Annotated in this window: 101 protein-coding genes and 4 pseudogenes; 51 read left to right on the plus strand and 54 right to left on the minus strand. The window is 66.3% G+C overall.

The genetic code is table 11. The annotated features are described in order from the left end of the window. Positions 1 to 270 precede the first annotated feature (270 nt). Positions 271 to 876, plus strand: a complete 606-nt coding sequence (locus KO481_RS37605; RefSeq protein ID WP_215923318.1) for a dihydrofolate reductase family protein — start codon at positions 271 to 273, stop codon at positions 874 to 876. Positions 877 to 955: 79 nt separating this feature from the next. On the opposite strand, the gene KO481_RS37610 is transcribed toward KO481_RS37605, so the two are convergent. From KO481_RS37610 to KO481_RS37625, 4 genes are all read right to left on the minus strand, one after another. Next, positions 956 to 2587, minus strand: a complete 1632-nt coding sequence (locus tag KO481_RS37610) for an ABC-F family ATP-binding cassette domain-containing protein (RefSeq protein WP_215923319.1) — start codon at positions 2585 to 2587, stop codon at positions 956 to 958. Between the two features lie 292 nt (positions 2588 to 2879). After that, positions 2880 to 3293, minus strand: a complete 414-nt coding sequence (locus tag KO481_RS37615; RefSeq protein WP_215923320.1) for a DoxX family membrane protein — start codon at positions 3291 to 3293, stop codon at positions 2880 to 2882. A gap of 203 nt (positions 3294 to 3496) precedes the next feature. Next, positions 3497 to 4393 (minus strand): SCO6745 family protein, encoded by an 897-nt coding sequence (locus KO481_RS37620; protein WP_215923321.1) that lies wholly within the window; start codon positions 4391 to 4393, stop codon positions 3497 to 3499. Positions 4394 to 4474: 81 nt separating this feature from the next. Beyond that, complete coding sequence (locus KO481_RS37625; RefSeq protein ID WP_215923322.1) at positions 4475 to 5074, minus strand: TetR/AcrR family transcriptional regulator; 600 nt, start codon at positions 5072 to 5074, stop codon at positions 4475 to 4477. Positions 5075 to 5233: 159 nt separating this feature from the next. Here KO481_RS37625 and KO481_RS37630 point away from each other — a divergent pair, with 159 nt between their 5' ends. Then, positions 5234 to 5896, plus strand: a complete 663-nt coding sequence (locus KO481_RS37630) for an HAD family hydrolase (RefSeq protein WP_215923323.1) — start codon at positions 5234 to 5236, stop codon at positions 5894 to 5896. Positions 5897 to 6026: 130 nt separating this feature from the next. Here KO481_RS37630 and KO481_RS37635 read toward each other — a convergent pair whose 3' ends face one another. The 13 genes from KO481_RS37635 to KO481_RS37695 all read right to left on the minus strand — a co-directional run bounded on the left by KO481_RS37635 (position 6027) and on the right by KO481_RS37695 (position 17613). Further along, positions 6027 to 7028, minus strand: coding sequence for an NADP-dependent oxidoreductase (locus KO481_RS37635; protein ID WP_215923324.1), 1002 nt, complete (start codon positions 7026 to 7028; stop codon positions 6027 to 6029). 22 nt (positions 7029 to 7050) lie between these two features. Beyond that, the gene (locus KO481_RS37640; RefSeq protein ID WP_215923325.1) at positions 7051 to 7374 is read right to left on the minus strand and encodes a putative quinol monooxygenase; all 324 of its coding nucleotides are present in this window, start codon (positions 7372 to 7374) and stop codon (positions 7051 to 7053) included. 57 nt (positions 7375 to 7431) lie between these two features. Beyond that, positions 7432 to 8655, minus strand: a complete 1224-nt coding sequence (locus KO481_RS37645) for an acyl-CoA dehydrogenase family protein (protein ID WP_245402101.1) — start codon at positions 8653 to 8655, stop codon at positions 7432 to 7434. Between the two features lie 109 nt (positions 8656 to 8764). After that, a complete protein-coding gene (locus KO481_RS37650) occupies positions 8765 to 9874 on the minus strand; it encodes an acyl-CoA dehydrogenase family protein (RefSeq protein WP_215923327.1) in 1110 nt (369 codons plus the stop codon). Further along, on the minus strand, positions 9871 to 11058 hold the full coding sequence (locus KO481_RS37655) for an acyl-CoA dehydrogenase family protein (protein ID WP_215923328.1): 1188 nt from the start codon (positions 11056 to 11058) through the stop codon (positions 9871 to 9873). Before KO481_RS37655 ends, KO481_RS37650 begins: the two co-directional genes overlap by 4 nt. Then, positions 11055 to 12110 carry a phosphotransferase family protein gene (locus KO481_RS37660; RefSeq protein WP_215923329.1) on the minus strand — a complete coding sequence of 352 codons (1056 nt, stop codon included), beginning with the start codon at positions 12108 to 12110 and terminating at the stop codon, positions 11055 to 11057. The genes KO481_RS37655 and KO481_RS37660 overlap by 4 nt, the downstream gene beginning before the upstream one ends. Further along, on the minus strand, positions 12110 to 12562 hold the full coding sequence (locus KO481_RS37665; RefSeq protein ID WP_215923330.1) for a MaoC family dehydratase: 453 nt from the start codon (positions 12560 to 12562) through the stop codon (positions 12110 to 12112). Before KO481_RS37665 ends, KO481_RS37660 begins: the two co-directional genes overlap by 1 nt. A 31-nt stretch (positions 12563 to 12593) precedes the next feature. Then, positions 12594 to 13355, minus strand: a complete 762-nt coding sequence (fabG, locus tag KO481_RS37670; protein WP_215923331.1) for a 3-oxoacyl-ACP reductase FabG — start codon at positions 13353 to 13355, stop codon at positions 12594 to 12596. Between the two features lie 24 nt (positions 13356 to 13379). Then, a complete protein-coding gene (locus tag KO481_RS37675) occupies positions 13380 to 14369 on the minus strand; it encodes an NADPH:quinone oxidoreductase family protein (RefSeq protein ID WP_215923430.1) in 990 nt (329 codons plus the stop codon). A 10-nt stretch (positions 14370 to 14379) separates the two neighbouring features. Beyond that, positions 14380 to 15132 carry an SDR family oxidoreductase gene (locus KO481_RS37680; RefSeq protein ID WP_215923332.1) on the minus strand — a complete coding sequence of 251 codons (753 nt, stop codon included), beginning with the start codon at positions 15130 to 15132 and terminating at the stop codon, positions 14380 to 14382. A 281-nt stretch (positions 15133 to 15413) separates the two neighbouring features. Beyond that, entirely contained in the window at positions 15414 to 16094 is a 681-nt protein-coding gene (locus KO481_RS37685) for a TetR/AcrR family transcriptional regulator (protein ID WP_215923333.1), read from the minus strand. 46 nt (positions 16095 to 16140) lie between these two features. After that, the gene (locus KO481_RS37690) at positions 16141 to 16956 is read right to left on the minus strand and encodes an SDR family oxidoreductase (RefSeq protein WP_215923334.1); all 816 of its coding nucleotides are present in this window, start codon (positions 16954 to 16956) and stop codon (positions 16141 to 16143) included. A gap of 99 nt (positions 16957 to 17055) precedes the next feature. After that, entirely contained in the window at positions 17056 to 17613 is a 558-nt protein-coding gene (locus KO481_RS37695) for a TetR/AcrR family transcriptional regulator (RefSeq protein WP_245402102.1), read from the minus strand. Between the two features lie 413 nt (positions 17614 to 18026). Here KO481_RS37695 and KO481_RS37700 point away from each other — a divergent pair, with 413 nt between their 5' ends. Next, positions 18027 to 19529: a long-chain-fatty-acid--CoA ligase gene (locus KO481_RS37700; protein WP_215923335.1), complete on the plus strand. Its 1503-nt coding sequence runs from the start codon at positions 18027 to 18029 to the stop codon at positions 19527 to 19529. 43 nt (positions 19530 to 19572) lie between these two features. On the opposite strand, the gene KO481_RS37705 is transcribed toward KO481_RS37700, so the two are convergent. Further along, the gene (locus KO481_RS37705; RefSeq protein WP_215923336.1) at positions 19573 to 20127 is read right to left on the minus strand and encodes a cysteine hydrolase family protein; all 555 of its coding nucleotides are present in this window, start codon (positions 20125 to 20127) and stop codon (positions 19573 to 19575) included. Positions 20128 to 20316: 189 nt separating this feature from the next. Here KO481_RS37705 and KO481_RS37710 point away from each other — a divergent pair, with 189 nt between their 5' ends. After that, the gene (locus tag KO481_RS37710) at positions 20317 to 21081 is read left to right on the plus strand and encodes an SDR family oxidoreductase (protein WP_215923337.1); all 765 of its coding nucleotides are present in this window, start codon (positions 20317 to 20319) and stop codon (positions 21079 to 21081) included. 199 nt (positions 21082 to 21280) lie between these two features. Here the strand turns inward: KO481_RS37710 and KO481_RS37715 are convergent, their stop codons facing one another. Beyond that, positions 21281 to 22324, minus strand: a complete 1044-nt coding sequence (locus tag KO481_RS37715; protein ID WP_215923338.1) for a hypothetical protein — start codon at positions 22322 to 22324, stop codon at positions 21281 to 21283. A 158-nt stretch (positions 22325 to 22482) separates the two neighbouring features. On the opposite strand from KO481_RS37715, the gene KO481_RS37720 reads away from it, so the two are divergent. Next, entirely contained in the window at positions 22483 to 23622 is a 1140-nt protein-coding gene (locus KO481_RS37720) for a lycopene cyclase family protein (RefSeq protein ID WP_215923339.1), read from the plus strand. 26 nt (positions 23623 to 23648) lie between these two features. Here the strand turns inward: KO481_RS37720 and KO481_RS37725 are convergent, their stop codons facing one another. The 6 genes and pseudogenes from KO481_RS37725 to KO481_RS37750 all read right to left on the minus strand — a co-directional run bounded on the left by KO481_RS37725 (position 23649) and on the right by KO481_RS37750 (position 30026). Further along, entirely contained in the window at positions 23649 to 25013 is a 1365-nt protein-coding gene (locus KO481_RS37725) for an MFS transporter (RefSeq protein WP_215923340.1), read from the minus strand. A 189-nt stretch (positions 25014 to 25202) separates the two neighbouring features. After that, positions 25203 to 25418: pseudogene (locus KO481_RS37730) on the minus strand (CoA-transferase); the annotation flags it as partial. A gap of 88 nt (positions 25419 to 25506) precedes the next feature. Then, positions 25507 to 26724, minus strand: coding sequence for an oxygenase MpaB family protein (locus KO481_RS37735; protein ID WP_215923342.1), 1218 nt, complete (start codon positions 26722 to 26724; stop codon positions 25507 to 25509). A gap of 243 nt (positions 26725 to 26967) precedes the next feature. Beyond that, positions 26968 to 28179, minus strand: coding sequence for an acyltransferase (locus KO481_RS37740; protein ID WP_215923343.1), 1212 nt, complete (start codon positions 28177 to 28179; stop codon positions 26968 to 26970). Positions 28180 to 28384: 205 nt separating this feature from the next. Further along, positions 28385 to 28830 (minus strand): annotated as a pseudogene (locus KO481_RS37745) (IclR family transcriptional regulator domain-containing protein); the annotation flags it as partial. 167 nt (positions 28831 to 28997) lie between these two features. Next, a complete protein-coding gene (locus tag KO481_RS37750) occupies positions 28998 to 30026 on the minus strand; it encodes a hypothetical protein (RefSeq protein WP_215923344.1) in 1029 nt (342 codons plus the stop codon). A gap of 296 nt (positions 30027 to 30322) precedes the next feature. Here KO481_RS37750 and KO481_RS37755 point away from each other — a divergent pair, with 296 nt between their 5' ends. Further along, positions 30323 to 31783, plus strand: coding sequence for a protein kinase domain-containing protein (locus tag KO481_RS37755; RefSeq protein ID WP_215923345.1), 1461 nt, complete (start codon positions 30323 to 30325; stop codon positions 31781 to 31783). Positions 31784 to 32154: 371 nt separating this feature from the next. On the opposite strand, the gene KO481_RS37760 is transcribed toward KO481_RS37755, so the two are convergent. Together KO481_RS37760 and KO481_RS37765 are read right to left on the minus strand one after the other, a co-directional pair. Next, positions 32155 to 33642, minus strand: a complete 1488-nt coding sequence (locus tag KO481_RS37760) for a UbiD family decarboxylase (protein WP_215923346.1) — start codon at positions 33640 to 33642, stop codon at positions 32155 to 32157. 12 nt (positions 33643 to 33654) lie between these two features. Then, positions 33655 to 34248, minus strand: coding sequence for a UbiX family flavin prenyltransferase (locus KO481_RS37765; RefSeq protein WP_308166934.1), 594 nt, complete (start codon positions 34246 to 34248; stop codon positions 33655 to 33657). Positions 34249 to 34365: 117 nt separating this feature from the next. Here KO481_RS37765 and KO481_RS37770 point away from each other — a divergent pair, with 117 nt between their 5' ends. Continuing rightward, positions 34366 to 35547 (plus strand): AraC family transcriptional regulator ligand-binding domain-containing protein, encoded by a 1182-nt coding sequence (locus tag KO481_RS37770; RefSeq protein WP_215923347.1) that lies wholly within the window; start codon positions 34366 to 34368, stop codon positions 35545 to 35547. Between the two features lie 498 nt (positions 35548 to 36045). Here the strand turns inward: KO481_RS37770 and KO481_RS37775 are convergent, their stop codons facing one another. The 5 genes from KO481_RS37775 to KO481_RS37795 all read right to left on the minus strand — a co-directional run bounded on the left by KO481_RS37775 (position 36046) and on the right by KO481_RS37795 (position 40676). Then, on the minus strand, positions 36046 to 36801 hold the full coding sequence (locus tag KO481_RS37775; RefSeq protein WP_215923348.1) for an SDR family oxidoreductase: 756 nt from the start codon (positions 36799 to 36801) through the stop codon (positions 36046 to 36048). A 32-nt stretch (positions 36802 to 36833) separates the two neighbouring features. Continuing rightward, a complete protein-coding gene (locus KO481_RS37780) occupies positions 36834 to 37244 on the minus strand; it encodes a DUF3224 domain-containing protein (RefSeq protein ID WP_215923349.1) in 411 nt (136 codons plus the stop codon). A gap of 26 nt (positions 37245 to 37270) precedes the next feature. After that, the gene (locus KO481_RS37785; RefSeq protein ID WP_215923350.1) at positions 37271 to 37486 is read right to left on the minus strand and encodes a hypothetical protein; all 216 of its coding nucleotides are present in this window, start codon (positions 37484 to 37486) and stop codon (positions 37271 to 37273) included. Positions 37487 to 37495: 9 nt separating this feature from the next. Then, complete coding sequence (locus tag KO481_RS37790; protein ID WP_215923351.1) at positions 37496 to 39442, minus strand: glycoside hydrolase family 15 protein; 1947 nt, start codon at positions 39440 to 39442, stop codon at positions 37496 to 37498. 262 nt (positions 39443 to 39704) lie between these two features. Next, a complete protein-coding gene (locus KO481_RS37795; protein ID WP_215923352.1) occupies positions 39705 to 40676 on the minus strand; it encodes an ETEC_3214 domain-containing protein in 972 nt (323 codons plus the stop codon). Positions 40677 to 40835: 159 nt separating this feature from the next. On the opposite strand from KO481_RS37795, the gene KO481_RS37800 reads away from it, so the two are divergent. The 4 genes from KO481_RS37800 (at position 40836) to purU (ending at position 45374) form a co-directional block, all read left to right on the plus strand. Then, positions 40836 to 41030, plus strand: coding sequence for a hypothetical protein (locus KO481_RS37800; protein WP_215923353.1), 195 nt, complete (start codon positions 40836 to 40838; stop codon positions 41028 to 41030). Between the two features lie 103 nt (positions 41031 to 41133). Continuing rightward, positions 41134 to 41574 carry a DUF5994 family protein gene (locus tag KO481_RS43685; protein WP_245402104.1) on the plus strand — a complete coding sequence of 147 codons (441 nt, stop codon included), beginning with the start codon at positions 41134 to 41136 and terminating at the stop codon, positions 41572 to 41574. Positions 41575 to 41955: 381 nt separating this feature from the next. After that, complete coding sequence (locus KO481_RS37810; RefSeq protein WP_215923355.1) at positions 41956 to 44421, plus strand: GcvT family protein; 2466 nt, start codon at positions 41956 to 41958, stop codon at positions 44419 to 44421. Between the two features lie 101 nt (positions 44422 to 44522). Then, entirely contained in the window at positions 44523 to 45374 is an 852-nt protein-coding gene (gene purU / locus KO481_RS37815) for a formyltetrahydrofolate deformylase (RefSeq protein ID WP_215923356.1), read from the plus strand. Positions 45375 to 45392: 18 nt separating this feature from the next. On the opposite strand, the gene KO481_RS37820 is transcribed toward purU, so the two are convergent. Beyond that, positions 45393 to 46064, minus strand: coding sequence for a GntR family transcriptional regulator (locus KO481_RS37820; RefSeq protein WP_215923357.1), 672 nt, complete (start codon positions 46062 to 46064; stop codon positions 45393 to 45395). A 128-nt stretch (positions 46065 to 46192) separates the two neighbouring features. On the opposite strand from KO481_RS37820, the gene glyA reads away from it, so the two are divergent. The 12 genes from glyA to KO481_RS37880 all read left to right on the plus strand — a co-directional run bounded on the left by glyA (position 46193) and on the right by KO481_RS37880 (position 60280). After that, entirely contained in the window at positions 46193 to 47509 is a 1317-nt protein-coding gene (glyA, locus tag KO481_RS37825; protein WP_281066280.1) for a serine hydroxymethyltransferase, read from the plus strand. Then, on the plus strand, positions 47509 to 48744 hold the full coding sequence (locus KO481_RS37830; protein ID WP_215923358.1) for a sarcosine oxidase subunit beta family protein: 1236 nt from the start codon (positions 47509 to 47511) through the stop codon (positions 48742 to 48744). Before glyA ends, KO481_RS37830 begins: the two co-directional genes overlap by 1 nt. Before the next feature lie 12 nt (positions 48745 to 48756). Further along, positions 48757 to 49035: a sarcosine oxidase subunit delta gene (locus KO481_RS37835; RefSeq protein ID WP_215923359.1), complete on the plus strand. Its 279-nt coding sequence runs from the start codon at positions 48757 to 48759 to the stop codon at positions 49033 to 49035. After that, positions 49032 to 51893: a 2Fe-2S iron-sulfur cluster-binding protein gene (locus tag KO481_RS37840; RefSeq protein WP_215923360.1), complete on the plus strand. Its 2862-nt coding sequence runs from the start codon at positions 49032 to 49034 to the stop codon at positions 51891 to 51893. Before KO481_RS37835 ends, KO481_RS37840 begins: the two co-directional genes overlap by 4 nt. After that, positions 51886 to 52476, plus strand: coding sequence for a sarcosine oxidase subunit gamma (locus KO481_RS37845; protein ID WP_215923361.1), 591 nt, complete (start codon positions 51886 to 51888; stop codon positions 52474 to 52476). Before KO481_RS37840 ends, KO481_RS37845 begins: the two co-directional genes overlap by 8 nt. Before the next feature lie 28 nt (positions 52477 to 52504). Further along, positions 52505 to 52918 (plus strand): glycine cleavage system protein H, encoded by a 414-nt coding sequence (locus tag KO481_RS37850; RefSeq protein WP_215923362.1) that lies wholly within the window; start codon positions 52505 to 52507, stop codon positions 52916 to 52918. 67 nt (positions 52919 to 52985) lie between these two features. Continuing rightward, positions 52986 to 54371 (plus strand): L-serine ammonia-lyase, encoded by a 1386-nt coding sequence (locus KO481_RS37855; RefSeq protein WP_215923363.1) that lies wholly within the window; start codon positions 52986 to 52988, stop codon positions 54369 to 54371. 60 nt (positions 54372 to 54431) lie between these two features. After that, positions 54432 to 55295, plus strand: coding sequence for a bifunctional methylenetetrahydrofolate dehydrogenase/methenyltetrahydrofolate cyclohydrolase (locus KO481_RS37860; RefSeq protein ID WP_215923364.1), 864 nt, complete (start codon positions 54432 to 54434; stop codon positions 55293 to 55295). A 16-nt stretch (positions 55296 to 55311) separates the two neighbouring features. Next, the gene (locus KO481_RS37865; RefSeq protein WP_215923365.1) at positions 55312 to 56397 is read left to right on the plus strand and encodes an S-(hydroxymethyl)mycothiol dehydrogenase; all 1086 of its coding nucleotides are present in this window, start codon (positions 55312 to 55314) and stop codon (positions 56395 to 56397) included. Continuing rightward, positions 56394 to 57026 (plus strand): MBL fold metallo-hydrolase, encoded by a 633-nt coding sequence (locus KO481_RS37870; protein WP_215923366.1) that lies wholly within the window; start codon positions 56394 to 56396, stop codon positions 57024 to 57026. Before KO481_RS37865 ends, KO481_RS37870 begins: the two co-directional genes overlap by 4 nt. 20 nt (positions 57027 to 57046) lie before the next feature. After that, the gene (locus KO481_RS37875) at positions 57047 to 59344 is read left to right on the plus strand and encodes an FdhF/YdeP family oxidoreductase (protein WP_215923367.1); all 2298 of its coding nucleotides are present in this window, start codon (positions 57047 to 57049) and stop codon (positions 59342 to 59344) included. Between the two features lie 132 nt (positions 59345 to 59476). Further along, positions 59477 to 60280, plus strand: a complete 804-nt coding sequence (locus KO481_RS37880) for an IclR family transcriptional regulator (protein ID WP_215923368.1) — start codon at positions 59477 to 59479, stop codon at positions 60278 to 60280. Positions 60281 to 60290: 10 nt separating this feature from the next. On the opposite strand, the gene KO481_RS37885 is transcribed toward KO481_RS37880, so the two are convergent. The 3 genes from KO481_RS37885 to KO481_RS37895 are packed head-to-tail and all read right to left on the minus strand — an operon-like array spanning position 60291 to position 63001. Beyond that, complete coding sequence (locus tag KO481_RS37885) at positions 60291 to 61436, minus strand: aromatic ring-hydroxylating oxygenase subunit alpha (RefSeq protein WP_215923369.1); 1146 nt, start codon at positions 61434 to 61436, stop codon at positions 60291 to 60293. Positions 61437 to 61472: 36 nt separating this feature from the next. Next, positions 61473 to 62642, minus strand: a complete 1170-nt coding sequence (locus KO481_RS37890; protein WP_215923370.1) for an NAD(P)/FAD-dependent oxidoreductase — start codon at positions 62640 to 62642, stop codon at positions 61473 to 61475. Next, complete coding sequence (locus tag KO481_RS37895) at positions 62639 to 63001, minus strand: bifunctional 3-phenylpropionate/cinnamic acid dioxygenase ferredoxin subunit (RefSeq protein WP_215923371.1); 363 nt, start codon at positions 62999 to 63001, stop codon at positions 62639 to 62641. Before KO481_RS37895 ends, KO481_RS37890 begins: the two co-directional genes overlap by 4 nt. A gap of 356 nt (positions 63002 to 63357) precedes the next feature. On the opposite strand from KO481_RS37895, the gene KO481_RS37900 reads away from it, so the two are divergent. From KO481_RS37900 to KO481_RS37930, 7 genes are all read left to right on the plus strand, one after another. Then, positions 63358 to 66480: a protein kinase domain-containing protein gene (locus KO481_RS37900; RefSeq protein ID WP_215923372.1), complete on the plus strand. Its 3123-nt coding sequence runs from the start codon at positions 63358 to 63360 to the stop codon at positions 66478 to 66480. A gap of 263 nt (positions 66481 to 66743) precedes the next feature. Next, a complete protein-coding gene (locus tag KO481_RS37905) occupies positions 66744 to 68222 on the plus strand; it encodes an aldehyde dehydrogenase family protein (protein ID WP_215923373.1) in 1479 nt (492 codons plus the stop codon). A 52-nt stretch (positions 68223 to 68274) separates the two neighbouring features. After that, positions 68275 to 69366: a quaternary amine ABC transporter ATP-binding protein gene (locus KO481_RS37910; RefSeq protein ID WP_308166936.1), complete on the plus strand. Its 1092-nt coding sequence runs from the start codon at positions 68275 to 68277 to the stop codon at positions 69364 to 69366. After that, entirely contained in the window at positions 69366 to 71393 is a 2028-nt protein-coding gene (locus KO481_RS37915; protein ID WP_215923374.1) for an ABC transporter permease subunit, read from the plus strand. The genes KO481_RS37910 and KO481_RS37915 overlap by 1 nt, the downstream gene beginning before the upstream one ends. Next, on the plus strand, positions 71390 to 72367 hold the full coding sequence (locus tag KO481_RS37920) for an ABC transporter substrate-binding protein (RefSeq protein ID WP_215923375.1): 978 nt from the start codon (positions 71390 to 71392) through the stop codon (positions 72365 to 72367). The genes KO481_RS37915 and KO481_RS37920 overlap by 4 nt, the downstream gene beginning before the upstream one ends. A gap of 112 nt (positions 72368 to 72479) precedes the next feature. Beyond that, the gene (betA, locus tag KO481_RS37925; protein ID WP_215923376.1) at positions 72480 to 74147 is read left to right on the plus strand and encodes a choline dehydrogenase; all 1668 of its coding nucleotides are present in this window, start codon (positions 72480 to 72482) and stop codon (positions 74145 to 74147) included. A gap of 145 nt (positions 74148 to 74292) precedes the next feature. Next, the gene (locus KO481_RS37930; protein WP_215923377.1) at positions 74293 to 76617 is read left to right on the plus strand and encodes a helix-turn-helix transcriptional regulator; all 2325 of its coding nucleotides are present in this window, start codon (positions 74293 to 74295) and stop codon (positions 76615 to 76617) included. 60 nt (positions 76618 to 76677) lie between these two features. Here the strand turns inward: KO481_RS37930 and KO481_RS37935 are convergent, their stop codons facing one another. Next, positions 76678 to 78069 carry a DUF1214 domain-containing protein gene (locus KO481_RS37935; protein ID WP_215923378.1) on the minus strand — a complete coding sequence of 464 codons (1392 nt, stop codon included), beginning with the start codon at positions 78067 to 78069 and terminating at the stop codon, positions 76678 to 76680. Positions 78070 to 78391: 322 nt separating this feature from the next. Here KO481_RS37935 and KO481_RS37940 point away from each other — a divergent pair, with 322 nt between their 5' ends. From KO481_RS37940 to KO481_RS37955, 4 genes are all read left to right on the plus strand, one after another. Beyond that, complete coding sequence (locus tag KO481_RS37940; protein ID WP_215923379.1) at positions 78392 to 79147, plus strand: GntR family transcriptional regulator; 756 nt, start codon at positions 78392 to 78394, stop codon at positions 79145 to 79147. Between the two features lie 191 nt (positions 79148 to 79338). Beyond that, a complete protein-coding gene (locus tag KO481_RS37945; protein WP_215923380.1) occupies positions 79339 to 80481 on the plus strand; it encodes an oxidoreductase in 1143 nt (380 codons plus the stop codon). A 139-nt stretch (positions 80482 to 80620) separates the two neighbouring features. Then, positions 80621 to 81784 carry a 3-ketosteroid-9-alpha-monooxygenase, oxygenase component gene (locus KO481_RS37950; RefSeq protein ID WP_215923381.1) on the plus strand — a complete coding sequence of 388 codons (1164 nt, stop codon included), beginning with the start codon at positions 80621 to 80623 and terminating at the stop codon, positions 81782 to 81784. Between the two features lie 35 nt (positions 81785 to 81819). Continuing rightward, the gene (locus tag KO481_RS37955; protein WP_215923435.1) at positions 81820 to 82056 is read left to right on the plus strand and encodes a hypothetical protein; all 237 of its coding nucleotides are present in this window, start codon (positions 81820 to 81822) and stop codon (positions 82054 to 82056) included. A 111-nt stretch (positions 82057 to 82167) separates the two neighbouring features. On the opposite strand, the gene KO481_RS37960 is transcribed toward KO481_RS37955, so the two are convergent. The 3 genes from KO481_RS37960 to KO481_RS37970 all read right to left on the minus strand — a co-directional run bounded on the left by KO481_RS37960 (position 82168) and on the right by KO481_RS37970 (position 86135). Then, complete coding sequence (locus tag KO481_RS37960) at positions 82168 to 84465, minus strand: LuxR C-terminal-related transcriptional regulator (RefSeq protein WP_215923382.1); 2298 nt, start codon at positions 84463 to 84465, stop codon at positions 82168 to 82170. A 213-nt stretch (positions 84466 to 84678) separates the two neighbouring features. Continuing rightward, positions 84679 to 85395, minus strand: coding sequence for a TetR/AcrR family transcriptional regulator (locus KO481_RS37965; protein ID WP_215923383.1), 717 nt, complete (start codon positions 85393 to 85395; stop codon positions 84679 to 84681). Positions 85396 to 85454: 59 nt separating this feature from the next. After that, positions 85455 to 86135: a DUF8020 domain-containing protein gene (locus KO481_RS37970; RefSeq protein ID WP_215923384.1), complete on the minus strand. Its 681-nt coding sequence runs from the start codon at positions 86133 to 86135 to the stop codon at positions 85455 to 85457. Between the two features lie 292 nt (positions 86136 to 86427). On the opposite strand from KO481_RS37970, the gene KO481_RS37975 reads away from it, so the two are divergent. After that, positions 86428 to 87831, plus strand: a complete 1404-nt coding sequence (locus tag KO481_RS37975) for a DUF1254 domain-containing protein (RefSeq protein ID WP_215923385.1) — start codon at positions 86428 to 86430, stop codon at positions 87829 to 87831. 20 nt (positions 87832 to 87851) lie between these two features. On the opposite strand, the gene KO481_RS43690 is transcribed toward KO481_RS37975, so the two are convergent. The 3 genes from KO481_RS43690 to KO481_RS37990 form a co-directional block, all read right to left on the minus strand. Continuing rightward, on the minus strand, positions 87852 to 88040 hold the full coding sequence (locus tag KO481_RS43690) for a DUF1214 domain-containing protein (RefSeq protein WP_215923386.1): 189 nt from the start codon (positions 88038 to 88040) through the stop codon (positions 87852 to 87854). A gap of 144 nt (positions 88041 to 88184) precedes the next feature. Beyond that, positions 88185 to 88667 (minus strand): Dps family protein, encoded by a 483-nt coding sequence (locus KO481_RS37985; protein WP_215923387.1) that lies wholly within the window; start codon positions 88665 to 88667, stop codon positions 88185 to 88187. A 92-nt stretch (positions 88668 to 88759) separates the two neighbouring features. Further along, the gene (locus KO481_RS37990) at positions 88760 to 89470 is read right to left on the minus strand and encodes an MIP/aquaporin family protein (protein WP_215923388.1); all 711 of its coding nucleotides are present in this window, start codon (positions 89468 to 89470) and stop codon (positions 88760 to 88762) included. A gap of 194 nt (positions 89471 to 89664) precedes the next feature. Here KO481_RS37990 and KO481_RS37995 point away from each other — a divergent pair, with 194 nt between their 5' ends. Continuing rightward, on the plus strand, positions 89665 to 90321 hold the full coding sequence (locus KO481_RS37995; protein WP_308166938.1) for a response regulator: 657 nt from the start codon (positions 89665 to 89667) through the stop codon (positions 90319 to 90321). On the opposite strand, the gene KO481_RS38000 is transcribed toward KO481_RS37995, so the two are convergent. Continuing rightward, the gene (locus KO481_RS38000; protein WP_215923390.1) at positions 90299 to 90697 is read right to left on the minus strand and encodes a response regulator transcription factor; all 399 of its coding nucleotides are present in this window, start codon (positions 90695 to 90697) and stop codon (positions 90299 to 90301) included. The genes KO481_RS37995 and KO481_RS38000 overlap by 23 nt on opposite strands. Positions 90698 to 90931: 234 nt before the next feature. On the opposite strand from KO481_RS38000, the gene KO481_RS38005 reads away from it, so the two are divergent. Further along, positions 90932 to 92485, plus strand: a complete 1554-nt coding sequence (locus KO481_RS38005) for a GAF domain-containing sensor histidine kinase (protein WP_245402108.1) — start codon at positions 90932 to 90934, stop codon at positions 92483 to 92485. A 353-nt stretch (positions 92486 to 92838) separates the two neighbouring features. On the opposite strand, the gene KO481_RS38010 is transcribed toward KO481_RS38005, so the two are convergent. After that, positions 92839 to 93060: a hypothetical protein gene (locus tag KO481_RS38010; RefSeq protein WP_215923391.1), complete on the minus strand. Its 222-nt coding sequence runs from the start codon at positions 93058 to 93060 to the stop codon at positions 92839 to 92841. A gap of 205 nt (positions 93061 to 93265) precedes the next feature. On the opposite strand from KO481_RS38010, the gene KO481_RS38015 reads away from it, so the two are divergent. After that, positions 93266 to 94771, plus strand: coding sequence for a catalase (locus KO481_RS38015; protein WP_215923392.1), 1506 nt, complete (start codon positions 93266 to 93268; stop codon positions 94769 to 94771). A gap of 170 nt (positions 94772 to 94941) precedes the next feature. Here KO481_RS38015 and KO481_RS38020 read toward each other — a convergent pair whose 3' ends face one another. The 4 genes from KO481_RS38020 to KO481_RS43695 form a co-directional block, all read right to left on the minus strand. Further along, a complete protein-coding gene (locus KO481_RS38020) occupies positions 94942 to 95751 on the minus strand; it encodes an enoyl-CoA hydratase/isomerase family protein (protein ID WP_215923393.1) in 810 nt (269 codons plus the stop codon). Positions 95752 to 95812: 61 nt separating this feature from the next. Then, entirely contained in the window at positions 95813 to 96718 is a 906-nt protein-coding gene (locus tag KO481_RS38025) for an SDR family NAD(P)-dependent oxidoreductase (protein ID WP_215923394.1), read from the minus strand. Positions 96719 to 96804: 86 nt separating this feature from the next. Further along, entirely contained in the window at positions 96805 to 97497 is a 693-nt protein-coding gene (locus tag KO481_RS38030; RefSeq protein ID WP_215923395.1) for a dienelactone hydrolase family protein, read from the minus strand. 19 nt (positions 97498 to 97516) lie between these two features. Beyond that, positions 97517 to 97813 (minus strand): aldo/keto reductase, encoded by a 297-nt coding sequence (locus KO481_RS43695; RefSeq protein ID WP_215923396.1) that lies wholly within the window; start codon positions 97811 to 97813, stop codon positions 97517 to 97519. A 75-nt stretch (positions 97814 to 97888) separates the two neighbouring features. Between KO481_RS43695 and KO481_RS38040 the strand changes: the two genes are divergently transcribed. Continuing rightward, the gene (locus KO481_RS38040; protein ID WP_215923397.1) at positions 97889 to 98440 is read left to right on the plus strand and encodes a MarR family winged helix-turn-helix transcriptional regulator; all 552 of its coding nucleotides are present in this window, start codon (positions 97889 to 97891) and stop codon (positions 98438 to 98440) included. A 439-nt stretch (positions 98441 to 98879) separates the two neighbouring features. On the opposite strand, the gene KO481_RS38045 is transcribed toward KO481_RS38040, so the two are convergent. Next, positions 98880 to 99272, minus strand: coding sequence for a hypothetical protein (locus tag KO481_RS38045; protein WP_215923398.1), 393 nt, complete (start codon positions 99270 to 99272; stop codon positions 98880 to 98882). A 909-nt stretch (positions 99273 to 100181) separates the two neighbouring features. On the opposite strand from KO481_RS38045, the gene KO481_RS38050 reads away from it, so the two are divergent. Both KO481_RS38050 and KO481_RS38055 read left to right on the plus strand, forming a co-directional pair. Beyond that, positions 100182 to 100685 (plus strand): MarR family winged helix-turn-helix transcriptional regulator, encoded by a 504-nt coding sequence (locus tag KO481_RS38050; RefSeq protein WP_215923399.1) that lies wholly within the window; start codon positions 100182 to 100184, stop codon positions 100683 to 100685. Positions 100686 to 100710: 25 nt separating this feature from the next. Further along, entirely contained in the window at positions 100711 to 101571 is an 861-nt protein-coding gene (locus KO481_RS38055; RefSeq protein WP_215923400.1) for a cupin domain-containing protein, read from the plus strand. A 119-nt stretch (positions 101572 to 101690) separates the two neighbouring features. Here the strand turns inward: KO481_RS38055 and KO481_RS38060 are convergent, their stop codons facing one another. After that, positions 101691 to 103226 carry an arylsulfotransferase family protein gene (locus tag KO481_RS38060; RefSeq protein WP_215923401.1) on the minus strand — a complete coding sequence of 512 codons (1536 nt, stop codon included), beginning with the start codon at positions 103224 to 103226 and terminating at the stop codon, positions 101691 to 101693. 110 nt (positions 103227 to 103336) lie between these two features. Here KO481_RS38060 and KO481_RS38065 point away from each other — a divergent pair, with 110 nt between their 5' ends. Then, a complete protein-coding gene (locus KO481_RS38065; RefSeq protein ID WP_215923402.1) occupies positions 103337 to 104344 on the plus strand; it encodes an AraC family transcriptional regulator in 1008 nt (335 codons plus the stop codon). A gap of 382 nt (positions 104345 to 104726) precedes the next feature. Here the strand turns inward: KO481_RS38065 and KO481_RS44160 are convergent, their stop codons facing one another. Further along, positions 104727 to 104852, minus strand: a complete 126-nt coding sequence (locus tag KO481_RS44160) for a hypothetical protein (RefSeq protein ID WP_281066275.1) — start codon at positions 104850 to 104852, stop codon at positions 104727 to 104729. A gap of 133 nt (positions 104853 to 104985) precedes the next feature. On the opposite strand from KO481_RS44160, the gene KO481_RS38070 reads away from it, so the two are divergent. The 5 genes from KO481_RS38070 (at position 104986) to KO481_RS38090 (ending at position 108904) form a co-directional block, all read left to right on the plus strand. Further along, the gene (locus KO481_RS38070; protein ID WP_215923403.1) at positions 104986 to 107142 is read left to right on the plus strand and encodes an MMPL family transporter; all 2157 of its coding nucleotides are present in this window, start codon (positions 104986 to 104988) and stop codon (positions 107140 to 107142) included. Between the two features lie 87 nt (positions 107143 to 107229). Continuing rightward, positions 107230 to 107499, plus strand: a complete 270-nt coding sequence (locus KO481_RS38075) for a metal-sensitive transcriptional regulator (RefSeq protein WP_215923404.1) — start codon at positions 107230 to 107232, stop codon at positions 107497 to 107499. Between the two features lie 36 nt (positions 107500 to 107535). Continuing rightward, positions 107536 to 107787 (plus strand): YgaP family membrane protein, encoded by a 252-nt coding sequence (locus tag KO481_RS38080; RefSeq protein WP_372452179.1) that lies wholly within the window; start codon positions 107536 to 107538, stop codon positions 107785 to 107787. A gap of 43 nt (positions 107788 to 107830) precedes the next feature. After that, the gene (locus tag KO481_RS38085) at positions 107831 to 108235 is read left to right on the plus strand and encodes a DUF302 domain-containing protein (protein ID WP_215923405.1); all 405 of its coding nucleotides are present in this window, start codon (positions 107831 to 107833) and stop codon (positions 108233 to 108235) included. Positions 108236 to 108706: 471 nt separating this feature from the next. Beyond that, entirely contained in the window at positions 108707 to 108904 is a 198-nt protein-coding gene (locus tag KO481_RS38090; RefSeq protein ID WP_215923406.1) for a hypothetical protein, read from the plus strand. A gap of 576 nt (positions 108905 to 109480) precedes the next feature. On the opposite strand, the gene KO481_RS38095 is transcribed toward KO481_RS38090, so the two are convergent. Next, positions 109481 to 110077, minus strand: a complete 597-nt coding sequence (locus KO481_RS38095; protein ID WP_308166939.1) for a helix-turn-helix domain-containing protein — start codon at positions 110075 to 110077, stop codon at positions 109481 to 109483. On the opposite strand from KO481_RS38095, the gene KO481_RS38100 reads away from it, so the two are divergent. From KO481_RS38100 to KO481_RS38110, 3 genes are all read left to right on the plus strand, one after another. Beyond that, positions 110053 to 111714 carry an MFS transporter gene (locus tag KO481_RS38100; RefSeq protein WP_308166940.1) on the plus strand — a complete coding sequence of 554 codons (1662 nt, stop codon included), beginning with the start codon at positions 110053 to 110055 and terminating at the stop codon, positions 111712 to 111714. The two genes, KO481_RS38095 and KO481_RS38100, sit on opposite strands and share 25 nt — an antisense overlap. A 101-nt stretch (positions 111715 to 111815) precedes the next feature. Then, the gene (locus tag KO481_RS38105; RefSeq protein WP_215923409.1) at positions 111816 to 112982 is read left to right on the plus strand and encodes a DUF1684 domain-containing protein; all 1167 of its coding nucleotides are present in this window, start codon (positions 111816 to 111818) and stop codon (positions 112980 to 112982) included. Continuing rightward, positions 112955 to 113968: an NAD(P)/FAD-dependent oxidoreductase gene (locus KO481_RS38110; RefSeq protein WP_215923410.1), complete on the plus strand. Its 1014-nt coding sequence runs from the start codon at positions 112955 to 112957 to the stop codon at positions 113966 to 113968. The genes KO481_RS38105 and KO481_RS38110 overlap by 28 nt, the downstream gene beginning before the upstream one ends. 24 nt (positions 113969 to 113992) lie before the next feature. Here KO481_RS38110 and KO481_RS38115 read toward each other — a convergent pair. Further along, positions 113993 to 114547, minus strand: a pseudogene (locus KO481_RS38115) (reverse transcriptase domain-containing protein); the annotation flags it as partial. Positions 114548 to 114989: 442 nt separating this feature from the next. Between KO481_RS38115 and KO481_RS38120 the strand changes: the two are divergent. Then, positions 114990 to 115334, plus strand: a pseudogene (locus tag KO481_RS38120) (transposase); the annotation flags it as partial. Positions 115335 to 115343 lie beyond the last annotated feature (9 nt).

The following is a 115343-nucleotide window of genomic DNA, read 5'->3' on the forward strand; positions in this document are numbered from 1 at the left end:
ACGAACACATCCGGTTTACGAGCCACCGGCACCACCTCCACCGGCAGCATCGCCGGTCACCGGCCGATGATCAACCCGCCACCCCGACTGCGGGTTTCAGCATCAACCTTTCAGGACACGGCACTAGACATTCAGGATGCAGTGATCAACGGGATCCTGTGACCAACCTCACGATATTTGTCCGGAATCAACATCAGCGATAAATTTCGGCGCCTCCCGCCGTCCTCATAGCAGGCACAGAGCCACCACGACCGATCCCAGGAGCATTCGATGCGCAAGATCACCGCCGGCCTGTTCATCTCCCTCGACGGTGTCGTCGAGGATCCGCAGGACTGGCACTTCCCCTACTTCAACGACGAGATGGGCGAGGCCGTGCAGGGCCAGATGGGCACCGCCGACACCATGCTCTTCGGCAACACCACCTACCAGGGTTTCGCGGGCGCCTGGCCCGAGCGCGAGGCCGCAGGCGGCCCGGACGCCGAGATGGCCAAGCATTTCGGCGATATCCGCAAGATCGTGGTGTCGCGCGGCAAGCTCGAATTCACCTGGCGCAACTCCGAGCAGCTCGAGGGCGACCTGATCGAGGCGGTGACCGCGTTGAAGCAGACCGAGGGCGGGGACATCGGCCTGTCCGGCTCGGTGTCGGTGGTCCGCCAGCTGCTGAACGCGGGCCTGATCGACGAGCTGCACCTGCTCGTGCACCCCATCGCGATGCGCAAGGGCACGCGCCTGTTCGACGAGGCGGACACCCCGCTGCCGCTCGAGCTGCTGCGCTCGGCCACCTTCAAGACCGGTGTGGTGCACACCGTGTACGGGCCGGGCAAGGCGCGCGAGGGCGGCTACGAGCAGGCTCGCGAGCACCTGACCCAGGCCTGATGGGCGCTGTCGGCGAAGCCGTCCGCAGACCGCGCATGGCCGGAGCGAATGCGGAGGTACGCCGACCGGCCCGGAGCACCTAGGCGAGCTGGATGAGCTCCAGGTAGTCCTCGGACCAGTGGTCCTCGGTGCCGTCGGGGAGCATGATCACCCGTTCCGGGTTCAGCGCCTCGGCCGCGCCCGGATCGTGGGTCACCAGCACCACCGCGCCCGCATAGCTGCGCAGCGCGTCCAGGACCTGCTCGCGCGAGACGGGATCCAGGTTGTTGGTCGGCTCGTCGAGCAGCAGCACGTTCGCCGCCGAGGAGACCAGCCCGGCCAGCGCCAGGCGGGTCTTCTCACCGCCGGATAGGGTGCCGGCGGGCTGTTCGAGCTGGGGGCCGGAGAACATGAAGGCGCCCAGCAGGCTGCGCAGTTCCTGCTCCCCCGCGTCCGGGGAGGCATGCCGGATGTTGTCCCACACCGACGCGTTGTCGTCCAGGGTGTCGTGCTCCTGGGCGAAGTAGCCGACCTTCAGGCCGCGGCCCGGCTCCACCCCGCCCGCGGTCGGAGTCTCCACTCCCGCAAGCAGTTTCAGCATCGTCGTCTTACCGGCGCCATTGAGGCCGAGCACGACGACGCGGCTGCCGCGGTCGACGGCGAAGCTGACGCCGGTGAAGATCTCCAGCGAGCCGTACAGCTTGGTGAGGTCCTTGACCATCAGCGGGGTGCGGCTGCAGGCGGCGGGCTCGGGGAACTTGATCCGGGCGACCTTGTCGGCCACGCGCACGTCGTCCAGCTCGGCCAGCAGCCGGTCCGCCCGGCGCACCATCTGATGTGCCGCGGCGGCTTTGGTCGCCTTCGCGCCGAGCTTGGCCGCCTGCTGGCGCAGGGCGCCGGCCTTCTTCTCGGCGTTGGCGCGCTCGCGCACCCGGCGCTGCTCGTCGGTGGCGCGGGCGTCGAGATACTTCTTCCAGCCCATGTTGTAGACGTCGGCCTCGCCGCGCACCGCGTCGAGGAACCAGACCTTGTTGACGACGTCGGCGAGCAGATCGACGTCGTGGGAGATCACGATGAGCCCGCCGTCGTGGTTCTGCAGGAACCCGCGCAGCCAGGTGATGGAGTCGGCGTCGAGGTGGTTGGTGGGCTCGTCCAGTAGCAGTGTGCGGTCACTGCGGCCGCCGGAGCCGTCCGAGGCCGAGAACAGGATGCGCGCCAGCTCGACGCGGCGGCGCTGACCTCCGGACAGCGTGCGCAACTGGGTGCCGAGCACCCGGTCGGGCAGGCCGAGGCTGTTGCAGATGCGGGCGGCTTCGCTCTCGGCCACATAGCCGCCCAGCGCCGAGAAGCGGTCCTCGAGATTGCCGTACTTGCGCACCGCCTTCTCCCGCTCGGCCTCGTCGACGACTTCGGCCATCAGCGCCTGCTGCTTCTCCATATCGCGAATCAGCGTGTCCAGGCCGCGCGCGGACAGCACCCGGTCGCGCGCGAGCACGTCGAGATTGCCCTCGCGCGGATCCTGCGGCAGATAGCCGATCTCGCCGGACCGGGTGACGGTGCCCGCGTAGGGCTCGCCCTCGCCCGCCAGGATGCGCAGCGTCGTGGTCTTGCCGGCGCCGTTGCGCCCGACCAGCCCGATCCGGTCTCCGGCCTGCACGCGCAGGGCCGAACCCGACGCGGTCAGCAGGGTGCGGATTCCGGCCCGGACCTCCAGGTCGGTCGCGGTGATCACAACAAGTCTCCTCAGCAGAAGCGGGTGGGTGGTTCGAGTGTGGGCAGCACCTACACACAAGAACCACCGATTTTACGCATCCTCCGCACGCGCCGCCGTAACCGAGACCACTACGGGCGGATGATCCCGCCCGATCCGTCCAGGCGACGCCGACGCGACCGGGCGGGCCGCCGGAGACCGCGCTCCGGCCGGCCGTGTCGTCGAGTCCGTCCTCGCGGGCACCTTCGATCGGTCGGCGAGGGATACCTGCCCGGCCGCGCGACAATGCGGAATCCGGGAACCTACCGCGAATTCAGAAATTGAACAGCGGTCCGGTAATCGTCAGTCCGAGATTGCTCACGTGGGCGAAGAAAGCGAACAGCATGAACGCCGCACCGGCCAGGCCGATGTCCTTGTTGAACGACACCATCTCCATCTGCTTGGCCTGTGCGTCCTGCTCCTTCCAGAACGGGTGCATCAGGAACGCGGTCGGCACGAGGAAGATGACCAGCAGCAGGGAGCCCAGGTCGGCCCACACCCCCAGCAGCACGCTCAGCCCGCCGAGCAGCAGCAGTACCCCGGCACCGAGCACCGCCAGGCCCGCCACCGGGACGCCCTTGGACTGCGCGTACTGCGCCATCTGCTCGCGCTGAGCGAAATGACCGAACGCCGATCCGAGAAACAGCAGAGCGAACAGAATCCGCCCGATCAGCACCACTACGTCCATTGTCCCGATCTCCTTTGTCGATTCCGCCGAAACAAGTAGGTGACATGGAAACCAACCACGGGTGTAGCACGGGCATTCCCTCGACTCGCCGAATTCCGAATAACGTTCCCGCCCGGTTTCGGCGGGGGGCAGCGCGGGTGCTCGCCGAAGAAGGCGAACACCCGCCGGCAGGCGTCCGCCGCGGCGTCCTCGTTCTCTCGAAACTATCGCGCGTCGGCCTGAATCGCCTGCCGGTAGCGTTCGGACAGCATCGGCGGGAATCCCAAGTCGGCCTCCATCACGCGAATCGCCAACGGAGAGCCCAGAGTCCGCAGTCTTTCGCACCCGCTCTCACCGATCGCTTCGTACGGAAATACCGCCAGTTCGTCGGTGCGGCGCTCGATGACCTCGCGTCGTGCGGTGCCGTGCACGCTCAGCGCGATGTCGTCCTCGACCAGCCATCCCCGCTCGCGGAGCGCGGCCACCCCCGCCGCCCAGCCCTCTTCGCTCCAGGATCGGCTGATACGCAGGACTTCCGGCGCGATCTCGCCTGTGGCGCTGTGGGTGATGAGGGCTTCGATCCCGCTCAACCCCTCGGTCAGCAGTAGTGCGACATGCCCGTCACCGCGAAACTCCCGGAGCAGCGACTGCGCATGCCACAACACCAGATGCGGTTCCTCGGGCCACGGTAGCGCCGCGTGGGCCGCGAACAACGGCCGACCCTGCGGTCGCTCGCAGGCACGCACGGCGGCACGCCGAGCCAGCTCCGCGGCCTCCTGCACCTCGGGTCCGGCAACGTCGGCGCCCCAGGCCTGGCGCAGCGACCGATCGACAGCTTCCAGACGAGCCCGCAGGATGTCGGAAGGAGGAGCGATGTCCCAGGCGGCAGGCATCACCGCGTGCACCGCGGCCGGGTTGAAGTTGAAGAAGGTCGCGATGGTGACCTCGGCGGGGACCACACCCAGAGCGGCTGACCGGGAGGCGAAATACATCATTCGCGGATCGGTCATGCCCAGCTCCCGATACATCTCGGGGCCGTGTGGGGAGAAGTAGATCATGCCGTGCACCGGTTCGAGGGTGCGGAAGGTCATTCTGGCGTTGTGCGGGGAAACCGTGCTCACATCACGTATGTTTCCCGAATCCGATGTCAGCTTCAAGAGCTCGCGCGGAGTTCCCGGGATCGAAGACCTCAGCGGCGGAACCTATTTGCGCGCGCCGACGATCCGCAACGCGAGATCCACGTAGTAGTCACCGATCTCCTCCGGCGAGGCCGGACCGTCCTCGCGATACCAGCGGGCCAGGTCGATGCCCAGCGACAGCAACGCCACCGCCGCCAGGTGCGGATTCGGATTGTCGAAGACGCCCGCCGAGACACCGCGCTCGATCAGCTGCCGGATCTCGGCGTCGATGATGTGCCGGATCTCCTTGATCTCGCGCTGATGCTCGGGACTGAGCGCATTGAGCTCGTAGTTGATGACACGGGCGACGGTGTGCGCGCGGGCGTGATGGATAACGAATTCCCGTACGACCGCCACCAATTGCTCGACCGGATCTTCCGAGAAGCCCATGGCTTCTCGAATGCGCTCCAAGGTATTCAGGTGCCCGGTGTGCGAGATCTGATAGAGCAGTTCCTCCTTGGAGCGATGATGCACATAGATGGCCGCAGTGCTCAGCCCCGCGATCGAGGTGATGTCACGGGTCGTCGAACCGTGGAACCCACGCTCGGCGAAGGCGATGACGGCAGCCTCCAGTAGCCGGGCCCGCGTCTCGTCCGCGCGCGAGCGATCCTCTGATTCGGTCACCCGGACAGTCTCGCATTCGTCCGCCCGACATCTGTCGCCGGCGCGGTCGCCGCTATCGAACGATACCGGGAAGCCCCCGCTCACAGACCCAAGTCCGTATTGAAGTTGAACTCAGGTTCACATATGCTCGGAACGAAGGATCTTGCGGAAGGGAAATCCATGACCACTCCCACACCCGATTCGCCCGCCGGCAACGGCACGCCCACCGCGGTGCTGTTCGATTTCGGCGGTGTCCTGACCTCCAGTGTCTTCGAGGCCTTCGAACAGCTCGGCGCCTCGCTCGGCTGCGATCCCCGGCTGCCGCTGCGCCTGCTCGCCGAGGACCCCGCCGCGCGGGCGCTGCTGGTCGAGCACGAGGAGGGGCGAATCGCCGAAGCGGAGTTCGAACGCGGCTTCGCGGCGTGCCTGCGATCGCACGGCGTGGATGCGGACGCCACCGGACTTGTCCGCCGCATGCAGTCCAATCTGCGGGCCGACACCGACATGATCCGGCTGGCAGCCGAGGTCCGGGCAGCCGGTTTCCGGGTCGGACTGCTGTCGAATTCGCTCGGCGACGACTGCTACGCCGGTTTCGACCTCGAGGCCATGTTCGATGCCGTGACCATCTCCGGCCGGATCGGAGTGCGGAAACCGTCACAGCGGGCGTACATGATTGCCTGTGCCAGTTTGGATTCCGAACCGCGAGACACCGTGATGGTCGACGATCTGCGGCAGAACGTCGCGGCAGCCGAGCGTGCGGGACTCACCGGATTGCTGCATCGCGAGGCGCCCGATACCGCCGAGCGACTATGGGGCGCACTGGGGATGCGCCGCTCCTGCTGACCTATCTCGAGTGCCGGAGCCTCTGCCAGGTCGGCGTCGACTGAAAGAGATCGCCGGACGAACGAAGGAGACCCCGCACCGTGTGGTGCGGGGTCTCTTGGTCGTTCAGCGGTTGCGCACGTTGGGCCGATCAGAGTGCGAGCACCAGTTTTCCGGTGTTGCCGCCGGTGAACAGCATGTTCAAGGTCCGGCCGAACTGTGCGACGCCGCCTTGGACGACATGTTCGCGGTTCTTCAGCTTGCCCTCGGCGATCCAACCGCCAATGGCGGCAACGGCTTCGGGGTAGCGGTCGGCGTAGTCGAAGACGACGAATCCGGTCATGGACGCGCGGAACACCAGCAGCGACATGTAGCGCGATGGTCCCGGCCGCAGCTTCTCGTCGTTGTAGGCCGCGACCGCGCCGCACAGCACGATGCGAGCTCCATGACGAAGGTTGGCAAGCGCGGCGTCGAGGATGTCGCCGCCGACATTGTCGAAGTAGATGTCGATGCCCTCGGGCGCGAGGTCGCGCAGCCGGTGCAACACGTCCTCACCGCGGTAGTCGATGGCCGCGTCGAAACCGAGCTCCTCGGTGAGGATTCGGCACTTGTCAGGCCCGCCGGCGATCCCGATCACGGTCGCGCCCTTGGCCTTGGCGATCTGGCCGACGACGCTGCCGACCGCTCCGGCCGCGGCCGAGACAACCACGGTCTCACCGGCTTTCAGCTTGCCAACGTCCAGGAGGCCGAAATACGCTGTCATGCCTGGCATTCCGAGCGCGCCGAGCCAGGTGGGGCCGGGTGCGACGCCGAGGTCGATCTTCGTCACACCCTTGCCGTCGCTGACGGCGTATTCGCTGACGCCGAAGATTCCGCTGACGGCGTCGCCGACCGCGAAATCGGGATGGGTGGACTCGACGACGGTGGCGATGTCCAGCGACCGCATCACCTCGCCCAGACCGACCGGCGGGACGTAGGACCGTACGTCGTTGAGCCAGCCGCGCATGGCCGGATCGAGGGAGATGTAGTCGATCTTCACCAGGATCTCGCCGTCGCCGAGCGCGGGGAGATCCTCGGCCGTCACGTTCCAGGTATCTGCGTCGGGGAGCCCGGACGGGCGTCGCGCGAGCCGGACCTGCTGCGTTTTCGTCATACGTGCACTCACTTCCCGGTCGTCAGAGCGCGCCCTTTTCGGGATCGCCGGCGGGCAGCGGTTCGAAGACCAGCACCTCGGGCGCGGCCACCAGAGCGTCGGCCAAGGCGACGCCGACCTCGCGCAGAGCCGCGCCCTGACCGTGCTCGCGCAGCGCCTCCCTGGAGGCCCACTTCTCGATCATGACGAACCGCTCGGGCTGCTCGAGCCGGCGGTGCAGTGCGTACCGCAGGCAGCCCGGCTCGGCGTGCACGGCGGGCGCGGCCGCGCGCAGGGTCTTCTCGACCAGGTCTTCCTGACCCGGCTTCGCGATCATGGTCGCCACGACGACGCAGGGATCGGCCATTGTTTCCTCCTTGGGTGGGTGATGTCGAAAAGTGCCGTGCGGGCCCGCCTGTGCGTGTCAGGCGCGCTTGCCCCAGTTCGGGTCGCGGCGACGCAGCTCCCACTGCGCGATCGAGCGCTTGTGCACCTCGTCCGGGCCGTCGGCCAGACGCAGGGTGCGCAGGTGCGCGTACATACTGGCCAGCGGGAAGTCATCGGACACACCCCCGCCGCCGTGCACCTGAATGGCGCGATCGACCACCTTCAGCGCCACATTCGGGGCCGCGACCTTGATCGCGGCGATCTCGGTACGCGCAGCCTTGTTGCCCACGGTGTCCATCAGATACGCGGCCTTCAAGGTCAGCAGCCGCGCCATGTCGATCTCGATGCGCGCCTCGGCGATCCAATCCTGGATATTGGCCCGATTCGCCACCGGCTCACCGAAAGTCACGCGCGACTGCGCGCGGTCGATCATCAGGTCCAGGGCGCGCTCGGCCATGCCGATGGCGCGCATGCAGTGGTGGATGCGGCCCGGACCCAGCCGCGCCTGACTGATCATGAACCCGTCACCCTCACCCGCCAGCAGCGCGGTCGCGGGCACCCGCACGTTCTCGAAACTTACCTCGGCGTGGCCCTCACGGTCCTGGTAGCCGAACACCGGCAAGCCGCGCTGCACCGTCACACCCGGAGTGTCGATCGGAACGACCATCATGGACTGCCGACGATGCGTCGGCGCGCTCGGATCGGTCTTGCCCATCACGATGAGCACCTTGCAGTTCTTGTGCAAAGCGTTGGAAGTCCACCACTTCCGGCCATTGAGCACATAGTCCTCGCCGTCACGCTCCATGCGCAGCTGGATATTGGTGGCGTCCGAGCTGGCGACCGCGGGCTCGGTCATGGCGAAGGCCGAGCGGATCTCACCGTCGAGCAGCGGGCGCAACCACTGCTCCTTGTGCTCGGGCGTGCCGAACAGCGTCAGCACCTCCATGTTCCCGGTGTCGGGCGCGGCGCAGTTGGTGGCCTCCGGCGCGAGATGCGCACTGCGGCCCATGATCTCGGCCAGCGGCGCGTACTCGAGATTGGTCAGACCCGGACCCCATTCGGCGTGCGGGTGGAACAGATTCCACAGCTCCCGCTTCTTGGCCTCGGTCTTGAGCTCCTCCACGATCGGCGGCTGGAAATGCGGGTCGCCGGACTCGGCCATCTGCGCCTCGTACACCGCTTCGGCGGGGTAGATGTGCTCATCCATGAAGGCGAGCAGCTCATCGCGATAACGCTGCGCCCGCTCGGAAATCTCGAACATGGTCACTCCTGGTCCATTCCGACAGTGCAGGTGCACTACTTCGCACCGTACTTGACGTTGGATTCAACTTCAACTTTGCCGGAAAGCCGGCCTCTGACATGCCGAAACGCTATTCCTCGCCCAGGCGGATATCGACCAGGCGAGCCAGGACCGAGCGGTGGTAGCCGGGGCTGCCCAGGCCGAGTTGATCGGCCTTGGCGCGCTTGAGGTACAGGTGCACCGGATACTCCCAGGTCATTCCGATGCCGCCGTGCAGCTGGACGGCTTCCTCGGCGGCCTTGACGGCGACGTCCGCGCAATAGGCCGCAGCCACCGCGGTACCCACGGGAATGTCGGGGTCGCCCGTCGCGATCACGCCCGCGGCATAGCGGGAGCTGGCCGCCGCCATCTCCATCTCGACAAACAGGTCGGCGAGGCGATGTTTGAGCGCCTGGAATCCGCCGACCACGCGGCCGAATTGGCGGCGCATCTTCAGATAGTCGACGGTGGTTTCCAGACACCACTCGGCAAGACCGGCCTGTTCCGAAGCCAGCAGTGCCGCACCGGTTTCCAGGCCCTCCTGCAGAGCCGCGACGCCCGCGCCCGCGGGAACGACGACCTGACCCGCGCCCGATTCGATGACGACATCGGCGAGCGGGCGTGTCATGTCCAGCGAGATCACCGGGGTGATGATGGCGGCGGTGGCGGGAATCGCGTGAATCTCGGTGCCGGAGGAGGTTTCGACCGCGGCCAGCAGCATGTCGGCGTCCAGGACGCCCGCGACGCTGGTCGCACGGCCGGACACCCGTCCGGCGTCGTCCGTCCAGAACAACGGGACACCGGCCGCGGTGGCCGCGGTGAAGGGCGCGAGCAATGCGGCCGTCGTCCGGCCCTCGGCGACAGCGCCGACCAGGCCGGAGTCACCGGCAAGCAGTACGGTGGCGGCGATGACGCTGCTGGTGAGGAAGGGCACAGGGGCGACGAAGCGCCCGAGCTCCTCGAGCACCACGGCGGCGTCGCGGGCGGAACCGCCTGCGCCGCCCCGGTTTTCGGGAATGAGCAGCCCGGCCAGGCCGAGGTCCTGGGCCAGAGCCTTCCACAGGCCGGCGGTGAGCGTGCGGTCGCCTTCGTAGGCTCGGGCCACCATTCCCGGATCGCAGTTGGCTTCGAGCAGATCGCGCACCGTGCGCCGCAGGGCGGTCTCGATGTCGGTGTCGAGCAGCAGGATGTCCTCGCTCATCGGGCCAGGTCCTTCCAGGCGATGTCCTTGTCCCCGCGGGCTTCGACCGGCAGACCCAGCACCCGCTCGGCGACGATATTGCGCATGATCTCCGAGGTGCCGCCCTCGATGGAATTGCCCTTGGCGCGCAGGTAGCGGTAGCCAGGGCTGCGCCCGGCGAAGTCGACCCGTTCGGTGCGCACCATGGTCCAGTCGTCGTAGCGCAGGCCCTGTTCGCCGAGGATCTCCAGTTCGAGCCCGGCCAGCTGTTGATTGGAGCGCGCGAAAGACAGTTTGAGCGCGGAACTTTCGGGGCCGGGCTGCCCGCCGGAGACCCGTTGCCGCATTCGGGTGGCGGCCAATCGCCCGGCTTCGGCCTCGACCCACAGCCGCAGCATCCGGTCGTGCAATTCCGGGGTGTGCCTGTCCGGGTTGCTCCGCCAGGTGCGGGCGACCGCGCCGAGCACGCCGCTCTCGCGGGGCACCGCACGCCCGCCGATCGAGACACGCTCGTTGTTGAGCGTGGTGGTGGCGACGCGCCAGCCCTCCCCCTCCTGGCCGAGGCGGTGCGCGTCCGGAATGCGTACATCGGTGAGGAAGACCTCGTTGAACTCCGCCTCACCGGTGATCTGGCGCAGCGGCCGGACATCGACGCCGGGATCGGTCATATCGCAGAGGAAGTAGGTCAGGCCCGAATGCTTGGGGCGGCTCGGGTCGGTGCGGGCGACCAGGATCGCCCACTGCGCTTTGTGCGCCACCGACGTCCACACCTTCTGCCCGTTGACGATCCAGTCGTCGCCGTCCCGCACGGCCCGGGTGGAGACCGCGGCCAGATCCGATCCGGCGCCTGGTTCGCTGAACAGCTGGCACCAGATCTCCTCGCCGGCCCACAGCGGGCGCAGGAAACGCCGCTGCTGTTCGGGCGTGCCGAAGGCCAGGATGGTGGGCGCGGCCATGCCGAGGCCGATGCCGTTGACCTCGGCGTTGTTTCCGGGGGCTCCGGCCTGGTCGAACAGTTCGTCGACGAAGGGCTGAAGTTCCCGCTCCACTCCGAGACCGCCCGAGCCGAGCGGGAAGTACACCCAGGCCAGCCCGGAGTCGAAGCGGGCGCGGTGGAAGGTCACCGCGTCGGTGGTGCGCGGATCATGTTCTGCGAGTAGTGATTCCACCCGCCCGCGGAGGTCCTCGCGAACCGTGTCGGTCATAGGTTCTTCTCCCTCACAGCGGCGATTCCGGCCCGCAGCAGCGGTTCGACGGCATCGCCGATGGCCTCGAAGCCGGAGCCCACGGTCTGGCCGTGGAGGTAGCGATAGTGGATGCCCTCGAGGATGGCGGCAAGTTTGAAGGCCGCCAGCCCCAGATAGAAGCCGAGATGCGCCAGGTCGCGGCCGGAATGGCGGGCGTATCGGTCGAGCATGTCGGATTCACCGAGATACCCGGGCGCGTCGGACACGTCGCTGACCGCGGTGATGCCCAGTTCGCTGCCGAGTCGCTGGTACAGCAGCAGGAGCGCGACATCGGTAAGGGGATCACCCACAGTGGCCATCTCCCAGTCGATGACGGCCACGACCCGATCGTCGGCGGCGATCAGGACGTTGTCGAGTCGGTAGTCGCCGTGCACGATGCCATCCGGCGACTGCTCGGGTTGGCGCACCGCGAGCAGGGTGAACAGCTCCTCGGCGCCCGGCAGCTCGCGCGAGTAGGACGCGTCCAGCTGCTTCTTCCAGCGGTGCACCTGACGTTCCAGGAATCCGTGCGGCCGCCCGAAGTCCGCCAGTCCCACCCCCGCCGGATCGACGGAGTGCAGCGCGGCGAGTGCCTCGATCATGCCGGTCGAAATCGCCTGTACCCGTGTCGGTCCCAGAGCCGCGAGCTCGGATGCTGTCCGATAGGGCGTGCCCGCAACGTTTTCCATGAGATAGAAGGGTGCGCCCAGGATGTCGGCATCGGTACACAGCGCGTAGGTGCGCGGGACCGGGACATCGGTGTCGGCCAGTGCGCTCATCACGCGGAATTCGCGCCCCATGTCGTGTGCGGTCGCCAGCACATGACCGAGTGGCGGGCGACGCAGAATCCATTGCGAGGCACCGTCACTCACCGCATAGGTGAGGTTGGATCGGCCACCGGCGATCAGTCGGCCGGTGAGCGGCCCGGCGCTCAGGTCGGGCCGGGTGGCAGCCAGCCAGGTCGCCAGCCGCTCCAGATCCAGACCCGGCAGTCTACCGACCGCTTCCGCGCCGGTGTAGCGGCCGCTCATCAGGGCACCAGCAGGGCGACGGACTCGGCCACGCAGGCCGGTTTGGCCGCGCCCTCGATCTCGACCGTGACCCGGCTGACCGCCTGGTATCCCATGGTCGCGGGTGTCAGCGACACCAGTTCCACGCCCGCCCGGAGGCGGGAGCCGACGGGCACCGGGGCGGGGAAGCGGACCTTGTTGGCTCCGTAGTTGACTCCCATCGACAGCCCCTCGACGGTGTACACGCTCGCGGTGAGCATGGGCAGCAGCGACAGGGTGAGGAAGCCGTGGGCCACGGTGGTGCCGAACGGCCCAGCGGCGGCGCGCTCCGGGTCGACGTGGATCCACTGATGATCACCGGTGGCGTCGGCGAACCGGTTGATCTGTTCCTGGGTCACGGTGTGCCACTCGCCGTAGCCGAGGTGGGTGCCGACGGCCTTCTCCAGTTCGGGCAAGCCCTGAAATACCTGCATGGGTTGCGATCCTCTCGATTGCGTTGTCGGCCTAGTTCGTCGGTCCGCCGGCCACGTAGATGACCTGGCCCGACACGAATCCCGCGCCCTCGCTCACCAAGAACGAGACGGTGTGCGCGATGTCCTCGGGCTTTCCCGAACGCGCCACCGGAATCTGGGAGATGAGGGCCTTCTTGAAGTCCTCGAAGTCGACCCCCATCCGTGCTGCGGTGGCCTGGGTCATATCGGTCTCGATGAAGCCCGGCGCCACCGCGTTGGCCGTGATGCCGAACTTGCCGAGTTCGAAGGCGAGCGTCTTGGTGAAGCCCTGCAGCCCGGCCTTGGCCGCCGAGTAGTTGGCCTGGCCGCGGTTGCCCAGTGCCGAGGTGCTCGAAAGGCTCACGATGCGACCGAAACCCGCGTCGACCATGTGGCGCTGTACCGCTTTCGAACACAGGAAGGCACCGCGCAGGTGCACGCCCATGACGGCGTCCCAGTCCGCGACGGTCATCTTGAACAGCAGGTTGTCACGCAGAATACCGGCATTGTTGACCAGCACGGTCGGCGGGCCGAGTTCGGCGACCACCCGCTCGACGGCCTGGTCCACCGCGCTTTCGTCGGATACATCCGCGCCGGCCGCCAGGGCCCGGCCACCGGCGGCCACGATCTCATCGACGACGGGTTTGCAGGCCGCCTCGTCCAAATCCAGGACCGCCACGGCCATTCCGTCGGCCGCGAGTCGGCGTGCGACGGCGGCGCCGATGCCGCGTGCCGCGCCGGTGACCAGTGCTACCCGTTGTGTTTCGTTGCTCATGGTGTTCTCCTGGGTCGAGTCGGATCAGGCCGACGGGGTGTAGACCACGCGTCCGACGGTCTTGCCGTCGGCGAGGCGTTGGATGCCATCGGCGATGTCCGCCAAGGCCAGTCGTTCGGTGACCAGCGGGCGGATGGAGCCTGCGGCGGCGAGCTCGGTCAGTGCTCGATGGCACTGCGCGACCGCGGCCGGGTCGTAGGCGTTGTAGAGACCCCAGTGCAGGCCGACGATCGAATAGTTCTTGATCAATGCGTGATTCAGTGTGGCGCTTTGGATCTCGCCACCCGCGAAGCCGACGACCAGGATCCGGCCCTCGAAGGCGATGCATTTCGTCGAGCGTGCGTAGGTCTCGCCCCCGACCGGGTCGTAGACGACGTCCGCACCCCGATTGTCGGTGACCTGCTTGACGACCTCGACGAAGTCCTCGCTCCACCGGTCCACGACCACATCGGCACCGAGTTCTCGTGCGTACTCGGCCTTTTCGGGACCGCCGACCACGCCGATCACCCGGGCCCCGGCGGCCTTGCCGAGCTGGATCGCGGCACTGCCCACGCCACCGGCGGCGGCATGCACCAGCAGGGTCTCCCCCGCTCTCAGCGCAGCGCGGCGATGCAAGCCGAACCAACCCGTCTGGTAGCCGATGAACAGCGCGGACGCTTCCGCGTCGTCCAACTCCGCCGGCGCGGCAAAGGTTTGAGCCGCTTCCATCAGCGCGTACTCGGCGAATCCGCCGGAGGGCAGCGAGCAGCCGCCGAGGACGCGGTCGCCGACGGCGAATCCGGTGACCTCGGCGCCCACGGCCACCACCTCACCGCACAGCTCGACACCGGGCGTGAACGGGAGCGGCGGCTTCACCTGATAGAGGCCCCGGCACATGAGCACATCGGGGAAGTTCGCTGCCGCGCCGGTGACCTGGACGACCAGCTGGCGCGGGCCCGGTTCCGGGCGGTCGACGGCGTCCAGGCGCAATACCTTTCCCGGCTCGCCGAGTTCGTGGACGCGCCAGGCCTGCATTCGCGCCAACTCAGACACCGCCGGTGAGGGTGATGCCGCCGTCGATCACGAGCAGCTGGCCGGTGATCCAGGCGGCGTCCGCGGAGAGCAGGAAGGCGACCACGCTGCCGATGTCCTCCGGCACACCCAGCCGTTTCAGCGGGTACGCTGCCGCGACCTTCTCCTCCCGGCCTTCGTAGAGGGCGCTGGCGAACTGGGTCTTCACCACCGCGGGGGCCACGGCGTTCACACGGATGTCCGGGCCGAGTTCGGCGGCCAGCTCCTGGGTGATGTGGGTCAGCATGGCCTTGCTGGAACCGTAGAAGCCGATGCCGGGCGCGGGCTTGAGGCCGGCGACCGAGGAGACGTTCACGACCGAGCCGCCGTGTTCTTTCATCCATCCCTGGTACGCCTGCTGCACCCACGACAGCGCCGCAAGGCAGTTGACCTCCACGATCTTTCGGGCGGCGTCGAGCGACAGCTCCACCATCGGGCCGAATACCGGGTTGATGCCGGTGTTGTTCACCAGCAGGTCGGCGCTGCCGAAGGTTTCGACGGCCCGCTTGACGGTCTCGGCCTGATGCGCCGCATCGTCGGCGCGCCCCGCCACGGCCAGTGCCTTGGACGGTCCGCCCAGGGCGACGACCGCTTCGTCGAGCGCTTCCTGCTTGCGGGCGGTGATGACGACCCGCGCGCCCTCGTCCACCAGGCGCTGCGCGATGCCGAGGCCGATGCCCCGGCTGGCGCCGGTGACAATGGCGGTCTTGCCTTCGAATCTGTTCACGGACAGGTCCTTTCGTTGTTCAGGGGCTTACGACAGGCGTTCGAGCACCATGGCCATCCGAAGAACTTACTAAGCGCTTATTTTCCTCCGCCACCATGCTTGACGCGCACGTTCCGGTCAAGACCGTCAACCCATGATCGGCCATGTGATATGCCACACAGTTTTCACGAAAGCAGTGGTCACACACTGCAAATCAACGCGATATTGAAGTCGGATTCAGATTATGCAATCCGTCACGACCGCTATCTGCCCTGCCGTCCGGCGTGGTGCCTGAGTACGGTTCAGCTGCCGGTGGATTCGATCCGAGCGGCATTGATCCAGAGCCGGGTGACCGTTCGCACCAGCTCGTCGACCGAGTGTTCCTCACCGAGTACATAGGTGTAGTACGCCATCCGGCCCACCATGCCCGACAGCGCCCGAGCGGCCTGCTGCGGATCCAGTTGCGGGTCGGCCAGGCCACGCTCCTGGAGCTGCGCGAGCGAGCGCGCGTTCCGATCGCAGAACGCGCGGCTGCGGCGACGGCGCAGCTCACGGAACTTGGGGTCGATGGCGGCGACCTGCTCGAGGATCGCCATCAGCTTCGCATTGCGTTTGTACGCCTCGAAATACGCCCGATTACTGGCTTCGATGACCGCCGCAGGCGAGGCCTCGTCGCCGCTCAGCCGCGGCATGCCCGGATGCAGGAGTTCGCTCTGCGCCTGGTCCAGGACCGCGTGCAGGATCTCCTGCTTGCCGGCGAAGTAGGTGTAGAACGAGCCTGTGGACAGCTTGGCCTCCGACGCTATGTCGGCCAGACGCGCCTCCAGGTAGCCATCGCGTTCGAACACCGTCCGCGCCGCGACCACCAGAGCGGTGCGGGTGCGCACCCCGCGCGGCGTACTGGGCGGTTCCCTCAGTATCGAGGTGTCGGCCAGCGGCGGAATCTCCTCCGCCGCGACACCGTCCCCGGCCGTCGTGGTCATAGCTACCTCCCTCTCGGGCTCGCGCGTCCGCGCCGATCACACGGCGTTATCCGGCGGCCAGCAGCCCGGCTTGGTATCGACGCATGCCGCTCAGCCACTTCTCGTAGTCGGCGCCCTTGCGGCGGTACATCTCGAGCACCTCGGGGTGGGGCAGGATGAGGAAACGCTCGTCGTCGACCGCTTCCAACACGAGGTCCGCGACGACGTCCGGCGCGAGGACGGCACCGGCGGAGGTCACCGCCCTGGTGGCCGCCTCGCCAAGTCGGTCTCCCGAGTTCTCCCCTGCGCGCAGCAGTTTCGTCTCGACACCCATCGGGCACAGGCAGCTGACCCGAATTCCCTTGTCGCCGTAGGTGACCGAGAGCCACTCGGCGAATCCCACCGCGGCATGCTTGGTCACCGAGTAGGCAGCCGAACCGATCTGGGTCAGCAGGCCTGCCGCCGAGGCGGTGCCGATGAAGTAGCCCTCGCCGCGTTCCAGCCAGCCCGGCACGAGCAGGCGGGCGGCCCGCACATGGGCGGTGACGTTGACGTCGATCGTGGTCGCCCAGGCCATATCGTCACCGAGGCCGACCGGCCCACCGACGCCCGCGTTCGCGAAATACAGGTCCACCGGGCCGAATTCGGCCTCGGCACGCTCGATGATCCCACGGATCTCGCCCTCGTCGGAGACGTCGGCACCGGTGGCCACCGCCTCGCCGGGACTGTTCTCCGGAATCAGAGCGACGACAGCCTCGGCGGCCGCGCGGTCCAGATCGGCCACCACCACGCGCGCGCCGGCCTCCACCAGGCGCAGTGCGATCGCACCGCCGATACCGCCGCCGCCACCGGTGACCACCGCAGTCCTGCCCGCGACCTTCACGTATCTTCTCCTTCCGAGCCTTCCCCCCGCACGAAACTTGAATCCTACGTCAATTTCAAGTTTCGGCAAGGACAGGCCCGGACGGTCAGGAGCGCACCACTATTCGGACTTCAGTTGCAGCGCGTTGACCCACAGCTGGGTCAGCGTGGCGACCAGCTTCTCGAACGCGATGCGCTGGTTCTGCACGAAGACGATGTAGGCCATGCGGCTGACCATCACAGACAGTGCCTGCGCTGTGATCAACGGATCGAGATCGGCGCTGGCGAGGCCTGATTCCTGTAGCTCGCGAATCGTCTTGGCATTGCGCTGCACGAACGCCTTGTTGCGCTCCAGCCGCAGCTTCCGGAAGCCCTCGTTGATCTGGGTGACCTGTTCGAACACCCCCATCAAGCGCGCATTGCGCTTGTAGGCCAGCAGATATTCGCGATTGGCGGCCTCGATGAGGTCGCGTGCGTCGGTGACACCGGTGCGCGCCCGCACGTGCGGGTGCAGCATCTCCTCCTGCACCTGCTCGACGACGGCAGTGAAGATTTCTTCCTTGCTGTCGAAGTAGGTGTAGAAGGACCCCGCGGCGGTGCCCGCCGCCTTGGAGATGTCGGCGATCTTCGCGTCGAGGTAGCCATCGCGCTCGAAGACTTCCCGCGCCGCGGCGACCAACGCGGTGCGCGTGCGCTCGCCGCGCTTCGTGCGCGGGGGAATTCGACGAGGCTCGGCCTCGCTCGCAACGGGTTCGGACACCAACGCTGATCACTCACTTGCTCGCCGGGACGGTTGTCGATTGCCACCGTATCACCGTGAGCACCGCGCGCCGCCGCTCCACGCTGGACCTCGACTTCACCCGCCTACCTGCGCGGACAAGCACGAATCGACCAGTGCGGGCGGCGGCGGTTCACCGGAAGTCGGCTCTGCGAACGTGTCGACACAAGGTGACGGAGCCTGTCGACCGGCGTGACGACTTCGTTCCACAACTGCCTTGAACTTGATATCAGATTCACATACGATGCGAACGGGTCGTGACGTGGATCACAGGACCCCGCCCATTCTCCGGTCTCTACATATCTGGATGTTCCATGACTAATGTCGCCGACCGCATCTGGCAGCACGCATCCGAACGCCCCGACGCCATCGCGCTGCGTCTCAGGGACGAAAAAATCACCTATGGTGATCTTGTCCGCCGCGGCGCGGCTTTCGGCGGGTACCTCGCCGAATCCGGTGTCGCGGTGGGTGATCGCGTGGTGCTGGTCGCGCCCACGGTGCCCGAATTCGTCATCGCCTATCTGGGCGCACATGTGATCGGTGCCGTCGCCATTCCGGTGAACACCATGGCGACCGCTCCTGAAATCGGTTACGTGCTCGACGATTCCGGCGCTCGTTACGCCGTCGCATGGCATCTGGCGCGCGCGGGAGCCGAGCAGGCCGCCGTGGAGCGCGGCATCCCGCTGCTGGTCCTCGAACCCGGCGCGCCCACCGAGCCCGCCACGCCGGTGACCGAGCCGGTGCACCGAGATCCGGACGACACCGCGATCATGCTCTACACCTCGGGGACCACCGGGAAGCCGAAGGGCGTGGAGCTCACGGTCTCCAATCTGACCGAGACCGCACGCATTTTCATCGATCAGCTGCGGCTCACGCCCGAGGAGCGGTTCGGCACGGGGCTGCCACTGTTCCATGTGTACGGGCAGGCGGTCTGTCTGATCACCACGCTGCACGCGGGCGCGTCGTTCTCGATGGTGTCGCCCTTCGATCCGGCCGCGATGATCGAGATGATCCGCGACCACGGGCTCACCGTCGTCTCCGGGGTGCCGACCATGTGGAATGCCATGCTGCATACCGCCGGTGACTATGGGCCCGAGGACTTCGCGAGCTTGCGGCTGGCCGCCTCGGGCGGGGCGTCGCTGCCCGCGGAGGTCATTCGCGCCTTCTCGGAGCGATTCGGCTGCACGATTCTCGAGGGCTATGGGCTCACCGAATCCAGCGGGGCCGCGACCTACAACCCCCTGGATCGCGAACAGCGGATCGGGTCGGCGGGGACCGCCTTGCCCGGAACATCCATCGAGGTCAGGGATCCGAACGGCATGGTGCTGCCCGCCGACACCGTGGGTGAACTGTACATGCGCGGGCCCAGTGTCATGAAGAGCTATTGGAACCGTCCCGACGCCACCGCGGCCGACCTGTCCGACGGCTGGCTGCGCACCGGGGATCTGGGCAAGGTCGATGCCGACGGGTACGTCTACATCGTCGACCGCGCCAAGGATCTCATCATTCGCGGCGGCTACAACGTCTACCCGCGCGAGGTCGAGGAGGTGCTCTACGAGCATCCCGACATCGTCGAGGTGGCGGTGATCGGCATTCCCGACGACCACTACGGGGAGGAAGTGGGCGCGGTGGTGGCCACCGCGCCCGGGGTGGACCTCGATCCGGCGGAGCTGCGCGCCTGGGCCAAGGAGCGGCTTTCCGCCTACAAGGTCCCCCACCGCTTCGCTTTCACCGATCAACTGCCCAAGGGCGCGACCGGCAAGGTCCTCAAGCGTGCTCTCGATCCGAACCTGTTCACAGACAAGGCATCCCGATGACCGCAGTACCCTCGGCAGAACTACCACCGCTCGCTACGGCGGATCATCGTTCCTCTCTGCTCCATCCAGCGCACTCCACGACCTCGAACCCCCGGCCGGGAAAGACGGTGTCCATGAAGAAGTCGTGCACCGCCGGGTCGCCGTCTGCACAACCATCACGCAGCACGGTCACCCGGTAGTCACGATCCGCCGCGTCGTAGCAGGTCGCGGCAACCATTGCGCTGGTCGCGACGCCGGCGATCGCCAGAGTGTCGACGCGGTGGGCGCGCAGCACCAGGTCGAGATCCGTGCCCGCGAACGCGCTGGCGCGTCGTTTCAGTACCACGACGTCACCGTCGGCAACTGGCAGATCGATCTCGGTTCCGGCCGACCCCTCGTGGAAATCGTCCCCAGCCTCGTAGAACGATCGGAAGAGCGCGTTCCCTGGCGGCAGATCGGCCCCATTGCCCCGGAAGGCGAAGCGTACGAACACAATCAGCGTGCCAGCCGCACGGGCGCGCGGGAGAAGGTCGGTAAGCGGCGGCACGACCTGTTTGGCGAACGGGTAGCTTCCCGTGATGCCCCGTTGTATATCGCCGATGATCAGCGCTGTGGTCATGATTGAATCCCGTCGATGATGAGTCTCGCTACGGCGGAAGGGATAGCCGGAAGCGCGAGCCTACCCGGTGATCGGGTGGATCTGCGCCGCACCGGAGACCACTACCCGCACGAAACGGGCGGGCGCGCGAAAATACCGGGCGGTAGCAGCACCTGTCCGGGGGCCGCGGCGATGGGCTAGCGTGCGGGTATGACTGATGATCTGAAGGGCAAGAGCGCGCTGGTGACGGGGGCCAGCCGGGGAATCGGGCTGGCGGTCGCGGCCGAACTGCTGTCGCGCGGCGCGAACGTGCTGATCAGCGCGCGCAAGGCCGAGCCGCTGGAGCAGGCCGCGGCGGAGCTGCGCGCGCTCGGGCACGGCGGGAAAGTCGTTGCCGTGGCCGGGAATTCGGGCGATTCGACCGCGCGGGCCCATCAGGTCGCGACCGCGGTGGCCGAGTTCGGGTCGCTGGACATCCTGATCAACAACACCGGTATCAACCCGTCCTACGGGCCGCTGATGGACGCCGACCTCGACGCGGTGCGCAAGATCTTCGACGTCAACGTCGTCGCGGCGCTGGGGTATGTGCAGGAGGCCTACCGGACCTGGATGAAGGACAACGGCGGCGCGGTGGTGAACGTGGCCAGCGTCGCGGGCCTGCGCTCGAGCGGGGTGATCTCGGCCTATGGCGCGTCGAAGGCGGCGCTGATCCGGCTCACCGAGGAACTGGCCTGGCAGCTGGGACCCTCGATCCGGGTGAACGCGGTCGCGCCGGCGGTGGTGAAGACGAAGTTCGCCGATGCGCTGTACTCGGCGAACGAGGAAGCGCTGGCGGCCACCTATCCGATGAAGCGCCTGGGCAAGCCGGAGGACGTGGCGGCGCTGATCGGATTCCTGGTCTCCGATCAGGCCGCGTGGATCACGGGCGAGGTGGTGCGGGTCGACGGCGGGCTGCTGGCCACCGGCGGCATCTGACTCCCATCAGTTCCTATCCACGTCAGTTCCTATTCACGTATCGAGGGTCACCCAGCGCTTCGCATGTGGAGCTGACTCCCATCAGTTCCTATCCACCTATGAAGGGTCACCCAGCGCTTCGCATGTGGAGCTGACTCCCATCAGTTCCTATCCACCTATGAAGGGTCACCCAGCGCTTCGCATGTGGAGCTGGACCCGCTTACCTCCACATCAGCGCGCTGACCATGTCAGCCTGCATGTAGTGCAGGTATTTCGCCGCCGTGGCCTCGGGGACGGCCGAGGTGGCGGTCACGAGCGTGGTCACCAGGAACTGCCCCTGGGCACCGCCCTGCCACTTGCCGACGGCGAAGTGGCCGATGTAGGTGCCCGGGCGCAGCTTCAGGTCGGCATCGGAGTACTTGCCCACGGCCGCGGCCGCCTTGGCGGGATCGGACATGCCCATGACGAACTGCGTCAGCATCAGCGCGCCGCCCTCGGCCCGGTACACGAGCTCCGCGGTGTAGCGGCAGCCCAGGTCGGTGAACTTGGTGCCGGACTCGACCGGCACACAGGTCGAATCGTCCCGCCCCTGCACCCAATCCGCGTGCAGCTGAACCGAATCCAGTTTGAAGTTCCAGTTCTTGGCGTATTCGGTGTAGCTCAGGTGCCCGGACGAGGCCGGGGGCGTGGGCGCGGCCGAGGAGCTGGTGCTGCTGGGCGTCGCGCTGCCGGTCGCGGGAGCCACCGGAGGTTTCGGGGCCGCTGTGGGGGTGCTGTCGTGGCTGGTGAACGTGACGACCAGGGCGACGCCGATCACCAGCAGCGCGACCACGCCCACCGCGATTCCGACGATCAGGCCCGTCCGGCGCTGCGGGGTCGCGGGCAATCCGCCGGGATAACCGGGTTGGGCGTTCCAGCCGGACTGGTAGCCCGGCTGCTGGTACGCCGGTTGCTGGTAGCCGGGCTGCGCCCTTGCGGCGGTCTGCCCCCAGCCCGCGTCGTACGGTTGTGCCTGAGCTCCGGTGAATCCCGGCGCGGCCTGCGGCGCACCGCCGGACTGCGCCCAGCCTTGTTGCGGCGATGTGCCCGTCCCCCAGGCCGACGCGTCCTGCGGACCGGTGGTGTGGTCCGCCTCCGGGAGCTTTCCCCTCGTCTCCCACCAGCTGGCATCCTGCTGCTCGTCCGCGGACGACTCCCCGACCGGTGCGTCCGACGGCTGCGCGGGATCGCCGCCGTGCGGGCCCGAACCGGGGGGAAATGTCATGACAAGCCGCCTTCCGCTCCCCGGGGCGCCGTAGCTCCCTTGTCGCGGTCGTCCCCCGGGCCTTCTTCGCGCAGACCATACCCGAGATGTCCGATCCGACGCATCCGAGATCCGGGCCGCGACACCGGGTCCGCCCGCGCGTCTGATCCAATCACGGTGTGACCCCCGACCTCCTGATCTGCGGCCTCGGCCCCGCCGGGCGCGCCCTGGCGCATCGCGCGCTCGCGCGCGGGCTCGCGGTGACCGTCGTCGACCCGCATCCGGACCGCGGGTGGACACCGACCTATGCGGCGTGGGCCGACGAGCTGCCCGGCTGGGTCGCGCCCGAGGTGATCGCCGCGTCGGCGCCGCGCCCGGTGGCCTGGGGTTCGCGACGTTACGTGATCGATCGGCGCTATGTGGTGTTCTCCACTGCGGCACTGCGGGATTCGCTCGACATTGCGGGCGCGAGGGTGATCGCGGGGCGCGTCGAGGGCATCACCGGCTGGCGGCCCGGGCGAGGGCCCGAATCGGTGCGGCTCGCGGGTGGCGAGATCCTGTCCGCGCGCCGCGTGATCGACGCCCGCGGTGTGCCCCGCTTCCCCGACCGCGCGGAGCAGACCGCGTACGGGCTTGTCCTACACCGTGATCCGCGTCACGAGACGATTTTCATGGACTGGCGTTCCGACAACGGCGCCCGTCCGGGCACACCTCGCTCGTTCCTCTATGCGGTGCCGCTCGGACCGGATCGCATGCTGTTCGAGGAGACCTGCCTCGCTGGACGCCCCGCAATCACCACGACCGAGCTCCGGGACCGCCTCCATGCCCGGCTGCGTTCCCGGGGAATCGAATTCGACGGCACCGAACCGGACGAACGCGTGAGATTCGCGCTCGAGGGCGGGCGTCCGGGCGCTCGGCGGTTCGGCGCAGCGGGCGGATACCTGCATCCCGCAACGGGTTACAGCGTCGCCGCGACCCTGTCCGCTGTTGACAGTTTCCTCGCCCGGACCTGTGGTCACTCTTCCGGCACCGAATCCGCAAGGCTTGCGGGAGCATTCCGGCGACCCTCGACCATGCGCGCTGTCCACACGCTGCGCACCGCTGGGTTGCGGGCGCTCCTGGCACTACCGCCGGACGACATCCCCGCGTTCTTCGACGCGTTCTTCGAACTCCCGCCGGCCCGCCAGCGCGCCTATCTCTCCGGCATCGACGACATGAAGGGCACCGCCGCCGCGATGACCGCCCTCTTCGCGGCGATGCCCTGGCGGATCCGCCGAATCCTGGCCACCGCCACTGTGGGCCCGGCACTGCGGAACTGACGGTGAGTCTCGGAGTTACCCGCCACTCAGTCGAACTGGACCCGGCGGATCGGGCCCATACCCGCCAGCGCGGCCAGGGCCAGGATGCCGTGGGCGGCGACGAAACCCAGTGCCAGGTTGAACGAACCCGTGTGCTGGACAAGGTATCCGATGACGATGGGCGTGACGATGCCCGCGATGTTGCCCAGGCCGTTCATGGCGGAGCTGACGAAGCCGGCTGCCTGCGGCGGGGCGATGTCGGTGGTGATCGCCCAGCCAAGCGCGCCCATGCCCTTGCCGAAGAAGGCCGCGGTCATGATGACGATGATCACCGTGGTGCTATCGGTGAAGTCGGCCAGCGCGATCGCGGTGGCCGCCAGCATGCCCAGGGCGGCGGGGGCCTTGCGGGCCGCGGTCAGCGAGATCCCCCGCCGCAGTAGCGCATCGGAGACGAGGCCGCCGAACAGGCCGCCGACGAAGGCGGCCAGCGCGGGCAACGCCGCCAGGAATCCGGCGTGCACCAGCGAGATGTGCCGGGCCTGGGTCAGATAAATGGGGAACCAGGTGATGAAGAAGTAGGTCAGCGCGTTGACCGCGTACTGGAACACGTACACGCCCCACAGCGGCCGGGACCCGAAAACCCGTGCGAGCGTGCGCCGGTCGATCCGGGCGCGCTCGGCGGTCACCGCCGCGGAATCCATGTCGACCAGCGCGCCGCCCGCGATCATGATCTCCAGTTCGCTCGGCGTAACCCGCCGGTGGTCGCGCGGCGGCCGCATCCACCCCCACCACACGATCGCGAGCGCCAGCCCGCACGCGCCGAGCAGCACGAAGACCCAGCGCCACCCGTATTCGTGTGTCACCCAGGCCATGACGGGCGCGAAGAGCACGGTGGCGAAGTACTGGGCGGCATTGAACACCGCGGTCGCCGTGCCGCGCTCCGCGGTCGGGAACCACACCGTCGAGACGCGCGCATTGGCCGGGAAGGCGGGCGACTCGAATACCCCCAGCAGCAGCCGCAATCCGAATACGAGCACCAGCGCCACCACCACCCGCGTGGTGATCAGGCCGACCAGGCTCGTCGCGGCGGTCACCAGCGTCCACAGCGCGAGGCTGCCCGCGTACACCCGGCGCGCGCCGAAGCGGTCCAGCAGCATGCCGCCCGGCAGCTGCGCCACCACGTACGCCCAGCTGAACGCGGAAAAGATATAGCCCAGCTGCACGGCGGAGAAGCCCAGTTCGTGCCGCACACTGCTGCCGGTGATCGACAGGGAGCTGCGATCGGCGTAATTGACCGCGGTGATCACGAAGATCAGTCCCAGCACCACGAACCGGGTAGGGATCCGCCGGGTGCGGACCGATGGGGCGGCGGCGTCCACGGCCGCCACGGCGGCCGGTTCGGGTGTGAGCATCGTCGTCCTCCTGCCATCCCGGCCGCTGTGCGCCGGGTCACCCGGCCTTGGGTGTGTCAGCAGGTTAAGGGCTGAATGCGATACCGGTCGAACACCGATTCTGCATCGAGTGATACCCGATCGAGGGCTGTCCCCCACCCCGGTGGGCGCCTTTCGATGTCGACCGAGGCGTTCGAAAGGCGCTGCGGCTCAGGCGGGGACGTGTACGGGCGCGCCCGTGGCCGCCAGCACCCGCTCGACGTCGATACCCGGCGCGGTCTCGGCCAGCACCAGCCCCTCGGATGTCACGTCGAGCACGGCGAGGTCGGTGATGATGCGCTGCACACTGCCGGTGAGCGGGAGGGTGCACTCCGCGAGGATCTTGGGTTCGCCGCGGCGGGTGAGGTGCTCCATCATGACGATCACCCCGCACAGTCGATTACGGCCACCGCGCGCTGAAGGACCGGAGCAATCGACAGGCAGGCCGGAGTTGCCGCACGGTCGGCGACACACGCTAGGCCGCGCTGGCGATGTGACGGGCCGAGTCTCCGATCACCGCAGCATCCTCACCGATCAGCCTGTGCAGGAACGCTTCCTGCTTGCGCCGCCCGGCGATCGCCGCCCGATCCATGCCACCGGGCAGAATTTGCGTCGCGACGCTCCGGACGAGATTGACGGGCAGGCGCAGCAACGGATACCACGGCAGCACAAACGGCGGCAGGCCGAGTGTGCGCATGGCCGCGGGACCGAGGAACACGCTGGTGACCGACAGGTGCTGAGAGCGGGCGATGCGGCCCCGCAATCCCGGCAGATTCGGGTAGTGCCAGCCCAGCGGGTCGTCGGCCATCGGGGCGGCGAGCTGGCGGGTGGTCTCGTCCGGATTGGTGATCGCGGCGAGGCAGTGGTACAGAATGCGCACCGCGTCGCGAAAACCGTTGGGCAGGAATCGATCCTCGACGCCGATGAGGTATCCCACGTACCGGGTCAGGTGCGCCGCCGCCGCCAGATCCCGGGGCGGGGCCAGCATTCCCATCACCAGCCCGCCGAGCACCGGCGAGATCAACGCCCCGACCAGCGTGGCGGCCATGTCGGTCTGATTGATCGGCAGCCCCCACTCCCGCGCCCGCCAGTCCGGCAGCTGCGCGACGTGGCGGCGGACCAGCGCGTGGATGAGCCGGACGTGGATCGTCGAGCGATAGCCGCGCCCGAGCGGTGACATGCCCTCCTCGGAGCTGACGTCCAGCGCCCACTGCAGGGTCTCGGCAAATCGCTTGGCGGGCCCCTTCTCCAGGGCGCCGGTGCGCACCAGTGTCTTGTTGAATCCCGAGGCCAGGTAGCCGCCGATCAGGGCCACGTCGCGCGCGATGTACAGCCCGTCGGCGCCGCCGCTCCGGAAGAACCGCTCCCCGCGGGCCAGCAGCTCCCGATCCAGCCACGGCGGCGGCGTCTCGACGCGAACGAAGAAGTCCCGCAACGGTTCCGGCGCCTCGGGCACCGCGGCGATGCCCTCGCACAACGCTCGCTCGAACAGGGGGCGGGTGCGATCCATACCCTCCCGGTACATCCATTCGACGAGTTCGTCCATCGGCGCGTCGCCTACGGTCAGGGCCTCCCCCAGCTCGCGCCACTGTTCCGGCGACGGCCCGCGCAGGCCCATCACCCGAGCGAAGGGACCAACCCCCGGGACGCGGCGTGGCGCGACGGGATGACGCAGCGGGACATCCGAATGCATGGGCTCTCCTTCGAACCGATATCTCGGCCGAGCGTCGCCTCGGCGGCCGCCTGACCCATGCATCAAAGATAGAAGTCGCGTTACTCTGCGTCAATATGCATCAAAACTAGTGACATTGTTACATCGAGAGCGCGCGGCTCACCCGTACTCGGCAGCGAGTGTCCGGCCCCGACAGACGCGGCCGATGTCGGGTACGCCCGCCCGCCGGCCCACACCCGCCCCCGATCAGCGCCGCCGGACCGCCTACACGGTGCGCAACCGGCGGACGATCCCCGAGAAGTCGGTGCGAACCATCGGACGCCCGGTCATCCACAGACTGCCGGGCACGCGGCGCGCGATTTCCGCCGTCGCCAGCGATATCGCCACGACACAGACATACAGCACGGTCGTGCCCCAGAGCGTCCCCATGGTGGTGACCATGGGCACGACCCACGGAGCCATCAGCTGTAATGCCAAGGGGTGCAACAGAAATACGGCGAACGACCGATCCGACGCATACGTCACTGCCCGGACCGAGACGGAATCGGCCGTCCGTCGCGTGGCCCACCACCGTCCGACCGTGTACAGCGCCGCGATCGTCAGCACATAGAACACGATCAGGTGCGGCATGAACACATCGTTGGCGACCTCGGGCGCCATGCCGCGCCCGACGGAGCGGAAATAGTCCCACTCCGACACCCCGGCGGACACCACCGCACCCAGGACGAACAGCGCACCGAACCGGCGCACCGCCCGGTCGACGAAGTCGAGGTGCCAGGCCGCCACGGCGCCGAGCACGATATAGAACTGGTAGGCGAACACGATGACGTAGACGTGAGTCCACAGCGTTGCCGGGGCACCGCTCAGCGCCGGCGGATGCACGATCGCCCACTGGATCGCCAGTTGCAGGGCGCCGCTGGCCGCGAGCACCCAGCGGTGCCGGCCTTCGGTCGCCCGCAGCAGCCGCACCAGCAGCGGAAACAGCAGATACACCTGCATCGTGACCAGCAGGAAGTACATCTGGTACCAGGCCTCGCCGGTGACGATCTCGACGCCCAGCCGCCGAATCGACTGCCCGACGGTCTCGTGATACTGCTGCAGGACGATCGAATATCCCCAGTAGAACACCGACCAGACCAGGTACGGGATGCCGATCAGCGCGAATCGCCGCCGCCAGAACGCGCGCGCGGAGAACTGCCGGTGCCCGTACTGATAGACGAGGACGAATCCGGTCAGCGCGAAGAATGCCTCGCGGGTGAAGTGCAGCAGCGCCTCCACGCCGTTGGCGGTTACATTGCCCGGGGTGGCGCCGGTGATCACGTGCACCGCGATGACGCAGGCGAAGGTCAGGATGCGGAACAGATCGATCTGATACAGGTACGGTCGCTTGGCCTTTCGCGGCTGCGGCGGGTCCGCGGGCGGCTCGGCGAGGGTGACCGCCGCCGTCCCGATTGTCCGATTGTCCTGCGTCGTCATCCACATCCTCGTGTCGGCCCCGGATCATGGTTCCAAGCGATCCTGCGAAACTTCTCCACGAAATCTTCGAATCGACTGCACTATCGCGACATTCGTTCCCGACACGCATCGCCCCCCGGACATCGACCGTGTCGCACTACTCGCTCCGGCCGGGACATACTAGCGCTTCATCGGGCAAGCACCGCGCACCGCAGGGCCCGCCGTGTCATTCGTCCGAGGCCGACACGATCCGCGCACGCCGGGTGAGGGTCACTCCGATGCCGTCGGCGGCCGCGCGCACCGCCGCGGCGTGTGCCTCCGGGTGGAATCGGTGCGAGGGGCCCGCGACGCTGATCGCCGCGACCACCCGATCGGCCTCGCGGACGGGCGCGGCCACGCACACCAGTCCCGGTGTCGACTCCTCGAATTCGTAGGCGACCCCCTCGGTCGCGATGCGGCCGAGCTGCCTGCGCAATGTGCCCGGCTGCACCAGCGTGCGGGGCGTGTAGCTGTGCCGTCGAGGATGCCCAGGTGCACCGTCTCGTGGATGCGGCCGTTGAGTTCCTCGAGGAACGGGATCGCGACCTCGAGCAGGCTCCGCTCCACCGAGGCGCGCATCCCCAACTCGAACAGGTAGCCACCGAGCCGGTAGCCGGCCTCGGTCCGCTCGAGTCGACATCATGACCTCCGCGGCGTCGAGATGATCGAGCCGGCCGACGGTCACCGCAACGGACTCACCCCAGCCGGGCATGTCGACGGCGTAGACGTGGAAGCGCTCGGCGTGCCCGGAGATGTTACAGCCCGGACCCGTGGTCGGCGGCGGCGCTACGTGCTGAGCGTCAGTTGTGTGCGGCCGCCACGACGATCGGCGCCACCCGCTCGGCTTGCCCGCACGAGTCGAACGGGGGCGAGGTCGGGCTCTGGAATGTATCCGGTACCGGGTCCGACCCGGTTCCCTTCCTGGCGAAACTCAGGGTGATGTCGATGAGGTGGGCGTCGCCGGTTCCGTGACTCGACTCCGGTCTGTAGCTCAGGCTCACCAAGCAGCCGCCGTTGTACTGCCGGGCCTCCACACCGGACAGTCCGGCTACCGTCACCCAGCGCTGGTCTCGCGCTTGTGCCGGGTCCGGGCTCATCGGGTTGTTCCGGGTGAACCGCAACTCCACCACCACGTCGGTCCGGGACGCGTCGTCGGTGAGCCCGCTGGTGCACAAGTAGGGCCCGATCCAATTTTTCGAACCGGCGTGCCAGGCGCCGGGTAGTGCGCGCGCGACCTGATCGACCGTGCGGCAGGGGTTCTTGCCGAACAGGCTCGGTTGTCCGAGTGTCGGTGCGACCGGGGCGAGTCGGTCGAGTGCGGGTCGCATCGCCAGGATCATGGCTTTCGCTGCGACACAGGCATGCTGCGGACTCGCGGTGGGTACCTGCCCGGGCGGGGTGTACAGCGTGGTGTGGAGTTCGTAGCCGAAATCCTCGAGCGCGGAGGGATAGTACGAATCGCAGCGGTCGTACACGGTGCCGTCCCTGCCGGCCGTACGCTCGGGATCATCGAGGTGAATGCCGTTTTCGTCGATTCCCGTGCTGGGACCGCCGCCGAGCGTGATGTGAAATTCCGCACTGGGTTTGTCGCCGGTCAGGGCCTCCAGGGTGCACTGATCCAGATCGTTCCCCGGTACCGATACGGCTTTCACCTGCGGCCCATACTGTTTGGCCGTGTCGAGGTCGAACACCGAGCAGGGGTCGACCGCACGCAGCTTTGTCATGAGCTCGGCCGCGTTCGTGGGCTTGGCCGGCTCCATCGGCGTGGCGGTGCCGGCGATGGGGTGCGATCCCGCCGAACAGCCCGCGAGTGCACCGATGGTCAGCAATATCCCCACCGTGTGTGCGGCTCGCCGAAATGCCGTGCCGCGCATGGATTGCCGCCGCATGAGTTTCCCCGTCCCGGTTACGCTCGCCGAGGCGCCTGCCGACGGTCCCCCCGCATGATCGACAACATCGTAGACCGATACGCGCGAGCTTCGCCCGGCCGGGCGGTACGGGAATCGCGCAACTCCAGTATCGTGTTCGCGTTCGCAAGGGCGGGAGGCATTCCCGGGCGGGGGTAGCCACGGCTGCAGGCGTCAGGGTCCGGATGCCAAGGGTGCAAGCATGATTGGATTACTCGATGTTGAACGAGGGTGATGTCTTCGCGGGCTACACCATTCGGGGTGTGCTGGGCCGCGGCGGCATGGGTTCGGTGTATCTGGCCCAGCACCCGCGACTGCCGCGTTTGGTCGCACTCAAGCTGTTGAATCGGGAACTGTTCGCCGACGACGAGATGCGCGCCCGCTTCGAACGCGAAGCCGATGTTGTTGCCAACCTCGATCATCCGGGCATCGTCACGGTCTTCGACCGCGGTGTCGAGGCCGGGCAGCCGTGGATTTCCATGCCGTACATCGAGGGTGTCGACGCCGCGTCGGTCGACCCGGTCGGCTACCCGCCGCAGCGTGCGGTGCAGATCATCGGGCACATCGCGGCCGCGCTCGACTACGCCCACGCGAAGGGTGTCCTGCACCGGGACGTCAAACCGGCGAACATCCTACTGGCCAACGCGGCCGGGGGCGAGCGGGTATTCCTCACCGATTTCGGCATCGCCCGGCTCCGCGACGACGCCAGTCACCTGACGCAGACCGGTTCGGTCAACGCGACGATCACTTTTGCCTCGCCCGAGCAGCTGTCCGGCATCGCCCTCGACGGACGCGCGGATCAGTATTCGCTGGCCTGCACGCTGTTCTGGTTGCTCACCGGCCGGACGCCGTTCCAGTCGACGAATACCGCTGCGGTCATCGCGGGTCACCTGCAGCAGCCGCCGCCACCGATCCGCGCGATCCGCCCGGACCTGCCGCCCGCACTCGAGTCGGTACTCGCGCGAGGACTGGCCAAACGGCCCGAGGAACGTTTCGCGTCGTGTACGGAGTTCGCGACGGCCGCATGGCACGCACTGACCGTCCCGAATTTTGCCGCGAGCAGACCCGTGGACCCAGCCATCGGAGCCGGCGCGCAATCAGTGCGTTCCGCCTCGCGCAAGCGGGTCGTCATAGGTGTCTGCACGGGACTGGTGATCGCGCTAGCGGTTGGAATCGGAGTTACTGTCACAGTATTCGCGAGTTCGGGCCCGTCGAAGTCAGCGGTGAGCACGTCGAGCGCCGCACCGACGTCGGCCGCCAACGTCGCCTGGAACCCGTGTTCCATATCCGATACCGATGCGCGGGCAGCCGGACTGAATCCGGAGAAGAAGACGCCCGACGTCGGCGCGGACAAAAAGGGCGGAAAGACCACCTGCACCTGGCTGAGTGACGACTGGTACATGCTGGAGATCGACTCCATCGCCGGTCATACGTTTCCCGAGTCCTTCGATCTCGAAAACCTGCTGAACCCGCAGAACGTGACCGTCGGCGGACGCCCCGCCGTACTCTTCCATCGCACCAACGACCCGGATTACTGCACGATCGGATTCGATATACCCGACAACCCCATCTATTTCGGCGCCGCGGCCAAGCTCTCTACCGATCACAAGGGGGATATCTGTGCCGAAGCCACGCGGATGGCGAGTGTGCTGGTGAAGGATCTTCCGGCAGCGAAGTAATCGTGGTTGCCGGGCAGCCCCGCCGACCGCCGGCCCCGCAACTCCTCCGTTCAGCCTGTCCGCCGGACGCGAACCTCTGACGGGCCGCCGCGATCTGGAACGCGGCCGAGTCGAAGCTTGATGCGTCGTGAGGTGTTGACCCACTTCGTCTCTCTATGCAGTCCGCATGGGAACACCGACGGCCTGCCTCGCAGTGAGCGACGAAAGTATTTGCGAGGCAGGCCGATCAGCGATCGCCGGCACCAGGTCGGACTGCTGGCGGAGCAGCCCTTGCACCGACGATGTCAGCCCGGGCCAGCCGCGAGGTGACCACCGAAAACCCCGGCACCGCAACATTGCTCGCCGAGCGCCTGAACAGGCCTGCCGCTTCCTCAGCGGTACCCGTACTTCTGCCAGTTGGACAGCACGCGCTGCTGGATCTCGACGGGCCAGCCGTGTGCGAAGTCGCCTTTCACCGGGCGGCCGCCCTCCGGATACAGGTCGGCAAGCAGGCAGTTGAAGATAACCTTGCCCGCCATGAAGGTGCGCTTTTCCTCCTCGTCCAGATAGATCGGCAGATCGTCGCTGAGCCGGTGCCGGTAGTGGAACTCGCCACGGTCGGGATGCGAGCGGGTGGCGAACGCCCAGACCACCTCGTTGATATTGGTGATGTCCACGTCGTCCTCGACCACCAGGATCTTCGGCGCGTTCACCGATGCCTTGCCGGTGAAGGCGACCTCGGCTATCCGATCGATGAGCTCACCGGCCGAGATGCCCAGCGTCTCGTGCCAATCGCTGCGCACCGACAGAGTAAGCCAGTGCATCGCCGCCTCGGGGGTGTGCCAGGCTGACGCGATCGGCAGCCCGGCCTCCCGCAGCTGGTAGAGGAGCTCCGCGCCGTGCATGGTGGCCGTGCAGGTGTGGTCCTCCTCGACCGGCGGCCCTGCGGCGACCACGGGCAGGATGGCGCCGTCGCGATAGGTGATGGCGGTGACGTCGAATCGCGCCTTGGGTGAGGCGACGGTCGCGTTGTAGCCGGGGAATTCGTTGAACGGCCCCTCCATCACCGTCTCCTCGAGCGCCACATAGCCCTCGATCACGATCTCCGCGGTGGCCGGCACCAGCAGGTCGACGGTTTCGGCACGCACCACCTCGATGCCCTCGCCGAAATAGGCGCCGATGTAATCGCATTCGGAGACGTTCTCCGGCAACGGCATGCCGCCCACGAACGGCAGCCCGGGTTCGACGCCCAGCGCCAGCGCGATCGGCATCGGTTTGCCGAGCTCGGCCCACCTGGACCGGACGATGCCCAGGTGCTGCACCGGAGCGATCAAGGCGGCCAGCGTCTTCGGGTCGTGGATCATCATGCGGTTGACCGACCAGTTCGTCCACGAACCATCCGGGGTCTGGGCGATGTTGATGCCCCAGGTCTCGATATATCGGCCGCCGTCGTTACCGTGGATGCGCGGAACCGGGAACGCGGTCAGATCCACGTCGTCGCCGAGCCGGATGTTCTGCTTGCAGGGTGCCGTGTCGCGCGGCACCTCCACCGGCGGGATGCCCGGCTTGCTCCGGGCGGCGACCAGCGCCTCCATCAGCTCCTGGCCGTGCGCCCTGGCGGGCAGCCCGAGCGCCATGGTGATCCGGGCCAGCTGATGCTCGGGGCCGCTGAACGCCCCGGGCGCGCCCAGCACCCGGAATCCGCTGTCGCCATATCCGGTGACGTTGGTGAAAAGCGGTGCCGGGGCCCGCAGATCATAGGATCGCCGGATGACCGCACCGATCTCGAGGTCCCAGTCGACCTCGTGGTCGATGGTCTGCAACTCGCCGATCCGTTCCAGTTCGGCGAGAAAATCTCGCAGGCTCTTCAGATGCTTCACAGCTGTTCTCCTTTAGTCGATCGAGTCCTCGCCCCAGCGGGCCAGGTCCGGTATGTCGATGCCCAGCAGATCGAGGGCGCGACCCACGGTGTGGTCGACCAGTTCCTCGATGCTGCCGGGTCGCAGGTAGAACGCGGGCACCGGTGGCATCACGACGCCACCCATCTCGGTGACCGCGGTCATCGCCCGCAAATGCCCAAGGGTGAGCGGGGTTTCGCGTACCAGCAGCACCAGCCGGCGGCGCTCCTTGAGCGTCACGTCCGCCGCCCGGGTGAGCAGGTTGTCGCCGTTGCAGTAGGCGATCGCCGACAGCGTGCGAATCGAGCACGGCGCCACCAGCATTCCCGCCGTCCGGAACGAACCCGACGCGATGGCCGCCCCGATGTCGGCCGGCCGGTACACCACGTCCGCCATCGCCGCCAGATCCCTTGCGGACAGTTCCGTCTCGTAGGCGCGGGTCTGCTGCCCGGCCGGCGTCACCACCAGATGGGTCTGCACCCCGGCCTTGCGCGCCAACTCCAGCGCGCGAATCCCATAGGCGATCCCGGTCGCCCCACTGATTCCGATCACCAGCCGTGGTGGCTGTCCGGCCCTTGTTTCCGACACCGCTCCAGCGTCGCTGTGCGGGCGCGACGGCGCATAGGACCGTTCACGCCGGGCGGGGAACCGAACATGTCATGTATTGGTGGGCGGACTGTCGGTGGAACTTCCTAGGATGGTCCGGTGGACCCCGCTTACAGTGCAATACTCGCCCGCTGCGTGCTGGAAACGGCAGGCCAGGGCGTCGACAACCGGCTGCTGCTGCGCGAGGCCGCGCTACCGGAGACGGTATTGACCAGCGAGCACGGCATGATCTCCAGCCGGGGCTATCTGCGGCTGTGGGAATGCACCGAGCACCACCAGGACGCGTCGGAGGTCGGGCTGCGCATCGCCGACACCTATCGGATCGGCCGGTTCGGCATCTACGACTATCTGTTCGCCACCGCACCCACGGTGGCCGCGGGGCTGGCGGCGGTCCGGCCACACGGCGGCAGCATGACCACCAACCACATCTACGACGTGAACGAAGGCGGTGACGGTGACGGTGACGAGCGGACCACGGTGCTCCAGCTGGTCGAGGGCGAGGGCAGAGGCGCCCACCTGACCGTGCAGGCCGCCTATGCCAGCACCCTGGCCCGGATCCGGCACACCAGCGGCGAGCCTGTGACGCCGATCCGAATCACCTTGCGCGAGAATCCGCCTCGCCGCCTGCGCGCCTACCGCGAGGCGTTGGGGAGCACCCGGATCGAATTCGGCGCCCCGGTGGACAGCATGACCTTCCGGACGCGCGATCTGGCGCTGCCGCTGCGTACCGCCGACCCGGTGCTCGCGGAAATCCTGCGCCGGCATGCTGATTCGCTGTCCACCCCGATCCTGGACGACGTGCCCTGGACAGAGCGAGTGCAGCGCTGCCTGGCCGAGGCGCTGCAGACGGGTGACGCGTCGCTCGGTACGGTGGCGCGTTGCCTGCTGGTGAGCCCCCGTACCTTGCAGCGCCGGCTGGCCGAATCGGGCACCAGCTGGCGACAAGAACTGGATCGAGCGCGCTGCGCCGCCACCGAGCAGTCGGCTGCCACCGCGCCCAGCAGTGCGGCACTTGCCCGCCGAGTCGGGTACTCCGATGCCCGGGCCCTGCGCCGCGCGCGACGACGGTGGCAGGACGTCCCCCGCGCGGACGGAATGCGTGCGGTGATAGCGGCAAAAGATCAGATGGACAGCATCGCCATGACGAAGACGGTGATCGCCGCCGCTCCGCACGCAGCGGCCGCCATCGACCCTCCGGCGCTAACTTCAGTTTCAAGCTCCGGGGTTGTGGCCTGCGCCGGTGACGTACCTCGGTCGATCGTGAATGATGCCCTTGGTTGATCATGTCCTCTTGCGACAGAAGGACTTTCGAGACCAAACGAAGGGCACGCTCTACGGCCCGGCCGCGGCGAGATCATGGAATCGATTGCACCCCAGGTTGACGCACCGCTCGTCCTGGGTCGCCGAGCTGGGGCAGCTGCCGGCCATCGAGGGCACCGCGATCCGCTCGACATCGCACGATTGCCCTCCGGGCGATACCGAAACCGGTGTGGTTGTGGCACTCGGTCGTCGACCTCGCCGCCGACCCGAGACGACGGCGGGAGAAACCCGCTGCCCCGCAACGACTTACACCCGCCCGCGTCCGACGAGGGTTTCGGCACCTCCGCGGAAACATCACCTGTCCCGCCGGTGGACCGAAACCCTCACGACCCGGACCGGGCAGACCACCCGGTCGCCGAAACCAGCAACCCCCTACGACGTGCACATCAAGACCCCCCAGCAAACCAGCAAGCATCGAAACCCGCCGGGCCGCGACCACGCCGTAGAGCAAAACTCCGGCTAGACCGTGCCGCCGTTGACGCGGATGTTCTGCGCGGTCACCCAGCCGCCCACGTCGGAGGCCAGAAAGGTGACCACTGCGGCGATCTCTTCCGGGCGGCCGAGCCGGCCGAAGGCGCTCAGCGCCTCCAGGCCCGCCAGGAACTCCGGGCTCTTGCCGATGCGGTAGGTCTCGGTCTCGGTGGCGCCGGGGCTGACGGTGTTGATGCTGATCCCGCGCTTGCCGAAGTCTTTGGACAGGATGTGGGTGAACTGCTCGACCGCGCCCTTGGTGGCGTCGTAGACGGCATAGCCCGGCAGCATCAGGGCGGTGGTCGAGCTGGAGATGGTGATGATTCGCCCACCGTCGGCCAGCTTGTCCCAGGCCAGCTGCAGGCCGTTGAACACGCCCTTGACGTTCACCCCGAAGCTGAGGTCGAACTCCTCGGCGGTGACCTGGTCGAACGGCTTGGTGATCGCCACCGCCGCATTGTTCACCAGGATGTCCCAGCGGCCGTAGCTGTCGATCAGCCGGTCCACCATGGCCACATACTCGTCCCGGTCGCGCACGTCGGCGGCCAGGTCGATGACCGTGCCGCCGGACGATGTGATCTCGGCGACGGCGGCCGCGGCCACCTCCGGGGTGTGCGGGTGATTGATCGCCACTCGCGCGCCCGCCGCGGCCAGCGCATGCGCGATGGCCTTGCCGATGCCGGTGGCGGCGCCGGTCACCAGCGCCACCTTTCCGGTCAGTGCCTGATCAGGGTTCTCGGACATGAGAGCTCCTCGGGTTGATTGGCGCTGCGGATTCACTCGAACCAGTAGTCCAGCCAGACCTCAGCGCCCTCACCGAGATTCGCCTTGAATCCGCCGGTGCCGCGCAGGCCGACCAGATCGCCGGTGCCCGAGCCGGGCACCACGAACCAGTCGCCGCTGACGATGCTCCCGGCCACCGTGCCCTGGTCTTGCAGCAGGAAGGTGCCCGCCCGGCCGGCGATCGTGCCGGTCACCCGCTCGATGCCGACGAAGCTGGCGCCCCCGTCGGCGGTGGCGGACTGCAGAAACTCCACCACCCCGTCGCCGTCGATGTCGCCGCTGAAGCTTTCCTCGACGTGGATGCGGGTCAGCACGGGACCCTCGGCGGGTTCGTCGTAAACGGCCGGCTCGTACTTGTTTACGGTGATCCGAGCGGCGGCGTGGGTGGTTTCGGGAGTGCTCACAGGAAGTTCCAATCTGGCCGTAGGTGTCAGGCACCCAGCGTCGCAGCAGGATCGCGGTGCCGGATAGGACCGCCGGTGCCACGGCCGGGACCGAACGCGTCAGGAAGCACCAGCCGCAGCGCGTGGGTGGGGGCCGCGCCGGTGCGCCACCAGAGGGCCTGGACGCTGGCGCAGAGCTGAACCACCAGTACCGATACCGAGATCCCGCGCCGCCGCGTGGCGCCTGGCAGCGCTCCCGGCATCGGGCGTCCTCAGATGTGGATGTATCCGCTGGTGAGCGTCGCATCGTCGAGACGAGGCGCGATGGATTCTCCACCGAGCGCCGTGCGCAACTCGATCTGCTCGTCCCGCACGACATGCATGACGGCGTTGATCAGCGCGAGGTGAGTGAATGCCTGGGGATAGTTGCCCCAGTGCCGGCCGGTCACGGGGTCGATCTCCTCGGCGTAGAGGCCCAATGGGCTGGCGTAGCCGAGAAGTCTTTCGCACAACTGCTTGGCACGGTATTTCTCGCCGATTTCCGATAGCGCGGACACCAGCCAGAACGAGCAGATCGTGAAGGTGCCTTCCTCCCCGGCACAGCCGTCGTCGGTTTCGTCGGTGCGGTAGCGCAGGACGAGTCCGTCGTTGGTGAGTTCGTCGGCGATGGCGAGCACAGTTTTTCGTACCCGTTCGTCGTCGGGAGGAAGGAAACGAACCAGGGGGATGAGCAGGGTCGAGGCGTCCAGTGCCGTGCTGCCGTAGTACTGGGTGAAGACGCCCCGCGAGTCGACCGCGTTGGCGCAGATGTCGGCCCGGATGTCGTCTGCCGCCTGTTGCCAGCGGGCAGCGCGTTCGAAGTCCTGGTGGATGCGGGCCAGGCGTGCGCCGCGGTCGGCGGCGACCCAGCACATGACTTTGCTGGAGGTGAAGTGTTGCGGCTTTCCGCGCACTTCCCAGATGCCTTGGTCAGGCTCGCGCCATACTGCGAGCGCGCTTTTGACCGCCCAACGCAGCAGCGGCCAGGTGCGCGCGTCGATCTGGTCTTGATTGCGGGCGTAGAGGTAGACCGAGTCCAGCGCTGCACCCCAGACGTCGTGCTGGCGTTGGCGATAGGCGTCGTTGCCGACACGCACCGGGCGGGAGTTGTCGTACCCGCGAAGGTTGTCCAGCGTGTATTCGCGCAGGTCGGTTTCGCCGCCGATGCCGTAGACGATCTGCATGTCCTCGGCATTTTCGGCCAGATTGATGATGTGGGAGAAGTAGTCGTTGGCTTCCCAGGTGAAGCCGAGGGTGTACAGCCCCCACAGCGCGAAGGCCGAGTCCCGGATCCAGGTGTAGCGATAGTCCCAATTACGGTCTCCACCAGGGGTTTCCGGCAGTGAGGTAGTGGGGGCGGCGACGATGGCGCCGGTCGGGGCGAAGGTCAGGCCTTTGAGGGTCAGGGCGCTGCGAGTGAGCTGGGCGCTCCACGGGTGATCCGGAAACCGGCCGCGGGCCAGCCAGTGCCGCCAGTGGTGCACGGTCCGCACCAGCCGTTCGTTGGCCTCTTCGGCGGTTTCGGGCGCCGCCCGGCTACCCCACGAGAGTGCACAGTAGCGGGTGTCACCACTCTTGAGCAGGGTACGGGCGACTGCTCGCGAGCCCTCGAGTCCGAGGTGCAGGTCGGTGGTCAGCCGCAGCGGCAGATCGATGCCGTCGGCGCCGGCCTGGGCGAGGTGGTAACTGTCGAGGTATTCCCACGTAGCATGAGTTCGGCCGTAGTCGTAGGCAGGCTGGCAGTCGAGGACGAATTGGATCTGTCCGGTCTCGCAGTGCACGGTGCGCAGCAGGATGTGTTCGGCGTCGTAGTCGGTGGGCGCGCGGCGGTGAGCACTGCGGCCGGGCTGCTGGTGCCGCCACGGGCCGACCAGCAGGACATCGCGCACGGTTGCCCACCCTTCGCCGCTACGCCAACTCGTCTCCATGACCATCGTCCCGGGGATATATCGGCGATCGGCCGGGGTCGTGATGTCGTCGGGAGCGAAGCGAAACGACCCGGCGGAACGATCGAGGATGGCCCCGAAGACGCTGGGCGAATCCATCCGGGGCAAGCACATCCACTCGATGGCGCCGCTGGGCGCGATGAGGACGGTGACCTCGGAATCGGAGATGAACGCGTAGTCGTCGATGCGCGGAAAAGCCGAGACCCGGGGCGGGTGTTCCGGATGATCGTTCATGCGGTGCTCCCATTCGTCACCTGCTCGATCCGGTTCGGACGCTGCTTCGATCCTATGGCCGACTTTGTATTTGCCATAGCCGCGGCCTCGATCCGGACTTCGTCATCCTGCTCCGGCTGTACAACGTCCCCGGCCGCCGGTTCCGGGCGCCCGACCTCGCCGCGGCGCTGAACTGCGACGAAGTTCGAGATAAGCCCTGATCAGGGCCCATGCTCTCGGCACTCACACGCTCAGCATCGAACGCGACCTCGGCGGCCTGGCACTAGAAGATTTTGGTGCCCTCGCGGTTTATTCCGCCAGGAATGAACATCCAGAAGGGGCCCACGTAGAACCCCGGCTCGGGATACTTCTGGCTGCTATTCGCGGAGAAGGTCAACCGTCCGTCATCAATCATCACAAGTGAAGAGCTGGGTGCTGTTTCGGCATACAGGTTGGCTGCGACTTTTTCCCGTATATTTTTGACCTCTGGTGGAGCATCGAGCACTCGACCTTTATAGTCGCGTATTTTCCCGAAAATATCCGGATGCTTCCAGGTTGCGAGACATAAGGCGGAGATTCCGACGTAGAAGCTCCATTCGTTGGCTGCCTCGGAGCCGTTGGCCGGGCCTGCTTCGAGATAGGAGTTCAGACTAGTGCCGGACTTCCCGGGAAAGTACGACAGATAACGGCCGTTGTTCAGGGAATCGGTCGTCTCGTCGGTCGTCTCGTCGGTTGCTGTCTGCGCGTGAGCCAGCGGCGTCGAGTTCAACGAGACGATCGAGCCATCGGGTGCCGTCAGGGTAGGAGTGAAGTCTGGGCTGCACGACACCACCGAGTATGCCTCCACTCGACTCGCGCTATCGACGATGATGTCGACGAAGTGTTCACGGCGCATGTAGGTCATCTGCCGCCATCCCTGCGCGGCGGGGCCCTCCGAGTACGTGAGGGTGGGCGGCCCCAGCTTGGACTCGAAGTACTCCAGATTTTCTCCGGCGTGAAGAGAATTCAACTGCGCGTATTCTACGGGGCGCCAGTTGTATTTGTGCCACACGGTCGGTGCGAACTGAAGTATCAGCGTCACAGCCGCAATGAGCCCGGAGATGGTCAGGACCGCTTTGATGCCGAAGTTGAATGGCGTCCATATATGCTTCATCTTCGCTGCAATCGCGTTCGGATTGCCCCCGCCGCGATCGGTGTGGCCGGCTACCGCAGCAGCCTCCGGTGCGGCAGAGTCGGGCGAACTGTCTTGGTCCATCCTGCTCTCCATCCACGCGGACGATGGCTCTGAGGAGTGCAAGCACTTTGCAGGTTACGCCACGGCGGCGACACAGGGGTCGAATGGGCGTCGGCAGACTCACTCGGGTCCGGGCTGTCAGGGTTCCGGTAGTAACCGCCGAAAGCGGGCGGATTTGGTGTGGCTGCTGGTCGAGGGGCTCCGAGCAAGTCCGCCCCGTACCGGGCAGTCACCGCGGGCATGCTCGCAGCAATCCTTCACGCCGCCCCGACGGCCGAATCCCGCTCGCTGCCGCGCCTGGTGCGGGCCGGTCTGGGCGAGCGGGCCTGTCCGCCGCCGCCTGCGCCGCCTCGCGCGGTGCGCACCGACGTGTAGGCTCGAAGTATTCGGTGGCATCACGCGCGCTGACCAGCAGAGATCGCGCCGTTCCCGAATTGGGGTATCCGGCCTTCCCAGCGGGCCGCGGCAGGAGCGTCTGATGACGCCACGATCAAAGAGCGCGCCTTCGGCACCGCTTTATCGCACGCCCACTGACACCCCACGATTCCGTCTGCGCCCGGACTCCGAGACCAGCGGCTACATTGACGCGACCTGGTGGCCACGATCGAGCAACCTCGCTGTCGAGCTCCCCGGCCTCATAACCGCACTCCGTCCGCAAACAGGACCGATACAGCGCATCGTCTACGACCCGCGCGCCTGGTCACCGACCGACCGGCACCACCTCATGGCCGACCACACCATACGACTGGACCGGTATCCGTTCGAACTGTTCGGCACCATGTACATGTGCGGGATCGACGGCACCGTGATCGTGCTGCAAGCCATCCCTTCCAGCACCGACCCGGCCCTGGCACAGTCCGCGCTCGCGGCGGCCGGGCGAGCTGCCCGGATCGACCCAGCACAGAAGCGACGGCCATGAACCACGAACCCCGACCACGCCCCATCACCGACTACGCCCCGATGAACGCCGCGACACCGTCTCCTCGCAACCGGCAGCCCTTCCCCACCCCGACCCGCACCCCGCGCCTACTCCTGCGCCGCCGCGACACCGGACCGGCACCTGTCGACGGGTCACACTGATTCTCATAGACACGAATGCAGTGGTTCACGGTGTGCACTGAACCACCAGCGGTCCCGCGCCGATTCCTCCTGTTGACCATGACCGGGACAACACTTACGCTGATTGGTATATCAGTTATAAACACAGTTGTTGCGCAGGCTCCGTCACAGAGGGGGTGAGCCCGCGCCGCTGTAGGCGCCAGGCATCGCGCGTCGGCAACCGCCACAGGAAGGGACCACTATGGGTACGTCGCCCCGCGTCGTGATCATCGGAGCCGGCATCGTCGGCGCCAACCTGGCCGACGAGCTGGCCGCTCGGGGCTGGGACCGGATCACCGTGCTCGATCAGGGCCCGCTTCCGCTGACCGGCGGTTCGACCTCGCACGCACCCGGCCTGGTCTTTCAGACCAACGCCTCGAAGACGATGACCGAGTTCGCCCGATACACGGTCGAGAAGTTCCTGAGCATGGACGTCGAGGGCCAGTGGTGCTTCAACCAGGTGGGCGGCCTCGAGGTAGCCACCACCCCGGAGCGACTCGCCGACCTGCACCGCAAACAGGGATGGGCGACATCGTGGGGTATCGCCGGCACGGTCATCGATCCCGCGGAATGTGTGAAACTGCATCCGCTGGTGGACGAGAAGCAGATCCTCGGCGGTCTGTATGTGCCGACGGACGGGCTTGCCAAGGCCTCACGCGTCGTGGTCGCGTTGGCGCGCCGCGCGCAGGTGCGCGGTGTGGTGTTCCGGGGGCAGACCCGAGTGACCGGGATCAAGCAGAGCAACGGCCGGGTCACCGGCGTCGAGACCGCCGATGGCGTGATTCCGGCCGATATCGTGGTGTCCTGTGCGGGCTTCTGGGGGCCCGAGATCGGCGAGATGGTCGGTATGGACGTTCCGCTGCTGCCTTTGGCGCACCAGTACGCCAAGACCGGCCCGATTCCCGAACTCATGGGCCGCAATGCCGAAGTTGCCGAGGCCGGTTTCCCGATCCTGCGGCATCAAGACCAGGACCTGTATTTCCGCGAACATGTCGACCGCCTGGGAATCGGCAGCTACGCGCATCGCCCCATGCCGGTCGATCTTCGTGAATTGACATACGGCAGTGATGTTTCCGAATCGGATATGCCGTCGATGCTGCGGTTTACCGAGGAGGACTTCGCACCGTCGTGGAAGCAGAGCAAGCTGCTGCTTCCTTGTCTCCAGGACGCGAAAGTGCAGGAGGGATTCAACGGTGTCTTCTCGTTCACTCCTGACGGCGGACCGTTGATCGGCGAATCGGCCGACGTCGCGGGGTTCTGGATCGCCGAGGCAGTCTGGGTGACACATTCGGCCGGTGTCGCGCGGTCGGTGGCACAGTTGCTGATCGACGGGCGCAGTGAGATCGAGCTGCACGGTTGCGACGTGCACCGATTCGAAGAGGTGCAGTTGGCCCCGGATTACGTCAGCGAGACCTCGCAGCAGAACTTCGTCGAGATCTACGACGTCCTGCACCCCCTGCAGCCACGGGTCTCGCCCCGCAACCTGCGGGTGAGCCCGTTCCACGTCCGCCAGCAGGAACTCGGCGCCGTGTTCCTGGAGAGCGCCGGCTGGGAGCGCCCGCACTGGTTCGAGGCGAATGCCGCCCTGCTCGAAGATCTTCCGGCCGAGTGGACTCCTCCCGAGCGGGATCCATGGTCGGCCCAGTTCTACTCTCCGATCGCCGCGGCGGAGGCCTGGCGCACCCGCACCGCGGTCGCGATGTACGACATGACTCCGCTCAAACGGCTCGAGATCGCCGGGCCAGGCGCGCTGGCCCTACTGGACCGACTCACCACCGGGAAGATGGACAAGTCCGTCGGATCGGTCACGTATACCCTGGCCCTGGACGATGCCGGTGGGATACGCAGCGACCTGACGGTGACGCGACTGTCCGAGGACACCTTTCAGATCGGCGCGAACGGCAACCTCGATCTCGATTACTTCCGCCGGCAGGCGCCCTCGCACGGTAGCGTGCAGATCCGGGACATCACCGGCGGCACCTGCTGCATCGGCCTGTGGGGTCCGCGCGCCCGGGACCTGGTCGAGGCCCTCAGCAGCGACGACTTCTCGAACGAGAACTTCAAATACTTCCGCGCCAAGCAGGTTCGGATCGGCGGCATTCCGGTGACGGCGATGCGCCTGTCGTACGTCGGTGAGCTCGGCTGGGAGCTGTACACCTCCGCTGACAACGGCTTGCGGCTGTGGGATCTGCTCTGGGCGCAGGGGCGCGAACACGGGGTCATCGCCGCGGGAAGAGCCGCCTTCAACAGCTTGCGGCTGGAAAAAGGGTACCGGTCCTGGGGCACCGATATGACCACCGAGCACAACCCCTACGCTGCCGGGCTCGGTTTCGCGGTACGAATGAACAAGGGCGACTTCGTCGGTCGCCTTGCGCTGGAAGGTCTCTCCGAGGAGACGGTCGAACGCCGGCTGGCCTGTCTGATGGTCGACGATTGCCAGTCGGTCGTGCTCGGCCAGGAGCCCGTCTTCATCGATGGCCGACCGTCCGGATACATCACCAGCGCGGCATTCGGCCACACTGTCGGCGCCCCGATCGCGTATGCGTGGTTGCCCGCGTCCGCCGAAATCGATACCTCGGTGGAGATCGAATATTTCGGCACACGAATCTCCGCCACGGTTGTCGCCGAGCCGCTGTTCGATCCCGAAATGAAGAAAATCAAGTCCTGACTCGGCTCGGGTGGTCCCGGACGGAGCGAGACCACCCAGCCGGCCGCTTCCGCCGCGTGACGCCGATCGCACCGACAACGTCCGCAATCCTGGAGACGCAGATGCCGAACAATACTTTCACTCTCACCCTGTCCTGCGCGCAGCGTTTGGGCATCGTCCACGCTGTCAGCGCGTTCTTGTACCAGCACGACTGCGATATCGCACAGCATCAGCAGTTCGACGATACGAGGAACGGCTCGTTCTTTCTGCGCACTTCGTTCATCCCCAAGGATGACACCGACGTCGCACATCTGACCGAGCAATTCGACTCCGTCGCAACGGAATTCGGCATGTCCTACCAGTTCAACGACTGCAGGTCCCCGCGGGTGCTCGTCATGGTCTCACGTATGGGGCACTGCCTCAACGACCTGATCTTCCGTTGGCGGGCAGGCATTCTCGGCGCCGAGCTGGTGGCGGTCGTGTCCAACCACACCGACCTGCGTCCGATGGCCGACGCGGCCGGCCTTCCCTTCGTCCATGTTCCGGTGACTCCGAACACCAAGCCGCGGGCGGAGGCCGAACTGCTCGATCTCGTGCAGCGGTACGACGCCGATCTCGTCGTGCTGGCCCGATATATGCAGATCCTGTCCGATGACCTGTGCCGGGCCCTCCATGGCCGGGCGATCAACATCCACCATTCGTTCCTACCCGGATTCAAAGGCGCGAAGCCCTATCATCAGGCCTTCGATCGCGGGGTCAAACTCGTCGGCGCTACCGCACATTACGTCACCTCCGACCTCGACGAGGGGCCGATCATCGAGCAGGAGGTCACTCGGATCGATCACTCCTACGATCCCGAACGGCTGGCCACGGTCGGGCAGGACGTCGAAGCTCTGGCGCTGTCGCGGGCGGTCCGTTGGCACTGCGAACACCGAGTGCTGCTGCACGGACACCGCACCGTCGTGTTCAGTTGACCCGGCCGGAGCAGGCGACTACAGCAGTTCGCGGATCGCCTGCTCGAATCCCGTGACGTGAGCCAGGGTCAGCGAGGCCGCGGTCTCCGCGTCACCGTCCACGATGGCCTGCAACAGCGGCACATGCTCTTTGACATGGCTCGCCACATGCGGGAGCCGGTCGAGAAACAGGCACCAAATCCTGGTCGCATGCGAATCCAGGCTTACCAGAATGTCTTCCAGATGCGGATTGCCTGCGGCCCGGTAGATCTCGCGATGCATCCGGATGTCCTTGCGCAACAGCTCCCGCGGGTCGTCCGTATCGCGGAGTCCGGCGATTTCGTCGATCAGCAAGACGAGACGATCCCGCGTTTCCGCAGGCGCCGTCCTGGCCGCCCGAGCAGCAGCCATGGGCTCGAGTTGCCGGCGGATCTCGGAGATGTCGGCGAGATCGGTCATATCGACACCGGTGGCGAACGTTCCGCGCCGGGGATAGGCGACCACCAATCGATCGCGTTCCAGGCGCTTGAGCGCTTCACGCACCGGAGTGCGGCCGACGCCGAGTTCCGCGGCGAGGTGATCGTCGTTGATCGGATCCCCCGGGCGAATATCGAGCATGACCAGCCGATCCCTGATGACCTGGTATGCACTGTCCGCGTTCGTGCCGTTGGCCGGAGTCATCTCCACAGCACTCGAGCCGATCACGCTCATTCCCCTCTCCCGCTCTTGATATACCGCAAGCTCTTGACGTTCCATCCTATGTGACCCTAGCCTACCTTCAAGCTGATATACTAGTTCCATCATACTGATCGTCCAGGGAGGCGAATATGACGTCGGACATGTACTCGAGTCCGGCTGCGGCCGTGCAGGGAAACCCCACCCTGACCGCACAGCTTGCCGGCCTGGATCCCGATGTCCACCGGGCGATCGCCGCCGAGCTCGAACGCCAGCAGGGCACGCTCGAAATGATCGCCAGCGAGAATTTCGCCCCACTGGCCGTCATGCAGGCCCAGGGCTCGGTATTGACCAACAAATACGCCGAGGGCTACCCCGGACGGCGTTACTACGGCGGCTGTGAGCATGTCGACGTCATCGAACAGCTGGCGATCGATCGTGTGAAGTCGTTGTTCGGGGCCGAGTTCGCCAATGTCCAGCCGCATTCGGGGGCACAGGCCAATGCCGCGGCGATGTCGGCGTTGTTGCAGCCCGGCGACACCATTCTCGGCCTGGATCTGGCACACGGCGGCCACCTGACGCACGGTATGAAGCTGAACTTCTCCGGCAAGCTCTACGACGTCGCCGCTTACCACGTCCGCGCGCAGGACCACCTCGTGGACATGGACGAGGTTGAACATCTCGCTCGCGAACACCGTCCCAAGCTGATCCTGGCCGGCTGGTCCGCCTACCCACGCTTCCTGGACTTCGCGGCGTTCCGGCGCATCGCCGACGAAGTCGGCGCCTACCTCATGGTGGACATGGCACACTTCGCCGGACTGGTCGCAACCGGACTGCACCCCTCCCCCGTACCGCACGCGCACGTGGTCACCTCGACCACGCACAAGACACTCGGCGGTCCGCGTGGCGGCATCATCCTGACCAACGACGCGACCCTGGCGAAGAAGATCAACTCCTCGGTTTTCCCGGGACAGCAGGGCGGCCCGCTCGAACACGTCATCGCCGGCAAGGCCGTGTCGTTCAAACTCGCCGCCGAGCCCGAATTCCGCGAACGGCAGGAACGCACCTTGGCGGGCGCGAAGATTCTCGCGGACCGCCTGCTGCAACCGGACTCGCGCGCGGCCGGTGTCAACGTGGTCAGCGGCGGCACCGATGTCCATCTGGTGCTGGTGGATCTGCGGGAATCCGAACTCGACGGCAAACAGGCCGAGGATCGGCTGCACCGAGTCGGAATCACCGTGAACCGCAATGCGGTTCCGTTCGACCCACGCCCGCCGATGATCAGTTCCGGCGTTCGAATCGGCACTCCGGCACTGGCCACCCGCGGCTTCGATCACGATGCCTTCATCGAGGTCGCCGACATCATCGCGACCGCCCTGCGGCCGGGCACCGACGAGACCGATCTCGACGGGCTGCGCGCCCGGGTCGATGCCCTGGCGTCGCGCTTCCCGCTCTACCCCGGCCTGTCGGAGGTGCTGTGATGACAACCACCCAGCCACCGGGCGCCCACCTGCCCGAACACCCCGAATTCCTGTGGCGCAGTCCCGAACCGAAGAAGACCTACGATGTCGTCATCGTCGGAGGCGGGGGTCACGGACTGGCCACCGCCCACTATCTGGCGAAAAATCACGGCATCACCAATGTCGCGGTGCTGGAAAAGGGTTGGCTCGCAGGCGGAAACATGGCCCGCAACACGACGCTGATCCGGTCGAACTATCTGTGGGACGAAAGCGCCAGGATCTACGAGCACGCCCTGAAGCTGTGGGAGGGACTCGAGGACGACCTCGATTATCCGATCCTGTTCAGCCAGCGTGGCGTACTCAACCTGGCGCATAGCCTCCAGGACATCCGTGACAGTGTGCGCCGCGTCGAGGCCAACAAGCTCAACGGCATCGACGCCCAGTGGGTGGAGCCGGACGAGGTCAAGAAGCTGTGCCCGATCGTCAACATCTCCACCGATATCCGCTACCCCGTGCTCGGAGCGACCTATCAGCCGCGGGCCGGGATCGCCAAACACGACTACGTGGCATGGGGATTCGCCCGCCGTGCCGATGAGGCCGGCATCGACATCATTCAGAACTGCGAGGTCACCGGCTTCAGTACCGACGGCAATCGGGTGACCGGCGTGCGCACCACCCGCGGCGACATCGCGGCCGGGCAGGTAGCGCTCTGTGCGGCCGGGCACACCTCGACGCTCACCGACATGCTCGGCATTCGAACGCCGCTGCAGAGCCACCCCCTGCAGGCACTGGTGTCCGAACTGCTCGAACCCGTGCACCCGACCATCGTGATGTCCAACGCGATTCACGTCTATGTGTCGCAGGCGCACAAGGGCGAACTCGTGATGGGCGCGGGAATCGACTCCTACAACGGTTACGGCCAGCGCGGCGCCTTCCACATCATCGAACGCCAGATGGCCGCCGCCGTCGAACTGTTCCCGGTCTTCTCCCGCGCGCATCTGCTGCGCACGTGGGGCGGCATCGTCGATGTATGTCCCGACGCCTCCCCCATCGTCGGGCGCACTCCGTACGACAACGTCTACCTCAATTGTGGTTGGGGCACAGGCGGGTTCAAGGCCACCCCCGGTGTCGGCTGGTGCCTGGCCGACACGATCGCCAATGACGAGCCGCACGAGTACATCGCCCCGTTCGGGCTGGACAGATTCGTCACCGGCGCCCTCGTCGACGAACACGGCGCCGCCGCCGTGGCGCACTGAACAGGAGCCGCAATGCAATTGATCGAATGCCCGTGGTGCGGGCCACGAGAGGAAGTCGAATTCCACTACGGCGGCGAGGCTCACGTCGCATACCCCGCGGATCCACAGGCGCTGACCGACGAAGAATGGGCGCGGTACGTGTTCTATCGCTCGAATCCCAAGGGCCTGTTCGCCGAACGGTGGAACCACAGTGCCGGCTGCCGGCGGTGGTTCAACGCCGTCCGCGACACCGTCACCTACCGATTCCACAGCATCTACCGCTTGGACGAGCAGAAGCCGGCGATACCGTGAACCAACCATTTCGCACCCCCGACCGCGGCCGGATCGACCGCGATACCACCTGTACCTTCACCTTCGACGGGCGGGAGCTGACCGGGCACCCCGGCGACACGCTGGCCTCGGCGCTGCTCGCGCACGGCATCCACCGAATCACCAGCAGCATCAAGCTGGGTCGGCCGCGGGGTATCTCGGCGGCGTGGGCCGAGGACACCGGCGGGCTGGTCCAGATCGAAGAGCCGTTTCCGGAGCCGATGCTGCTGGCCACGACCATCGAGCTGTTCCACGGTCTCGCGGCCCGGGGGATCCCGGGGCAGGGACGGCTGGGCGAGATTCCCGACTCGGCGACGTACGACGCCAAGCACGTGCACGCCGACCTGCTGATCGTCGGCGCAGGACCGGCCGGGCTCGCCGCCGCGGTGACCGCAGCGCGCGCCGGTGCGCGGGTGGTGCTCGTCGACGAGCAGAGCGAGCCCGGCGGCGCACTGCTGGGCTCGACCGACACCATCGAGGGTGCGCCGGCCCTGGACTGGGTCGCCGTGGCGGCGGCCGAGCTGGCAACCTACCCCGATGTCCTGCACCTGCAACGCACCACCGCGTTCGGCCATTACGACGACGGCTTCGTGCTGGCTCTCGAGCGGCGCACCGACCACCTGGGCTGCGCCGCGCCCGCCGAGTTGAGCCGTCAGCGGGTGTGGCGCATCCGCGCCCGGCACGTCCTGGTCGCTACCGGCGCGCACGAGCGGCCGGTCGTGTTCACCGACAACGACCGGCCCGGGATCATGCTGGCGCACAGTGCCCGCACCTTCCTGCACCGCTACGGGGTGAAGGTCGGTACGCAGGCGGTGGTCTTCACCACCAACGACAGCGCCTATCTCGCCGCGATCGACCTGCACGACGCCGGTATCCGGATCAACGCCGTGGTCGAGGCCCGCGACGAGGCGCCGCAACGGTGGCAGCGGGAATGCGAACGGCGGGGCATCGCCGTTCGCACCGGATCCGTGGTGAGCGGTACGCGCGGCGAGGACCGCATCACCCATGCGGTCGTGACCGGGCCCTCGAATACCGGGCGTGAGCTCCGCGTACCGCTGGCCTGCGACGTACTGCTGGTCAGCGGAGGCTGGAATCCTGCCGTCCATCTCTTCAGCCAGGCACGTGGCACCCTGCGCTACGACGACGAGCTCGGTGCTTTCCTGCCGGGTGAATCGTTGCCGGGGGTTTCGATCGCCGGTGCTGCCAACGGCGTGTTCGATCTGACGGGCTGTGTGCACGAGGGCCGCGGGGCCGGCACCGCCGCTCTGCTCGGCCTCGGGGTCACAGCCTCCGTGTCCGAGGACCTCCCCGTCGAGGACGCCGGCGAGATCGCCCCGCCGTTGGTGCTCTGGCGCGTTCCGGACACGGCCGGTGAGGGGAGCCAGTTCGTGGACGTGCAACGCGATGCGACCGTGGCCGACCTCGCCCGCGCCGTCGGTGCCGGCATGCGGTCGATGGAACACATCAAGCGCTACACCACGATCGGCACCGCGCACGATCAGGGAAAGACATCCGGTGTCCTCGCTTCGGGGATCACGGCTGAACTCCTGAACATGCCGATCGAGAACCTCGGTACCACCACATTCAGGCCGCCGTACACACCGGTGGCGTTCGCGGCGCTCGCCGGACGTAGCCGAGGACGGCTGTTCGACCCCGAACGTGTGACGGCCGTGCATGATTGGCATGTCGCCCGTGGCGCGGTCTTCGAGGACGTCGGCCAATGGAAGCGCCCGCGCTACTATCCGTTGCCCGGTGAGGACATGGATGCCGCCGTGCTGCGGGAATGCACCGCGGTGCGCCGTCGCGTCGGTATCCTCGACGGCTCGACGCTCGGCAAGATCGATGTGCAGGGCCCGGACGCCGGGGCGCTGCTCGACATGCTCTACACGAACATGATGAGCACCCTGAAGGTGGGGATGGTCCGGTACGGCGTGATGTGCGGGATCGACGGCATGGTCATCGACGACGGCACCGTGATGCGGCTGGCACAGGACCGTTTCCAAGTGTTCACCACCACCGGCAATGCGGCGAAAATCCTCGACTGGATGGAGGAATGGTTGCAGACCGAGTGGCCGCACCTGGTGGTCCGGCTCACCTCGGTCACCGAGCAGTGGGCGACTTTTCCGGTCGCAGGGCCGAAATCGCGCGAGGTCATCGGACGGGTCTTCCCGGATCTCGAGGTGAGTAACGAGGCTTTTCCCTTCATGGCGTGGCGCGACACCCGCATCGGCGAGGTGCCTGTCCGAGTGGCACGGGTGAGTTTCTCCGGTGAGCTCGCATTCGAGGTCAACGTCGACAGCTGGCACGCCGCAGCCCTGTGGGAGCGACTCGTTTCGGCCGGCGCCGAGTTCGGCATCACGCCGTACGGCACCGAGACGATGCATGTGCTGCGTGCCGAGAAGGGCTATCCGATCATCGGCCAGGACACCGACGGCACGGTCACACCACAGGATCTCGGAATGAGCTGGGCGGTGTCCAAGAAGAAGGCCGATTTCGTGGGCAAACGCTCCTTCACACGCGCGGAGAATCTCAATCCACTGCGCAAGCAATTCGTCGGGCTGTTGCCCGTGGACCGAGACACGGTGCTGCCGGAGGGCGCTCAGATCATCGAACCGGTCACCGACGGTCAACTGCCGCCGGCGCCGGTACCGATGCTCGGGCATGTCACCTCGAGCTATCGCAGCGCCGAACTCGGCCGCCCGTTCGCACTTGCCCTGGTCAAGGGCGGCCACTCGCGAATAGGCGAGACCCTGCACGTTCCCGTGGACGGCACGCTGGTACCGGTCGAGGTCACCGGCACCGTCCTGGTCGATCCCGAAGGAGCACGGCGCGATGGCTGACACTCTCACTGCGGCAAGCCCGTTGCACGACTGGCGGCAGCGGTTCGGTGAACTTCCGGCATCGGTGACCATGGCGGAGGAACCGTTCCTCGCGATGGTGGACCTGTGGGTGGACCCGGCCGGGCCCGGCCACACGGCGGCGCGCGAGATACTCGGCTTCGACCTGCCCACCACACCCGCGACCGCGGCTGGCGTGTCACACACGAGTGCGATCTGGCTGGGCCCGCAGGAATGGCTGGTGACCAGCCGCACGATCGCGGCGAACACACTGGAAACCGAACTGCGCGCGGCCGTCGGCACGCACGGCGGCGCGGCCGTCGACGTCTCCGGTCAACGGACCGCGGTGCGGCTCAGTGGGTCTCGTGTCCGCGATGTCCTTGCGAAAGGCTGCTCGATCGACCTGCACCCGAGGGTCTTCCGCGCCGGTTCGGCGGTGCAGAGCATGCTCGGCCTGGCGGCAGTGGTGCTGATCGCCCTGGACGACTATGGGACCGACTACCGAGTCCTGGTGCGGTCCTCGTTCGCGCGATATCTCGCGCAGTGGCTGACCGACGCCGCCGCAGAGTTCGGCACCGGCAGATAATGCAATCAGCCACAAGGAACGGAACGTCATGCAGGTTCAGCACTTTCCGATCGACCGCACATACAGCAACCAGCACAGCTGGCTGGCATTGGCTCCCGGCGGCCGCTTTGCCGACTATCCGATCCGCGCCGGTCTGACTCCGCTCGCCGTGCTCGGGCACGAGGTCGTCGCAGTGGAACTGCCGCCGGTCCGCAGCATCGTCGCGGCCCGCGTGCCGTGCGGCTCGGTCCGGCTCGCCGGACGACCGGCATTTCCGATCTACTCACCGATCGCCGGCATGATCACCATCCATAACGCCGAGGCGATCGCGAGGCCGGAATCGGTGGCCGAGGACTCATTTCACACCGGTTGGCTGTTCGCGGTGCTGCCGACACCCAGTTCCTCGACCAACGGGCTACTGACACGCAGGCAGTACCTCGAGGAAATCGGAGCGACAGTATGAGATCGTCCGTCCAGCGTATCGATTCGCCGCAGCGACCCCATACGACTCCGTTCAGGATTGTGGCTTCATGACCGTCAGCATCTTCGACCTGTTCTCGGTAGGCATCGGCCCCTCCAGCTCGCACACGGTCGGGCCGATGCGGGCCGCGGCTCGCTTCGTGTCCGACCTGGCCGGCAGTGGCACACTCGCGCGTGTCAGCGCGGTGCGGGTCGAATTGTTCGGCTCACTAGCGGCGACCGGAGCCGGGCACGGAACCATGGCCGCGATCCTGCTCGGCCTCGAGGGATACGCCCCCGAAACGATCGACAACGAGGAAATGGAAAGCCGCCTCGATGCGATGCGCCGCAGCGGGCGGATCGCTCTGGGCGGGATTCGCGACATCGCCCTGACCGAGGGCGACATGGTGTTGCGCCCGCTGACCGTGTTGCCGTTGCACCCCAACGCCATGACGATCACCGCGTATACCGACAAGCAGATCGCCGTCGACATCGAGACCTACTACTCGATCGGTGGCGGATTCGTCGTTACCGAATCCGAGACCGGGCGACCTCCCGAACGCCCCTGCCACAGCGAGTGGTCGTTCTCCTCGGCGAAGGAGTTGCTGGAGCTCACCGACCGCTCCGAATGCAGCATCGGTGAGATCATGCTGAACTTCGAACGCCAATTCCGTCCGGCCGCCGAGGTTTTCGATCGCCTCCTGCATATTCGCGACGTCATGGTCGACTGCGAGCGACGCGGAATCTCGCGCGAGGGCGACCTGCCCGGTGTGCTGCGGGTCCGTCGGCGAGCCCGGGAATGGTACCTGCGGCTGCACACCGAGGATCCGGATCGCGACCCGGCCTTCGCGGAGGACTGGGTGAATCTGGTCGCGCTGGCGGTGAACGAGGAGAACGCCGCGGGCGGCCGGATAGTCACAGCGCCGACCAACGGCGCCGCCGGCATCATCCCTGCTGTCCTTCACTACGCGGTGCACTACACACAGGCCGGGCGGACCGACCGCGACGATACCGCGATTCGTTTCCTGCTCACCGCGGGAGCGATCGGTTCGCTGTACAAGGAGCGAGCGTCGATCTCCGGCGCCGAGGTGGGATGCCAGGGCGAGGTCGGATCGGCCGCATCGATGGCGGCTGCGGGCCTGGCCGAAATCCTCGGCGGCACCCCGGCTCAGATCGAGAACGCCGCCGAGATCGCGATGGAACACAGCTTGGGGCTCACCTGCGATCCGGTCGAGGGGCTGGTGCAGATCCCGTGTATCGAGCGCAATGCCATCTCGGCCGGAAAGGCGATCAATGCGGCACGAATGGCACTGCGCGGCAACGGAATTCATCGAGTCAGTCTTGACCAGGTGATCGACACCATGCGGGCGACCGGACAGGACATGAGCTCGAAATACAAGGAAACCTCGATGGGCGGACTCGCGGTGAGTGTCCCGGTCAATTTCGTCGAATGCTGATCGCACCGCGCGCATCCCACTCCCCCGACCATCCGCGACCGCGATAGAGAGGCACACGTCGTGGCGACAGCGACATCGATCGACGGGAAGACGGTCAGCCGGCAGATCAAACGCCAACTGGCCGAACGGATCGCCCTGCTGCACGTGCAGGACATCCGGCCGGGCCTGGGCACCATTCTCGTGGGCGACGACCCGGGCAGCCACGCCTACGTCGCGGCCAAACACCGCGACTGCCGCGAGGTCGGCCTGCACTCCATCCAGCTGCGGCTGCCTGCCACCGCCGCTCAGGCCGATATCGAGGCCGCAGTGCTACAACTCAACACCGACAACGCCTGCACAGGATTCATCGTCCAACTGCCGCTGCCGCCGCACATCGATACCCATCGCGTTCTCGCTCTGATCGATCCGAACAAGGATGCCGATGGGCTGCATCCGACGAACCTCGGCCGGCTGGTCCTCGGTATGCGCGGTCCCCTGCCCTGCACGCCACGCGGCATCCTGGAGTTGCTGCGCCATTACGACGTGCCGATCACCGGTGCCCGGTTCTGCGTAATCGGCTGTGGCGTAACGGTCGGCCGGCCCCTGGGCCTGATGCTCACCCGCCGCAGCGAGCACGCCACGGTGACGCTGTGCCACGAGGCTACCGTCGACACCGCCGCCCATACGCGCGCCGCCGACGTCGTCATCGCCGCGGCCGGTGTGGCCCATCTGGTGCAACCCGACTGGATCAGCCCCGGCGCGACGGTCTTGTCGGTGGGCATCACCCGTACGGTCGAGGGCATCCTCGGCGATGTCCATCCCCACGTGGACCGCGTCGCCGGAAAGCTCAGCGGCGCCACCGGTGGTGTAGGCCCCATGACGCGAGCCATGCTGCTCGCGAACGTCGTCGAGATCGCCGAGGGGATCTCGGAATCCACCCCCTAGGAAAAGGAGAACAGTCATGCCTCAGCAAGTGCGAGGTGTCATCGCCCGCGCCAAGGGCGCTCCCGCCGAACTCACCATGATCACGATCCCTGATCCGGGTCCCGGCGAAGTCGTCGTCGCGGTATCGGCGTGCGGGATCTGTCACACCGACCTGACCTATCGAGAAGGCGGAATCACCGACGAGTTTCCGTTCCTGCTGGGCCACGAGGCCGCCGGTGTGGTCGAGTCGGTCGGAGAGAACGTGGACTCGGTCGCGGTCGGCGATTTCGTCGTCCTGAACTGGCGTGCCGTCTGCGGACAGTGCCGCGCCTGCAAACGCGGACGCCCGCAGTACTGCTTCGACACTCACAACGCCCGGCAGAAGATGACCCTCGCCGACGGCACCGAACTCACCCCCGCGCTGGGGATCGGCGCGCTAGCCGACAAGACGCTCGTGCACGCAGGGCAGTGCACCAAGGTGGACCCGTCGGCGGATCCAGCAGTGGTCGGACTGCTCGGATGCGGAGTCATGGCCGGTCTCGGCGCCGCAGTGAACACCGGCAATGTCGGCCGCGGAGATTCGGTCGCCGTGATCGGCTGCGGCGGCGTCGGTGACGCCGCGATCATGGGTGCTCGACTTGCCGGCGCGGGCACGATCATCGCGATCGACCGCGACGACACCAAACTGCAGTGGGCCCGCGAGCTCGGCGCCACACACACCGTCAACGGTGCGAATGTGGATGCGGTCGAGGCTGTGCGGGAATTGACCGGCGGCTTCGGCGCCGATGTCGTGATCGACGCGGTCGGGCGCCCGGAGACCTGGAAACAGGCCTTCTACGCCCGGGACCTGGCCGGCACCGTGGTGCTCGTGGGCGTGCCGACACCGGATATGACCCTCGAGATGCCGCTCATCGATTTCTTCTCCCGCGGCGGAGCCCTGAAGTCCTCGTGGTACGGGGACTGCCTGCCCGAACGGGATTTCCCCATGCTCGTGGACCTCTATCAGCAGGGACGTCTGCCCCTGAACCGGTTCGTCACCGAGCGGATAAAGCTCGACGAGGTGGAGCACGCCTTCCACACCATGCATGCCGGTGAGGTCCTGCGCTCGGTGGTGGTGCTGTGAGTGGTGGGTTGCGCATCGAACGAGTCGTCACCACGGGCACTTTCACCCTCGACGGCGGATCCTGGGATGTCGACAACAACATCTGGCTGATCGGCGACGATACCGACCTGGTGATCGTCGACGCGGCTCACCAGGTCGAGCCGATCATCGACGCCGTCGACGGACGCAACGTGACGGCCATCGTCTGCACGCACGGACACAACGATCACATCACCGTGGCCCCCGAGCTGGCCGGCCTGCTGGATGCTCCGGTGCTGCTGCACCCCGGCGACGACGTGCTGTGGAAGATGACCCATCCGGGCGAACGGTACCGGCGACTGGACGACGGCCAGCGAATCACCGTCGCCGGCACCGAGATCCAGGTGATCCACACGCCGGGCCATTCGCCCGGGTCGTCGTGCCTGTATATGCCAGAGGCCGGAGCCCTGTTCTCCGGCGACACGCTCTTCTCCGGCGGTCCGGGGGCGACCGGGCGCTCGTACTCCAGCTTCCCGACGATCATCGGCTCCATCCGGGACCGGCTGTTCGCCCTGCCCGAGGACACCCGGGTGCATACCGGACACGGTGATGCCACCACGATCGGCGACGAGGCACCACACCTGGCCGAATGGATCGCGCGCGGGCATTGAGATCGAAGGACACCCATGCCATGACCGACAGGTACACCTTCGACGAGGACGATGTCGTCGTCACGCACGAGAAGTCATATGCGGCGGGCTTGCCCGCGGTGCTGGTATCGCTGCGCCGAGGATGGGAGCAGATGGGACCGGTGCGTACTGCCCGGGCTCTGCTCGAGCTCAACCAGCGCAACGGTTTCGACTGCCCCGGCTGTGCCTGGCCGGAAACACCGGGACACCGCAAACACGCCGAGTTCTGCGAGAACGGCGCCAAAGCCGTAGCCGAGGAGGCCACCAAGCGCCGCGTGGGACCGGAATTCTTTGCCGCACACTCGATTTCGGAGCTTCTCGAGAAAACCGACTACTGGCTGGGCCAACAGGGCCGGCTCACGCACCCCATGGTGCTGCGGCCCGGCCGGACCCACTACGCACCGCTGTCGTGGGACGAGGCGTTCGCGCTCATTGCCGCCGAACTCCGTGGCCTGGATTCGCCGGACGAGGCTGTGTTCTACACATCCGGCCGGACATCGAACGAGGCAGCGTTCCTGTACCAGTTGATGATCCGCAGCTTCGGCACCAACAACATGCCGGACTGCTCGAACATGTGCCACGAATCCTCTGGTACCGCGCTGACCGAGACGATCGGCATCGGCAAAGGCTCGGTCTCGGTGCCGGACCTGGAATGCGCCGACCTGATCCTGATCGCCGGCCAGAACCCGGGCACCAACCACCCGCGCATGCTGTCCGTACTGGAGAAGGCAAAGGCCAACGGCGCCAGGATCATCGCGATCAATCCGCTGCCCGAGGCCGGGCTGCTGAGGTTCAAGGATCCGCAGAAGGTGCACGGGGTCCTCGGGTCGGGCGTCGCCATCGCGGACGATTTCCTGCAAATCCGCATCGGCGGCGATCAGGCGCTGTTCCAGGGACTCGCACGACTCGTGCTCGAAGCCGAGGACCGCGCCCCGGGCAGCATTCTCGACCGTGATTTCATCGACAGCGCGTGCGCGGGATTCGACGAGTACGCCGCACACATCCGGCAGGTAGACCTCGACACGGTCGTCGCGGCGACCGGGCTCACACTCGACCGAATCCACCGCACGGCCGAGGCGCTGATCGCCTCGCAGCGCACCATAATCTGCTGGGCCATGGGCCTGACCCAGCAGACCCACGGCGTCGCGACCATCCAGGACGCGGTGAACCTGCTGCTGATGCGCGGCATGATCGGCAAGCCCGGCGCCGGCGTCTGCCCGGTGCGCGGGCACTCGAACGTCCAGGGCGACCGCACCATGGGCATCTGGGAGAAGATGCCCGAATCCTTCCTCGCCGCGCTCGACACCGAGTTCGGCATCACCAGCCCCCGCAAACACGGCTGGGACGCGGTCGATTCCATCCGCGCGATGCGCGACGGCCGAGCCCACGTATTCATGGCAATGGGCGGCAATTTCGTGGCCGCGACCCCGGACACCGAAACCACCGAAGCGGCACTGCGGAACTGCTCTCTGACCGTCCAAGTGTCCACCAAACTGAACCGCAGCCACCTGGTACACGGGAGAACCGCCCTGATCCTGCCGTCCCTCGGGCGCACCGACAAAGACCTCCGAGGCGGGAAGAAACAGCAGGTCACCGTCGAGGACTCGATGTCGATGGTGCATCTGTCCCGTGGCGGCCTCGCGCCGGCGAGCGGGCATCTGCGCAGTGAGGTCGCCATCGTCTGTGGGTTGGCCCAGGCGTTGTTCGGACCGGATCATTCGGTGTCGTGGACGCGATTCGCCGACGACTACGACCTGATCCGGGACAGCATCGCGCGTGTGATCCCGGGCTTCAAGGATTTCAACGCCCGAGTCCGGCAACCTGACGGCTTCGAGTTGCCGCACCCGCCACGCGACGAGCGGCGGTTCGAAACAGTCACCGGCCGAGCGAATTTCACCGTCAATGCGGTGACGTGGCTGCCGGTCCCCGAGGGCCGGCTGATCCTGCAGACGATGCGCAGCCACGATCAATACAACACCACCGTGTACGGCCTGGACGATCGCTACCGAGGTGTGAAGGGCGGTCGGCGGGTGCTGTTCATCAACGCCACGGACCTCGTCGGCCTCGGCTACAACGCGGGCGACCGCGTCGACCTGGTGTCCGAGTGGTGCGCGCCGGACGGCAGTGTCGAAGAGCGGCGGGCGAAGGACTTCCGGCTCGTGCCGTACCCGACCCCGGTCGGCAACGTGGCCGCGTACTACCCCGAAACCAACCTGTTGGTCCCGCTCGATCATGTGGCGCGGGGGTCGAATACACCGGTGTCCAAGGCGATCACGATTCGATTGGAACGGCAATCCTGATGGGGCGAGTCACCAGACGGGCACAAGTCACACGGTTCGACCCGGCCCGAGCGCCTGGTGCGGCCCGGTTCGCCCTAGCAGGACGACTCGCGCTCGGGTAGGCACCGCCGCTCCCTTTCGTATAGTGATTTCATGGCCAGCGGCAACGGGGAGAGATCCTCCGACAATGGTGTGCAGTCCGTCGACCGCGCGTTGACTGTGCTGGAGATCCTTGCGCGCAAGGGGGAGGCCGGTGTCAGTGAGATCGCGGCCGAGATCGGCGTGCACAAGTCGACCGTGTCCCGCCTACTCGGATCGCTGGAGGACCACCAGATGGTGGCGCAAACATACGAGCGCGGGAAATACCGGCTGAGCCTGGGAATCCTGCGCTTGGCCGCGGCCGTCCCGGAGCGGCTCGAGGTCACCGAACAGGGGCACCTGGTCTGTGAACGGCTCGCCCAGCAGCTCGGCGAGACCGTCAACGTCGCGGTACTGCGGTCCCATTTCGCGGTGAATCTGGACCAGGCACGCGGCCCCGCGTCGATCGGCACGCACAACTGGATCGGCGAACCGACACCGATGCACGCCACATCCAGCGGCAAGATCCTGCTGGCCCACCTCGATCCGCAGGTACGCGCCGAGCTATTACGCGAGGCCGGACTGTCCCGATTCACCGACTACACCGTCACTTCGCGCGAGCACCTGGAGAAGCAGCTGGAGGACGCCCGTCGCGATGGGTTCGCGATGACCGTGGAGGAATACGAGATCGGCCTGAACGCCATCGCGGCACCGATCCGCAACTACGCCGGACACACCACCGCGGCACTGAGCGTATCCGGACCGATGTACCGATTCAGCGCGGACAGGATGCTGGCCGCGGCGCCCGATGTGGTCGCCGCGGCCGGTGAGATCAGCGAACGGATGGGATTCCGGGGGAGTCACCCGCCGATCCGTTGAGCCGATCGGATCAGCGGGAGATCTCCGCTCGCAACCAATCATGGAACGCGCCGATGTGATGCTCGCTCGGCACCAGCACACCGCCGTCACGGTACCGGCGTGAGTTCATCGCGGGCTGGCAGCGTTCACAGGCATCGAAGTCCTGCTGGTTCACCCGATGGAACAGTTCCACGGAACGATCGAGGTCCGTGCCCCGGTCCACCACCTGCGGCACATAGAGCCAGTCGCATTCGACAACGGTGTGATCGGCGGCCAGCGGGAACATCCGGTGGATGATCACATGGTCGGGCACCAGGTTGATGAACACCTGCGGGCGCACCGTGATCGCGTAGTACCGCCGGTCCTGTTCGGCGGCGATACTTGGGATCACGTCGTGTCCGGCACTTCCGTCGACCGTGAAACCCGCTATGTTCTCGCCGAATTCGGCGCCGTGCCCAACGTAGTACTGCGCGGCGTACCCGTCGGCGAATTCGGGCAGCACCTCGGTGAGCTCGGGATGGATTGTCGCGCAGTGGTAGCACTCCATGAAGTTCTCCACGATGAGCTTCCAGTTGGCCCGCACGTCGTAGGTGATCCGGCGACCGAGGCTCAGATCCGCCATGCCGTAGCGCTCGATCGATTCGACGTCACCGAGGCGGTCCCGCACGTCTTGGATCACCGTGGCGTCGAACGACGGGGGCTCCTGCGCCAGGCTCAGCCAGACGTAACCCAGCCACTCCCGCACCGCGACGCCCTGCAATCCGTAGCGGACCCGGTCGATGTCGGGCATCTTGGTCAAATTCGGTGCGGCGACGAGCTTTCCGTCCAGATCGTAGGTCCAGGCGTGGTACGGACACTGGAATGCGCGCTTGACCTCACCGGACTCCGCGGTGCACAGCTGCGCACCCCGATGGGAGCAGACGTTCAGGAAGGCGCGGATCTCTCCCGAGCGCGACCGGCTCACGATGACATTCTCCCGCCCGATCTGAACGGTCCGGAATGCACCGGGCTTGTCCAGGTCTGCGGCACGCACCGCACAGAACCACATCTGCTCGAAGAGCTTCTCCTGCTCGAGCGTGAAGATGTCGGCGTCGGTGTAGAAATGTCCGGGCAGCGTCGACTTCAGGCTCTCCGGCAGACTTGTCGTAGTCGTCACTGGGGGCTCCTCTTGTTGCATTCGGGATCACGGCTGGAGAAGTAGTTCGAAGGACCGTCAGGACGGCGCCGGCACCGCGGACAGCTGGCGGCGCCATCGGGTGAACAGCCGAACCTGATCGACACCGAGCACCGCGACCGGGTGTCCGGCGCGCCGGTAGACCGCCAGGAAGCTGCTCCGGCCGGGATCACCTGCCTCCACGGTGGGTTCGTCGCCGGACTGCGCGATGCCGGCGAATTGGATCCGCGAGCCGTACTGGTCGGACCAGAAGTAGGGCGGCTTGACCGGCGTGCCCTGGTAGTGCCCGCCCGCGAGCAGTGTCGACACCGCGATCGCCGGCCGTTCCGAGGCCCCGGTCCAGTGCTCGACCCGGTGATGGGTGCCGGTCACCGGGTCGAGCCAGGCCGCGCAGTCGCCGACGGCGACCACGTGCGGGATATCGGTGGCGCCGCCCAGGTCGCACAGCACACCGTTGCCCAGTTCGAGTCCGCTGGCCTGCAGCCATTCGATGTTCGGGACACCGCCGATGCCGACCACCACAACATCGGCGGGCAGATACCGCCCATCGGCCAGCTCGACTCCGGTCACCCGGTCGCCGCCGGTCACCCCGACGACACCGACACCACAGTGCAACACAGTTCCATTGTCGGCATGAAGATTCGCCACCACAGCCCCCAGTTCCGGACCGAGCGGCCCGGCCAGCGGTGTCGGCGCGGCCTCGACGATGCTGACCTCGAGGCCGAGCCTGCGCGCGGTGGAGGCCACCTCACCGCCGATGAATCCAGCACCGATCACCACCAGTCGCGCCCCTGGCCGCAGTTCCCCGCGCAGCCGCACCGCGTCCTCGATTGTGCGCAGCACATGCACGCCGCTGAGGTTCTCGGTCCCTGGCCACCGCCGTGCCCGCGAGCCGGTCGCGAGGACGAAGCCATCGGCATAGACCCGGGACCCGTCGCTCAACCCGACACTGCGAGAATCCGGATCCAGGTCTGTCGCCGCCACACCGAGCAGCCAGTCGGCCTGGAGGTCTTCGTCGTCGGCCTCGAGCGCCAGATCGTCCGCGCCGATGTCGCCGGCCAGGAATTGCTTGGACAGCGGCGGCCGATCGTAGGGCCGGCGGTGCTCTGCGCCCACGATCGTGAGTTCACCGGTGAACCCCTGGGCGCGCAACGCACGCGCGGCGGACAGTCCGGCCAGCGACGCTCCGATGACAGCGACGCTTCTCACGAGGCGTCCTCCGTGGCCAGGCGACCGCGAATATCCGGGGGCAGGTTCGGGACCTCGGTGCTGAGGTCGACATGGATCGTCCCGTTCCGGATCTCGACGCGGTGGGTGCGCACGGGAAGCTTGGCCGGCGGTGCGTCCACCGCGCCGGTCCGCAGGTCGAATTTCGATGCGTGCAGCGGACATTCGACCTCACATCCCTCGACCCAGCCGTCCGCCAGCGACGCATCCTGATGTGTGCAGGTGTCGTCGACGGCGAAGACCTCACCGTCTTCGGTGTGGAACACGGCAATCGGAGGGCTGGTGTCGACGCGACGCGCCTCGCCGCGGGGTAACGAGGCCAGAGGACAGATCGCCAGCATGTCGAACCCTAACTGTAGCGCTATACGAAACACGACTTGATTTACGCAACAGTGTGAGGGCGGCCACACAAACCTGTCAAGAGTGAACGAAGCCATGCGTAGCGGTGCAATCAACACGTAATCGGGTGCGGTCCGTGCTGAGCCGCCGATCCGAGGCCGGGCCCAGGCAGGCCCGCCGCACGGATTGCCAGGTGCTTGCACTGTCGCTCCGGGTAGCCTGAACCCCGTAGTCCGAACTACACCGAAAGATTTGCGCTCGGAGCACCGATGTCGAGGATTTGGTCGGGCACATCGAGTTCGTGTCGGGTACACCGTGCGGCGTCGATGTCACCGGAATCGTTGGAGCGCGGGCCGTGGTGACGAGTTTCGACCCTTCCGCCACGCAGCCCGATCTCTACGCCGACTGCGCCACGGAACTGGCAGAAGCAGGTTTCGATTGCGTCCAGCAGATTGGCCACGGCGGTTTCGGCGTGGTCTATCGCTGCCGCGAGCCGGCGCTGGGGCGGACCATCGCGATCAAGGTCCTGTCCGCCGGACTCGACCGCGACAACCGCGAACGCTTCATGCGTGAGGAATACGTGATGGGCGTGCTGTCCGGGCACCCGCACATCATGACCGTCCTGCAGGTCGGCGTGACATCCCGCGGCCGGCCCTACATCGTGATGCCCTACTGCCCACTCGGTTCACTCGAGTCCCAGATTCGCCGGAACGGGCCCAGCGATTGGGCCTGGGCGCTGCGGGTAGGGGTAAAGCTTGCCGGCGCACTGGAGACCGCGCATCGATCCGGCATCGTGCACCGCGACGTCAAGCCGGCGAATGTCCTGCTGACCGACTATGGCGAGCCGCAGCTCACCGACTTCGGAATCGCCCGGATCACCGGCGGTTTCGAAACCACCGCGAACACGATCGCCGGATCGCTGGCGTTCACCGCACCGGAAGTCCTCGTGGGCGACTCCCCCACCGTCGCCTCGGACATCTACAGCCTCGGCGCCACGCTGTTCTGCCTGCTCAACGGCCATGCCGCATTCGAACGAAAACGCGGCGAGGAGGTGGTCGCCCAGTTCCTGCGGATCACCACCGAGAAACTGCCGGATCTGCGGCTCGAGGGGATACCGGAGGACGTGTGCGCCCTCGTCGAGCACGCGATGTCCCGTCGACCCGACGAACGCCCCGCCACCGCGGCCGAATTCGGCGAGCAGCTGCGCGAGACCGAACGCCGGCACGAAATGTCCGTCGACGACATGGCGTTGCTCGACCACGCCTCCGCCCGTGCGCCTGTTCCGACCGCCGACTTGCCGGACTTCCGCGACGTCGGCTCGGCCGCGGTCTCGAAACCGCCCTCCACTCGCCGCCGGCGACTGCCGATCCAAGTGACCAGCTTCATCGGTCGCGATCGCGACCTCGCCCGGGGCGAGACACTGCTCGACACCGCGCACCTGGTGACGCTGACCGGACCCGGCGGCGTCGGCAAGACCCGGATGGCCGTGGAACTGGCCGCCCGGTTCGAGCGCAGATGGAGCGGTCGGGTGTGGTTCGTCGAGCTCGGGTCGGTACCGGATCCGAAGCTGTTCCTGGACAAGGTGATCGGCGACCTGGGCATGGCCGACCAGGCCGTGTCGGCCGCGGATCCGGTTCATTCCCTCGTGATGCGCATCGCCGAAAAGCTGGGCGACCAGGCCGGGCTGATCCTCGTGGACAACTGCGAACACCTGATCGACGAGTGTGTGCCATTGTTCGAAGATCTGCTGCACACGGTCGCCGGACTCCGGCTGCTCGTGACGAGCAGGCAGGTGCTGGGAATCGTCGGCGAGCACATCTATTCGGTCCCGCCGCTGAGCCTGCCGAGTAGCGACCACCCAGGTGACAGCGATCCGGCGGACTACACCTCATGGGATGCGCTGCACCTGTTCGTCGACCGCGCCCGTGCGGTGGTGCCGGGATTCACGGTCGCGCCTGATCAATGGCCCGACATCGCGCGGCTGTGTATCCAGCTCGATGGGATTCCACTGGCGATCGAGCTGGCCGCCGCCCGGTTGCGCGCGTTCGGCGTCTCCGAGATCCTGCAGTTCGTCAACGACCGGTTCCAGCTCCTCGCCGCCGGTAACCGCGGGGCGGATCCCCGCCATCACACCCTTCGGGCGCTGGTGGAATGGAGCTACCGGCTGCTCAGCCCCCTGGAACAGGACGTGTGGACCACCACCGCACTGTTCTCCGGCTCGTTCACCGCCGACGCGGCTACCGAGGTATGCAACCGGCCGGCCACGGAGACCCTGCTCTGTCTTGCGTCCCTCGTGGACAAATCCATGCTGGTCAGTACATCCGAGCACGGCGCACGTCGTTATCGCATACTGATCACCCTGCGGGATTACGGACGGCAGCGCCTGGCCGACGCGCCCGATCGGAACGACCGCATCGACCGCTACATCCGCAGATACGAGCGGATGGCCGAGGAGTTCCGGGGCAACTGGTTCGGACCCCGGCAGATTCCGGCATACCGCGCCGTGGCCCGCGAGCGGGAGAACATTCGCGCCGCGCTGAACTACACCCAGCGGGACGGTGAGATGTCCGCGGCCGGCACTCGGATCGCTACATCCCTGTTCTTCTTCTGGTTCGCCGACTGCGGCCTCTCGGAGGCACGCCGTTGGCTTACCTCGGCAATGCAGAGCACACGCATCGACAATGGCGTCCTCACTCGGGCGCTGTGGGGTTCCGCGATTCTGGCGATGCTCCAGAACGACCCGGGCACAGCCGCCGACCATGCCCGGCGCGCACGGGATCTGGCCGCGCAACGCGACGATCCGGTCGATCGGGGGTATGCCGCATACGCGCTCGGTCTCATCGCGATCTGTGCCGGTGACACCGTCGCCGCCGCTACCGAGTATCAGCAGGCGTTGCGATATCAGCGCTCGGCCGAGAACGCCCAGGGCATTGCCGTCACCGTCGCCGGGCTGCTGTCGAGCCTGCCGTCACCGGACGACGCGGCGCAAGACCGACTGTGGCGGGAGGCCGTCGCGATCTGTACCGATGCCGGCGAGAAGTGGACCCTGGCGTATCTGACCTACGCACGGGGGCACATCGCCTATCTCGCGGGCGACCTCGATCTGGCACTGCGCTGCGAGGGCGATTGCCTCCACCTCACCATGGCCTTCTCCGATCGCATCCTGGTGGCGTGGGCACTGGAACTGACGTCCTGGATCGTCGCGCACCATGACGACTTCGCACTGGCCGCCCAGCTGATGGGGGCCGCCCGCGCCGGCTGGGCGTCCGGTGAGGCGACGATGCTCGGATACGCGAACTTCGCCAACGAGCATGCCGAGATGGACCGCTGCATACGTATCGCCCTCGGTGACCGGCGCACCAACGAACTCGGGACAACCGGTGGACGAAGACCACTGGCCGACATCGTAGCCGAGGTCTTCGACATCCCGACAGAACACGGACAGCCGGTAGGACCGTTTCCGCCAGACGACCGCTCATGATTGGGATACTAGACAATGGGAAATTGATATATTAGCCGTCCATCGGGCACTTGAAAAGTGCATTCATCGAGGTCAGGGCACACATCCAGGATGCGAAAGAGGGTCGACGAACCGCTCGCGCGACCCCTACAGGCACTTGACACGATGGCAAACACCCTCCATTCTGTTGCCTGTCAAGCTTTTAAGTGCGTGATGCGCAACACTTCAGAGTGTTGGTGTGACGCACATCGCTCAGCCCGGTGATCGGGCGGAAGGCTGCTCCGATGCCAGAGCACTCGAACCTCCTCATCGCCGGCGTATGGCGCCCGGCAAGCGACGGCGCACGGCGCGAGATACGCTGCCCTGCCGACGGGCGATTCGTCACGGCGGCAGCCGAGGCAACGACCGAGGACACATTTTCGGCGATCGCGGCCGCGCGCGCGGCCTTCGATCACGGCCCATGGCCGCACACTTCGGAACGCGAACGCGCGGATGTGTTGCGGCGCACCGCAGATCTGATCGAACGCGACCGCGATCGGTTCGCCCGGGCCGAGGCACTCGACACCGGAAAGCGGTTGGTCGAGGCCGAATACGACATGGACGACGTGGTCGCCTGCCTGCGCTATTTCGCTGGCATCGGTGGCACCGACGGTGGGCGTGTGGTCGATACGGGACGACCGGATGCGATCGGTCGCCTCGTGTACGAGCCGATCGGAGTATGCGGGCTGATCACCCCCTGGAACTACCCTTTGCTGCAGGCGATATGGAAGATCGCACCGGCACTGCTGGCTGGGAACACCGTCATCCTCAAACCGAGCGAGCTCACACCTTCCACCGCAGTGCTGCTCATGCGCGTGCTCGGCGAGGCCGGACTGCCGGTCGGCGTTGCCAACCTGGTGCTGGGGGCGGGCCCCGTCGTCGGTGCTCCCCTGGCGGCGCATCCCGATGTGGACATGGTGTCGTTCACCGGCGGGCTCGCCTCGGGTACCCGGGTGATGGCCGCGGCGGCGGCGACGGTTAAGCGGGTGGCACTCGAACTCGGTGGGAAGAATCCCAATGTCGTCTTCGCCGACGCGGACTTCGAGACCGCGGTCGACCATGCGCTCACCGCGGTCTTTCTGCATTCGGGCCAGGTCTGCTCGGCAGGGGCGCGGTTGATCGTCGAAGAGTCCCTACACGATCGGTTCGTCGACGAGATCGTGCGGCGTGCCGAGCGAATCGCCCTGGGCGGACCGTTCGATCCCGATGCCGGGACCGGACCGCTGATCTCGGCCGCACATCGGGACAGGGTCGAGGCCTATGTCGCGGCAGGACTGGCCGAGGGGGCGGTGTTGCGCTGCGGTGGCCGGCGCCCCGAGCAACCCCACCTGCAGGACGGCTACTTCTACCTCCCGACCGTCCTGGACCGCTGCCTGCCGAAAATGTCGGTGACACAGCAGGAATCGTTCGGTCCGGTGCTCACCGTGGAGACCTTCACCGACGAGGACGACGCCGTGACCATCGCGAACGACACGGTGTACGGACTGGCCGGTGCGGTCTGGACGCAGGACGCGGGTAAAGCGCAGCGGGTAGCAGGACGGCTGCGCCACGGAACCGTATGGATCAACGACTACCACCCCTATGTACCGCAGGCCGAGTGGGGCGGCATGAAGCGTTCCGGCAACGGCCGCGAACTCGGTCGAGCCGGTCTCGACGAATACCGCGAGATCAAACACATCTGGCAGAACATCGACCCCCGGCCGCAGCGGTGGTTCCGGCAATGACGCGCATCAGATCGTTCACATGGCCATTGCCACATCATGTAAGGAGTTCCCGGTGACCACACGGATACAGATGGCCCGCAATGAGGTGGCCACCGACGACGACCCGGGCCGCGGGGACGCGGAGCTGAGCGTCAGCGGATTGTGGAAGGTGTTCGGCGCCAAGGCATCCGGCATCCCCGCCGACCCCGCCCTCGCGGGTCTCAGCGTCGCTGATGTGAAACAGCGGACCGGCTGCGCGGTGGCCGTACGCGACGTCGGTTTCACCGTCGCGCGCGGCGAGGTGTTCGTGGTCATGGGCCTGTCCGGCTCGGGCAAGTCCACGCTGGTGCGCTGTCTGAGCCGACTGATCGAGCCGACCGCCGGCACAGTCCGCTTCCAGGGCACCGAGGTCACAGCAGCTGGCGAGAAGGAACTCCGTGACCTGCGCCGCCGCAAAATCTCGATGGTTTTTCAGCACTTCGGTCTGCTTCCCCATCGCCGCGTGCTGGACAACGTCGCCTACGGGCTCGAGGTACGCGGTACCGCGAAGAAGGCCCGCATGCAACGCGCCGCCGAGGTCACCGAGCTCGTCGGCCTGGCAGGTTATGAGAACTCCTACCCGGATCAGCTCTCCGGCGGCATGCAGCAGCGCGTCGGGCTGGCACGTGCGCTGGCGAACGATCCGGAGATGCTGCTGTTCGACGAGCCGTTCTCGGCGCTGGATCCATTGATCCGTCGCGATATGCAGAACGAGGTGATCCGGCTGCACGAGGAAATGGGCAAGACGATGGTCTTCATCACCCACGACCTGTCCGAGGCGCTGAAGCTGGGCGACCGTATCCTGATCATGCGCAATGGCGAGGTCGTCCAGATCGGCACGGGCGATCAGCTGGTCGGCGCCCCGGCCGACGACTACGTGCGCGACTTCGTCCGCGACATACCGCGCTCACACGTGCTGACGCTGAAATGGATCATGCGGGACCGCACACCGGACGATCCGCTCGACGGCCCCGAACTCGGCCCCGATGTGGTGATCCGTCACGCCATCGACGCAGTGCTCAGCGCAAACAGCCCGGTCAAGGTGGTCTCCGGCGGCACCCTACTCGGCATGGTCGGTCCCACGGAGATCCTCTCGGTGGTTGCCGGCGGGGAGGGCGGTGCCTGATGGCCACCATCGCTGTTGCCGCGCCCATGCCACGCAGCGTCCGCCGGCTCGCCGAGCGCGGGCCCGCTCGATCCGGAGTATCGCTGGCCACGCTGCTGGTTGTGTGGATCGTGCTGTTCACCCAGTTGCGCGGGCGGGCCACGCTGGCTCTTGCCCCGGCGAACACCACCGCGCTGCATCGCTGGTTCAGCGATCTGCAGACGACTGTCGCCGAGCATCGCGACAGCAATCCGCTGTTCGCCTACCTGTTCAATCCCATCCGCTCGGTAGTCGACGCATTCGCCACCGCGATCCAGAAATTGATCGCACTGCCGGTCGACGGACGACCGGTCCCGGTCATCGGCTGGCTCGGCGTCGTGGTGCTACTGGCCTTCGTTGCATGGGTCCTCGGAAACTGGAAGGTCGCCTTGCTCGCTCTGTGCGGCTTCCTCTTCATGGGACTGCAAGGCCTGTGGCAGGAAAGCATGGAGACCCTCGCACTGACCATCGCGGCGGTCACGGTCTCGTTGCTCATCGGAATCCCACTCGGTGTGTGGGCCGGACTGTCGCAACGGTTCCATCGCGCGATCACGCCTGCGCTCGACTTCATGCAGATCATGCCGACGTTCGTCTACCTTGCACCGCTGACGCTGGTGTTCCTCATCGGACCGGCGGCCGCCGTGATCGCCACGGTGATCTATGCGGCGCCTCCGGTCATCCGGCTCACCGCACACGGGATCCGGGCGGTGCCCGCAAACACCCGTGAGGCGGTGGAGTCGTTGGGCGCCGACCGTTTTCAGGTACTGCGCGGGACACTGCTCCCGATGGCCAAGCGCACCATCGTCCTGGGCATCAACCAGACCATCATGTGCGCATTGGCGATGGTGACCATCGCGGCGCTCATCGCGGCACCCGGCCTGGGCCAGGTGGTGATCCAGGCGTTGTCCACCCAGGATGTCGGGACCGCATTCAACGCCGGATTGGCAATCGTCGTCATGGCGATCATCCTGGATCGCACGACCACCGCGACCAGCGTCAGGGTGGAGACCCAGCGGCGAAATTCTGCTCGAGCCAACCAGTTTCGCCGACCAGCGATCGTCGCCGGCGGCGTCGCCACTGCAGTCGCGATCTGGCTCTCGTACACCTACCAACTGGCGGCGATCTTCCCGTCGTCACTGACCGTCGGGTCCTGGCGCATCGGACTCGATGCCGGCACGCACATCAAGCACGTCGCGAACTCGGTAACAAAATGGGTCCAGTCGAACCTGGCGACGGCGACCACCGACATCAAGGACGTCGTCACCACTTACGCGCTCAACCCCTTGCAGGCACTGCTGGACAGCTCGCCGTGGTGGCTGACCGCAATCGCCATCGTGACGATCGCCGCGGTTGTCGGCGGCCGTGTCTCGGCCCTCGTCACCGCGGTATGCCTGGGCCTGATCATCGGGACCGGACTCTGGCAGGACAGCATGGACACCCTGGCAGCGGTGCTGGTCGCAACCGTCGTGGTCGTGGCGCTGGGCGTGGTGTTCGGCGTCTGGATGGGCCGCAACAGCGGTGTGGACCGGATAGTCCGCCCCTTCCTCGATGCCGCGCAGACGATGCCGTCGTTCGTGTGCCTGGTCCCCTTCCTGGCGCTGTTCTCCGCATCTCGGTTCACCGGCATCCTCGCCGCGATCCTCTACGCGGCACCGGTGGCGATCAAGATCATGGCAGACGGCATCCGGGCCGTGCCACCGGAAACCGTCGAGGCCGCCCGCTCGGCCGGATCCAGTTCGTGGCAGATCATCAGCAAGGTCCAGTTGCCGATGACCACGCGCACCTTGGCGCTGGCGACCAACCAGGGCTTGATCTACGTGCTGTCAATGGTCGTCGTCGCCGGACTGGTCGGCGGCGGGGCCCTCGGCTACGACGTCGTGGCTGGGTTCTCGCAGACCAGCCTATACGGCAAGGGCTTGGCAGCCGGGTTGGCCATCGTGCTGCTCGGGACCCTACTCGATCGAACGACCGCAGCTGCCGCTGCTCGGATAGAACAGGTGAAGAAATGAGAAAAACGATCGTCGCGGCGTCTGCCGCCCTGGCGCTGCTGCTATCGGGCTGCGGTTCGACAACCCTGTCGAAGGTGGAACACCGTGGTCAGTCCAGCGGCACGAGCCGGCCGTGCGGCACCCTCAATCTGGCGGTCAACGCCTGGGTCGGCTATGAGGCGGACGCGGCCGTGGTCTCGTATCTGGCACGCAACAAGCTCGGCTGCGCGGTCAGCGAGAAGCAGATCGACGAGCAGGTCTCCTGGCAGGGCCTGCCGACGGGGCAAGTCGACGCCATCCTGGAGAACTGGGGGCACGACGACCTGAGGAAGCAGTACATCCAGACCATGCACGTCGCCCAGAGCGCCGGATCCACCGGAAACAAGGGGCAGATCGGCTGGTACGTGCCACCGTGGATGGCCCAGCAGTACCCCGACATCACCGACTGGCACAACCTGAACAAGTACGCCGATCTGTTCCGCACCACCGAATCCGACGGTAAGGGGCAACTGCTGGACGGCTCGCCGTCCTACGTGACCAACGACGCGGCCCTGATAGAGAATCTGCACCTGAATTACAAGGTCGTCCAGGGCGGCAGTGAAACTGCGTTGATCACCAGCCTGGGTCAGGCACAGCAACAGAGAACTCCCATGCTGGCGTACTTTTACTCGCCGCAGTGGTTCCTCAACCAAGTGCCACTGGTGAAGGTGAACCTGCCGCAGTACACACCCGGCTGCGACGTCGACCCAGCCAAGATCGCCTGTGATTACCCGGACTATGACCTGGACAAGATCGTCTCTAACTCGTTCGCTCAATCCGGCAGTCCCGCTTACACATTGGTCAAGAACTTCCACTGGACCAATGCGGACCAGAACGAGGTCGCCAGGTCGATCGCGGTCGACCGGATGAGTGACGACGATGCCGCGAAGAAGTTCATCGACGGTCATCCGGACCTCGTCGCCCAATGGCTGGCCGGCACGGGCGCCGCATCGTAGCCCGGCGGGACAGGAACGCCCGGTGGGCTCCTCCAACGGTCACTGCCAATCGGCTCTTCCTGTCCCGCAATAGTTTTTCACCACGCACCACTGCCCGATCCAGGAGGGAAACATGGCTTCGAGCCACTACGACTTCATCATTGTGGGAGGTGGATCCGCCGGTTGCGCACTGGCTAACCGGCTCTCGGCAGATCAGGGCAATCGCGTGCTGGTCCTGGAAGCAGGACGCAACGATTCGCTGTGGGATGTTTTCGTGCACATGCCAGCAGCGCTGCCGTTCCCGATCGGAAGCCGGTTCTACGACTGGAAATACGAGTCCGAGCCCGAACCCCATATGAACGGCCGACGCATCTACCATGCACGCGGCAAGCTACTCGGCGGGTCCAGCAGCATCAACGGAATGATCTTCCAGCGCGGAAATCCCCTGGACTACGAGCGATGGGGCGCCGACCCGGGTATGGGCTCCTGGGATTTCGCACACTGCCTGCCCTACTTCAACCGGATGGAGAACTGCCTGGCGGCTACGCCGGACGATCCGTACCGTGGTCACAGCGGCCCCCTCGAGCTCGAGCGCGGCCCGGCTGCGAACCCGTTGTTCGGAGCCTTCTTCGACGCCGCCGAGCAGGCGGGATATCCACGCACCGACGACGTGAACGGCTATCGCCAGGAAGGCTTCGCGAAGTTCGATCGCAACATTCGTAACGGCCGACGGCTCTCGGCAGCCCGCGCCTACCTGCATCCGGTGTTGCATCGGCCGAATCTCGACGTGCTCACCCGCGCATTCGTCGAGCGAGTAATCTTCGACGGCAAGCGGGCGGTCGGTGTCGAATACCGGCACCGGGGCCATCGGACCAAGCGGATCTACGCCGAGCAGATCATCCTGTGTGGCGGTGCAATCAATACCCCACAGTTGCTACAACTTTCGGGCGTCGGAAATGCCACCGAGCTCGAGGCTCTGGGTATCCCTGCCGTACACGACCTGCCCGGTGTGGGTGAGAACCTGCAGGACCACCTCGAGGTCTATATCCAGTACGCCTGCAGGCAGCCGGTTTCCATGCAGAAATACCTGAAGTGGCGCTACCGGCCGTGGATCGGCGCACAGTGGCTGTTCCTACGCCGCGGCCCGGGTGCGACCAACCACTTCGAAGGCGGCGGGTTCGTGCGCAGCAACGACGACGTCGCCTACCCGAACCTGATGTTCCACTTCCTGCCGATCGCCGTCCGCTACGACGGCTCGTCCCCGGAAGGCGGCGACGGATACCAGGTACACGTCGGGCCGATGTACTCCGACGCCCGCGGGAGCGTGAAGATCACCAGCCGCGATCCCCGGGCGCATCCGGCCCTGCGGTTCAACTACCTGTCCACCGATCAGGATCGGCGTGAATGGGTGGAATCGATACGGGTGGCGCGAAAAATCCTGAATCAGCCCGCACTCGCACCGTTCAACGGTGGAGAGGTCTCGCCCGGACCCGGTGTCGAGACCGATCAGGAAATCCTGGACTGGGTAGCGCGTGATGCCGAGACCGCGCTGCACCCGTCCTGCACCGCGAAGATGGGTACCGACGCGCTCTCGGTCACCGACCCGCAGACCATGGGCGTACACGGCCTCGAGGGACTGAAGGTCGTCGACGCCTCGGTGATGCCCTACGTGACCAACGGGAACATCTACGCGCCGGTGATGATGGTCGCGGAGAAAGCCGCCGACCTCATTCTCGGCAACGAACCACTCGCCCCCGCGACCGTGCAGTTCTACCGGCACCTGCCCGCGGAAATGAAGTGAGCCATTCCATGGTGGGCGGAACGAGATGAGGGGTTCCGTCCACTATGGACCGGGGTCTGATCCGGCGAGCCATCAACTCGTACTCCACCGGGGGCGGCGGTAGAATCGCGTCACTTCTCCCGATCTGGACACATACAGGGACTCGATGGCTTCACTCTCGGCAGATATGCCGAACACCATGCCGGCGGACATCACCAGCTTCGTGGGCCGCAGACAGGATATCGCCGCGGTCCGGCAACTGATCCGTGTCACACGATTGGTGACGCTGACCGGCATCGGTGGCGTGGGCAAGACACGGCTGGCGCTGCGCGTAGCTCGCGGAGTACAACACACCTTCCCCGAAGGAGTCTGTTTCGTCGAGCTGGCATCACTGAAGGACCCGGCCCTGCTCGCTCACACCGTGATCGACGCCCTCGGGATCGAGGAACAGTCGGCGCGCAAGCCGATGACCGTTCTGTGCGATTACCTGAGCCAACGACGCATGCTGGTGGTACTCGACAACTGCGAACACCTGGTGGAAGCCGCTGCAAACCTGGCCGATGGGATGCTGCGGGCCGCGTCTGGCGTCCGCATTCTGGCGACCAGCCGACAGCCGCTCAGGATTTCCGGCGAGCGCATCTACCCGGTCGCACCCCTGCCTGCGCCCGACCCGGATGACCCCGTCGAGTTAGGCACGGGTATACAGTTTCCCGCGGCTGCTCTGTTTGCCGACCGTGCGGCGGCGGTCATCCCGGAATTCACCCTCACAGAGGATAATTCGGCGGCGGTCGTTCGCCTCTGCCACCGGCTGGAAGGAATCCCTCTCGCCATCGAGCTCGCCTCGGTGAAATTGCGGGCGCTCACCGTCGACGAACTCGTGAATCGTCTGGACGACCGATTCCAATTTCTCCAGGAAGGAAGCCGTGACCTGCCACAGCGGCAGCAGACCCTGACAGCGCTCATCGACTGGAGTCACGACCTGTGCACCCCGGCCGAACAAGCGCTGTGGGCCCGCGCCTCCGTCTTCGCCGGTGGATTCGGCATCGACGCGCTCGAGGCGGTGTGCACCGACGACACACTGCCGGAACGCGACATTGTCGACACCGTCGCCGGACTGGTCGACAAGTCGCTCTTCATCCGCGAGGAGCAGGGACAACGTATCCGCTTCCGCATGCTGGAAACCGTCCGCACCTACGGCCAGGCCCGGCTCACCGCATCGGGCGACGAATCGTCCCTGCGCCGTCGACACCGCGACTGGTACCTGAACCTCATGGAGACAGCAGGCGAACAATGGGTCGGACCGCGGCAGCGTGAGTGGGCGAGCCTGCTTCGGGCGGAGCACGCGAACCTGCGTCGGGCGCTGGAGTATTGCCTGTCCCAACCCGGTGAGGCCCGCGTCGGACTCCGCATGGCTGCCGTGTTCTGGTTCTGGTTTGCCATGGGATACATGATCGAGGGCAGGTTGTGGCTGGATCGAGCACTGATGCTGGATACCGAGCCGAGCCGCGAGCGGGCTTGGGCGCTTGCCACCGACGCCTACATCGCTGTCTTTCAGGGCGACGAGGCAGCCGCGACGGCACTGTCCGAACAGGCCTACGACCTCGCCGTCCGGCTCGACGATCCCGCCGTAATGGCCTATGCCAAGCACATGCTGGGGGTGCGCCTATTCCTGCACACCGATCTGTCCGGCGCGATCCCGCTGTTCGTCGAGGCGCGCGAGCTATACACCCACACCGACGTTGCCGCGCAATACCAGGACAACCTGCAACTGGACTTCGCGACGGCCTGCATTCTTCTCGGCCAGCTCGACAGGGCTGCCGAGCTGGTCGATGGGTTGCTCGAGCGCTGCACAGCAGCCGGAGAGCATTGGGAGCTGTCATGGGCCCTGTGGCAGCGCGGCTGGCTCGAGCTGATCCACGGTGAGCTCGACCGAGCAGAAGCAGACTTGTGCGAGGCACTACGGATCTGCCGGTTCTTTCACGACACCCTGGGCATCGCCTTCCAGCTCGACGCACTCGCCTGCACCACGATGGCCACGGGCGATGCGGAGCGAGCCGCCACTCTGTTCGGCGGGACCGAGACGGTGTGGCGCACCCTCGGCTTTCCGCTGATCGGCTCGATCCACTTGCTGGCGTATCGCGATCGGTTCAAGGATATGGCGCGGCGAAAGATCGGAAATGCCGAGTTCGACGCAGCATTCGAGCGCGGCAGCGCGTTGACAACCGAAGAAACGCTTGCGCTCGCCCTGCGAGAGCACACCAAACCGGTGCCCGAAACTCTGCGTCCGGCGGCGTCCTTGCTCACGCGGCGCCAGCGCGAAGTCGCCGACATGGTGGCCGCGGGACTGTCGAACAAGGAAATCGCGAAGAGGCTGTTCATCTCGCAGAGGACGGCAGAGCATCACGTCGAAAGCATCCTCACCAAGCTCGATTTCAATACACGAACCCAGATCGCCGGCTGGGTCATGGAACAACCCGCCGACCCTCGATGAGCTTGCGTTTGGGCCCGCACCAATCCCGGTGGCGGCAAGAATCCCGTCCTGCGGATCGGGTTATCCGGTAATGCGGTGGTCGTAGGCGATCGCGCGACGGGCTTGCTGATCGGCGCGCTGCTGCGGTGTCACCGTGGGGAATCCGGTGGGCAGCTTGGAGGACAGGTCGCTCAGCTTTACGATCGCCACGGCACGTACGGCCTGGCTCGGCGAGGACGTCTGCCCGGGGATGGACTGTTGCCATCGCAAGGAGACCATGCCTGCGGTGTGCCCGTCGGGGTCGAGCCAGTTGGCGATGCCCGGGTCGTTCTTACTGATCACGTAGGTGTAGGTGCCGTCGGGGTTGGGGGTGGCCTGGGTGGTGTTGAGGCTGCTGGTTTTGGTGCGGTATTCGTAGGCCACCCCCCAGGGATCGGTGAGTTGGATGCCCATCGACTTGAACCCGGTCGGGTCGAGAGTGATCACCATCGCCTGGTCGTCGGCCAGCCCGAAAGATCCGTAGCTGGCCTCCCCGCGACCGCCGGGGCGTCCCCAGGCGGGGACCAGGGTGTTGGTGGGGTGGGCGTAGACGTAGGTGTTGAAGTACTTCAGCCAGAACGGGGCGGTGGTCGACAGGGTCTGGGCGGCCTGGTGGGCAAGGTCGTCGGTCGAGGGGGCCGACGGTGCCGTCTTCCCCGATACCCGCTTGATTTCCAGGTCGACGGGGTTCTCGGTGCCCCAGTCGTTGAGCAGGTCGCGCACAGCCAGCCAGGAGGGTTTGTCCTTCTGGATCAGCAGGTGGTTGGGGGTGCCGGGTTGGCCGTCGGCGCTGACCGTGATCGTGAAGCTGCCGTCCGGCGCGAAAGTTATCTTGTCGTCGCTGAGTGAGTCGATCTGGGTGCCGGCTTCGGAGTTGAAAACGGTAGTGCCCGGGATGGCATCGCGCATTTCGAAATTGAGTTGCGTCGGGCCCGGGTTGTGGCGGACACCGTGGATCTCGTATGTCGAATGCGGATCGAAAGCCGCGTCTCGATATACGTTGTCAGGATTCTCGATGCCGTAGCCCGAGTCCGGCATGGACAAACCGTGGTAGTCGTGCGCGGCGGTGGTGGCCCACACCGGAACCGGATTGCTGGTCCGGGACCAGGTGATGGCCTCCAGCACCGCGGCGGCACCGATCGAGTTGGCGGCCCGGTCGATGGTCGCCTTTCCGGTGGGCGTCGAGCCGAGCGGATCGGCGGCGTAGAGCTGTTCGACCTTCTCGATCGCGGCCTGCATGGTCGGCGTCGCCAGCACCTGGCGCGCACGGGCCTCGACCGCCGTCTGCGCGCCGGTCGCCAAGGCACTCGGGTTCCCGGGTCCGCCCGGATTGGCGCCGCCGGTTACGGTGACGTCGTTGCCGCAACCGGCGACCAGCGAGCCAACCGCCAGTGCGATGATCGCGGTCCTGCGGACCGCACTCCGGCTTCCCATTCGCTGTCGGCTGGCCATTTTCTTCATCACACGATGTCCTTTCCGGTCGAACAGGCCGGCGGCGTCAAGGTCGATGCCTTCGGCGGTGGCCCCGACGCGACGGTGAGTGGTGTTCGCTCGCCAGCAACGCCGGTAACGCGACAAGAATCATGCCATGACAGCTAGATGTCTAGATGTCTACCGCATCACTCTCACTCAGCGGGACTGCTCAGCCGTTTCCGGGTAGCACATGCCTCGATGGCCTGCCCCGCCGGACAGGAGGGTGCATCCGTAAGATGCGGCTGTGTCGAGAGGACGAGGCGGTGCGCCAGTGTACGTGGCGATGGCGCGCGCTCTGCAAGCACGGATCGATTCCGGAGAGCTGCAACCGGGTGTCCGCTTGCCGAGCGAGTCGGAACTGGCCGCGGAGTTCGCCGTCAACCGGCTCACCGTACGCCAGGCCGTGGCCGAGTTGGACCGGGCAGGTTCGATCGTGATTCGCCGCGGTGTCGGCACGTTCGTCCGGGAGCCCACCGTGCGAACCACGATCGGCGTGAATGCCGAGACCCAGCAGTCGATGGTCGGGCAGCGCCCGATGGCGTTGCCGGTGTCGGGATGGTCCGGTGCGGACGAGCAGGTGCTCGCGCGCGTCGAAGGTGCCGACTCGATGCTCGATCGTCACGCAGGCGACCACCTGCGCCGTGCCGCCTCCGAACTCGTCCGGATCGACAGCCTCGCCTCGATAGAGGGCCGGACCTGGTCGGTCAACAGTTACTGGCTGCCGAAATCGCTTGTCTCAGCGGACTTCCGGCCGCCACAGACGCGGGGCAACGTCGTGGTATCGGTGGCCGAGATGCTGGGTTTCGAATTGTGGGCCGATTGGCGCGAGTTCAGCGCGGTCGGCGCCGATCTCTATGACGCGGAACACCTCGGCGTGCCCACCGGAAGCCCGCTGCTCGTGCGCGAAGGCGTATCGAGCGGCCCGGACGGGACGCCGGTTCTCTACACCCGTCGACGCATCAAGGGTGACAGCGCGAGCTTCGTTCTGAATTTCCCTCGACCCAGCAGCGGTCGCCCCGGGGACGACGCCCGGCCGTGAGCCGGCGGCGCCCCGCTGTGCCTCACTGAGTGGAAAGCCGATTGACGCACCGCCGGAGTACCGAAAGACTGACATCTAGATGTCTAGATGACTAGCCGAGCGGTGTTCGACCGGTGCCGAGGTCCCGCCGTTCGGGAACAACGGCACCGCAACGGCTCGGCCGAGTCTGTCGGTGAAAGTGAATGTGAACTATGAATGGTGCGCTGTCCCCGCTTTTCCGCCCCCTGGACATACGGGCACTGCGAGTGCCGAATCGGATCGTGATGGCGCCCATGACGCGGGCGTACTCACCCAACGGGGTGCCCGGTGCGAATGTCGCCGACTACTACCGGCGCCGCGCCGAAGGAGGCACCGGATTGATCGTCACCGAAGGGGTAGCGATCGGCCATCGGACTGCGGTGGACTCGCCCTCGGTTCCCCGATTACACGGTCGAGACGCCCTCGACGGGTGGCAGCGAGTGGTGGACGCGGTGCACAAGGCGGGCGGGAAGATCGTCCCCCAGTTGTGGCACGTCGGTCCGTTGTGGGGTGCGATGGGACCGGTCGATCCAGGGTTGACACCGATGCGGCCGTCGGGGGTGTGGGGCGCGGTGGGAACGACGTCGTACCCGGACGACTATGTCCGCCGCGCACTCGAGCCCACCACACCCATGACCGAAGCCGACATCGCCGAGGTGATCGAGGCATATGCCACGGCAGCGGCGAACGCTCGCGCCCTGGGATTCGACGGCGTGGCCATCCACGGCGGTCACGGCTACCTGCTCGACTCGTTCCTGTGGCAGTCGACCAATACCCGCGATGACGCCTGGGGTGGAGACCTCGCCCGCCGGACCGCATTCCCCGCCGCGGTGGTCGCCGCGATCCGCGAGCAGGTCGGCCCCGACCTGCCCATCGTGTTCCGGTTCTCCCAGCACAAACAGCAGGACTACACCGCCCGCATCGCCGAGGACCCGGCCGAGCTCGCCATCATCCTGCGGACACTGGTCGACGCCGGTGCCGATGTGCTGGATGCGAGTTCGCGTCGGTTCGACCTCCCCGCATTCGGCCGGAGCGATCTGTCGCTCGCGGGGTGGGCCAAGAAACTGACCGGCGCCACCACTATGGCCGTGGGCAGCGTAGGACTCGGAAAGTCGTTGCGCGAGAGCCGAATCGACGGCAAAGCCAGCAGCCGCGACAACATTCCGGAACTGGAGCGGCGCATGGCCGCCGGGGAATTCGATCTCATCGCGATCGGCCGGCTTCACCTGGCAGACCCTCGACTGGCCAGCACCCTCCGGCAGCGCGCCGAGCTGCCCTCCTACAACCGGGCCGTCCACGAAGCCGACCTCAGCTGAAGCGGTCTACCCACTGTTTCCGCATTCGCAGACACGCGACGCCGACCTGGCGGCGGCCGCAATCGTCCACCGCCGCAAAGGAAGTCACAGCCCGGCGACGACAGGTCGTGTGGGCACCGACCGAGGGAGTGATATATCGATGACCGAAATCGAGGAAACCACCAACGAAGTACGCGAGATCGACGCCGGTGCGGCGCCGACCAGGTTCGCGCGGGGCTGGCACTGCCTCGGCCTGGTGGCCGAATACAGTGACGGGCAACCACATTCGGTGCAAGCCTTCGGCACCAAACTGGTTGTCTTCGCCGACAGTGCCGGGAAGGTGAACGTCCTGGACGCCTACTGCCGGCACATGGGCGGAGATCTGTCCCGCGGCATCGTCAAAGGCGATGAGGTGGCCTGCCCGTTCCACGACTGGCGGTGGGCGGGCACCGGCCGCTGCACACGGATTCCCTACGCGCGGCGGGTGCCGCCGCTGGCGCGAACGCGCGCGTGGCACACGATGCAGCAGAACGGGATGTTGTTCGTCTGGCACGATCCCGAAGGCAACCCGCCGATTTCCGAGCAGGCGATCCCCCACATCGAGGGACCGGGTACGCCCGAATGGACCGACTGGGCATGGTACGAGCAGGTCGTGGACACCAACTGCCGTGAGGTCATCGACAACATGGTCGACATGGCGCACTTCTTCTACATCCACTACGGGTTCCCGACCTACTTCAAGAACATTTTCGAAGGCCACACCGCGGTACAGCTGCAGAAGGGTGTCGGCCGCGACGATCTGCGGCCGCAGGAGCAGGCGATCGACGCGCCGCGCCGGTTGGGTAATACGTCGGTGGCGACCTATCACGGGCCGTCATTCATGATCGACGACCTGCTTTACCACTACGAGCACGGCGACGCCAAGACCGTTCTGATCAACTGCCATTATCCGGTCGACGCGAACCGGTTCGTGCTCCAGTACGGGATCAGCATGCAGAAGCCCGATGGTATGGACGACGACCCACAGGCCGCGGCGACGCTGGCGCAGAAGATGGTCGACACAGTGCGGCTCGGCTTCGAACAGGACATCGAGATCTGGCGGTATAAGACCCGCATCGACAACCCGCTGTTGTGCGAGGAGGACGGGCCCGTGTACCAGCTGCGCCGCTGGTATCAGCAGTTCTATGTGGACGTCGCCGACATCACCCCGGAGATGGTGCAACGATTCGAATTCGAACTCGATACCAGCCGACCCAACGAGATCTGGCGCCGGGAAGTGGCCGACAACCTCGCGCGTAAGGCCGCTCAGCAGGTGATGTCGTGACTATCCGAGCAGACGATCGGCTCGCCGACGCGCCGATGAACCCGATACGCTGCCGGGCCTGCGATGCGGTCGTGCACGTCCGCAAAAGCAGCTGGCAGCAAACCAGCATCCAGTGGAGCGAAGCTTCCCGGATCGCGTGTCTGGCCCGTGAATCGACCACACCCGACTCGGCGACGTGCACACGGCTGAAGGCCTGCATCGACGCGGCCGCCCTTTCCGGCACGCTGCCGGTTCTGGACACCGAATCCGCCGACGGACACCGCACACGCTGATCGGTATCTCAACCCACCTCCCGATGGGCCGGGCGACCGTGGCGACGGCCGCCCGGCCCATCGTTCGTACCGCGCCGCGGAACGAATGCCCTGGCAGGGTTCGGCGTGCAGTTACGGGGTGCGGGTGTGAACCCATCGGGCGATCTCGGTGCGGCTGGTGAATCCCAGCTTCACCAGGATGTGTTCGATGTGGGTCTCGACCGTCCGCTGGGAAATGACCAGTTCGCTGGCGATGCGCTTATTGCTGTCGCCCCTGGCCACCAACTCGGCAACCTCGCTCTGCCTGCGAGTCAGCGCGGTGGAATCGCCGCGAGGTCTGCGAGATGCCCGATCCGAGATCGTTCCCGGCCTTGCCGTCCTCGGTGCAGGCGGCGACATCGAGGACCCGTCCAGGGCATACGCGATCGCGTCGTCGAGTCCCATCGCCGCACCGGCACCGAGCGCGCCGTCGAACGCCGCCGATCCCAGGGCCTCGCGGACCTGCTCGCGGTTGCGGCTCGCGATCGGCCCGGTCAACAGGTCGACAAGTCGGATTGTGCTGCGCTCCAACGATTCCGCGGCGCCGATCAGTGTCGCGGAGCGCGTGTAGTCGTCGCGGGCCGCGGCTGTCCACGCCATACCCTCGAACGCCGAGGCAAGCCACACGCAGCGGCCGAAACTGGCGAACAGGCGGATCGCGGTGGCGAAATTTTCGTCGGCGGCGTCGGAATCCCCGTGCCGCCAACGGTCGAGCCCGGCAAGGTTCCAGGCAAGGCCTCCCAGCATGTGAGGCCCGTGCCGGCTGGTGAGCACCGTCAGCTCGGTCACCCACGTCGAGGCGTCAGGATGGTCGGTGACCAGCGCGGACACGAACCTCAACGCCAGGGCTTCCATTGCCAGGGTCGGCTTCCCCTGCTGTTCGGCGTGCTCGACCGCTACCACGCACAGCTCGACAGCCCGGGACACTTCGCCGTCGAGCGCCGCGACCAGCGCCCGGCACAGCCAGATCTCCGGATCCAGTTCAGCGGTCCCCAACTCCCCGCACAGCTGCGCGGCCGCCTCGGTCAGGTGGGCGGCATCGTCGCGTTCGGACAGCAGCGCCGCCAGTGAGGCTGCCTCCGCCAGGCCCCGCGCTCGCAGAATCGTCGGTTCGGGATTGGCGGCCAGCGCGTCGACAACCCAGCGCAATCCCTCGGAAACGAACCGGTAGTGCTGCCAGAATGGACGCAGATCCGTCGCGATCTCCAGCGCGGTCACAGGGTCGTGGATCAGTCCATCCTGAAGTGCGGCACGGATATTGGCGTGTTCGCCGGCTACACTTGTCAACCACTCCCAATCGGCGGACGTGCCGTACGCGTGGACTCCGCGCCGCGCGAGATCAGCGAAATATCCTCGGTGCGCTGCCACAACCCGCTCGGCGCGTCCGCTCGCAGCCAGCTCCCGGCGGCCGAATTGCCGTACCGGCTCGAGCATCGAATACCGGGCGTTCGAGTCCATCGTCCGCATCGTCAGTATCGATTTGTTCACCAGTCCAGCCAGAAGCTCGGCCGTTGGCACCGCATCGTCACCGGGATCGGTGACTGCTTCCGCGGCCCTGACATCGCACCCACCCGAAAACGCCGACAGCGCCTGCCACAGCCGCTGCTCGCCGACCGAGCACAGGTCATAGCTCCACCGGATCGCATTGTCCAGCGTCTTCTGCCGCCAGGTCGCCGTGCGCGGACCGGCGGTGAGCAGACCGAGGACATTATCGAGCCTGGTCAGAATCTGTTGCGGGGTGAACACGGTCGTCCGCAACGCGACCAGCTCCAGCGCCAATGGAATCCCGTCAACGCGCCGACAGATCGCCTCGAACACCTGTCGGTCTGCCGCGTCCGGAGCAAATGCCGCGTTAGCGGCTCCAGCGCGGTCCAACAGCAGTTGCAGCGCCTCATTGTCGCCGCCGTCACCTGCCCCGAGTTCGAGCGGAGGTACCGCCATCACCTGCTCACCCGGAACGCCCAAGATCTCGCGGCTGGTCGCCAGCACCTTAACCCCCGGCGTGGCCGTCACGATCGAAGCGACCAACTCCGCGGCAGCATCGATCAGGTGCTCACAGTTGTCCAAGATCAGCAACAGGTTCTTGTCGGCCAGAAGGGCGAGCAGCCGATCGGTAGGAGAGGCGGCGTCGTCGCGCAGCCCTAACGCCTGCCCAACACGAAGTGGAACGAGGAGCGGGTCCCGGATATCGGCGAGTTCGACCCACCACACACCATCGGAGAAGACCCGTCCGACCCGCGCCCCGACCTCCCGGGACAACCGAGACTTCCCTACGCCGCCGGGCCCGGCCAGTGTCACTTGCCGACTAGAACCCAGCAAGCTTCTCGCATGCTCGATCAATGTGGCCCGCCCCACCAGACGAGTGGATTCGAACGGCAGATTTCCACGCATGTTCCGGCCCACCGTCGCATGGTGCCACACCCGCTCCCTGCCGATCTGGCCACGACCTGCGGGCTCAGCATCGACACAGCGCGCCGCCGGGTCAGGTAGCTCACCGAGTCATGAAGCTCAACGGCCAGCTGCTGGACGACGACGGCTATCGACGCGCAGCGGTGCCCATCGCACCGCGGCGGTCGGCCATCGACGGCGCGCCCGGCCAGCGGATCAATTGCCGCTGGCCGCGTCGATGAGGGTGGGCCAGAGCCACCCGGGATCGGTTGGGGTGCCGCGCAGCTGCGGCAGTAGCTGGGCCGCGTTCTCGGAGACCGGTGCGGTAAGGATGCCGACGGTGGCGTCGACGAGGTTTGCCGAGAACAGTCGCGCGCGGGTGCGATCGGCCGGATCGTCGCGCGGCGCGGCGTGTTCGAAACCCGCCAGCGCCTGGACCGCGAGCACCATGCTCAGCGATAACCGGGTACGCACGATCTGCTGCGAAATCCGATCGAGTCGGGTTGCGAGCGTGGACAAGACGTACTGAATGCTGCTGGTCACCCCGGGATCGGCCTGTGTCAGCGCATACACCCACGGCGGAGTGGACACCTGGGCGAGAAAGCGCAGGTAGTGACCGGCCGGAGGCTGCGCCAGTTCGGCGAGCGGCAGGATCAGAGCCTCCGCAAGCTCGGGCACGCTCAGCTTACGGGTGTCGTAGCCGAGGTCGCCGAGCAACTCCCACCGGCGCTGATTCACCGCCCCGGTGTGTTGCTCGAAGATCTCGCGGACCAACTGTTCCTTGCTGCCGTAGTGGTATTGGGCGGCGGATTTGTTGCGCTGTCCGGCGGCGGCGGTGAGCTCCCGCATCGAGACCGCGTCGATGCCGCGTTCGGCGAACATGCGCAACGCGGTGGCGGACAGCAACTGCCTGGTGGAAAGACCTTCGGGCACACCGACAGCCTAGTGAGCGGTCTCGGCCGTGCCGACGAGCCCGGCCGGGACCGCATCGGTCACTTGGCGGCGGGAGCCGCGGGGGTGAAGGGCTCGTTGACGGTGGTGAAGTACTGGATCAGTGAGGCGACCGCAATCGGCGCGGTGATCAGCAGCGCTCCGGCGAAGGCTCCGACGCCCGCCCCGATGGCGATGCCCGCCAGGCATCCGGCGAGCGGGCCCGCACCGAACAACGCGGCGAGGATGCCGGTGACGACGGTGCCGACCACTGCCCCGCCGACGCAGCCGATCACCCCGCCGATAGCGGTGCCCACCGCTGCGCCGCCCGCGGCGGCCGCGCCGATCTGCAGGGATGCGCGCTGGAAGGCGGCCTGCTCACGGTCGTAGCGGCTGCGCCAGGGCGCCTCGTTCTGGTAGGGCAGGGCGACCGGGGCGAGGGTGGCGGTGCGGCCGTCGATGGTCGCTTGGATCGGGTATTCGACCCCGTTGAATTGGAAGCTGAGCGGAATGCCCGCCAGCACTTGGCCATTGGCGGCCTTGATCTCGAAAACGCCGTTCTCGGTGACCAGGCTGCCCGCGTCGGTGGTGATGGTCGCGGCGGTGTCGGTGGCGGTGACGGCGTAGTTCACGCCGGTCTGGGGCGTCGCCGCCGGGCGGTCCGGCTCGGCGGTGGCGGTTGCCGCGGTGGCGGTCAGGGTCGCGGTCGCCAGGGCGGCGGCGACCAGGGTCGTCATCCTCATCGAAATTTCTCCCTCGAATTCCATCAGCACGGTCGATCGCGGAGGGCTGGATTTCCGGCAATTCGCGAGCCGGTGATGTGTGCGATGTTTGACATGTGGAACATGTCACAGCGGACCGCTTTATCTATTACCGGAGTCCCGCTGAATGGGACGCATCCAGCCGCGATCAGCGTGCCCGTCCGCCGTCAATATCGAGTTCCGGGGTGCGAGGTCGCTGATTGACACGAGAACCTTTAAGGCATACGACTTAAAGCGACCGCCTTAAGATTTGCCGACCGCCGAGGAGATTCGTGTGAGTGTTATTCGAAGGATCAACCGGGTCGGCACGCGGATAACGTGCTGCGTGGCGAGCCTTGCGGCGGTAGCGCTGACCGCGTGTTCAACCCCGGCCGATACCACCGGACCCGCCGATATCGGCACCACCATCCGCAACGCGTACGACTACGCGTTTCCGCTGTACTTCCTTTCGCAGTATCGGTGGAACGCTCTCCATACGACCGGTGGCCGCACCAGCACCACGCTGAACCGATATGCGCACTCACGCGCCGTCGCGACCCCGGACGACACATGGGCGAATGCGCCGATCGTCGATGCGCTGTACTCGACGGCATGGATCGATCTGGCGCGCGGGCCCGTCTTCGTGAACACCCCGGATACCGGCAGCCGCTACTACGTGCTGACCCTGATCGACTTCTATTCGAATACCTTCTTCTATGCCGGTCAACGCACCACCGGCACGGCGGCGCAGAAGTATCTGCTGGTCGGCCCGGACTGGAAAGGCGATGCGCCCCAGGATGTCTCGGTCGTCCACGCCCCGACCGACGACGTCTACGTCAATCTGCGCGTGCAGACCACCGGTCCGGCCGATCAGGCTGCCGTCGATGCCGTCCAGGACGGGTTCACCATCGACCCGGCCGGGACGCCGGGTCCCGAATCGGCGGCCCGCGTCAAGCCGGTCCAAGGCGATCCGAAGAACTATCTGGCCGTGGTGAATCAGATGCTCGCCCTGGACCCACCGCCCGCCCGTGACCGATCCTTGCTCGAGAAGTACCGCCAGGTCGGCATCTGTGGTACGGACTGCTCATGGGACAAGCTCCCGCAGTCGATTCGGGACGCGTGGACCAGGCTCTATCCCCGGCTCGGCGACTACATGAAGCAGTACGCGAGCGCCACCGCCGCGGCCAAGGGCTGGATCGACTACAACCCGCCGGGATCGCTCTTGGGCACCACCGACCAGCACAACTACGCCCGGCGCGCCTTGGCGCTCGGCAGCGGCACCGGCATGCTCGGCCTGCGCCGGGAGGAAGCCGACTACTGGATCACCTTCACCGACGCCACCGGTAAGCCCATGCTCGGCAGCGGTGAGTACGTCCTGCATCTGCCGCCAGGGGGCATCCCGGCCAAGGCATTCTGGTCGGTCAGCCTGTACGAGGTCGAGGACGGCGGCCAGTTCCTGACCCCCAACCCGATCGACCGCTACGAAATCGCCAGTAACACAACGGATCTCGTCACAAATCCGGACGGCAGCATCGACATCCGGATTCAGTCGTCGGCGCCGACCGGCGACCACAGGCCGAACTGGCTTCCCAGTCCAGCCGACGGTCGCCAGTTCATCCTGTTCGCCCGCTCCTATATCCCCGGCGACCGAGTGCTTTCCGGCGCTTTCACCATGCCGCCGGTCTCCGCAGCGGGATAGCTTCGCTCCGCCGGGTCCCATCATTGTCCGTCGGTGCGGATGGCCTTGGGCATGGGATAGGTGCCGTCGAGTAGTCCCGGGGTGGGTCCGTAGAATCGCGCGGCGAGCTGGAAATGGTCATTGGCCGGTGTCGGCAGCCAATTGCGGCGCTGCTCGGGATCGGCGGGCGGGTCGGTGCAGGCCGCCGATGAGTACGTGGCCTCCCTCACCGAACAAGCCTACCTGGAATCGATCGGCGGCAAGACCGCAGCGTTGCGGTCGTTGGACTGCCGGATGGGCGCGATGCAGGCCGGCTGGGTCAGTACAGACCGAGCCCGTTCCATCGTCCACCCCTTGTCGGACATCGCCGCGTTCTATCCCAGGGTGCGGTTTTCGCTGCTGAGCAGCCACGCCTGCTTTTCGAGTTGGTTGATGACGGCATGCAGCAGGTCCGCCGTGGACGGATCTTCGGCATCGGTGTCGTCGTGCACGCCGCGCAGCGTCACGACCGCGGCGCGAATCTGTGCGGTGACCAGGTCGACGATCACGGCGGTGTCGTGCTCACCGGCCGGGAGTTCCGGCAGGAGGTTGGTGCATGCGACCGTCTTGGCTCGGCCGTCCGGCACGGCGTCGAGGGCACGCATGCGTTCGGCGATGGTGTCACTGGATTCGCGTGCGGCGTCGACGATTTCGTCGAGCTGCAGGTGCAGGTCGCGGAAGTTGTGGCCGACGACGTTCCAATGCGCCTGTTTGCCGTTGAGGTGCAGTGCGGTGAGGTCGACGAGGACCTGCTGCAGATTGCCCGCCAGTCGTGACGACGCGCGCAAAGCGACTGCCGATTCGATGTAAGTGGTCATGATGTTGCTCCTGATTGTGTCGGGGTGATGGACTATTCGGGCCAGGGATTGGTTTCGATGACCTCGATGGGCCCGCCCGCGTCGGCGGCGGATCATCGGTCGTCGGGATTGAGGGCGCGGAAGGCGACACCGGCGGCGGCGCCGGCGATGAGTTGAGCCGCGAGATACACCCACAGCGTCGGCCAGGCGAACATCCCCATCACAGCCGCGCCGAGCGTGACCGCCGGATTGAACGCTCCGCCGGAGATCGCGCTGACCGCGAATGCCCCCGCCATGACAGTGGATCCGATCGCCAGCCCGTAGAACGAGTTGTCCGGATGGCTTTTGCTGGTGGCGACGTTGAGCACCACATAGCAGAGCGCGAAGGTGAACAGCAGCTCGACCACGAACGCGGCCCCGACGGTGTGGTGGTTGAGGGTCAGGAGTGTCGGGGCTGCGGGCTGTGCGGGATCCACGACAGCACGCACGACCACCGCGGCCAGTAGTCCGGCAACCAGCTGTGCGATCCAGTATCGGACGGCATCGCGCGGGGTGATCCGATGCCGCAGCAGCACCGCCAGCGTTACCGCAGGGTTGTAGTGCCCACCGGATACGTGCCCGCCGGCGTAGATCATCACCATCAGCACCGCGCCGATCGCCAGTGGTGCGAGCGGGCTGCCGCTGCGGACGCTGGTTCCGACCGTGACGACCAGGAAGAATGTCCCGATCAGCTCGACGGCGAACTTCGCAGCGGTCCGGCGGGCAGCTGTCGCCTCGTGGGGTTCAGCGGTGCGGGCAGAGGTGGCCTCTTCTAATGTGACCATGTCGCGACTCCTCGGATTGCCTTCTGGGACTTCCAGAATCGCTGTCACCCGAGCTCATGTCGTCGGTGCTGACATCCATTGTTTCTCCCCGCCAGCACCACTGTGTGTATGGCGGTTAGCTGCAATCGGCCCGGGTTATGCTCGACATCTATCGGCCACCCACGTCCGGCGCACTCGAGGAGGGCGAGAGTTCAGTGACAACTCCGTTGCGGGTGCTGCTGGCCGAGGACGATGTACTGCTCCGGGAGGGTTTGGCGAGCCTGCTCACCCGTTCGGGTTTCGACGTCGTAGCGCAGGCCGGTGACGCCTCGCAATTGCTGGAGCTGGTCCGGGACCATCTGCCCGAACTGGTGGTGGTCGACATTCGAATGCCGCCGACCCACACCACCGAGGGGCTCGACGCGGCCCGTGCGATCCGCGACGAGTTCCCCGAAATAGGCATTCTCGTGCTGTCAGCCCACTCCGACGTCGAGCATGCGATGGAGTTGCTGGCCAGCGGCCGGGGAATCGGCTACCTCCTCAAAAGCCGGATCACCGACGTGGAGGAATTCATCGACACGCTTCAGCGAATCGCCAAGGGGGCATCGGTCGTCGACCCGGTGCTGGTGACGGAATTGGTGGCTGCCCGCCGGCGCAACGATCCGCTCACAGCGCTCAGTGCGCGCGAGCACGAGGTGCTGGCTTTGATGGCGGAGGGGCGTTCCAACGCCGGTATCGCCCGGCAGCTGTGGGTCACCGAGGGCACCGTCGAGAAGCACGTGCGCAGTATTCTGATCAAACTGAATCTGCCCGAGACCCAAGACGATCACCGCCGGGTGCTGGCGGTGATCACCTTCCTCGAGTCGCGCTGATCCGCTCCGTGCCTCCGCCCCGGAGCAGGTCACGGATGGCGTGAGACGACAATTCCGATTTGGGCAGGAAGCCCACGGCCGGGCTCTCCGCGATCATGTCGGCGAAGTCCTGCTGGGCGTGGGTGGAGATCAGAATCACCGGCACGCTCCGACCGAGCCGCCTAGCGAGTTCGAAGCCGTTCTCCGCACCGAGATCGATGTCGGCCAGCACGACGTCGGGCGCCAGTTCCTCGACGCGCCGCAGCGCCTCGGCGCCGCTGAACGCGACGCCGACAACCGAGATCCCCTGCCGTTCCAGCAGGTTGCGAGCGGCCTCGAGGAAATGCCGGCTGTCGTCGACAATCAGGCAGCGCAGCAGCGTAACCTGCGACATCATGACCGCAGTGTGCCTGAGTTTGCGATAGGTGTGCATTACCGCTACCCGGAAATCTCCGCGCCATAGTGCGGTCTTGCGGCGCCCGAGCAGGGCGGAGCACAACTGCTGCACGGCTACGATTGAGATCGAATGTCGAGGACCTCGTCCGAGTTCATCGGCGATCGGTGTGAGCGCTGTGTCATGAAGTGGAAACGGTCTGGGGTGCGTGGCTGGCCAGCAGCCACGCCGGGTGCGATGTCCACACGCCGCCGCACCGATACGGACTTCTTCTCTATACGTGCACGGTTGCTTGCGATGTCGATGCGCCCGGCGGCCCCACCGCTGCTGCTCGGAGTCACGGTGGCTGCACTGTGCATTGCGGCGGAGTCGGTTCTCGTCCTCTGGCTCAAACAGATCGCCCCGGGCGATGCTTTCGGTGTCGTCTATCTGCTGGGTGTGCTGGTGGTCTCGACGGTGTGGGGACTCGGGCTGGCGGTGGCGACCTCGGTCGCCAGTGCCGTCGCCTTCGACTATTTCCGTAACTGGCCCGCAGGCTTCGTCCCGACCGCGGCGCGGAACGCCGTCGTCATCGTGGTCTTCCTCTGCGTGGCACTACTGGCCAATACCCTTGCAGCACTGGCCCGATCGCATGCCGCCGAGGCGAATCGTCGTCGCAGGGCAACCGATCTCGTTGCCGAGCAGCAAGCCGCACTGCGGCGGGTTGCCACCCTGGTCGCGCGCGGCGCGACATCGTCGGAGGTGTTCTCTGCGGTAGCGGAGGAGTCGGCCAGGTGTCTGGGCGTGGTCAACGCGTCCCTGGTCCGCTACGAACCCGATGGTTCGGGCAGGTTCGTCGCCGCACGCGACGAACCCGGATTGCCCAAGATGCCGGTCGGCGAGCGGTTCACGCTCGAGGGCGAGAACATTGTGGCGATGGTGCTGCGCACCGGAGGCACCGCGCGGATGGACAGTCACGACCATGCGACCGGATCGGCCGCCGCCCGCATCCGTGAGCTGGGTCAGCGCTCAGGGGTCGGGGCGCCGATCGTCGTCGACGGCCACCTGTGGGGCGCTATCGTCGCGGGATCGTCGCGCCGCGAACCGCTGCCGGCCGACACCGAGGAACGCCTCGCCGAATTCGCGGACCTGGTCGCGACCGCGATCGCGAACACCGAGGCCCGCGCCGAACTCACCGCATCGCGCGCCCGCATCGTCGCGGCTGCCGATGAGGCACGGCGCAGGATCGAACGTGATCTGCACGACGGCGCGCAACAGCGCCTCGTCTCGCTGGGACTCGAGCTTCGCGCCGTAGAGGCGTCGGTGCCGCCCGAGCTGGCAACGCTCGAAGCGCAACTCTCCGACGTCGTGCAGGGCCTGGTCGGCGTCTCGGACGAACTCCGCGAGATCTCACGCGGGATCCATCCGGCGATCCTGTCGAAAGGAGGACTCGGCCCGGCGCTCAAAGCACTCGCGCGCCGCTGCACCGTTCCGGTCGATCTCGACCTCAACCTCGACCCGCGCCTGCCCGAATCCGCCGAAATAGCCGCGTATTACATTGCGGCAGAGGCACTGACGAACACGGCCAAACACGCGCAGGCCACCGAGGTGACCGTGCGCGCCGTCACCGACGGCAACACGCTCCAACTCTCGATCCGAGACGACGGAATCGGCGGCGCCGACCCAGCCAAGGGATCCGGATTGGTCGGTCTGCGAGACCGCATCGAAGCCCTCGGCGGCCGGATGGGTATCACCAGTCATGCCGGAGCTGGGACGTCGCTGCACGCCATGATCCCGTACGCCGTCGAATGACTCTGGTTATTGAGTGCCGTCACTCCAGCCACGATCCGAGCTGCGGTGACCGCCATGGTTCCAGATGCCGGGTTCGCCGTAAAGGCCGCCGCCCTGAAAGCCGCCACCCTGAAAGCCGGCGCCCTGAGAGCCGCCACCCTGAGAGCCGCCACCGTGAAAGCCGAAGCCGTGACCGGCCGACCCAACAGGAGCGGCCACGGCTGTGGCGATAGCTGCCGGCGGAGCCGAAACAGGAGAGGCTTGGGCCGTCGGCGCGGCGGCGATAGCTATTGCCGCAGCTCCCACCGCCAACACTGGTGTGATGTAGTTTCTGGTTCGCATGGTTACACTCCCTCGATGGGCCCTGTATGGACTCATTCAGAATTGCGCTCCAGCGAACCCATGTCGCCATCGCTGACCCCCATCCGCGCTTCCCACCAGCCGGTATCCCCGCGTACCTGCCAGCAGCAAGCGCCTTGCCGTTCGGCTGATGAGTTGATGCCCGGGGCAAAGCTTTGCCACAGCAAGCCGACGAGTTCGCGGCGGAATTCCTTATGGGTTGAAAGGTTCCCTCGGACGTGATCGAATTGGAGCACGACGGGATGGTTGGTCGTGGCAGACGGCCTGCAGATGGCCGGGTTGTCCGCGGTTCCATGTATGACACCGACCGACGACTCGGCTGACCGACCTCCTTCGGCGAGGTGGAGCCAGGTTCAGCCACCGATTGCGCGGCCCACGCCCGCCGACGTCGCACAACGGTCCGATGGGGCCGCGGCTCTATGTCTGTGGGAGAGGAGAAAGATGTCTGAGCCGAACTACACAACCGATGCCGCCGGAATTCCGGCACCGAGTGATGAGCATTCCTTGACAGTTGGCCCGGATGGCCCGATCTTGCTGAACGACGCATATCTGATCGAAAAGATGGCGGCATTCAATCGTGAGCGCTTGGCTGAACGGCAACCGCATGCCAAAGGCGGCGGGGCGTTCGGCACCTTCGAAGTAACCCACGACGTCAGCGCCTACACCATGGCTGATGTATTCCAGCCAGGCAAGCAGACGGAAGTGCTGACGCGGTTTTCCGCCGTCGCCGGTGAACAGGGATATCCCGACACCGTGCGGGATCTGCGCGGGTTCGCGGTGAGGTTCTACACCGAACAGGGCAATTTCGACCTGGTCGGCAATAACACACCCGTCTTTTTCGTGCGGGACCCGATGAAGTTCCAGGACTTCATCCGGTCACAGAAGCGCCGCGCCGACAACAATCTACGTGACAACGACATGCAATGGGATTTCTGGACCTTGTCACCGGAATCCGCTCATCAGGTGACCTGGCTGATGGGAGATCGCGGTATCCCGGCCACCTTCCGGCACATGAACGGATATTCCAGCCACACCTACATGTGGATCAACGCTGCAGGCGAACGATTCTGGGTCAAATACCACTTCAAGACCGATCAGGGCATCAAATTCCTCACCCAGGACGAAGCCCATCATATGACCTCGATCGACATCGACTACCACCAGCGTGATCTGTGGACAACGATCGAACGCGGTGAGCATCCGAGCTGGACTTTGAAGATGCAGATCATGCCGTTCGACGACGCGAAAACCTACCGCTACAACCCCTTCGATCTCACCAAGGTATGGCCGCACGGCGATTATCCGCTGATCGAGGTCGGCAAGATGACCTTGAACCGTAACCCGGCCAACTACTTCACCGACATCGAGGAAGCGGCGTTCGAGCCCAGCAACGCAGTGCCCGGCACGGGCCCCAGCCCCGACAAGATGCTGCTCGGGCGCTGGTTCTCCTACGCCGACGCGCACCGACACCGGATAGGAATCAATTACAAAGAACTGCCGGTCAATTCGCCACACGCCACCGAGGTCCGATCGTGGGCGAAAGACGGCGCCATGCGCCACCACAACCCAGGCGATCCGGTGTATGTGCCCAACTCGAAGGGCGGACCGCGCGCCGATCCCGCTGCGGCGGGACCGACCCCGAGCTGGTATAGCGATGGCGAGTTGGTGCGAACCGCCTACACGCTGCGCGCGGACGACGACGACTGGGGACAGGCTCGCACCATGGTCCGGACAGTTCTCGACGACGCCGCCAGGACACGACTGGTCGGCAACATCATCACCCACCTGCTCGACGGAGTGAGCCCACCCGTGCTCACCAGAACGTTCGCATACCTGCACAACATCGACAACGATCTCGGCGACCGAGTCGAACAGGGCGTACGTGCCAGGCAGGCGCAGCACGAACCGACCGCCGCAGAGCGACCGAAAGTCGGCCACACGAGGTAGATGAATGAAAGACCAGTTCCCCGGTCAGCGTGAGATGGCAAGCTAAGAACTTCCTCAGGCCGCCTTTCAAACGAGCGCCTGTCCACCGATCGCACCGGGCCGACGGGGCCGAAGGCGGCGAGCACCTCTCGGCCTATCAACGGTGTTGTTGAGCAGCGCTTTTGGTGTAATCATCGGCCGGTGTATTCGGTGCGGAAGTCAGCGTCACCGGTCGGCGGCGCGTCGCCTCGCAGCAGCGCCTCGTAGACGGCGGCGCCTGCGCTGATTGCCTTCTGCGCGTCGTCGGTGTTGTAGGTGTCGATGGACAGGTCCAGCATCAGTTTGTCGGCGGCCGGAATGCCGCCCACCGACCACGCTTTGAGCAGCGACTTGGCGGCCGCGTAGGCGCGGGTCGGTCCCTTCGACAGTCGTGTGGCCAGCTCGCGTGCCGTGTCGTCGAGCTTGTCGTCGGGCACGATGAAGTCGGCCACCTGCGGGACCTGCGTAATCGGCGTCCGCTCGCCGAGCATGACCATGCGGCGGGCCGCTCCCGGACCGATCAAGCTGGCCAACCGTTGATAGCCGCCCGCCAATGGCACTTGCGCCGAGTTGATTTCCACACACCACAGCACGGTGTTCTCCGACGCGACGATGAAATCGGCAGCCAAGGCGAGCTCGAATCCGCCGCCGGTCGTCTGACCGCGCAGAGCCGCTACGACGGGAATGCGCATCGATTCAATCGCACGGTAGGAGCTGGTCACCTCGGAGACGAACGTGCGAAACCAGTTGTAGCTCTTGCCGGGCCATTCGTGCACCGCACCGCCGACGCTGAAGTTCGGCCCTTCGGCGTGGATGAGCAGCGCGCGGATGTCGCTGTCGGTGGCGTCGTGCACCGCAGCGATGAGGTCGTTGTTGTATTGCGCGCTCACGAAGTTGAACGGCGGGCTGGCCAACACAATCCGGCCAAGGCTGTCGTCCTGCTCAAATCGAACGGTGCTCACCGACATCATTCCTTTCCTACACGTATGACTCGGCTTTTCCGCGCGCGTCGCTGCCGAGTGGTCAGTCGGCCAGCAGCTGCGTGCTGCTGGTCCACAGCTCTCGTGCTCTGTCGATGTCGTAGGAGTCGGCTGACGACAGGGCTGGCTTGTTGCCTTGGAAGTACATGCCGGTCACACCGTCGTAGCGCGGGTCCGCCGCCAGAGCGGCGAGGTGGCGCCCGGAAGTGCGGGTGCTGTTGACACCGGGCAGAACGCGCAGTGCAGGTAGTACGTAACGCCAGGCGAACCGCTGTGATGGCGAATAGTCGCGACCCAGGCCCGAGCCGGGCATCAGTCCCGGATCGAACGCGTTGACCGTCATCCCCTGGGCGCCATGGTCCAATCGGCGGTCGAGTTCGTAGCAAAAGAGCAGATTGCACAGTTTCGATGTGGTGTATCGACGGCGGCCCTCCTCGGCGGTCAGGTCGCCGGGTGGCCGGGCCAGCTCGGCACCCGATGTATAGCGTGGGTGCGGCATGCCGGTGAAGCGGTCTGGATCGTGGGTTCCGCTGCTGACCACCATGATTCGTGCCGGCGCGTGCAACGTGTCGAGCAGGCCGCGCACTAACGCGAAATGCCCGAGGTGGTTGACCCCGAACGTCATCTCGTAGCCGTCAGCGGTGCTCTGCACGCCCGAAACCACCTGCACCCCGGCATTGCAGACGACGGCGCGTATCGGTGGCAGCACGCCGGCACGCGAATCGTCGATGAAACCGCGTACCGACGCCAGCGATGCCAGGTCCAGCTGCATGACCGTGCATCGTTGCTCGGCGCCGAGCCGCTGTACCACGGCCGCGCCGCGCCGCGGGTCGCGTACCGCCAGGACCACATGCCAGGACGGGTCGGTGGCCAGCAATGCGCGTGCACATTCGAGACCCAGACCGGAGTTTGCTCCGGTGATAATCGCGGCTCGCGTCGAATCGGTCATTTCGCCTCCAGAAGAATCGGCAGGAGCGCGGTCAGCGCGTGCCGGAGCCGCTCGGGACTCCGATTACACAGGACTTGGTCATGATGCTATTGGAGGTGTTGGCCGAAGAAGGCGAACACCCTTTGCCATGCGTCGGCGGCGGCCTCCTTGTTCTCGCCGAATCCGGTGATACGCGCCAATGCGTGGAGGGGAGCACGGTCGGCGAAGCTGTGCCCCGCATGGGGGTAGGTCTTGACGTCGTGCGGAATGTGCTTCTCGGTCAACACTTCTGCAAGTCGTCGTCCGCTGCCTCGGTTGAGCGGATCGCGCCGGCCGAAGCTGGCGACGATGGGGCAAGCGCCGTCGACGATTTCGGAGTATTTACTCTGTAGGGGCGGAGGATAGAAGGGTGCGGATGCGTCGAAGCCCTTTGTGGCGGCGATGAGCGCGAACCCGCCGCCCATGCAGAACCCCGCGACGCCGATCGCGCCGGTACAGTCGGATCGCTTCGACAGCAGTTGCCGTGCCGCTGTTACGTCCTCGAAGGCCTGCCCCTCGAAGGCCATGAGGTCGCCCATGACCGCTCGCATACAGCGAATGACCCCGCCGCGGGCGAACAGGTTGGGCGCGATCGCCAGGTATCCGTTGTCGGCGATCCGACGCGCGATCGCGCGGTGAGGTTCGCGCAGACCGAATGCGTCGTGGATGACGACGACACCAGGCCAGGGTCCTTTTCCGGGCGGAGTCTCCAGTACAGCGTCGATGCTCCCGTTGGGCGTCTCGATGCTGATGCCGGTCATTGCTCCTACTTTCGATGTCTTATCGGGTTTCGAATGTTGCGGTGAGGCCGGCAACTTCGTCGTCGCTGAGCGAGAGTGAGCCGGCGGCAATGTTTTCGGCGAGATGGCTGCGAGAGCTGGTGCCTGGGATCAGCAGCACGTTGTCGGCGATCGCGAGCAACCATGCCAACGCGACCTGCGCTGGTGTGGCATCGTGACCGGCGGCGATCTCGGTGACAACCGGGTTGGCGCGAATCGCTCGGTGTTCGCGGCTAGACCCGCCGACCCGCCACACCGCAGCGTCTGCCAGCTGGTATCGATCAGTCCGTGTCCTCATGCCCACCCTCGAGGTAAAATCAGGTTAGGTACACCAACTACAGGATATGTACATAAAATATCAGCGAGGTACTCCATGTCAAGAGCGCGCCGGGACACACGGCAGATTGCGCTGGCCGAAGCCTTTTCCGAGATGGGGCAGGCGTGGATCCGCTGGGTACACGCCAGCGTTCCCGATGACGCGGTGAGCTACGCACGGTTACGCGTGCTCACCGCGCTGGAAGGCAATCCAGACGGGTTGACCATGTCGGGAATAGCCGCAGCGCTCGGGGTGACCGGCAGGCGAGTGACCGTGCTGGTGGACGCTCTGGTCGACGACGGGCTCGTGGCACGGTATGCCCATCCCACCGACGGGCGCAGCACCATCATCGAAATCACCGAGGCAGGCCTGGCTCAGCAGCGCACGGTATGGCAACAGCATCAGCGCACTATCTCCGTCGCATTCGACGGCCTCTCCGACGAAGACCAAGTGCGGCTACTAGGCATCAGCCGCACACTGACTGACGCATTCCGGCAACGACTGGCCGAACACACGGCGCCGCCCATCGACGAATGCGCCGCCCCGTCAGCCGCGGTTCTGATCCGCAACAACCGACCAGTGCACGCCACTCGGCCCACACGGCACTAACGAGTCCCGGGAGATGGGACCCGTCAGCAATCCCTGCGGCAGTCGAGCATTCGGCGGACTCGTCGGGGAGGATGGCGGCAGGGACCCACGCGACAGACATCCGGTTGTGACCACCGGAAAACACTCGCTATGCGGCAATTGAGGATGTTTCGGCCATCGCAGGTTCGGTGGCCGTGTCGACCACCTCAGCACGGGGAACTCGTTGCCCTGGTCGGCGAATTCGTCACCGCATCCACCAGTTCTCGGGCCCTTGCCGAATGCCGACGACCCGCGACACCTTCGGGAGGTGACGCGGGTCGTCGGCGTGCACGGATGTTCAGGTGAGCGCTAGGCGGAGGGGCTGGCGATCAGGACGCCGACGAAGACTCCACGCCTTGCGAACATTCGAACTCCTCGAGGCGCGATCGATGACTGCTGTTGGGGATCGGGTTTGGGTAAATCACATTGCAACGCAGGCCGATCCGAAATTGATGCCGGTCCCGACGTCCACGGGTTGCCTGATCTGGGCGGTGGCATTCGGCTGGATGGCGTAGATGTAGGTGACCTTCGTGGAGGACGGAGTCCAGGTCGCCTTCGCGACACCACCGGAGGGCTTCGCCTGTGCGAATCCGCTGGGGCCCTGGCCTTCTTCGAAGAAGTAGACAGTCCGGCTGTTGTCGTCGACCGATACCGTCACGGTGTACGAGCAGGTTGTCCCGTAACGGTGGATGCCGAGGGTGAAGGCGGGGGCGATCGCGATGCTGGTGACGGTCGCGGATGCCGACGGGGCCGACAAGGCGGTGACGGTCGCCACTACGCCCATGGCGGCGGCCGCCGCCACGGCGCGTTTCATGGTGTGCGACTTCGATATTCGAGGCACGATTGATCGAGCTCCTGTCAGGTGTCGGGGGTCGGCGATATCGGGCGATCCGATATCGATCACACGCGGAACTGTCGGTCCGCGTGACCTTCCCCGGACTGTTCGTCGGATGACCCGATGGAGCCGTTAGCCGAACCTGTGACCCCAAAACCTGGGGCTGGCGGCGAATGCGATGGTTCCGCAAGGGATTACGGTCGCCGTACGAGCAGTCGCGCTCGTCGTACGCCGTGCTTCCGATCGTCCCCAACTCGGCATAAGCGCTCACTCGTTCCAGGTATAGCAAGCGCACGAGTGCAGCGTGTACGGCCTGACCGACCGGCCCCGACGACGCAGCCCAGCATCCGTTTGCGCTGCTTGTGCCACCGCCGACTTCCGCCATCGACAGCGAGCGACGACAGCCACGAGCCCATCCGCAAGCCTATGCACGATATGCCGCGGCTGTGCGTGCTCCAGCACGGAAATGGTTCACTGCGGTTCTCGGAGACGCCCCAGTTGTAGAGCGGGGCTCCCATGACGATCGCATCGGCGGCGAGCAGCTCGCTGGCGAGTTCGGTGGCCAAGTCGAGGGCTGCGCGTTGGTCGGGCGTGGGCTCGTCGGCTTCGCGGGCGGCCAGGACGTCGGTCCGCGCGGGCGGCGAGAGGGGCCGACCAGATCGCGCCAGGTGATCACGCTGTCGAAAATGGTGTCGGACCAAGCCTTTTCGAGTTCGTCGGCGATCTCGCGTGTCACGGACCGACCGCCGTGGATGCTGCTGTCGACGATGCGGTACAGGGTGCTCACGATGCTTCTCCCTAGTGGTGTATGGTCCCTACATAGATAATCTGTTAAACAGATGATCTGTTCGACAGATCATATTCGCCAACTTGCGCTAGGACGAGACAATGACCACACCGGAAGATTTCGAGGCGGATATCGGCTGGGCGTTGTTCGCGGCCGTGCGCCGCTACCGAGGCGCCACCGACGAGCTGCTTGCGGACTTGCCCGGGGGGCCGCGCGGCTATTGGGTGCTCATGGGTTCGCGACAGCTCGGGCCGAAGAGTCAGCTCGCGCTCGCCCAGCATCTGGGCATCGACCGCACCGTGATGACCTACCTGGTCGACGATCTGGAGGCCGGCGGGCTCGTCAAGCGAACCCCCGACCCCGCCGATCGGCGCGTCCGCCGTGTCGAGCTGACCGCGCAAGGGAGTGCCGCCTGGTCCGACGCGCGGCGACGACTGCAGGGTGCAGAAGACACGCTGCTTGCCCGGTTCGACACCGAGCAGCGCGAAACCCTGCGCACTCTGCTGCACCAACTCGCAACCGATGAGCTCGACGAGAGTGTCGCCGAGGCCGAGCCCACACGCGTCACTTCCCACCGGCGTCGCAAAGAAGACCGTGGGCAGTAGCGACAGTAGAGACGAGAGGTAGATCATGAGCATGCTTATCGAAGGTTCGCCGGAACTTGCGTACTGCACAGTCGCGACCCCCACGAGCTGGACCGAAATGAACCCCTCATGCATCGGATCCGAGCACGTCCGCGCTGGGCACCGGATCCGCAGTGGCGTCGCGGAGGCCGGGGACCAGGTCACCCAGTACACCCTGCAGGACGGTCGGCTGGTGACCGCCCGATGGGAGGTCGTGGACGCCGAGCTGGGGCGTGAATTCCGTATGCGCGAGATCGACACCGGCACCGTCGTGCGGTGGACGTTCACTCCCGAGGACGGCCGGACCCGCGCCGACCGTGAATCGTCCGGGACGGACTGGACCTCCGCGAACGGTGCCGCGCTCACCGCGCTGCGCGACCTGATCACCGAACAGCACGCATCGCTGGGCGCCCCGGTCGCCCGCAACCGGGGCACCGGAACGCTGACCGAGTACTACACCGAAACCACCGAACAGGTGGTCGGCCGAGCAGAGACCGGCGGGGCATTAGCAGCGATGCGATCCACGGTCCGCCCCGAATCAGCTCCTCCGCTGCATATCCATACCCGCGAGGACGAGAGCTGGATCGTACTGTCGGGTGTGGTCCGCTTCTGGTTCGGTGAGCGAACCCTGGCCGCGTGCGAAACGGTGGACATCGAGGCAGGCGGTTATGTATTCGGGCCGCGTTTCGTGCCGCACACGTTCAAATCCCTCACCCCGGAGAGCGAAGTGATCGTCACCAACTCCCCGGGAACGATCGAAGGCTACTTCGATTCGATCGGCCCGGCAGCCGCGCGGGAGGACGATCTACACACCGATCTCTTCGCGCGGTACGGCCTCATCCTGTTCGGCGACCAAGTGCCCGGCTGAGAACGTCAACGGGCCGGTCTATGTCGCTGGAGACGATGAGACAGCGCGTGTTTTTCGGCACCTTCGCAGGGCGGGCTCTGTTGGAGGGGCTCGGCAGGTTGATCACCAACAAGCTGTCCTCAGACGAGGACGGGCATGCTGGTGCCGATGACTTTCCCGCCGGCGTCGAGCGCCTGAACCTGCGCGAACTCGCCGGGTGCCGGCGGCATGGGGAAGGCGATCGCGGTGTTGAGCCCGTTCCACGCGACATCCGTAATCGGTTCGAGGTCGAGGGGGTTCGTGCCGGAGAGCAGTCGCCAGTGCGCGACACCGGTGGCGCCGTTCCAGATGGCGTGCGCGGTTGCGCCGTCGATGCTCACCTGGGGCCGGGTGTCGGGCACTCCGTGCCACTGCTGCAGGAAGGCACGGTAAGACCCGACGGTGGCGTCGTAGACCAGGTCACCGGTCGGGGTGAATTCCGCGATCCGCCGACCGAAGCCCCAGGAACCGAACACGTTGCCGTTCGGTAGCCCCTGCGCATTGCCGGTGGCGGTGTTGACGACACCGTCCGGCGCAGGCTGTGTGCGAATCAAGGTCGCGGTATGCACCCTGCGGTCGATGCGAATCCATTCGATGCCCGATGGGCCGACACTTCTGACGGCATCGTCGCCGGGCACACCGTCGGCGGCGTTGTTGTTGTTCATCATCCGGATGGTGTCGTCGTCGACGAACTGCGCATCGTGCTGGAAGGCGAAATCGGCGCCCGGCCCGATGGTGAAGGAGGAGTGCTTGCCGCCGAGCCGCCAGGCGATGTCACCGGACTTCGGGTCGATGTCGTACACGGTCTTCGTGTAGCGACCGGACAGCAGGAGGTGGCCGTCCGGGGCGGGGGCGACCGAGTTGATGGTCAACCAGTCCAGCGGATGATCGACGGTGTTTTCCGCGGTCGCGGTGAGGTAGGTATCGGTCAGCGGTATGTGGGCCAGGGCATCCCACTGGAAGTCGACCTTCCCGGTCGCCAGATCGACACGTGAGACGTAATAGTCGAACACCGCTCCGTTCTTCGGCCCGCCGATAGGGGTGAGGTCGGTGGGGACGGCCTTGCGGCTGGTGATCAGGGCCGTGCCGTCCGGGGTGATCCGGAACTCCTGCACCTCGGGACGCAAGCCGTGGCCGAGGTCGCTGATGGCGGCGATCACGTGGTAGTGCTCGTCGGCGATGTAGTCGACGCCGTCGTCGAAGTTGTTGAATCGATTGTCGATGGTGCCCTGCCACCAGGTCAGCACCGGCTTGCCGCGATAGGTCTGAACCTGCAGATTGGTTGCCAGCGCCCCGTAGGGCAGCGGGTGATACCAGATCGGCCGTCCCGCCTTGTCCAGAATCTCCGCGCCGTGCGGCTGCCTGAGCTGCGCCGGATCCAGCGACGAGGGCGTGAGGAAGATGTCCCCGTCGGCGCCACCCGGCGCGTTCACCGTGACCGGGACGGGCGGCGGATCGAGCCGCGCGGGATCGGACACGGTGGCCACCGAGAAGTCCGCACCCGGCGGGACCACGAGGGGATTCTGCACGGCGACCGGGGAATTCGACGAGCACCCCACTACTGCCGCGGCAACGGCCGCGGTCGTGCCCAGCGCCGCGATCGTGCGGCAGGCGCGGCGTTTCGTACTGCTGATCAAGTCTCCTCCTGACGATGTGCGGGAATGCACACGAGCTGACTCACTCCACGGTGTCTGGAGATACGCCCGATGGCTTGACATCAGGAGACATCGTTTTGATTCTGGAAGACATGACACTGGTTCGCGGCACCACGTTGCAGGGCTACCCCGAGCTGGTCGCCGAGCGCGGCGGGGATCCCGATGCACTGCTCGCGGCGGTGGGAATCCCGCGTGATGTGGTCGGTGACTACGAGCAGTTCGCCGGCGGCCGCAACGTGCTGACCGCCCTCGAATCGGCCGCCGCGCTCACCGCGACCCCCGACTTCGGACGCCGGCTGGCGCGACGGCGCGGCGTGGAGATCTGGGGCCCGCTCGGCGCGGCAATACGCACGGCGCCAACCGTCGGCGATGCCATTGCGGCGTTGCACCGATTCCTGCCCGTGTACTGCCCGGCCGTCACGATCACCGTGACCCAACCCGCGCAACACGCGCTGCCCCGCCTGGAATACCGCTTCCAGCCGGACCGGTTACCGCCACACCCGCAGGTGATCGAGCTCACCCTGAGCATGGCGCTGAACATGTTCCGGCTCATCGCCGGCCGGACCTACGCACCGGTATCCGTGCACCTGCCGCACCAGCCGCTGACCGCCGAATCCGACTACCGGCAGTACTTCGGCTGCCCGGTCTACTTCGCCGAGCCGTTCGGCGGCTTCCTGCTGCGCCCAGGCGATCTCACCCGCCCCCTGGCGAGCGACCCTGCCGTCCGCAGGGTGGTCGAGGCGTACCTGACCTCGATCACACCGCCCGCCGACGGCACCTCGGCCGGAGCGGTCCGCACCCTGATCCGGCAGCATCTGCCTACCGGCACCGCCGACCGTGCCACCGTCGCCGCCGAGATCGCCGTGCACCCACGCACCCTGCAACGCCGCCTGGCGCAAGAGGGCACCACCTTCAACGACATTCTCGATGCCGTACGCCGCGACGAGGCCGAACGCTACCTACGCCGCAACGAGCTACCGCTGAGCCGAGTCGCCGCACTGCTCGGCTACAGCGAGCCCAGCGTGTTTACCCGCGCCTGCCACCGCTGGTTCGGCATCTCCGGGACCGACTATCGCCGTACCCGGCGCGAACGACCGTGATCAGGCGCGCCTTTCGGGGCTGCGAATGGTGCCGTCTACGACCGAGCCTTCCTGCCGGCCAATATTGCCGCGAGAGCGGCCACGAAAACCATCAGCCACAAGACCATGTTGCCGTCGCCAAATCCAGTGACACACACCATCACCGCCGCACCCACAGCTGATACTGCGGCTGCCCGACGTGAGGATGGTGGCGGCGAGATTGACCCGCGACACCACGGCGCCGAACGAGGCATGGCTGGACCCCGATAGCCGACCGCCGCCGATGACCGTCGGGAGCTGCTGTGAAATCAACCTTCGTGGTCGATTGTGGTGGTCGATTGTGTAGCCGACTCGCGCGAAGAGTCTGCGGAGTCGTTCTATGCCAATCCCCGAGATCGTCTGTCTATGTGTGGTATTCGCGGAATGCGGCGCGCAGGTCGTCGATGATGAGGTCGGGTTCTGCCATGGCGACGAAGTGGCCGCCGCGCTCGAATTCGGTCCAGCGCACGATGTTGTGGTTCGCCGCCATTTCCTGTCCTCCCGTCGTTATGCGGCGGGCTCGGGCACCTGCTGTGCCCGAAGCCACCCTTTCCATCAAATACCCCCATGGGTATAGTTCGACTCAAGGCAATATACCCCTGGGGGTATGAAAGGAGAAGGTGATGGTCGGTTCTGTTGTGGTCTCCCCGACGCAAAACACCTCACCACCGGGCGGATCCGGTGGAGTTCTGGGCAGGCTCGGCGCCGCGATGGCTGGGCGCGCCCGGATTGTGTTCGGCGCATGGTTGCTGGTGTTGATCGTTCTCGGCGCCGCCGCGCCGAGTGTGTTCACCTCCCTCGCGGGAGCGGGGTGGCAGGCCAACGGTTCGCAGTCGGTGCGCGTGCGCGAACTCGCGCAGCAGCACTTCGGCGGCAACTCCTCGGCAGCGGTGCAGGTGGTGGTGCACTCCGACACCGCATCCATCGACAGCCCCCAGGTACAGCAGGTGCTCGGCGAAATCACCGGCGTCTTCGCCGGCGATACGCGCTTCGGCGAGGTCGTCCCGCCGCAAGTGGGAATGTCGATCAGTCCCGATGGGCACACCGGCATCCTCATCGCGGGCGCGAACGCCTCCACCGACGATATGGTCAAGGCCGTCGATGAGCACAAGAAGGCGCTGACCGCCCTGTCGGGCAACGGAATCGACGTCTACCCCACGGGCGCGTCCGCGTTGTGGAGTGATTTCAACAAGGCCAACCACAACGCCATGATCAAGGCCGAAATGTTCTCCTGGCCGGTCACTTTGGCCATCATGGTGCTGGCGTTCGGGTCATTGCTCGCCGCTGGATTGCCGCTGCTGCTCACCCTGGCCGGACTGGTGGCCTCCGCCGGCGGGCTGGTGCTGCTCAACCACATCACACCGATCTCGGTGTGGGCCATGAACTTCGCGATGATGTTCGCCCTGGCACTGGGGATCGACTACGCGTTGTTTATCGTCGCCCGCTTCCGCGGCGCACTCACCACCGCACCCAACGCAAGGGCGGCGGTCGCCGAAACCATGGACACCGCAGGCAAAGCCGTCGTGCTGTCCGGGCTCACGGTCCTCGTCAGCCTGTCGGCGGTGCTGATCGTGCCCGCGCCCGCGGTGCGGACCATGGCCGTCGGAATCATGCTCGCCGTGGCCTTCGTACTGGCCGCCACCATGACACTGCTGCCCGCTGCGCTGGGAGCCTTGGGCGGAAAGGTCAATGCCGGCGCGCTGCCGCACGCCAAGCGCCAGCAGCACCGTTCTCCCCGGTTCGCCGCCTGGGGCCGGCTGCTGCACGACAAGCCGTGGCCGTTCGCGATCGGAGCCCTGATCGTGTTGATCGCATTGTCGATTCCGATGCTCGGGTTGAAGGTGGCCATGCCCTCGATCCACGTCGTCCCGACTGATGCACCGGTGCGCCAGGGCTACGAACTAGTGCAGGCCGAGATGGGCCAGGGCACACCGGGCATGCTGCAGATCATCGCCCCGGCCGACGAAGCCGCCCACGTCGCGTCGGCCGCCACGACCGTGGACGGGATCAGCATGGTCACCCCAGCTCAACCAGCAAGAGACGGTAGCGGTCTGGTGATGATGCAGGCCCTCCCGAGCGTCGATCCATCCGACGCGCGCATGGGCGGCATCCTGCACGCTCTGCGCGATGTCTTACCCTCCGCTCTGGTCGGCGGCGCTCCTGCGGAAAACCTGGACTTACAGCAGGCCCTGAACGACTACCTCCCGATCATCGTCGGGATCATCCTGGTGCTGGGATTCGCACTGCTGCTGACCGCCTTGCAGGCACCGTTGATCGCCGCGCTGGGCACCGTGGTCAGCCTGCTGTCCACCGCCGCGGCCTTCGGCGTCGCGAAACTGATCTTCCAGGACGGCCACGGCGCAGGCCTGCTCGGCTTCACCCCGCAGGGCTTCCTCGACGGCTGGGGACCAGTGTTCTTCTTCGCCATGATCTTCGCCATCGCCATGGACTACACCGTGTTCCTGCTGGCCACCGCCAAGGAACACTACGAACGCTCCGGCGATCCGAAGACCGCGCAAGTCGACGGCATGGCCCACTCCGGACGGGTAATCTTCGCCGCCGCCGCGGTGATGGTGGCGGTGTTCTTCACCTTCGCCCTCGCCGACCCGCTGCCGCCCAAGGAAATGGGCATCATCCTCGGCGTCGCCGTCCTGCTGGACGCCTTCGTCGTCCGGCTGGTGCTCCTGCCCGTGCTGCTGCGCCTGACCGGGCACGGTGCCTGGTGGTCCCCCGCCTGGCTGCGCAAGCTGCTGCCCTCGATCAGCTTCGCCCATCACTGAAATCACATGCCAGGGTCCGGCGCGAACCGGACCCTGGCATACCCCTAGGGGTATGCTGGAGTGAGATAGTCGAGGAAAGGAAACACTATGGTCGGCAACGAAGAGACCATCGCCCAGGTGCTCAACCGCCTGCGCCGCGCCCACGGCCAGCTCGCCGGCGTGATCTCCATGATCGAACAGGGTCGCGACTGCAAGGACGTCGTCACCCAGCTCGCGGCAGTATCCCGCGCCCTGGACCGCGCCGGATTCAAGATCGTCGCCACCGGCCTGCGCGAATGCCTGACCGGCGAAGGTACCGACGGCTCGGAGCCGATGACCGAAGCCGAACTGGAGAAACTGTTCCTCGCCCTCGCCTGATCGACCCGGGATCGAGTCCCCGACAGATTGGATGACATGCACATGCGGCAACTACCGCGACATCACGGCTGGTCCATCGCGCGCGTCGTGCCGCTGCTGGCCGGCACGTTCGTACTGATCAGCGCGCTGGCGGCCGCGGCGTTCTCAGCATGGTGGCTGATCCTCACCGGGTTCGTCGGCGCGAACCTGCTGCTCTACAGCGCCGTGGGCTGGTGCCCAGCGACACTGCTGCTGGCCCGGCTGGGTGTTCCCGCCGGGCCGGCCACCTGCGCGACATCCCGGACGTGACCTCTGCGACCCATATCCGAACCGAGGAGAAAGTGACCACACCATGGACCTCGCCCTGGCGACCGCCCTGCACACCACCAGCTTCGACGAAGCCGTCGACCTGACCCGCAACGCCCTGTCCGCACAGGGATTCGGCATACTCACCGACATCGACATGAAAGCCACGCTGAAGGCGAAGCTCGGCGAGGACATCGAGGATGTCCGCATCCTCGGCGCCTGTAACCCACCTCTGGCCCACCGAGCCGTCGGCGTGAGCCGCCAGATCGCACTCCTGTTGCCCTGCAACGTCGTCGTCCGCCGTGACCCCACAGCCGACGACACCATCATCGTCGAAGCCATGAACCCAGATCTGCTGGTCCAGGTCTCCGGCGAACCTGCACTCGAACCCATCGCCGCCGAAGCCGCCACCAGACTCCGCGCGGCAATCGAATCCCTGCACGATCGCTGACCGAGACCACCTCGGCTTGCCCACCGCCGGTAGAGGTGGACGGGCTGTAGATCCTTCGCAGCGACGGCACCGGAACGCTTCGCGCCGCACTCGACGCTGTCGGTCGCAGAGGTATGCGACGAGTGGTTGACATCGCGACGAGACATCTGAGTCAACACGCTGCGCAACTACCGCGACTCCGGCAAGAAGCCACTGTCGCCCGCCACGGTCCGCCTCGCCCTGGTCATGCTCCAACAGGTCACCGAGTACGCCACCCGGCGAGGTCTGATACCCCGCGATCCGGCCGAATACGTCGAGGCACCCGGCAACGGCCGACCAAAGTCACCGCATTGCCGACGGTCCACGCCGCGGCGGGCGCGACAACGCGATAAGAACCAGATCCGATTGCTGATACACGACTATGTTGCTCGCGCAACGACTTACGAACTGAGCAGCCGGTTGGGTGTCGACCGTCGTACCGTCAGTGCGATCTTGCACAGGCACGACGTACCGATCCGCCGCCGCGGCCTGTTCCCCGACCAGACCGACGAGGCGATCCGCCTCTACCGTCTCGGTTGGTCCCTGGCACAAGTCGGGAAGCACTTCGCCATCGATCCGGCCACCGTGCTGAACCGCCTGCGCCAGTGTGGCGTCCGCACCCGCGACACACACGGACGGGCTCGGCCCTGACACCAATCCCCGACGAGACCGAGAAGATCCCACTCGCGACGAGCACGGCTCGCAATCGCGGCAATGAAAGAGTGCCTTTCCGACTCAATCAACACCGAGCCGGAACAGAGCACACCTTGGGGAACCAACTAGAACAAGAAAACAGGCGCTGACCAGGCGCTATTCGGCACCAGACCGAAACTGGTCCCGTGGTGCCCTACAGGGCACACAGGAGGACCGCATATGACCTGGGGTTTCTTGATGTCGGTCATTTCGGGGCTATCCGGGAAATCCCGTTGAACTGCGGAAATGACGTCGCAGGTTGGTGCCCCCGGCAGGACACAAAACATGGGCAACCAGAAAACGCCTGTTCATCGTGGGTACTTATCCGGTTTGAGCGTCGCGATGCGGCATGCGGGCACTTCGTTGGAGGCTATTTGGTGCCGTTCCGCCCAAGCGTTCGAGCTTGCGTTTCCAGCTCGAGGGCGGATTGCTCGGCGAGCTGGCCGGCGGTTCGGGTCCGGGGGTCGAGACCGTCATTCCCGGGTCGCCCGCAGTGATTCAGTGGCTTCCGAGCCAGGCGCAGAGAACCGGCCGCTACTCGGCTGTGGCTGATTTGGGTGCTGCGCGGATGTGGGCGCGCTCGCCTTGCCTGCCGACGAGGCTGAGGAACTCGACAGGGCCTGAGCTGGTGGCTCCGAACCAGTGCGGTGTGCGGGTGTCGAACTCCGCGGCTTGCCCCGGGGAGAGGACGAGGTCGTGCTCGCCGAGGACCAAGCGAAGTGTTCCGTTGAGCACGTAGACCCAGTCGTAACCCTCGTGGGTGCGCAGCCCGGGTTCCTCGTCGTCGTTCCCGGTGGGCAGGACGAACTTGTAGGCCTGGATGCCTCCCGGCCGGCGGGTCAGGGGCAGGATCGTCGAGCCGTCGTGGCAGGCGATCGGGCGCAGGTTGATGCGTGGGTCGCCCGTTGGTGGCGCGTCGACGAGCTCGTCGAGAGTGACCCCGTATGCGTGCGCGAGAGGTAGGAGCTGTTCGAGCGTCGGGCGACGCAGGCCTGCCTCGAGTCTGGACAGCGTGCTAGCCGAGATGCCGGTTTGCTCGGCCAAGGTGGTGAGCGTGGCTTCACGCTGCAGTCGGAGGCGTTTCAGCCTTGGTCCGACGGCGTCGAGTGCGCGGTCGATCGCTTCGTTCACATCCGTATTTTGCCATTCGGCAAGATGCTTTGCCAATGAGCTTGGTGGTGGCCCACAGTCGTTCTCGACATCGAGATGGACGAACGGAAAGGACATACGTGACCGAGAAGACAGCAGTACCGGATTACCCGGACATCACGTCGACGATCGACGACCCGCGCCGACGTCGCGCGATCCTGGCAGCGGTGTGCATCGCCCTCATGGCGGTGATCGCCTCCGTCTCAGGGCTGAACGTCGCCCAAACGGAGGTCGCGGTCGAGTTCGGCGCGTCGCAGAGCACCGTCCTGTGGATCATCAACATCTACACCGTCAGCTTGGCGGCATTGCTGCTGCCGCTCGGTGCGGTCGGTGATCGGTGGGGCCGGAAACCGGTGCTGCTCACCGGCCTGATCTTCTTCGGGGTGGCGAACCTCGCGGCGGGCCTCGCTCCATCCGCCGAGATCTTGATGGCGGCACGGCTCGTGAGCGGTGTGGGTGCGGCGATGATCATGCCGGTGACCCTGGCCGTCATCACGTCGACCTTTCCGGACGAGGAACGTTCCCGGGCGATCGGTGTGTGGACCGGCGTCGCCGGCGGTGGAGGCATCCTGGGGATGTTCCTGTCGGCTGTGCTGGTCGACCAGGCGAGTTGGCGATGGCTGTTCGTCCTGCCGATCGTGCTCGTCGTAGCGGCCGTCGTCGTGACATTGAGGTCGGTGCCCAACTCCCATGAGCAATCACCGCATGGTTTCGACGCTGTCGGCTCGCTCTTGTCCATGATCGTCGTGGTCGGAGTCATCTTCGTCCTCGACGAAGGGCCTGAACGAGGGTGGACCGCGCCGGTGACGCTGCTGAGCCTGTTCGTCGGTGTCCTCGGCTTCATCGGTTTCGTCGCATGGGAATTGCGCCGACGAGCTCCGCTCCTGGACCTCCGTCTCTTCCGTGAGCGCGGTCTGGCTAGCGGTTCGGTGGCACTGCTGGTGGTCTTCGGCGTGCAGGCGGGAATCTTGGTCATCGTCTTCCCCTATTTTCAGGCGGTGCTGGGCTGGTCCGGGCTGCGCGCCACCCTGGCGCTGGTGCCGATGATGCTGCTGATGATGGTCGCGTCCGGTCTCGCCCCGCGGCTGGCCGCGTGCATCGGAGGCCGCGCGACGATGGCGGCGGGGATCGTCCTGGGCGCCGCGGGCCTGGCCCTGATGGCCGGGCTGGTCTCCGTCGAGGGGGACTACCTCTCGGTACTGCCCGGGATACTGGCCATGGGACTGGGCATGGGCTTGACGATGACGCCCGCCACCGAAGCCATCACCAGCTCCCTGCCTCGTGAACGTCAAGGCGTGGCGTCCGCGCTGAACGACGTCACCAGGGAACTGGGGACCGCGCTCGGCGTCGCGTTGCTCGGGACGGTATTTGCCGCCGGTTACCGCAGCGCTATCGACTCCCGGCTCGACGGGGTTCCGGCTGATACCGCCGAAAAAGCACGCCAAGGCGTCGCCAACGCCGTCGATGCCGCCGGTACCCAGTCACAGGCAGTGATCCACGCCGCTCAGCAGTCCTTCATCGACGGCTGGCAGCAGGCCATGTGGGTCGGGGTCGGCGTGATGGCGGTCGCCCTCGTCTGCGTCCTGATGCGGGGCCCCGAGCATAAGAAGTTCTCATGAGTGCAGTACGAGTCATTTCCCAGGAGCCACCGGAGAACAACGCCGCCGGACAGGACGCCATCGCCGAGTACGAAGCCTGGCGCAAGGCCCGGTGGGAGGACATGGCCGGACCTCAGGGGAAGGCGAAAGTCGTTGCCAAGGGCATGATCTCCGGGATCGAACTTCAGACCCTGCCGGGCGTGCCGGGCCGATGGGGTGTTACCGAGGCAGGTGGTTTGACGGTGACGGCTGCCCTCGCGGACGGTGTGGTGGTCGAGGAAAAGGCCGTTGACGGGACAGCGGACGTTCCTCCCGGCAGCCATCCGAAGTTCCCCACGGGACGTACTGGTTCGGTATCGGGAGCGGACGGGACCTACGCCCTGGTCGTCATGGATGAGTCCGCCGTGGCTCGGTCGGGCCTGCGCGAGATCGTGGCTTACCCATACGATCCGGCGTGGGTTCTGGAAGGCGAGTACCGGGCGGCGCCTCCCGGACGTGTCATCGACGTCGAACGACTGACGGTCCCGCGGACCGAGGATTCCCTCCCGGCGCCCGTCGATCTCGTGGTCACCATCGACGGCGAGGAGTACGTGCTCGCCGTGCTCGAAGACCTGCCCGGTCGCCGGCTAGTGATCTTCACCGACGAAACCAACGGAGACGGCACGCCGGAGATCGGCCGGTGGTTGCTGCTACCGCTCCTCGGACCCGGCAGCACCGTACCGGTCGACTTCAACCGGACAACCCTGTCCCAGCATCATTTCTCCCCGTCCGTGTTCACCTGCCCGCTCTCGCCCCCCGGCAACCACCTGCCGATGCGCATCGAGGCGGGAGAACGCGCGCTGGCCTACGACAAGCAACCAGAAGGAAGTGACACCGTGAACAAGGACAAGGCGATCCGGTATCTCCGCAACCTGGAAACCAGGGACTTCGCGAGTGCGCGGTCGATGTGTTCCGCCACCGCCACTGTCTGGCACAACGACGGCAAAGGCGAGGAGACGACATCATCCGCCAGATCGCCGACCGCGCCGCCGTCCTGCAGCAGCACGTGGTGCACGTGGCCACGAAGAACGGTATGCGCGGTGAAGTGCACGCAGCGGTGTATTTCCGCTTCGACGATGGCCTCATTACCAGGATCGAGGAATACGCCAACTTCGTGCCGAGCGACCGGGACAGCGCCGGCAACTGATATGCCGGCGCGGTCCGCATCGCCCGACAGGACCCGCCCACCGATGCTCTGCACTCCAGAAGAAAGGCTGCACCCATGCCCGGGAATACCAATGAACACCTGACCGATGAACTGCCCGCCGGGACCGTCGACGCCGTGGTGATCGGCGGCGGGGCCGCCGGATTGAACGGTGCCCTGATGCTCGCTCGCTCCCGCCGCTCGGTGGTCGTGATCGACAGCGGCGCACCTCGCAACGCACCCGCCGACGGCGTGCACGGCCTACTCGGTCACGACGGCCTCCCACCGCAGGAGTTGCTGCGCACCGGCCGGGAGGAAGTGCGCCGGTACGGTGGACGGATCGTGTCCGGCGAGGTGAGCTCCGCTGTTCCGGCCGCCCCAGCCGCCGACGGCGACCGGCGCTTCACCCTCACCCTGACCGACGGCGGCACCCTGTGCGCCCGCCGGCTGCTGGTCGCCACCGGGCTGCGCGACGTGCTACCCGCCGTTCCTGGGCTGGCCCAGCATTGGGGGCACAGTGTGGTGCACTGCCCGTACTGCCACGGCTGGGAGGTGCGCGACGAAGCCATCGGGATCCTGGCCGTGGGCCCAGCGTCGGTCCATCACGCGCTGCTGTTCCGGCAGCTCACCGACGACCTGGTGTACTTCACCCGTGGCACAGACCTGGGTGAGGACACCCGCGCGCGCTTCGCCGCCCGCGGCATCAGCGTCGTGGACACCCCGGTGGCCGCGGTGGAGTCCACCGAGGACGGCAACATCACGGCCGTACGGTTGACCGACGGACACGCGGTTCCACGCCACATTCTCGCCGTCGCCACCACCATGCAGGCCCGCACCGACGGCCTGACCGGCCTGGAACTCCCAATGCAGGACCTGCCCAACGGCATGGGCCGCCACTTCATCACCGGCATGGCGGGAACAACGTCCGTGCCGGGCGTGTGGGTGGCCGGCAACGCCACCGACCTGAGCGCTCAGGTCGGAGCCGCCGCCGCGGCCGGCGCACTGGCCGGTGCGCATATGAACGCCGACCTGGCCACCGCCGACACCGACGCGGTCTTCGCCGCCGCGCAACGCCGTGGTATCACCGTGTAGCACGCACGGCGCCTGCATCAACTTCTCATGCGGAATCGCCGAAAAGCACTCGGCGATATCCGTTTCCACCCCCCACCGGCGACCCCGCCACGCCTCGTCGACGAGGACTTGCAGGGCATCGTGCGGACTTCGCTTCGGGCGGAACCCGAACGAGCAGTCCAGCATGTCGGCTTCGAAGATCGGCTCGAGCACGATCTTGCACGCCGACTGCACGATCCGATCGCGGACAGCGGGAATCGACAGCGGCCGTTGCTCTTTCACACCCGGTTTGGGAATCCACACCCGGCGCGTCGGCAACGGCCGATACTCCCCCGACCGCAACTCGGCAGCCAGCTCATCGAGCAGCCGTTCGACTCCATACTGCTCGACCTCGAACAAGGTGGTCTTGTCGATACCCGGTGCACCCGCGTTGGCGCGCACCGCGACCCACGCCCGCCACAGGACGTCTCTGCGGAAGACTCTGTCCCGCAACGAGTGAAACCGTCGCCCGGGATCGGCCTTGGCCGCCCGGTACAGCGCATGCTGCAAAGCCCGAACCGGATCCAACCCGGATCCCGACGTGGCGGAACTAGATGCCATCGGGAACGGTGGCTGTTTCGAACGCCGACAAGCTCGCGAAGGTGCTCGTAGAACTCGCGCGAGAACAGATCGCCGGCGAGCCGCCTCGTCGTGACGACCGCTCCGCGATCGCTGGCGGGAGTTCACCTCAGCCGCCGCGCCGGTCCACGCCGAAGCGCCCAACCATGTCGGCAGCCACCAGAGTATGGCTGCGCTTATGGGCATCCACGCCAATAACGACCAGGTTCAACGGGTTTCATCCTCTCCAACGGCACCGAGACTTCCCAGTCGAGTGAGGACGGGCACGCGTCAATCGGGCATAGAGCGCGCTCCTATCAGGCCACGAACCCCACCGGCTGGAACCCGGCGGGGCCGCACATCGTGACAAGCCACCAGCATTGAAGCCGGGGCAGCGAAGAAAAGAGCGAACCCCGCCGGGTTTGATCATCTTTACATTGAGGCGTTGAATGCCTTGGTGAAGGCGATTCCGGCGGTCCGGTCCCGGCGCGGGCCACGGCGGCGCCGGCCGGGCAAGCTGCACGCGGACAAGGCCTACGACCAGCCCGAGCTGCGGTTGTGGGTACGCCGTCGCGGCATGGCAGTTCGTATCGCCCGCAAGGGAATCGAGTCGGCCGAGCGGCTGGGCCGGCACAGGTGGGTGATCGAGAGGACGATGTCGTGGCTAACCGGCTACCACCGGCTCGCAATCCGCCACGACCGCAAAGGAACTCACTATCTGGGCTTCCTGACGCTGGCCGCCGCGCTCACCGGCTTCAAGAAGCTAGCGAAAGCGAAAGCGGCCATATGAGACACGGTC

The organism is Nocardia albiluteola, from assembly GCF_018860155.1.
GTDB lineage: Bacteria > Actinomycetota > Actinomycetes > Mycobacteriales > Mycobacteriaceae > Nocardia > Nocardia albiluteola.

Excerpts from the sequence above, each read along its gene's own strand:
- KO481_RS37630 (WP_215923323.1), top strand. The coding sequence starts at position 5,234 with ATGACCACTCCCACACCCGATTCGCCCGCCGGCAACGGCACGCCCACC.
- KO481_RS38110 (WP_215923410.1), top strand. The coding sequence starts at position 112,955 with ATGCCCGGGAATACCAATGAACACCTGACCGATGAACTGCCCGCCGGG.
- KO481_RS37645 (WP_245402101.1), bottom strand. The coding sequence starts at position 8,655 with ATGTTCGAGATTTCCGAGCGGGCGCAGCGTTATCGCGATGAGCTGCTC.
- fabG (WP_215923331.1), bottom strand. The coding sequence starts at position 13,355 with ATGAGCAACGAAACACAACGGGTAGCACTGGTCACCGGCGCGGCACGC.
- KO481_RS37715 (WP_215923338.1), bottom strand. The coding sequence starts at position 22,324 with ATGACATTTCCCCCCGGTTCGGGCCCGCACGGCGGCGATCCCGCGCAG.
- KO481_RS37705 (WP_215923336.1), bottom strand. The coding sequence starts at position 20,127 with ATGACCACAGCGCTGATCATCGGCGATATACAACGGGGCATCACGGGA.
- KO481_RS37665 (WP_215923330.1), bottom strand. The coding sequence starts at position 12,562 with ATGCAGGTATTTCAGGGCTTGCCCGAACTGGAGAAGGCCGTCGGCACC.
- KO481_RS37675 (WP_215923430.1), bottom strand. The coding sequence starts at position 14,369 with ATGCAGGCCTGGCGCGTCCACGAACTCGGCGAGCCGGGAAAGGTATTG.
- KO481_RS37740 (WP_215923343.1), bottom strand. The coding sequence starts at position 28,179 with ATGACGACGCAGGACAATCGGACAATCGGGACGGCGGCGGTCACCCTC.
- KO481_RS37790 (WP_215923351.1), bottom strand. The coding sequence starts at position 39,442 with ATGAACGATCATCCGGAACACCCGCCCCGGGTCTCGGCTTTTCCGCGC.
- KO481_RS38000 (WP_215923390.1), bottom strand. The coding sequence starts at position 90,697 with ATGATGTCGCAGGTTACGCTGCTGCGCTGCCTGATTGTCGACGACAGC.
- purU (WP_215923356.1), top strand. The coding sequence starts at position 44,523 with ATGCCGAACAATACTTTCACTCTCACCCTGTCCTGCGCGCAGCGTTTG.
- glyA (WP_281066280.1), top strand. The coding sequence starts at position 46,193 with ATGTACTCGAGTCCGGCTGCGGCCGTGCAGGGAAACCCCACCCTGACC.
- KO481_RS37875 (WP_215923367.1), top strand. The coding sequence starts at position 57,047 with ATGACCGACAGGTACACCTTCGACGAGGACGATGTCGTCGTCACGCAC.
- KO481_RS38085 (WP_215923405.1), top strand. The coding sequence starts at position 107,831 with ATGGACCTCGCCCTGGCGACCGCCCTGCACACCACCAGCTTCGACGAA.
- KO481_RS37660 (WP_215923329.1), bottom strand. The coding sequence starts at position 12,110 with ATGAGCGGCCGCTACACCGGCGCGGAAGCGGTCGGTAGACTGCCGGGT.
- betA (WP_215923376.1), top strand. The coding sequence starts at position 72,480 with ATGGCTTCGAGCCACTACGACTTCATCATTGTGGGAGGTGGATCCGCC.
- KO481_RS37655 (WP_215923328.1), bottom strand. The coding sequence starts at position 11,058 with ATGACCGACACGGTTCGCGAGGACCTCCGCGGGCGGGTGGAATCACTA.
- KO481_RS37895 (WP_215923371.1), bottom strand. The coding sequence starts at position 63,001 with ATGCTGGCGATCTGTCCTCTGGCCTCGTTACCCCGCGGCGAGGCGCGT.
- KO481_RS38080 (WP_372452179.1), top strand. The coding sequence starts at position 107,536 with ATGCACATGCGGCAACTACCGCGACATCACGGCTGGTCCATCGCGCGC.
- KO481_RS37615 (WP_215923320.1), bottom strand. The coding sequence starts at position 3,293 with ATGGACGTAGTGGTGCTGATCGGGCGGATTCTGTTCGCTCTGCTGTTT.
- KO481_RS37820 (WP_215923357.1), bottom strand. The coding sequence starts at position 46,064 with ATGAGCGTGATCGGCTCGAGTGCTGTGGAGATGACTCCGGCCAACGGC.
- KO481_RS38015 (WP_215923392.1), top strand. The coding sequence starts at position 93,266 with ATGTCTGAGCCGAACTACACAACCGATGCCGCCGGAATTCCGGCACCG.
- KO481_RS37935 (WP_215923378.1), bottom strand. The coding sequence starts at position 78,069 with ATGGGAAGCCGGAGTGCGGTCCGCAGGACCGCGATCATCGCACTGGCG.
- KO481_RS37795 (WP_215923352.1), bottom strand. The coding sequence starts at position 40,676 with ATGGACCAAGACAGTTCGCCCGACTCTGCCGCACCGGAGGCTGCTGCG.
- KO481_RS38055 (WP_215923400.1), top strand. The coding sequence starts at position 100,711 with ATGAGCATGCTTATCGAAGGTTCGCCGGAACTTGCGTACTGCACAGTC.
- KO481_RS37775 (WP_215923348.1), bottom strand. The coding sequence starts at position 36,801 with ATGTCCGAGAACCCTGATCAGGCACTGACCGGAAAGGTGGCGCTGGTG.
- KO481_RS37985 (WP_215923387.1), bottom strand. The coding sequence starts at position 88,667 with ATGACCACTTACATCGAATCGGCAGTCGCTTTGCGCGCGTCGTCACGA.
- KO481_RS37885 (WP_215923369.1), bottom strand. The coding sequence starts at position 61,436 with ATGCAACAAGAGGAGCCCCCAGTGACGACTACGACAAGTCTGCCGGAG.
- KO481_RS37960 (WP_215923382.1), bottom strand. The coding sequence starts at position 84,465 with ATGCGTGGAAATCTGCCGTTCGAATCCACTCGTCTGGTGGGGCGGGCC.
- KO481_RS38075 (WP_215923404.1), top strand. The coding sequence starts at position 107,230 with ATGGTCGGCAACGAAGAGACCATCGCCCAGGTGCTCAACCGCCTGCGC.
- KO481_RS38050 (WP_215923399.1), top strand. The coding sequence starts at position 100,182 with ATGACCACACCGGAAGATTTCGAGGCGGATATCGGCTGGGCGTTGTTC.
- KO481_RS43685 (WP_245402104.1), top strand. The coding sequence starts at position 41,134 with ATGACGCCACGATCAAAGAGCGCGCCTTCGGCACCGCTTTATCGCACG.
- KO481_RS37950 (WP_215923381.1), top strand. The coding sequence starts at position 80,621 with ATGACCGAAATCGAGGAAACCACCAACGAAGTACGCGAGATCGACGCC.
- KO481_RS43695 (WP_215923396.1), bottom strand. The coding sequence starts at position 97,813 with ATGAGGACACGGACTGATCGATACCAGCTGGCAGACGCTGCGGTGTGG.
- KO481_RS37930 (WP_215923377.1), top strand. The coding sequence starts at position 74,293 with ATGGCTTCACTCTCGGCAGATATGCCGAACACCATGCCGGCGGACATC.
- KO481_RS38040 (WP_215923397.1), top strand. The coding sequence starts at position 97,889 with ATGTCAAGAGCGCGCCGGGACACACGGCAGATTGCGCTGGCCGAAGCC.
- KO481_RS37830 (WP_215923358.1), top strand. The coding sequence starts at position 47,509 with ATGACAACCACCCAGCCACCGGGCGCCCACCTGCCCGAACACCCCGAA.
- KO481_RS37905 (WP_215923373.1), top strand. The coding sequence starts at position 66,744 with ATGCCAGAGCACTCGAACCTCCTCATCGCCGGCGTATGGCGCCCGGCA.
- KO481_RS37735 (WP_215923342.1), bottom strand. The coding sequence starts at position 26,724 with ATGCATTCGGATGTCCCGCTGCGTCATCCCGTCGCGCCACGCCGCGTC.
- KO481_RS37700 (WP_215923335.1), top strand. The coding sequence starts at position 18,027 with ATGACTAATGTCGCCGACCGCATCTGGCAGCACGCATCCGAACGCCCC.
- KO481_RS37810 (WP_215923355.1), top strand. The coding sequence starts at position 41,956 with ATGGGTACGTCGCCCCGCGTCGTGATCATCGGAGCCGGCATCGTCGGC.
- KO481_RS37785 (WP_215923350.1), bottom strand. The coding sequence starts at position 37,486 with ATGCCGGGAGCGCTGCCAGGCGCCACGCGGCGGCGCGGGATCTCGGTA.
- KO481_RS37855 (WP_215923363.1), top strand. The coding sequence starts at position 52,986 with ATGACCGTCAGCATCTTCGACCTGTTCTCGGTAGGCATCGGCCCCTCC.
- KO481_RS37945 (WP_215923380.1), top strand. The coding sequence starts at position 79,339 with ATGAATGGTGCGCTGTCCCCGCTTTTCCGCCCCCTGGACATACGGGCA.
- KO481_RS37845 (WP_215923361.1), top strand. The coding sequence starts at position 51,886 with ATGGCTGACACTCTCACTGCGGCAAGCCCGTTGCACGACTGGCGGCAG.
- KO481_RS44160 (WP_281066275.1), bottom strand. The coding sequence starts at position 104,852 with ATGGCGGCGAACCACAACATCGTGCGCTGGACCGAATTCGAGCGCGGC.
- KO481_RS37940 (WP_215923379.1), top strand. The coding sequence starts at position 78,392 with ATGGCGCGCGCTCTGCAAGCACGGATCGATTCCGGAGAGCTGCAACCG.
- KO481_RS38070 (WP_215923403.1), top strand. The coding sequence starts at position 104,986 with ATGGTCGGTTCTGTTGTGGTCTCCCCGACGCAAAACACCTCACCACCG.
- KO481_RS38025 (WP_215923394.1), bottom strand. The coding sequence starts at position 96,718 with ATGACCGATTCGACGCGAGCCGCGATTATCACCGGAGCAAACTCCGGT.
- KO481_RS37920 (WP_215923375.1), top strand. The coding sequence starts at position 71,390 with ATGAGAAAAACGATCGTCGCGGCGTCTGCCGCCCTGGCGCTGCTGCTA.
- KO481_RS37955 (WP_215923435.1), top strand. The coding sequence starts at position 81,820 with ATGAACCCGATACGCTGCCGGGCCTGCGATGCGGTCGTGCACGTCCGC.
- KO481_RS38045 (WP_215923398.1), bottom strand. The coding sequence starts at position 99,272 with ATGAAACGCGCCGTGGCGGCGGCCGCCGCCATGGGCGTAGTGGCGACC.
- KO481_RS37710 (WP_215923337.1), top strand. The coding sequence starts at position 20,317 with ATGACTGATGATCTGAAGGGCAAGAGCGCGCTGGTGACGGGGGCCAGC.
- KO481_RS38030 (WP_215923395.1), bottom strand. The coding sequence starts at position 97,497 with ATGACCGGCATCAGCATCGAGACGCCCAACGGGAGCATCGACGCTGTA.
- KO481_RS37650 (WP_215923327.1), bottom strand. The coding sequence starts at position 9,874 with ATGAGCGAGGACATCCTGCTGCTCGACACCGACATCGAGACCGCCCTG.
- KO481_RS37755 (WP_215923345.1), top strand. The coding sequence starts at position 30,323 with ATGTTGAACGAGGGTGATGTCTTCGCGGGCTACACCATTCGGGGTGTG.
- KO481_RS37850 (WP_215923362.1), top strand. The coding sequence starts at position 52,505 with ATGCAGGTTCAGCACTTTCCGATCGACCGCACATACAGCAACCAGCAC.
- KO481_RS37915 (WP_215923374.1), top strand. The coding sequence starts at position 69,366 with ATGGCCACCATCGCTGTTGCCGCGCCCATGCCACGCAGCGTCCGCCGG.
- KO481_RS38065 (WP_215923402.1), top strand. The coding sequence starts at position 103,337 with ATGACACTGGTTCGCGGCACCACGTTGCAGGGCTACCCCGAGCTGGTC.
- KO481_RS37865 (WP_215923365.1), top strand. The coding sequence starts at position 55,312 with ATGCCTCAGCAAGTGCGAGGTGTCATCGCCCGCGCCAAGGGCGCTCCC.
- KO481_RS37970 (WP_215923384.1), bottom strand. The coding sequence starts at position 86,135 with ATGAGGATGACGACCCTGGTCGCCGCCGCCCTGGCGACCGCGACCCTG.
- KO481_RS37725 (WP_215923340.1), bottom strand. The coding sequence starts at position 25,013 with ATGCTCACACCCGAACCGGCCGCCGTGGCGGCCGTGGACGCCGCCGCC.
- KO481_RS37635 (WP_215923324.1), bottom strand. The coding sequence starts at position 7,028 with ATGACGAAAACGCAGCAGGTCCGGCTCGCGCGACGCCCGTCCGGGCTC.
- KO481_RS37605 (WP_215923318.1), top strand. The coding sequence starts at position 271 with ATGCGCAAGATCACCGCCGGCCTGTTCATCTCCCTCGACGGTGTCGTC.
- KO481_RS37880 (WP_215923368.1), top strand. The coding sequence starts at position 59,477 with ATGGCCAGCGGCAACGGGGAGAGATCCTCCGACAATGGTGTGCAGTCC.
- KO481_RS37835 (WP_215923359.1), top strand. The coding sequence starts at position 48,757 with ATGCAATTGATCGAATGCCCGTGGTGCGGGCCACGAGAGGAAGTCGAA.
- KO481_RS38105 (WP_215923409.1), top strand. The coding sequence starts at position 111,816 with ATGGCCGGACCTCAGGGGAAGGCGAAAGTCGTTGCCAAGGGCATGATC.
- KO481_RS37990 (WP_215923388.1), bottom strand. The coding sequence starts at position 89,470 with ATGGTCACATTAGAAGAGGCCACCTCTGCCCGCACCGCTGAACCCCAC.
- KO481_RS38005 (WP_245402108.1), top strand. The coding sequence starts at position 90,932 with ATGTCCACACGCCGCCGCACCGATACGGACTTCTTCTCTATACGTGCA.
- KO481_RS37640 (WP_215923325.1), bottom strand. The coding sequence starts at position 7,374 with ATGGCCGATCCCTGCGTCGTCGTGGCGACCATGATCGCGAAGCCGGGT.
- KO481_RS37685 (WP_215923333.1), bottom strand. The coding sequence starts at position 16,094 with ATGACCACGACGGCCGGGGACGGTGTCGCGGCGGAGGAGATTCCGCCG.